77 protein-coding genes and 4 tRNA genes (1 of these 81 cut by a window edge) are annotated in these 81987 nt (G+C 61.7%); 43 read left to right on the forward strand and 38 right to left on the reverse strand.

Going from position 1 to position 81987, the window contains the following annotated elements:
* Nucleotides 1–372: the 5' portion of a MarR family transcriptional regulator gene (locus Q1V51_RS02495; protein WP_300552378.1), read on the reverse strand. The gene continues 204 nt to the left of window position 1, outside the view; 372 of the gene's 576 nt are visible here — the first part of the coding sequence; its start codon is at nucleotides 370–372; the stop codon falls past the left edge of the window.
* Nucleotides 373–463: 91 nt separating this feature from the next.
* On the opposite strand from Q1V51_RS02495, the gene lipA reads away from it, so the two are divergent.
* Complete coding sequence (lipA, locus tag Q1V51_RS02500) at nucleotides 464–1432, forward strand: lipoyl synthase (RefSeq protein WP_300552380.1); 969 nt, start codon at nucleotides 464–466, stop codon at nucleotides 1430–1432.
* The gene (locus tag Q1V51_RS02505) at nucleotides 1429–1929 is read left to right on the forward strand and encodes a type II toxin-antitoxin system RatA family toxin (RefSeq protein WP_300552382.1); all 501 of its coding nucleotides are present in this window, start codon (nucleotides 1429–1431) and stop codon (nucleotides 1927–1929) included. Before lipA ends, Q1V51_RS02505 begins: the two co-directional genes overlap by 4 nt.
* Here the strand turns inward: Q1V51_RS02505 and Q1V51_RS02510 are convergent.
* Together Q1V51_RS02510 and Q1V51_RS02515 are read right to left on the reverse strand one after the other, a co-directional pair.
* Nucleotides 1900–2397, reverse strand: a complete 498-nt coding sequence (locus tag Q1V51_RS02510) for a nicotinamide-nucleotide amidohydrolase family protein (protein WP_300552384.1) — start codon at nucleotides 2395–2397, stop codon at nucleotides 1900–1902. The two genes, Q1V51_RS02505 and Q1V51_RS02510, sit on opposite strands and share 30 nt — an antisense overlap.
* Nucleotides 2397–3536, reverse strand: a complete 1140-nt coding sequence (locus Q1V51_RS02515; protein ID WP_300552387.1) for a bifunctional 2-C-methyl-D-erythritol 4-phosphate cytidylyltransferase/2-C-methyl-D-erythritol 2,4-cyclodiphosphate synthase — start codon at nucleotides 3534–3536, stop codon at nucleotides 2397–2399. The genes Q1V51_RS02510 and Q1V51_RS02515 overlap by 1 nt, the downstream gene beginning before the upstream one ends.
* Before the next feature lie 83 nt (nucleotides 3537–3619).
* Between Q1V51_RS02515 and dusB the strand changes: the two genes are divergently transcribed.
* From dusB to hflX, 9 genes are all read left to right on the forward strand, one after another.
* The gene (gene dusB, locus Q1V51_RS02520) at nucleotides 3620–4606 is read left to right on the forward strand and encodes a tRNA dihydrouridine synthase DusB (protein WP_300552389.1); all 987 of its coding nucleotides are present in this window, start codon (nucleotides 3620–3622) and stop codon (nucleotides 4604–4606) included.
* A complete protein-coding gene (locus Q1V51_RS02525) occupies nucleotides 4603–5652 on the forward strand; it encodes an ATP-binding protein (protein WP_300552391.1) in 1050 nt (349 codons plus the stop codon). Before dusB ends, Q1V51_RS02525 begins: the two co-directional genes overlap by 4 nt.
* On the forward strand, nucleotides 5652–6899 hold the full coding sequence (locus Q1V51_RS02530) for a response regulator (RefSeq protein WP_300552393.1): 1248 nt from the start codon (nucleotides 5652–5654) through the stop codon (nucleotides 6897–6899). The genes Q1V51_RS02525 and Q1V51_RS02530 overlap by 1 nt, the downstream gene beginning before the upstream one ends.
* Before the next feature lie 153 nt (nucleotides 6900–7052).
* Nucleotides 7053–9215 (forward strand): ATP-binding protein, encoded by a 2163-nt coding sequence (locus tag Q1V51_RS02535; protein WP_300552395.1) that lies wholly within the window; start codon nucleotides 7053–7055, stop codon nucleotides 9213–9215.
* Between the two features lie 3 nt (nucleotides 9216–9218).
* Nucleotides 9219–10616 carry a sigma-54 dependent transcriptional regulator gene (locus tag Q1V51_RS02540; protein WP_300552397.1) on the forward strand — a complete coding sequence of 466 codons (1398 nt, stop codon included), beginning with the start codon at nucleotides 9219–9221 and terminating at the stop codon, nucleotides 10614–10616.
* A gap of 12 nt (nucleotides 10617–10628) precedes the next feature.
* Complete coding sequence (gene trkA / locus Q1V51_RS02545) at nucleotides 10629–12002, forward strand: Trk system potassium transporter TrkA (RefSeq protein ID WP_300552399.1); 1374 nt, start codon at nucleotides 10629–10631, stop codon at nucleotides 12000–12002.
* A 3-nt stretch (nucleotides 12003–12005) separates the two neighbouring features.
* Nucleotides 12006–13409: a potassium transporter TrkG gene (locus tag Q1V51_RS02550; RefSeq protein WP_300552401.1), complete on the forward strand. Its 1404-nt coding sequence runs from the start codon at nucleotides 12006–12008 to the stop codon at nucleotides 13407–13409.
* A gap of 153 nt (nucleotides 13410–13562) precedes the next feature.
* Nucleotides 13563–13835, forward strand: a complete 273-nt coding sequence (gene hfq, locus Q1V51_RS02555) for an RNA chaperone Hfq (RefSeq protein WP_300552403.1) — start codon at nucleotides 13563–13565, stop codon at nucleotides 13833–13835.
* Nucleotides 13832–15175: a GTPase HflX gene (hflX, locus tag Q1V51_RS02560; protein WP_300552405.1), complete on the forward strand. Its 1344-nt coding sequence runs from the start codon at nucleotides 13832–13834 to the stop codon at nucleotides 15173–15175. The genes hfq and hflX overlap by 4 nt, the downstream gene beginning before the upstream one ends.
* Here hflX and mazG read toward each other — a convergent pair.
* The 7 genes from mazG to Q1V51_RS02595 form a co-directional block, all read right to left on the reverse strand.
* Complete coding sequence (gene mazG, locus Q1V51_RS02565; protein ID WP_300552408.1) at nucleotides 15172–15978, reverse strand: nucleoside triphosphate pyrophosphohydrolase; 807 nt, start codon at nucleotides 15976–15978, stop codon at nucleotides 15172–15174. The genes hflX and mazG overlap by 4 nt on opposite strands.
* Before the next feature lie 106 nt (nucleotides 15979–16084).
* Entirely contained in the window at nucleotides 16085–16942 is an 858-nt protein-coding gene (locus Q1V51_RS02570; protein WP_300552411.1) for an MBL fold metallo-hydrolase, read from the reverse strand.
* Nucleotides 16939–17721 carry a TatD family hydrolase gene (locus Q1V51_RS02575; protein ID WP_300552414.1) on the reverse strand — a complete coding sequence of 261 codons (783 nt, stop codon included), beginning with the start codon at nucleotides 17719–17721 and terminating at the stop codon, nucleotides 16939–16941. Before Q1V51_RS02575 ends, Q1V51_RS02570 begins: the two co-directional genes overlap by 4 nt.
* Before the next feature lie 17 nt (nucleotides 17722–17738).
* A complete protein-coding gene (locus Q1V51_RS02580; RefSeq protein ID WP_300552417.1) occupies nucleotides 17739–18782 on the reverse strand; it encodes a DNA polymerase III subunit delta' in 1044 nt (347 codons plus the stop codon).
* Nucleotides 18779–19411: a dTMP kinase gene (gene tmk, locus Q1V51_RS02585; protein WP_300552420.1), complete on the reverse strand. Its 633-nt coding sequence runs from the start codon at nucleotides 19409–19411 to the stop codon at nucleotides 18779–18781. Before tmk ends, Q1V51_RS02580 begins: the two co-directional genes overlap by 4 nt.
* Before the next feature lies 1 nt (nucleotide 19412).
* Nucleotides 19413–20552, reverse strand: coding sequence for a D-alanyl-D-alanine carboxypeptidase family protein (locus Q1V51_RS02590; RefSeq protein WP_300552423.1), 1140 nt, complete (start codon nucleotides 20550–20552; stop codon nucleotides 19413–19415).
* A 107-nt stretch (nucleotides 20553–20659) separates the two neighbouring features.
* A complete protein-coding gene (locus Q1V51_RS02595; RefSeq protein ID WP_300552426.1) occupies nucleotides 20660–21520 on the reverse strand; it encodes a septal ring lytic transglycosylase RlpA family protein in 861 nt (286 codons plus the stop codon).
* Between the two features lie 222 nt (nucleotides 21521–21742).
* On the opposite strand from Q1V51_RS02595, the gene Q1V51_RS02600 reads away from it, so the two are divergent.
* Nucleotides 21743–21830: transfer RNA gene (locus Q1V51_RS02600), tRNA-Ser, on the forward strand.
* A gap of 177 nt (nucleotides 21831–22007) precedes the next feature.
* Nucleotides 22008–23351, forward strand: coding sequence for an MFS transporter (locus Q1V51_RS02605; RefSeq protein ID WP_300552429.1), 1344 nt, complete (start codon nucleotides 22008–22010; stop codon nucleotides 23349–23351).
* Here the strand turns inward: Q1V51_RS02605 and Q1V51_RS02610 are convergent.
* Nucleotides 23348–23731: an STAS/SEC14 domain-containing protein gene (locus tag Q1V51_RS02610; protein WP_300552432.1), complete on the reverse strand. Its 384-nt coding sequence runs from the start codon at nucleotides 23729–23731 to the stop codon at nucleotides 23348–23350. The two genes, Q1V51_RS02605 and Q1V51_RS02610, sit on opposite strands and share 4 nt — an antisense overlap.
* A gap of 4 nt (nucleotides 23732–23735) precedes the next feature.
* On the reverse strand, nucleotides 23736–24056 hold the full coding sequence (locus tag Q1V51_RS02615; protein ID WP_300552435.1) for a hypothetical protein: 321 nt from the start codon (nucleotides 24054–24056) through the stop codon (nucleotides 23736–23738).
* On the opposite strand from Q1V51_RS02615, the gene Q1V51_RS02620 reads away from it, so the two are divergent.
* The 3 genes from Q1V51_RS02620 (at nucleotide 24045) to Q1V51_RS02630 (ending at nucleotide 26265) form a co-directional block, all read left to right on the forward strand.
* Nucleotides 24045–24503, forward strand: coding sequence for a hypothetical protein (locus Q1V51_RS02620; protein ID WP_300552437.1), 459 nt, complete (start codon nucleotides 24045–24047; stop codon nucleotides 24501–24503). The genes Q1V51_RS02615 and Q1V51_RS02620 overlap by 12 nt on opposite strands.
* A gap of 95 nt (nucleotides 24504–24598) precedes the next feature.
* Entirely contained in the window at nucleotides 24599–25588 is a 990-nt protein-coding gene (gene msrP / locus Q1V51_RS02625) for a protein-methionine-sulfoxide reductase catalytic subunit MsrP (RefSeq protein WP_300552439.1), read from the forward strand.
* Nucleotides 25588–26265 carry a protein-methionine-sulfoxide reductase heme-binding subunit MsrQ gene (locus Q1V51_RS02630; RefSeq protein ID WP_300552442.1) on the forward strand — a complete coding sequence of 226 codons (678 nt, stop codon included), beginning with the start codon at nucleotides 25588–25590 and terminating at the stop codon, nucleotides 26263–26265. The genes msrP and Q1V51_RS02630 overlap by 1 nt, the downstream gene beginning before the upstream one ends.
* Here the strand turns inward: Q1V51_RS02630 and Q1V51_RS02635 are convergent.
* Nucleotides 26227–27096 carry an alpha/beta hydrolase gene (locus tag Q1V51_RS02635; protein ID WP_300552445.1) on the reverse strand — a complete coding sequence of 290 codons (870 nt, stop codon included), beginning with the start codon at nucleotides 27094–27096 and terminating at the stop codon, nucleotides 26227–26229. The two genes, Q1V51_RS02630 and Q1V51_RS02635, sit on opposite strands and share 39 nt — an antisense overlap.
* Nucleotides 27097–27235: 139 nt before the next feature.
* Here Q1V51_RS02635 and Q1V51_RS02640 point away from each other — a divergent pair, with 139 nt between their 5' ends.
* The 16 genes from Q1V51_RS02640 to Q1V51_RS02715 all read left to right on the forward strand — a co-directional run bounded on the left by Q1V51_RS02640 (nucleotide 27236) and on the right by Q1V51_RS02715 (nucleotide 43517).
* Nucleotides 27236–28357, forward strand: a complete 1122-nt coding sequence (locus tag Q1V51_RS02640) for a M14-type cytosolic carboxypeptidase (protein WP_300552448.1) — start codon at nucleotides 27236–27238, stop codon at nucleotides 28355–28357.
* A gap of 79 nt (nucleotides 28358–28436) precedes the next feature.
* Nucleotides 28437–28847 carry a BLUF domain-containing protein gene (locus tag Q1V51_RS02645; RefSeq protein ID WP_300552451.1) on the forward strand — a complete coding sequence of 137 codons (411 nt, stop codon included), beginning with the start codon at nucleotides 28437–28439 and terminating at the stop codon, nucleotides 28845–28847.
* Nucleotides 28848–28995: 148 nt separating this feature from the next.
* Nucleotides 28996–29844, forward strand: a complete 849-nt coding sequence (gene kynA / locus Q1V51_RS02650; RefSeq protein ID WP_300552454.1) for a tryptophan 2,3-dioxygenase — start codon at nucleotides 28996–28998, stop codon at nucleotides 29842–29844.
* A 4-nt stretch (nucleotides 29845–29848) separates the two neighbouring features.
* A complete protein-coding gene (gene kynB, locus Q1V51_RS02655; RefSeq protein ID WP_300552457.1) occupies nucleotides 29849–30487 on the forward strand; it encodes an arylformamidase in 639 nt (212 codons plus the stop codon).
* Nucleotides 30477–31703, forward strand: a complete 1227-nt coding sequence (gene kynU / locus Q1V51_RS02660; protein ID WP_300552459.1) for a kynureninase — start codon at nucleotides 30477–30479, stop codon at nucleotides 31701–31703. The genes kynB and kynU overlap by 11 nt, the downstream gene beginning before the upstream one ends.
* Nucleotides 31704–31731: 28 nt before the next feature.
* Nucleotides 31732–33801 carry a 3-hydroxyacyl-CoA dehydrogenase NAD-binding domain-containing protein gene (locus Q1V51_RS02665; RefSeq protein WP_300552461.1) on the forward strand — a complete coding sequence of 690 codons (2070 nt, stop codon included), beginning with the start codon at nucleotides 31732–31734 and terminating at the stop codon, nucleotides 33799–33801.
* Between the two features lie 74 nt (nucleotides 33802–33875).
* On the forward strand, nucleotides 33876–36152 hold the full coding sequence (locus tag Q1V51_RS02670) for a bifunctional salicylyl-CoA 5-hydroxylase/oxidoreductase (protein WP_300552464.1): 2277 nt from the start codon (nucleotides 33876–33878) through the stop codon (nucleotides 36150–36152).
* Nucleotides 36149–36907: an SDR family oxidoreductase gene (locus tag Q1V51_RS02675; protein WP_300552466.1), complete on the forward strand. Its 759-nt coding sequence runs from the start codon at nucleotides 36149–36151 to the stop codon at nucleotides 36905–36907. Before Q1V51_RS02670 ends, Q1V51_RS02675 begins: the two co-directional genes overlap by 4 nt.
* Entirely contained in the window at nucleotides 36907–37389 is a 483-nt protein-coding gene (locus tag Q1V51_RS02680) for a MarR family transcriptional regulator (RefSeq protein WP_300552469.1), read from the forward strand. The genes Q1V51_RS02675 and Q1V51_RS02680 overlap by 1 nt, the downstream gene beginning before the upstream one ends.
* Nucleotides 37379–38188 (forward strand): enoyl-CoA hydratase family protein, encoded by an 810-nt coding sequence (locus Q1V51_RS02685; protein ID WP_300552472.1) that lies wholly within the window; start codon nucleotides 37379–37381, stop codon nucleotides 38186–38188. The genes Q1V51_RS02680 and Q1V51_RS02685 overlap by 11 nt, the downstream gene beginning before the upstream one ends.
* Before the next feature lie 3 nt (nucleotides 38189–38191).
* Nucleotides 38192–39364, forward strand: coding sequence for an acyl-CoA dehydrogenase family protein (locus Q1V51_RS02690; protein ID WP_300552474.1), 1173 nt, complete (start codon nucleotides 38192–38194; stop codon nucleotides 39362–39364).
* Nucleotides 39364–39774: a thioesterase family protein gene (locus Q1V51_RS02695; protein WP_300552477.1), complete on the forward strand. Its 411-nt coding sequence runs from the start codon at nucleotides 39364–39366 to the stop codon at nucleotides 39772–39774. Before Q1V51_RS02690 ends, Q1V51_RS02695 begins: the two co-directional genes overlap by 1 nt.
* Nucleotides 39771–40163 carry a RidA family protein gene (locus tag Q1V51_RS02700; protein WP_300552480.1) on the forward strand — a complete coding sequence of 131 codons (393 nt, stop codon included), beginning with the start codon at nucleotides 39771–39773 and terminating at the stop codon, nucleotides 40161–40163. The genes Q1V51_RS02695 and Q1V51_RS02700 overlap by 4 nt, the downstream gene beginning before the upstream one ends.
* Before the next feature lie 35 nt (nucleotides 40164–40198).
* Entirely contained in the window at nucleotides 40199–41827 is a 1629-nt protein-coding gene (locus Q1V51_RS02705) for a benzoate-CoA ligase family protein (RefSeq protein WP_300552483.1), read from the forward strand.
* 20 nt (nucleotides 41828–41847) lie between these two features.
* Nucleotides 41848–42114 carry an Lrp/AsnC ligand binding domain-containing protein gene (locus Q1V51_RS02710; RefSeq protein WP_300552485.1) on the forward strand — a complete coding sequence of 89 codons (267 nt, stop codon included), beginning with the start codon at nucleotides 41848–41850 and terminating at the stop codon, nucleotides 42112–42114.
* A 17-nt stretch (nucleotides 42115–42131) separates the two neighbouring features.
* Nucleotides 42132–43517 (forward strand): L-serine ammonia-lyase, encoded by a 1386-nt coding sequence (locus tag Q1V51_RS02715; RefSeq protein ID WP_300552487.1) that lies wholly within the window; start codon nucleotides 42132–42134, stop codon nucleotides 43515–43517.
* On the opposite strand, the gene Q1V51_RS02720 is transcribed toward Q1V51_RS02715, so the two are convergent.
* The 5 genes from Q1V51_RS02720 to Q1V51_RS02740 form a co-directional block, all read right to left on the reverse strand.
* A complete protein-coding gene (locus tag Q1V51_RS02720) occupies nucleotides 43514–44578 on the reverse strand; it encodes an efflux RND transporter periplasmic adaptor subunit (protein ID WP_300552490.1) in 1065 nt (354 codons plus the stop codon). The two genes, Q1V51_RS02715 and Q1V51_RS02720, sit on opposite strands and share 4 nt — an antisense overlap.
* Before the next feature lie 17 nt (nucleotides 44579–44595).
* Nucleotides 44596–47676, reverse strand: a complete 3081-nt coding sequence (locus tag Q1V51_RS02725) for an efflux RND transporter permease subunit (RefSeq protein WP_300552493.1) — start codon at nucleotides 47674–47676, stop codon at nucleotides 44596–44598.
* Between the two features lie 127 nt (nucleotides 47677–47803).
* The gene (locus Q1V51_RS02730; protein ID WP_300552496.1) at nucleotides 47804–48463 is read right to left on the reverse strand and encodes a CoA transferase subunit B; all 660 of its coding nucleotides are present in this window, start codon (nucleotides 48461–48463) and stop codon (nucleotides 47804–47806) included.
* Complete coding sequence (locus Q1V51_RS02735) at nucleotides 48464–49168, reverse strand: CoA transferase subunit A (protein WP_300552499.1); 705 nt, start codon at nucleotides 49166–49168, stop codon at nucleotides 48464–48466.
* An 86-nt stretch (nucleotides 49169–49254) separates the two neighbouring features.
* On the reverse strand, nucleotides 49255–50121 hold the full coding sequence (locus tag Q1V51_RS02740) for a YihY/virulence factor BrkB family protein (protein WP_300552604.1): 867 nt from the start codon (nucleotides 50119–50121) through the stop codon (nucleotides 49255–49257).
* A gap of 200 nt (nucleotides 50122–50321) precedes the next feature.
* On the opposite strand from Q1V51_RS02740, the gene Q1V51_RS02745 reads away from it, so the two are divergent.
* On the forward strand, nucleotides 50322–51194 hold the full coding sequence (locus tag Q1V51_RS02745; RefSeq protein WP_300552501.1) for a WYL domain-containing protein: 873 nt from the start codon (nucleotides 50322–50324) through the stop codon (nucleotides 51192–51194).
* A 7-nt stretch (nucleotides 51195–51201) separates the two neighbouring features.
* On the opposite strand, the gene Q1V51_RS02750 is transcribed toward Q1V51_RS02745, so the two are convergent.
* On the reverse strand, nucleotides 51202–51453 hold the full coding sequence (locus Q1V51_RS02750; protein WP_300552503.1) for a hypothetical protein: 252 nt from the start codon (nucleotides 51451–51453) through the stop codon (nucleotides 51202–51204).
* 341 nt (nucleotides 51454–51794) lie between these two features.
* Here Q1V51_RS02750 and Q1V51_RS02755 point away from each other — a divergent pair, with 341 nt between their 5' ends.
* On the forward strand, nucleotides 51795–53018 hold the full coding sequence (locus tag Q1V51_RS02755; RefSeq protein WP_300552505.1) for a pentapeptide repeat-containing protein: 1224 nt from the start codon (nucleotides 51795–51797) through the stop codon (nucleotides 53016–53018).
* Here the strand turns inward: Q1V51_RS02755 and Q1V51_RS02760 are convergent.
* The gene (locus Q1V51_RS02760; protein ID WP_300552508.1) at nucleotides 53015–54124 is read right to left on the reverse strand and encodes a CaiB/BaiF CoA-transferase family protein; all 1110 of its coding nucleotides are present in this window, start codon (nucleotides 54122–54124) and stop codon (nucleotides 53015–53017) included. The two genes, Q1V51_RS02755 and Q1V51_RS02760, sit on opposite strands and share 4 nt — an antisense overlap.
* A gap of 95 nt (nucleotides 54125–54219) precedes the next feature.
* On the opposite strand from Q1V51_RS02760, the gene Q1V51_RS02765 reads away from it, so the two are divergent.
* Nucleotides 54220–55536, forward strand: coding sequence for a hypothetical protein (locus tag Q1V51_RS02765; protein WP_300552510.1), 1317 nt, complete (start codon nucleotides 54220–54222; stop codon nucleotides 55534–55536).
* A 7-nt stretch (nucleotides 55537–55543) separates the two neighbouring features.
* On the opposite strand, the gene mfd is transcribed toward Q1V51_RS02765, so the two are convergent.
* Together mfd and Q1V51_RS02775 are read right to left on the reverse strand one after the other, a co-directional pair.
* On the reverse strand, nucleotides 55544–59047 hold the full coding sequence (gene mfd, locus Q1V51_RS02770; RefSeq protein ID WP_300552512.1) for a transcription-repair coupling factor: 3504 nt from the start codon (nucleotides 59045–59047) through the stop codon (nucleotides 55544–55546).
* 22 nt (nucleotides 59048–59069) lie between these two features.
* The gene (locus Q1V51_RS02775) at nucleotides 59070–59363 is read right to left on the reverse strand and encodes a succinate dehydrogenase assembly factor 2 (RefSeq protein ID WP_300552515.1); all 294 of its coding nucleotides are present in this window, start codon (nucleotides 59361–59363) and stop codon (nucleotides 59070–59072) included.
* 76 nt (nucleotides 59364–59439) lie between these two features.
* On the opposite strand from Q1V51_RS02775, the gene recG reads away from it, so the two are divergent.
* A complete protein-coding gene (gene recG, locus Q1V51_RS02780) occupies nucleotides 59440–61524 on the forward strand; it encodes an ATP-dependent DNA helicase RecG (RefSeq protein WP_300552518.1) in 2085 nt (694 codons plus the stop codon).
* Here the strand turns inward: recG and Q1V51_RS02785 are convergent.
* Nucleotides 61521–62177 carry a DUF502 domain-containing protein gene (locus tag Q1V51_RS02785; protein ID WP_300552520.1) on the reverse strand — a complete coding sequence of 219 codons (657 nt, stop codon included), beginning with the start codon at nucleotides 62175–62177 and terminating at the stop codon, nucleotides 61521–61523. The two genes, recG and Q1V51_RS02785, sit on opposite strands and share 4 nt — an antisense overlap.
* A 143-nt stretch (nucleotides 62178–62320) precedes the next feature.
* Here Q1V51_RS02785 and Q1V51_RS02790 point away from each other — a divergent pair, with 143 nt between their 5' ends.
* A complete protein-coding gene (locus Q1V51_RS02790; RefSeq protein WP_300552522.1) occupies nucleotides 62321–63463 on the forward strand; it encodes a DUF3089 domain-containing protein in 1143 nt (380 codons plus the stop codon).
* A gap of 6 nt (nucleotides 63464–63469) precedes the next feature.
* On the opposite strand, the gene kdsA is transcribed toward Q1V51_RS02790, so the two are convergent.
* Entirely contained in the window at nucleotides 63470–64321 is an 852-nt protein-coding gene (gene kdsA / locus Q1V51_RS02795; RefSeq protein ID WP_300552525.1) for a 3-deoxy-8-phosphooctulonate synthase, read from the reverse strand.
* Nucleotides 64322–64427: 106 nt separating this feature from the next.
* Here kdsA and Q1V51_RS02800 point away from each other — a divergent pair, with 106 nt between their 5' ends.
* Nucleotides 64428–65894 carry a deoxyribodipyrimidine photo-lyase gene (locus Q1V51_RS02800; RefSeq protein ID WP_300552528.1) on the forward strand — a complete coding sequence of 489 codons (1467 nt, stop codon included), beginning with the start codon at nucleotides 64428–64430 and terminating at the stop codon, nucleotides 65892–65894.
* Here the strand turns inward: Q1V51_RS02800 and Q1V51_RS02805 are convergent.
* Nucleotides 65891–66520 (reverse strand): DUF6134 family protein, encoded by a 630-nt coding sequence (locus Q1V51_RS02805; RefSeq protein WP_300552531.1) that lies wholly within the window; start codon nucleotides 66518–66520, stop codon nucleotides 65891–65893. The genes Q1V51_RS02800 and Q1V51_RS02805 overlap by 4 nt on opposite strands.
* A gap of 93 nt (nucleotides 66521–66613) precedes the next feature.
* Here Q1V51_RS02805 and Q1V51_RS02810 point away from each other — a divergent pair, with 93 nt between their 5' ends.
* Both Q1V51_RS02810 and metC read left to right on the forward strand, forming a co-directional pair.
* On the forward strand, nucleotides 66614–67627 hold the full coding sequence (locus tag Q1V51_RS02810; protein ID WP_300552534.1) for a cysteine synthase A: 1014 nt from the start codon (nucleotides 66614–66616) through the stop codon (nucleotides 67625–67627).
* The gene (metC, locus tag Q1V51_RS02815) at nucleotides 67624–68778 is read left to right on the forward strand and encodes a cystathionine beta-lyase (protein ID WP_300552537.1); all 1155 of its coding nucleotides are present in this window, start codon (nucleotides 67624–67626) and stop codon (nucleotides 68776–68778) included. The genes Q1V51_RS02810 and metC overlap by 4 nt, the downstream gene beginning before the upstream one ends.
* Nucleotides 68779–68841: 63 nt before the next feature.
* Here metC and Q1V51_RS02820 read toward each other — a convergent pair.
* From Q1V51_RS02820 to Q1V51_RS02865, 10 genes are all read right to left on the reverse strand, one after another.
* Nucleotides 68842–68918 (reverse strand) — tRNA-Arg (locus tag Q1V51_RS02820).
* A 9-nt stretch (nucleotides 68919–68927) separates the two neighbouring features.
* Nucleotides 68928–69233 (reverse strand): ETC complex I subunit, encoded by a 306-nt coding sequence (locus tag Q1V51_RS02825; RefSeq protein WP_300552540.1) that lies wholly within the window; start codon nucleotides 69231–69233, stop codon nucleotides 68928–68930.
* Nucleotides 69234–69262: 29 nt separating this feature from the next.
* Nucleotides 69263–69339: transfer RNA gene (locus Q1V51_RS02830), tRNA-Pro, on the reverse strand.
* 39 nt (nucleotides 69340–69378) lie between these two features.
* Complete coding sequence (locus tag Q1V51_RS02835) at nucleotides 69379–69942, reverse strand: DUF192 domain-containing protein (RefSeq protein WP_300552543.1); 564 nt, start codon at nucleotides 69940–69942, stop codon at nucleotides 69379–69381.
* Nucleotides 69943–70021: 79 nt separating this feature from the next.
* Nucleotides 70022–70546, reverse strand: coding sequence for a cold-shock protein (locus Q1V51_RS02840; RefSeq protein WP_300552545.1), 525 nt, complete (start codon nucleotides 70544–70546; stop codon nucleotides 70022–70024).
* A gap of 375 nt (nucleotides 70547–70921) precedes the next feature.
* On the reverse strand, nucleotides 70922–71422 hold the full coding sequence (locus Q1V51_RS02845) for a 6-carboxytetrahydropterin synthase (protein WP_300552578.1): 501 nt from the start codon (nucleotides 71420–71422) through the stop codon (nucleotides 70922–70924).
* 91 nt (nucleotides 71423–71513) lie between these two features.
* A tRNA-Glu gene (locus Q1V51_RS02850) sits at nucleotides 71514–71588 on the reverse strand.
* A gap of 71 nt (nucleotides 71589–71659) precedes the next feature.
* Nucleotides 71660–73468, reverse strand: coding sequence for a single-stranded-DNA-specific exonuclease RecJ (gene recJ / locus Q1V51_RS02855; protein ID WP_300552580.1), 1809 nt, complete (start codon nucleotides 73466–73468; stop codon nucleotides 71660–71662).
* Nucleotides 73469–73470: 2 nt separating this feature from the next.
* Nucleotides 73471–74427 carry a class II fructose-bisphosphatase gene (gene glpX / locus Q1V51_RS02860; RefSeq protein ID WP_300552582.1) on the reverse strand — a complete coding sequence of 319 codons (957 nt, stop codon included), beginning with the start codon at nucleotides 74425–74427 and terminating at the stop codon, nucleotides 73471–73473.
* Between the two features lie 70 nt (nucleotides 74428–74497).
* Nucleotides 74498–74827, reverse strand: a complete 330-nt coding sequence (locus Q1V51_RS02865) for a hypothetical protein (protein ID WP_300552585.1) — start codon at nucleotides 74825–74827, stop codon at nucleotides 74498–74500.
* Nucleotides 74828–74912: 85 nt separating this feature from the next.
* Between Q1V51_RS02865 and phaC the strand changes: the two genes are divergently transcribed.
* The gene (phaC, locus tag Q1V51_RS02870) at nucleotides 74913–76793 is read left to right on the forward strand and encodes a class I poly(R)-hydroxyalkanoic acid synthase (RefSeq protein WP_300552587.1); all 1881 of its coding nucleotides are present in this window, start codon (nucleotides 74913–74915) and stop codon (nucleotides 76791–76793) included.
* Nucleotides 76794–76892: 99 nt separating this feature from the next.
* Here the strand turns inward: phaC and Q1V51_RS02875 are convergent, their stop codons facing one another.
* Together Q1V51_RS02875 and Q1V51_RS02880 are read right to left on the reverse strand one after the other, a co-directional pair.
* Nucleotides 76893–78776, reverse strand: a complete 1884-nt coding sequence (locus Q1V51_RS02875; protein WP_300552590.1) for an ABC transporter transmembrane domain-containing protein — start codon at nucleotides 78774–78776, stop codon at nucleotides 76893–76895.
* A 12-nt stretch (nucleotides 78777–78788) separates the two neighbouring features.
* The gene (locus tag Q1V51_RS02880; RefSeq protein ID WP_300552593.1) at nucleotides 78789–79409 is read right to left on the reverse strand and encodes a class I SAM-dependent methyltransferase; all 621 of its coding nucleotides are present in this window, start codon (nucleotides 79407–79409) and stop codon (nucleotides 78789–78791) included.
* Nucleotides 79410–79528: 119 nt separating this feature from the next.
* Here Q1V51_RS02880 and Q1V51_RS02885 point away from each other — a divergent pair, with 119 nt between their 5' ends.
* Both Q1V51_RS02885 and Q1V51_RS02890 read left to right on the forward strand, forming a co-directional pair.
* On the forward strand, nucleotides 79529–80443 hold the full coding sequence (locus Q1V51_RS02885; RefSeq protein ID WP_300552596.1) for a LysR family transcriptional regulator: 915 nt from the start codon (nucleotides 79529–79531) through the stop codon (nucleotides 80441–80443).
* Nucleotides 80444–80490: 47 nt separating this feature from the next.
* Nucleotides 80491–81366, forward strand: a complete 876-nt coding sequence (locus tag Q1V51_RS02890; protein ID WP_300552599.1) for a glycerophosphodiester phosphodiesterase family protein — start codon at nucleotides 80491–80493, stop codon at nucleotides 81364–81366.
* Nucleotides 81367–81434: 68 nt separating this feature from the next.
* Here the strand turns inward: Q1V51_RS02890 and rpsI are convergent, their stop codons facing one another.
* The gene (gene rpsI / locus Q1V51_RS02895) at nucleotides 81435–81929 is read right to left on the reverse strand and encodes a 30S ribosomal protein S9 (protein ID WP_300529949.1); all 495 of its coding nucleotides are present in this window, start codon (nucleotides 81927–81929) and stop codon (nucleotides 81435–81437) included.
* Nucleotides 81930–81987: the final 58 nt, after the last annotated feature.

An 81987-nucleotide genomic window follows, 5' to 3' on the forward strand; every position in this document is an offset into this window, starting at 1 on the left:
CAGACAGGTTTCCAGCGTTTCGAGGGCCGGGTTGAGCTCGCGTTCCTTGCGAATACTGGCGATACGCATCGCCATTTCCCAAACGTCATCTTCGGCGGCAAAGTGGTCGCGGCGATCACCCGGGACAGGGACGCGTTTCACGATCTTCCAGGCCTGCAGCTCCTTCAGAGAATTGGACACGTTTGAGCGCGCGACACCCAGTGTCTCCGCGATGTCCTCGGCATTGAGCGGGCGGTCGCTGACATAGAGCAGAGCGTGAATTTGCGCGATGGTTCGATTGACGCCCCATTGGCCACCCATATCACCCCATTGCAGGATGAAACGCTGTATGGCGGGTGGCAGCTGATCGAACTTGTGAGTAATTTCTGTCATAACAGAAAATTAGATCGCGGATGCATTCCTGGCAAGCTTCGATGCGTACGCAGCGCTTGAAGCCCGCGGCGGCCCGGATTATGTGCTGCTCATGGCCAATCTAATCGATAATACCGCCCGCCAAGATGCCCGCGCCGCGCGCCACCCGGAAAAGCAGAAACGCCCGGATACACCGATCCTGCGCAAGCCGGATTGGATCCGTGTGAAAGCTCCGCTGGGAAAGACGTTTTCCGAGACGCAGAAGATCGTCAAGGATGGCGGCCTGGTTACTGTCTGCGAGGAGGCTGGCTGCCCCAATATCGGCGAATGCTGGGATCAGAAACACGCGACTTTCATGATCCTCGGCGACACCTGCACGCGCGCCTGCTCCTTCTGCAATGTGAAAACCGGTCTGCCCGGGGCGGTCGATACGGATGAACCGCGCCGGATCGCGGAAGCGGTCGCCCAGATGGGGCTCAACCACGTCGTCATCACCTCGGTCGACCGGGACGATCTCGATGATGGCGGCGCGCAGCATTTTGTCGATGTCATCGAGGCTATTCGGTCCAAGTCACCGGGCACAACGATCGAGATCCTCACGCCGGATTTCCTGCGCAAGGACAATGCCGAGGATATCGTCATTGACGCCAAGCCGGACGTGTTCAACCACAATCTGGAAACGGTTCCGCGTCTCTATCTCTCCATCCGGCCCGGCGCGCGCTATTATCATTCGCTGCGTCTGCTGGAACGTGTGAAGCAGCGTGATCCCGCGCACTTCACCAAATCTGGGATCATGGTTGGCCTCGGTGAGAGCAAGGAAGAGGTAATGCAGGTCATGGATGATATGCGGTCCGCCGGCATCGACTTCCTGACCATCGGTCAATATCTGCAGCCGACCCGGAAACACGCCGCGGTCGACCGTTTCGTCACACCGGACGAGTTCAAGGCCTACGAGACCATTGCCCGGGCGAAGGGCTTCCTCATGGTTTCCGCAACGCCGCTAACCCGGTCCAGCCACCATGCCGGAGACGACTTCAAGAAGCTGCGGGCAGCCCGGGATCAGCAACTGGCCCGGTCGTGACCACGGTACTGACGGAACGCCTGCGCCTGTTTCACGAGCCGGACGATTTGTTCGCGCTGGTTTCTGATGTGCGGCGTTATCCCGACTTCATTCCGCAGATTACGGCCATGCGTGTCTCGAATGAGCGTGTGGATGGAGAGGTCACCGATCTGACCGCCGAGGCGCGCGTCCGCTACAAATTCGTCACCGAGCGCTTTACCAGCCAGGTGCGCGCGGATCGTGCAGAGCGCACGATCGATGTCGGCTTCGTTGCGGGTCCGTTTCGGGTTCTCGAAAATCGCTGGCGCTTCCGGCTGCTCTCGGACGGGTCGAGCCTCGTCGATTTCTACATCAACGCCGCCTTCCGCAACCCGATCCTGCAAATGCTGCTCGACAGTAATCGAGACCGCGCGGCCCAGGTGTTGGTCAACCGTTTTTCGGCCGAGGCCGAACGGCGTTTCGAGACAGCAGGGGATCCCGGCCTCGATCTAGGCAAAGAGATCGACGCCCTCGGATAAGAGGTCGAGCGCATTGTAGACACTGGCCTGGCGCACGGCACTGCGGCCTCGATCGCCGAAGCGCCGGACATCGCTCTTTACCAGGCCATTGCGCCCGGCGAGCGCAAAATGTACCAGGCCGGCGGGCTTGCGCGCCGTGCCGCCCGGGCCGGCAACTCCCGTAATCGATACGGCGATGTCCGCATTCGAGCGCAACAGGGCCTCTTCTGCCATGCGCCGCGCCACCTCGGAGGACACGGCTCCGCTGGCGTTGATGATGCGGGCGGGAATACCCAGAAGTTCACTCTTGGCCTCGTTGGAATAGGTCACGAAACCGCGGTCGAGCACATCCGAGGAGCCGGGGATGTCGGTCAGCAGGGCACAAACCAGGCCGCCCGTGCAGCTTTCCGCCGTGGCGATCATCACTCCGGCTGTTCGGGCACGATCAAGCAAGTCGCTCGCGCGTTCGATCAAATCCGGTGTGAACATCAGCTCATTCTCGCTGTTGCAACGGCCTGCGCCGCCAATCCTTCGCCGCGGCCGGTGAAGCCGAGCTTCTCCGTTGTCGTCGCCTTGATATTGACCCGCGCCTCCGGCAGGCCGAGCAGCTCAGCCACGCGCCGGCGCATGGCGGTCCGGTGCGGGCCGATTTTAGGACGTTCACAGATCACGGTGATGTCGGCATGAACGAGATCGCCACCGGCTTCGCGAAGGAGGGCGAGGGCATGAAGCAGGAATTGATCTGAAGAGGCACCGGACCAGCGCGGATCACTGGGCGGGAAGTGCTGACCGATATCCCCCGCACCCGCGGCACCCAGTACAGCGTCAGTGAGCGCGTGCAGGCCGGCATCGGCATCGGAATGCCCGACAAGGCCGAGCCCGGCCTCAATCTCCACACCACACAGCCACATGCTCTCAGCAGGCTCCAGCCGGTGCACATCATAGCCTTGGCCTGTGACGAATATCGGATCGGTCTGGCGCAACATGGTCTCGGCTTTCTCGAAATCTTCCGGCCGGGTGATCTTGAAATTGTCTGGATCGCCTTCAACCACGCGCACCGTCAACCCGGCCATTTGGGCGACACCGGCATCATCATGCATGGCCTGCGGGCCGAGGCGGTCATAGGCCGCCAGCAATTGCTGGAAATGAAAGCCCTGGGGCGTTTGGGCGGCAAAGACCTCATCCCGGTTGAGCGGGCCGGTCATATTGTGATCGCGAGCGGTGAAAAGCGCATCTGTCATGCCCAGAGCGGGCAGGGCCGCGGGTCCGGCCTCCAGCGCCGTCACGACGCGGCCAATCAGCGCGTCAGACACAAAGGGCCGGGCGGCGTCGTGGATCAAGACGGTATCCGGATTGAGGGCAGAAAGCTGGTCGAGACCGGCTTTGACAGAGGCCGACCGCGTGGCCCCACCAAACACCGACTGCGCTCCCAGGCCCAGCGCGTCAAAACGGTCCTGATCGGCCGGGTTGATGACGACGCAAATCGACGCCTCGGGCAGAGCCGATTGAAAGGCCTCTACCGTCCGGGCGAGCACAGCCTCGCCACCGATCTCGCGGTATTGTTTGGGCAGGTCGCCGCCGGCCCGTTCCCCGCGGCCAGCTGCAACGATAATCACACCGGTTTTCAACGCGCAGTCCTATCCGTTGCCGCGGCGCAGCATACTCGTTAGCTTGCCCGCTTACGACGCACTGCCCGGATTTGTCCAGTCGCATGGCCTTTTCGATCGCCCAATACACCATCCCTTCGCGGGCTGTACTCGCGCCCATGTCAGGCGTGACCGACCTGCCATTCCGGCGCCAGGTTCAGCGCTTCGGGGCCGGCATGGTAGTGTCTGAAATGGTCGCAAGTGATGCCCTGGCCGCCGGGCGAGTGGATATGGTGCGCAAGGCCCAGGCGGATGCCAGCCTGTCTCCCTGCATTATCCAGCTGGCCGGACGGGAAGCGCGCTGGATGGCTGAAGGCGCCAAGATTGCCGCCGATGCCGGGGCGGACATCGTCGATATCAATATGGGGTGCCCGGCGCGCCAGGTGACGAAAGGGCTCTCGGGCTCGGCCTTGATGCGCGATCTCGATCACGCCCTGGGTCTGATCGAAGCGACAGTCGCGGCGGTGGATATTCCCGTGACTCTGAAAATGCGGCTGGGCTGGGATCATGACAGTATCAATGCGCCCGAGCTGGCCCGCCGGGCCGAGCTTGCCGGCGTCCAGCTGGTAACGGTGCACGGCCGCACACGCCAGCAATTCTACAAGGGCGAGGCCGACTGGGCCGCCGTGCGGCCTGTGCGTGAGGCTGTCAGTATTCCGCTGATCGTCAATGGCGACATCACCAATTCGTCGGAAGCCCGGTCGGCGCTCGACCAATCCGGTGCGGACGCCGTGATGATCGGGCGGGCGGCGCAAGGACTTCCCTGGCTCGTCGGAATGATCGGGGCCGAACTCGAGGGTGCCAAGCGATTGGTCCCTTGGACTGCCAAGCTCGAGGCCTTGCGGCAGGAGTTCGATGACAGCCTCGGTTTTTATGGCGAGGAACTGGGGATACGTATGATGCGCAAGCACTTCGCATCCTTTGCTGATGCGGAACTTGAAGGCGAGGCGGTTTCCCTCGCCAAACAAACGCTGTGCCGAAGCATGGAACCGGAGCAGATCCGGGAGTGCCTGCTGGCCCTGACACCGCGTGTCCGGCTCGACGCGGCATGACTGACGGCCTGCGCGACCGGATATTCCTTGCCGCTGCAGATCACGCGGTCAGCCCGATCTGGGTTTTCTCTCCGAGCCTTGAGCTGGTCTGGTCCAACATGGCGGCGCAGGAATGGCAGGGGCAGGCGCGCTTGCGCTTTGACGCCGTCACTGCCGATCTGCCTCCGGACACCATGGCCGGTGTATTCCAGGCGGTCTTGCGGCGGGCCCGTCAGGAGGGCCGGGATGTAACGCACCGCGAGCCGACCGAGCATGGCGACCCATTTGAGCTTCACGTCCGCTGGTCCGGCGATAATGAGTGGCTCGTTGCCAATCTTATCTCTCTTCATACGACGGCGCTTGAAACGCCGTCCGGACTGCAGGCGCTGGGCTTCGGCCGCATGCTGGCCCATGAGCTGAAAAACCCCTTGGCCAGTATTCGGGGCGCGGCCCAGCTCATCGAGGCCGATGCGGAGGATCCGGACGTCGCGGCGCTGGCCGTCAGCATCCGCGATGATAGTGACCGGATTACCCGGCTCACGGATCATTGGAGCCAGGTCGGTGATATCAACCTGGCCCGGTCGGAGCCGGATAATGTCAACCGCATCGCTTTTGCCGCGTTGAATAACTGGAAACGGGGCTATGGATCGGATTTGCCGATTTTGACCCAGCAATTCGACCCCTCGCTCCCCGATGTGCGCGGTGATGCAGACCTTCTGGGGCAGTGCCTGATCAACCTGCTCGACAACGCAGCCAGTGCGCTGGAAGAGCGCGACGACGCGGAAATCCAGCTCTTGACCCGCTATGACCCCGCGGCCCGGGCGCCGGAAACCGGTGCGCCGACCCCCATCACCCTGATCGTTCGGGACAATGGCCCGGGAATTGATGCTGCGATCAGACCGGGCTTGTTTACCCCTTTCGTGACGTCGAAACCGGCCGGGGAAGGATTGGGGCTGGCTTTTTGCGCCCGGGTGATGACCTTGCATGAGGGCTGGATCGACTATTATAGCGAGACCGGCAAGACGGAGTTCCGACTTCGCCTGCCCAGGCTAGTGGAGACAGGATAATGGCCGGTCGTGTTATTCTGCTGGAAGATGATGAGGGCCTGAGAAACGTGCTTGTGCGGGCCCTGCGCAAGGCTGGGTTTGATGTTCGCGCGACCGCGTCGCCGCAGACCGTGGAAACCTGGCTACGCCGGGGTAAAGAGGACTTGCTGCTGGCCGACGTTCTTCTGGATGGCGAGAATTTCATTACGCGCCTGCCCCAGATCATGCGGCTGCAGAAGGACCTCCCGGTTATCCTGATGAGTGCCCAATCGACGGCCCGAACCGCCATCGGAGCGGAGCGCGAGCGGGTGTTTGATTATTTGCCCAAACCGTTTGATCTCAACCATATGATCGAGCGCGTCGAGGCGGCCTTGGCCCCGCTGAAGCTGAAGCAAGCGGACAGCAGCGACAGTTTCGGGTTGATCGGCCGTTCTGGGGCCATGCAGGAGAGCTTCAGGGGGCTTGGGCGCGCCGTACGCAGCAGGTCGCATGTCTTGCTGTTGGGCGAAAGCGGTGTCGGCAAGCAGCTGGCCGCGGAGATTATCCTCAGCGAACGGGGGCATGCGCCAGACAAGGTTCAGCGCCTGACCCGCACCCATGGCGCTGAGCGCGTTTTCGATCAGGTCGAGACAGGCGGCTGTTTCATCGCCCTGAGACTGGATACCTGGTCTGATGACAGCCTCGCTGCTTTGCTGGACGGGCTGGACTGTTCGGCCCGTAGTGAAATCATTGCAACGGCGAGGCGGGCTGATTTTTCTCCCGCGTTGGCCATGCGTCTGGGCGAGTGCCGGATCGATCTGCCGCCCCTGCGGGAGCGGGCAGAGGATATTCCCGAAATCGTCGATAGCTTTGCCCGCCAGTATTCGAGCGATCAGGGTGTGAGAGGTGCGGGCTTCAGCGACGCGGCCCTCAAGCGGCTCGAGCAACATGCTTGGCCGGGAAACATCTCAGAACTTAAGAATGTCGTCGCGCGGGCTGTGCTTGAAAGTGGCCGGGACCAGATCGGACGCGAACAGGTTGAGTTTCTGCTGGACAGTTCGCCCATTGAAGCCATAACCCCCGGCGGGGATGTGTTCGACCAGGCCGCTGCATCGGCTCTGGCAGCAGGGGATTCACGGCAATCATCGCTTGATGCCCTGGACAGAGCCCTGATCCGGGCTGCTCTTGTTAGCTGCGCGGGTAACAAGTCGCGGGCTGCCGACAAGCTGGGGATGAACCGCAATACGCTGGCCCGGCGCCTGAGCGATCTCGGACTGGACTTGGACTAACTTGTTGCCCGTGGGGCACGGCTGTTGATTTTTCGCAACAGAGCGTTAGGCTGGCGCAAACAGCCAACGGAAATCGGTTTGTCGTCAACGGGTACGCATACTCTGATCCGGAATATTTCTCCTCGATCCGCCGCGTTTTTTGTGGCCGGGCTGGTGCTTGCGACCTCGATCCTGGTTGGCACGGCGGTCGCGGTGCTGGGCGGTTTTGGCACCCTTGATCCGGGAAATCCGCTGGCGCTCTATATCCTCGGCGGCAACGCAGCCCTACTCGTCGTTCTTGGTCTTGTGGTTGCGGTTCGGTTGCGGCGGCGCATCGGCGGGCGTGGCTTTGGCGAACCGGCGCCGCGCCTGCACCTGCGCTTCGTGGGACTGTTTGCGCTGGCGGCGGCCACGCCGGCGATCTTCGCGGCTGTCTTCCTCGGCGCGGTGCTCTCACGCGGCGTGGAATACTGGTTCGGCGAACAGGTCAGTAGTTTCGTTGAAACCACCCGCCAGACCTCGCAGGCTGTTTTCTTTGAGGAAGCCGAGACCACACGCGGGCGCATGAGCCGGATCACTGCGGAGATCGAAACGGATGAAGCCGTCGAAATGTTCCGCAATAGCCGCATCCAATTCAACCGCGTCTTCGCCGCCGTCACGGCGCGTGCCCAGCTGGATGCCGCTTACATTATCGACCGCAGCGGGACCCGTCTGGCCGAGGCCGAGTTCCGGGCGGATGAGGTCTACATCCCGCCGACATCCGTCATGTATGACGATGCGGACGAAGGGCTGGCCGGCACGACCGGGCCGTTCTTCTCGATACGCGCCGGACTGCCCGAAGGCGCAGAAGCCATGCGCATGCTGTTCCGGCTGGAGAATTACGACAGCGCCTATCTTTATGTTTCGCGTGAAATGGATATGAGCCTGTGGCGCGACATCCTCAATGCCAGCGAGTCCCTGCGTGTGGTGCGCGAGAGCGAAGCCAATGCCCGTGCCGTCTTCTTCCTGATCTATGCCGAGGTCGTGGCGCTGATCATCATCGGCGCGATCTGGTTGGCGCTTTCAGCCGCAACCCGCGTGGTAACGCCGATTTCGCGCCTCGTCGCGGCGGCTGAGCGCGTCCGGATCGGTGACCTGGATGTCCGGGTGCAGATGGGCCGTGAGGATGATGAGATCGCCGCATTGGGCCGGGCGTTTAACCGGATGACGCGGCAATTACGCAGCCAGCGCCGTGAATTGATCGAATCCCATGCCGAGTCGGAGCAGCGCCGGGCCTTTACCGAAGCGGTGCTGGCCGGTGTCAGTGCCGGTGTCATGGGGGTCGACCCGTCTAACCGGATCGCCCTGATTAACCGCTCGGCGGTCAGCCTGTTGAGCCCGGGCACGGATGATCTGATCGGTACTGCGGTTGAGGACATCTCCGAGGAGCTCGCCGGTGTTGTCGAACGGGCAAGGCGTCGGCCCGGCATCATCGCGGAGGCCCAGGTTGATATCGAAACGGCAGACGAGCAGACGCGGCACCTTTCCGTGCGTGCGACGATGGACGAGGAAGCCGGGCTTATCGTCACCTTTGATGATGTTACGCGCCTGGTGAACGCGCAGCGCAATGCCGCCTGGCGCGACGTCGCACGGCGCATCGCCCACGAGATCAAGAATCCGCTGACCCCGATCCAGCTGTCCGCTGAACGCATCAAGCGCAAATACCGCGCAGAAATCACCTCCGATCTGGAGACGTTTGACCGCTGTACCGACACCATTGTCCGCCAGGTGATGGATATCGGGCGCATGGTCGACGAGTTCTCTTCCTTCGCCCGCATGCCGCAGCCGAAGGTCGAGGTGGTGGAGATGGGCGAATTGACCCAGGCCGCAGCCTTTGCCCAGCGTGTGGCCTCGCCGAAGATTGAGGTCGGCTATGTGGCCGCGCCGGACAAGATCTTCGCGCTGTGCGATGCCCGGCTGTCGAGCCAGGCGCTTGCCAATATTCTCAAGAATGCGGCCGAAAGTGTCTCCAGCCGGATGAAGAATGAAGTCGGCGGCGATCTGCCAGGTTGCATCGATGTCTCGCTCCGGGCTGATGAAGAGTTTGCGATTATCGAGGTTTGCGACAACGGCCTGGGATGGCCAACCGCCAACCGCGAGCGCCTGACCGAGCCTTACATGACCACGCGGGAGAAGGGCACGGGCCTGGGCCTCGCGATCGTGAAGCGGGTGATGGAAGACCATAATGGACGATTGGAACTGGACGTGCCCAAGGATGGGCATGGCGCCGTCGTTCGGCTCGTCTTCCCGCTGGCCCAAGATACTGAAACCATGATGCCTAGCGTACAGGAGGCCTGATCCATGGCACGTGACATCCTGATCGTAGACGATGAAGCCGATATCCGGGAACTCATCGGCGGTCTGTTGGAGGATGACGGGTACGAAACCCGCGAGGCGGGCGATGCCGATGGCGCGCTCCGCGAAATCCGCGCCCGCAAGCCGTCTCTGGTGATCCTCGACGTCTGGCTGCAAGGCAGCCGGCTGGACGGTATTGAATTGCTCGACGAGTTCAGCGCTATCGATCCCAACCTGCCGGTGATCGTGATTTCCGGTCACGGTAATATCGAAACGGCGGTGGCGGCGATCCGGAAGGGCGCTTACGACTTCATCGAGAAGCCATTCAAGAGTGACAAACTCCTGCTGACCGTGGCCCGCGCGCTTGAGACCAGCCGCTTGCGGCAGGAAAATGCCGAGCTGCGCGCCCGTTCGGAAGTGCAGAGCACGCTGATCGGCTCCTCCTCCAGCATCGTCCAGGTCAAGCAGCTGATTGATCGGGTAGCGCCGACTAATAGCCGGATCATGATCAAGGGCCCCTCCGGGGCGGGCAAGGAACTCGTCGCGCGGCAGATCCATGAGAAATCCCCGCGGGCCAATGCCGATTTCGTTGCGGTCAGTGCTCCGGGCATTTCGCCGGAGCGCTTCGAGGAAGAGCTTTTCGGGCGCGAGCATGAGGATGGCAAGCTGAAGCATCCCGGCCTGCTCGAGCGGGCCCATGGCGGCACCCTCTATCTCGATGAGATCGCCGACATGCCGCAGGAGACCCAGAGCAAGCTGCTACGCTTGCTGGTCGAACAGCGTTTCCGCCGGGTTGGCGGGACCGAGGATGTGAAGGTCGATGTGCGGGTGATCTCCAGCTCGGCGCGCGATCTGCATGGCTCGATCGAGGCGGGCGGTTTCCGCGAGGACCTCTATCACCGGCTTGCCGTGGTTCCGGTCAACGTCCCGGCTCTGGCTGAGCGCCGTGAGGACATCCCCGCGCTCGTGGAGCATTTCCTCGGCAACCTGACCGCTTCCGCCGGCTTGCCGCGCCGAGGCTTTGGAGACGACGTCATGGCAGCCCTACAGGCCCATAGCTGGCCCGGCAATGTCCGGCAGTTGCGCAATAATGTGGAGCGTCTGCTGATCCTGGCGACCGGTGCGCCGGATGAGCCGATTACGCTGGCATCTCTGCCGTCAGAGGTCGTGGCCCGGGACAATCAGGAATCAGGCTTCGACAGCGAGAAAATGATCGCCCTGTCTCTGCGTGAGGCGCGGGAGAGCTTCGAGCGGGAATATCTCAAGGCGCAGATCGACCGATTCGGCGGGAATATCTCGCGCACGGCCGCCTTCATTGGCATGGAGCGCTCTGCCCTGCATCGCAAATTGAAGTCCCTCGGTGTGGGTGGTACGCAAAAGGATGCGGCCCCGACAAGCTCCTGATAGGGTGCCGGCATGAAAGCCATCGTATGCGGCGCGGGTCAGGTCGGTTTCGGCATCGCCCGAGCACTTGCCCAGGAGGGCAATGCAGTCACGGTTGTCGACTGGTCCACGGACCTGATCGACAATATTGTCACGGACCTCGATGTGCGGGGCGTGGTGGGGCATGGCTCCCATCCCGATGTGCTCGAGCGCGCCGGGGCGGCTGACGCAGACCTGATCGTGGCGGTCACCCATTCCGACGAGACCAATATGGTCGCCTGTCAGGTCGCCCACTCCCTGTTCGAAACGCCGATGCGGATCGCGCGTGTCCGGGCGCAGAACTATCTCGACCCGGCCTGGGGCGATTTGTTCACGACCGGCAATCTGCCCATCGACGTCATCATTTCGCCTGAGCTCGAGGTTGGCCGCGCCATCCTGCAAAGGGTTGAAACGCCGGGCGCCTTCAACACGGCGGTCTTCTCCGGCGGGCGGGTACAATTGCTCGGTCTGAGGCTGGAAGAAAGCTCTCCGGCAGCTGGCTCATCCAGTGAACAATTACTGGAGCTGTTTCCCGACCTCAGAGTGGCTGTGGTCGGCGTGCAGCGCGAGAAGACGCTGTTTATACCGCAGCCCGGCGACCCGCTGCTGGCTGGCGATGACGTCTATGTCGTCACTCCAGGGGCGCAGGCTCGCCGCGTTCTCGATATCTTCGGGCGCGATGCGGAGACGGTACGCCGCGTGGTCATCGTCGGTGCCGGCAATATCGGGGTCTATGTCGCCCGGGCGCTGGAACGCGCCGGCGGGGTCAAGGTGCGTCTCGTCGAGGCCAACAAGGCCAAGGCTGAGGCCGCTGCAGAGCGCTTGAAGAAAACCGTGGTCTTGCATGGCGATGGACTCGATGCCCGCATCATGCGGGAAGCTGGTGTCGCGGATGCAGAGCTGGTCGTCTGCGTCACCAATGACGACAAGGTCAACATGCTGTCCGGTGTCATGGCGAAGCGGGAAGGGGGGCAGCGCGCGCTCAGCCTGATCAATGAGCGCTCCTTCGAGGATCTGCGTGAACCTCTCGGTATCGATGTCCTGATCGATCCGCGGGCCACCACGGTGTCGACCATTCTGCAGCATATTCGCCGTGGCCGGATCACCGGTTTGCAGACGCTTGGCGGTGGTCAGGCCGAGGCGCTTGAGGGTATCGCGCTGGCAACCTCGCCGCTGGTAGGCCGTGCGATCCTGGATCTGGAATTGCCCGATGGTGTCGCCCTTGGGGCCGTGGTACGCGGCGACCAGGTCATTTTGCCCGGGGATGATGAACGCGTGCGCGAAAACGACCGTGTGCTGCTCTTCTGCAGCTCCGCCATGATCGCAAAGGTCGAGCACCTTTTCCGGGTCAGCCTGGAATACTTCTAGACCATGGGAACCAGCGCGCTACTACGCCCCCTTGCGGGATTGTGGAGTCTGTTTGGCGCTCTGGCGCTGCTGGCCGCGCTGTTTTCGTTTTCTCTCGGGGAAGGGCATCTCGCCGGGTTGTTCCTGGCCTCGGCGATGCTGGCCGGTGTGCCCGGCTTGATGATCCTGACGGCGACCCGCGGCATGGCGGTCACGGCCAGTGCCGTCGATGCTGTTTTACTGGCCCTTGTGGCCTGGTCCACGACGCCGGCATTTGCCGCGCTTCCCTTCTACCTGTCGGGCTATTTCACCCAGGGCGATGCGTTTTTTGAGGCCTATTCAGCGGTCACAACCACCGGGGCCATCTTGCTCCCGGCAGAGGAGTTGCCGCGCAGCCTCGTCCTCTGGCGCGCCCTGCTGAGCTGGATGGGAGGGTATGCGACGCTGATGCTGGCCGCCGCGATCTTCGCAGCACTCGACAAGGACCTGCCGGCTATCCGCAGATCATCCTTGCTCACCATTCGTCCGGATAACGTCTTCTCGCATCTGCGTCTCGCCGCTCAGCGCATCGGCTTACTGTACTTCGTTATCACCGCGGCAGCGGGCATCGCCCTGATGTTTGCCGGTCAGGAATTATTCAGTGCCAGCGTGTTGGCCATGGGCGCGATTTCCACCGGCGGCTATGCCCCGTTTTCCGGTTCCTTGCTTGAGCCGCTGGGCGTGACCGGGACGACTTTCGTCGCGCTGACCTGCCTTGTCGGAGCCCTCAATATCTCCCTGTTCTGGGACGCCTTGAGAGACAAGACGGCATTGGTTGACCCCGATCTATCGGGGCTGGCAGCCCTGGTTGGTGGCGTGGCCGTGCTGTTTTATATTTCCGAGCCGGAAAACCCGCTGCGCCATGCCACCGACGCCCTGTTTGTCATCAGCACGGCAGGCTACTCCACGGTGTCCCAACTCTCTGCTGCCCCGCTGGCCGCCGTTTTTGCCGCTTTGATCGGCGGTGCAGCGGCATCCACGACCGGTGGGGTCAAAATCTCCAGAATCCTCATGCTCTGGAAGCGTATGGGCACCGAGCTGGCCGTCCTGGCCGACCCCTCGAGTGTCGCACCGGTGAAATTCCGCGACCGGGCGGCTCCTGATCGCAGCTTGTTGTCAGTCTGGTCCTACGTGCTCGCGTTCGCCGCCGTGCTTGGCTTTGGTGCCATCGTGCTGACGATAGCCGGAGCCGCGTTTGAGCAGGCGTTTGGCGCTGTTGCGGCCGCTCTGGCCAATGCCGGGCCGCTCTTCCAATCCCTGGCACCAGAACAGAGCTGGACGGATCTGAGTGCTGCAGCCCGGACCTGGCTTATCCCGGTGATGATCCTAGGACGGCTGGAAGTGCTGGCCGCACTGACAGCGATCGGCGCGCTCTTGATGCGGCGCTAGGGGGATGGCGGGCGTCTTGATACAGCTGTTGATCGCTAGCGACAGCGCTTCGTTTCGGCTTTGTTTGAAAAATGAGATGGTTGCAGGGAGCGGTGAGGGCTGTATAGGGTAAGTAACGAATCGCCTTCAAAGAGCGAAAGACGTGGAGTCCTTATGTCTCACGATAAAAAACAAAACTTGCAGGACGTTTTCCTCAACTCGGTGCGCAAATCGAAGACACCCCTGACGATCTTCCTGGTCAACGGGGTCAAGTTGCAGGGTGTCGTAACGTGGTTCGACAATTTCTGTGTCTTGCTACGTCGGGACGGTCTGTCTCAACTCGTCTACAAGCACGCGATTTCCACGATCATGCCGGCTCAGGCTGTCCAACTTTTCGATCAGGAAAAGGAAGACGAGGCGGCCATTTCTGAAAGTGTGGCGGATTGATCGAGCGCGAAGCGCCCGTTACACGAGCGACCGTCATCCATCCAGGATTGCGCGATCATATGGCTCGCGCCGATGCGCGGCTTGAAGAAGCGTCTGGCCTGGCCGAAGCCCTCGACATGGAGCTGGCCGAGGCGTTCATCGTGCCCCTTCGGAAAATTGAACCCGGGCGGTTTTTCGGCCGGGGCAAGGTTGATGAGCTCAAGCTGCAGCTGAAGCAGACCGAGAGCGATGTCGTCGTGATCGACGCTTCGCTGACACCCATCCAGCAACGAAATCTGGAGAAGGCCTGGCAGGTCAAGGTCGTCGACCGGACCGGGCTGATCCTTGAAATCTTCGGCCAGCGGGCGCGCACCAAGGAAGGTGTCTTACAGGTCGAGCTGGCCCGTCTGGCCTATGAGCGCTCCCGCCTGGTGCGCACCTGGACCCACCTTGAACGTCAACGCGGCGGCCGCGGCTTCCTTGCCGGCCCGGGTGAGACCCAGATCGAGACGGATCGACGGCTGCTGGCCGACAAGATGGCCAAGCTGCGACGCCAGCTGGATGATGTCCGCCGTACGCGCGCCTTGCACCGCAAGACCCGCCAGGACACGCCTTTCCCGACGGTCGCCTTGGTGGGGTATACCAATGCTGGCAAGTCGACGCTGTTCAACACATTGACCGGTGCCAAAGTGCTGGCGCGTGACATGCCGTTCGCGACTCTGGATCCGACGGTGAGGGCGGTCAAATTGCCCCGCGGCATGCAGATCCTGCTTTCCGATACGGTGGGGTTCATCACCGACCTTCCAACCGAGTTGATCGCCGCGTTCCGCGCGACTCTCGAGGAGGTCCGCGATGCGGATATCCTGATCCACGTCATTGACGCTTCTGATCCGGATCTGGAGGGGCGCGTCGCTGATGTGGAAGGCGTGCTCAAAGCTATCGAAGCCGGCCGCGAATTCCAGCAGCCCGTGATTGAAGCCTGGAACAAGTCCGACCTGTTGAGTGCCGACGATTTCGAAGAGGTCGAGCTGGAATGCATGCTGGCCAATCGCAAGGCCGGGCAGGTGGTCAAGCTGCCGATATCCGCAGTTGAGGACATCAATCTCGACGCGCTTTTGGCGACGATCGAGACCGCACTCGCCCAACGTGGCGAAGTGCTTCATCTTACCCTGCCACCGCATGAGGGCCGCGCCATCGCCTGGCTATTGGCAAATGGCGATGTACTCCGTGAGGTGCGGGATGATGAAACCGGTGTCGTTGAGGGCGACTACCGGCTGTCGACCGTCGATGCCGGCCGCTTCCGAGCGCAATTTCCGCATCTTGCCGCACCCTTGCCGGTCGATGACCCCTACGAGGTTTAAACCTCAGAGCCGGCCTTTTGGCGCTGCTTGGCTTCGACCCAGAGCGCTTCCATTTCTTCCAGACTGGTGTCTTCCGGCTTGCGCCCCGAGGCCGCGAGTTTGGTTTCGATATAGCGGAAGCGGCGCTCGAATTTTGCGTTTGCACCCCTGACGGCCGCCTCAACATCTACTTTGAGTTTTCTTCCCAAGTTCGTGCAAACAAAGAGCAAATCACCCACTTCTTCAGCCACGTGTGCCTGGCTGCTATGCGCGACTGCATCGCGAACTTCGGCGATTTCCTCGTGCACCTTTTCCAGAACGCGCTCTGCGTCCGGCCAGTCAAATCCAACACGGGCTGCCCGTTTCTGCAGTTTCTGAGCTCGCTTGAGCGCGGGCAGGGCCACCGGAACATCGTCCAGCACGCTGTCTGCGCGATTCTTCGCGGCTCGCTCCCGGGCCTTTTGTTCTTCCCAGGCTTCTGTTTGGGCCTCACTGTCACGGTGGCTGTCGTCGCCGAAAACATGCGGGTGGCGACGGGTCATCTTGTCATTGATCGCCAGACACACATCATCAAAGTCGAACAGGCCGGCTTCCTTGGCCATTTGGGCGTGAAAGACGACCTGCAACAGGAGATCACCAAGCTCATCCTTTAGGTCGACATAATCCTCGCGCTCGATGGCGTCTGCCACCTCGTAGGCTTCTTCAATGGTGTAGGGTGCGATAGTCGAGAAATCCTGTTCTACATCCCAGGGGCAGCCGGTCTGTGGATCTCGCAGCTGGCGCATGATGGTGAGCAGGTCGTCAATTGGACGGCTGGGCGGCATGAGGGGGCTCCGAAATCTGGAGCGCCGAGTCTAGCCGAGATTCGTCGCGCCGCGACATATACATTAGGCGCATAATAAATATTATGAGAAATAAATAGCAGTCCGTTTAGGGCTGCGGGGCTAACGCAATCGACCCGTTGTCGTCGGTGATTGTCAGCCCGTCATACCCACAGCTTACATGAGCCGGCAATTCGGCCGCCAGGGCATCATAATCCAACGTGATGTGGAGATTGGTCAGGACACCCTGTTTCGCTGAAACGGCTTCTAGCGCGCCTAGAGCATCAGAGACCGAGAAATGTGTCGGATGCGGCTCATGGCGCAAGGCGTCGACGACCCAGCAGCCGATACCCCTGATAATGACGGCGCTGTCATCGGGCAAAGCGCTGATATCGGCCGAATACGCCAGATTGCCAATCTTGAAGCCCAATGACCGTATGCCACCATGTTCCTGGTCAAAAGGCGTGATCGCCACACCCCCGCCGGGACCTTCAATATTCAGGACATGGCGCGGTTGCGGCATGTCACGCGCGTCGAGGATCGCCGGATATGGCGAACCTGGTGGCGCCTCGAAGGCATAACCGAACCGGACCAGGAGTGAACTGCGCGTCGCGGCGTCCATCCACACTGGAATACGTTGACGCTGGAGCAAGGCAAAAGCCCGCAAATCATCCAGGCCATGCGTCTGGTCCGCGTGATCATGTGTAACCACCACGCCATCGAGGCGCGGCACGGCGGCAGAGATCATCTGTTCGCGAAAATCCGGCGCCATGTCGATGGCGATGCGCGTCACACGGGAGCCTTCGGCCAAGTCGTCACGCGTTCGGGCCGCTTCAACAAGCGCCGCACAGCGGCGACGACGGTTTTTCGGATTTCCCGGGTCGCACGCGCCCCAGTCCCCGTTGGCGCGCGGCACACCGCCCGACGAGCCCGAACCTAGAATCGTCAACCGGATCACATGACTCATCCGCGCGGAACCTTGTCAAACAAGCGGTAAAACGCATCCGTGGTGCGCGAGCCGCACTCTTCCAGCGACCAGTCCTTGACCGCGGCCAGACCCGCAGCGACAGCCGGCAGGAAGGACGGCTCGCATCGCTTTCCCCGATGCGGAACCGGAGCCAGATAAGGACAATCCGTCTCGATGATGACCCGGTCGTCGGGCACTTCGCAGGCAAACACCTCCCGCACATCGTCAGCCTTCTTGAAGGTGATGATGCCGGAGGCGGCAAAGTAGGCGCCGAGCTTGGCCGCCCGGTGAGCGAGGCCGACGCTGCTGGTATAGCAATGCATCAGCGGACGGAACGCCCCCTTCCCCATTTCCTCTTCCAGCAGACCGGCCATAGCCTCGTCGGCGTCCCGGGTATGGATCACGAGCGGCAGATCGGCCCGCCGTGCGGCTTCGATATGGGTTTTAAAGCTCTGAAACTGTTCTTCTTTCGGGCTGTAGCCGTAATAGAAGTCCAGACCGGTCTCGCCAATCGCGACGACGCGAGGATGCTGAGCGATCTCAACCAGCTCTTCCGCAGAAATATCTGGCCGGTCCTTGGCATGATGCGGGTGCGCGCCGATCGTGCACCAGATATCGTCATAGCGCTCCGCAATGGCCGAAACCGCCGAAAAGTCGCTGAGCTGGCAACAGATCGTGATCATCTTGTCCACACCGGCTGACCGGGCGCGCTCGATAACGGCATCGAGGTCTTCGGCGAATTGCTCGCCGTGGAGATTGACGTGGCTGTCTATGAACATGGTCGGTTTCTGTACTGTCAGGCTAATTCAGCCCGTGCGGCCTGTGTCACCAGCGACAGGGCGGCCAAGGCGGTTTGCTTGGGATCGAGATAGAGGCCATCACTATCCCGGACAAGACGATTGAGCGACCGCCAGGCTTCAATCCACGGCTCGCTATTTCCGCCCTCCAGTGCAATCGCACGGCTGCGTCGCTGGATAGCGCTGCGCAGGGCGCCATAGAAGACCGGCCCCTTTTCTGCGCCCGTCTTGCCGGTCACCATGTCGGCGAGCTGGCGGATATCTTTTTCGCTCGCGCTTCTCCCCTTGTCCACGAGGCTGTCGATACGGTCGGCCAGTTCGACCCCGCCGCTGACGCTCAAGGCCAGGGCGCGGCCCGGCGCGCCGCCGGAAAGCTCGGCCGCCTGGCGCGCAGCTGACGCGTCGGAAAGACCGGCATTGCTTTGCAGCCAGCTTGCTGTCGCTTCGACCGAAGGCAGTCTGAGATCTAGGCGGCGGCAGCGGGATCGGATCGTGGCCGGCAGTCGGCCGGGAGCATGGCTGATCAGTATCAACAGCCCCCGTTGCGGTGGCTCCTCAAGCGTTTTGAGCAAGGCGTTGGCCGCATTGGTATTCATGTCATCCGCGCTATCAACAAGACAGACGCGCCACCCCCCTGCCCCTGCACTTTTCTCGAAAAAGGCCGGCGCGCGCCGGGCTTCATCGACGGTGATTTCAGCGCGCCAGCGCTTGCGTTTTTCATCCCAAGGACGACGCAGAAGCAACAGATCCGGACAGGCCTGGGCCTCAAGCTGGCGACACACAGGATCGGCTGGATCGGCGCCCAGCGGGCCATAATCTGGAAAAGGTGCAGCGCCGAGGACACGGCGGGCAATACGCCAGGCCAGGCTCGCCTTGCCAACCCCGCGGGGGCCGCAAATCAGCCAGGCATGATGCAGTCGCCCGCTTTCCCACGTCGTCACGATTTCCTGCTCGATATCCTCATGAGCGAACAGGTCGTAACGCTCACGGGGAGGCAGGCAGCCCGGTTCACTGTCGGAAGCGATGTCTGGATCGGTGTTCATACGGCTTGGTCCAAGCGCGCATGAATTTGCTCCAGGGCTCCGGCAAACACTTCATCGGGCGATTTGGCCGCGCTCAGGACGGCACATCGCTCTGGATGGGCCGAGGCGATGTCGAGGAAGGCTTGCCGCAGACGAGCATGAAAGTCTGTGTCGTGCAGTTCAAACCGGGTCGGGTCCTCGCCACGCTCGACCGTCCGGCGCAGGCCAACCAGCGGATCGAGGTCGAGGATCAGGGTCAAATCGGGCTGAAACTCACCCAGGGCCGCACGGTGCAAGGCCTCAATGCGCTCAGGCGGGACACCGCCAGCGCACCCCTGATACGCCGTCGTGGAGTCGGCGAAACGGTCCGACAACACCCAGGCACCCCGCGCCAGAGCCGGTTCGATCACGCGTTCGACATGGTCAACCCGGGCCGCATACATCAGCAGGGCCTCAGCCATGGCCGACCAGCGATCCGTAGCGCCGGTCAGCAGGATTTCACGCAGCATCTCCGCTCCCGGCGTGCCGCCGGGCTCGCGCGTGACAATGACTTCCAGGCCCTTGCCCTGGAGGTGGCATTGCAGGCGCTGGATCAGGGTGGTCTTGCCGGCCCCCTCACCGCCCTCAAGCGATATAAAGCGTCCGCGCACGTCAGTTTCCGCGGATCATGTGAGCCAGAGCGGCCCCGATACGCCCCATAAGGCCCTTACGTTCAACGGTTTCGGCGGCGACGAGGGCAAATTCCTGCGGCTCTTGTTCCGGGATATTAACCACAAGCCGGCCGACTTCCTGTCCGGCGGCGACCGGGGCAACCAGCGGACCGTCATAAACGACTTCAACCGTCATATTGCGACGGGCGCGGCGATGCATGCCCAAGGTCACATCCCCGGCTACGGCGAGCGAAACCCGCTCCGCTTCACCCATGAAGACTTCGGCCTGATGGTCCACAGGGTCGCCGGCCGACAGCAGCTCATAGATGGCATAATCGGACAGGGCCGAACGCATCATGCGCTCGGCCTCATTGGCCCGCGCATTGTTCGATTCCATGCCGTTGAAGACGATAATCCGGCGCACACCATCGCGGACAGCCGAACCGACCAGCCCATAACCGGCCTCCTCCGTATGACCGGTTTTCAGCCCATCGGCGCCGGAAAACACACCGAGGAGCGGGTTCCGGTTGTACTGGCGGATCCCGTTATAGGTGAACTCGCGCTCATTCCACATGCCATAGGCTTCGGGGAAATCACGGATCAGAATGCGGGCAATCTCGGCCAGGTCGCGGGCGCTGATACGATGGTCGGGATGCGGCCAGCCGGTCGCATTGGCGAAGCTGGCGCTCTCCAGGCCCAGCTCACGGGCCCGGTCCGTCATCATGTCGGCAAAAGCCGCCTCGCTGCCGCCAAGGGCCTCGGCGATCACGATGCAGGCGTCATTCCCCGACTGAACCACAATTCCGCGCAGAAGGTCCTCGACACGCGCGCGGCTATTGACCTCGAGGAACATGGTCGATGAGCCGGACGCGGCCCCACCACGACGCCAGGCGTTTTCCGATACCGGGAGCTCGTCATCCATCGATAAGCGGCCATCACGAATCGCTTCCAGCGTCATCAGAACGGTCATCAGCTTGCTCATCGACGCCGGTGGCATGGCTTCCTGGCCATTTCGGTCGAACAGCACGATGCCGGTTTCATAGTCCATGATCAGGGCATGGCTGGCATCGGTTTGATAACTGGTCTGGGCCGCAGCACCAGCCGTGGTCAGAAACAAAAGCGAAACGAGAAAAGCGCGCACGTCGGAGAGCTCCCGGGCCGTAAGAGGTCATTGGGCGATGATGTGCGCATACAAGCGCGGCAAAGTCATGACGTCCAGCGCTCGGCGTGCGGAAAGTTGCGGATGGATCAGTTCAGGGCGATGATCCGGCTGTCATAGACACCGTAGCTGGCAAGATTATCACGCGCCGCATCGGCGGCCGACCGGTTGTCCCAGCGCCCGAAATATACCCGGTAGACGGCAGCGCCATTGGATTGGCCCGCTTGCACCCAGGCATCCCCGGCAGCGGATATGCGAGACGCAAGTGCCTGCGCATTGTCCGGATCGGCAAAGGCGCCGACCTGCAACGTCAGCGCGGAGCCTGTTTGCACGGGCGCCGGTTCTGGCCTTGGAGAAGGAGCAGCGGGCGCCGGCGGAGATGCGGGTAACGGTTCAACCGAGCTTTGAGCCATGTGGTAATGGCGCTGCGGTGGTTCAGCGTTCGGCTCAGCCGGGCCAAGATAGCGCACCCGAACACGGGCGAGGCCGCGGGACCGATAATCCAGGGCCTCGGCCGCTACGCGACTGAGATCGATAATGCGGTCATCGACGAATGGCCCACGATCATTCAACCGCACGATAACGCTGCGGCCATTTTCCAGATTTGTGACCTCGACAATGGAGGGAATGGGCAGGGTCGTGTGAGCTGCCGTCATCTCATTCTGGTCGAAGATCTCGCCATTGGCGGTCGGACGGCCATGGAAATTGGGGCCATACCAAGAGCCGATACCAATCTCGTCGTAATTATCGTCGCGGCGCGGCACGAAGCGCTGGCCGGAGATCGTGTAGGGGCGTCCGACCTTCTGGTGATCGCTGGAGCGCGCGATCAGGCTGCGTGCATCAATGGAGGACGCCGCGATCGCTCCGGTTTCAAATGAACGCAGATGTTCCGGTGATGAGGCACAACCGGTGGCGAAAACCAGCACGGACATAACAGCGACACGGATCACGGGGCTCGGGCTCCTGATACTCGAAAACATCATAATGCCGGGATTTGGTAAATCGAGGGTAAGTCTTGGGAGAAATCAAACGGATGCCCGGGGTAGACCTGCAGGCGTCCGCTCCGGCCCGGATTTACCCGGCAACCAGCCTGGTTATGCACCTCGACCCTCCACAAGGCTGCACCCAATGGCTTGCGTTTCAGGCCGCAACAGCGTTATTCGGAATTTACAGGAGGGGTGGCAGAGTGGTCGATTGCGGCGGTCTTGAAAACCGTTGAACCGCGAGGTTCCGGGGGTTCGAATCCCTCCCCCTCCGCCACCATCCCAGTCTCCTCGCGGTCGCAGGCAATGATAATCGGCTGCAGCGTATGGTTTCCCGGCGGCACTAATCGACAAGTTTTCTCGGACAGCGCTGGGCTTATGCCTTGCCAGCGGCACCGCCCGCCTCATTATCTCTGCCCATAAGGCGCCAAAAGGCGATCAAGGGGAGACCTTCATGACTGATACCGCCGGTAAAACCGGGGCGAGTGGGATTGAGCCACTCGCCGCAGGCCCGCGCCGTTACGCGCTCGGCCTTTTGCTCGTCATCTACATCCTGAACTTTCTTGACCGGCAGGTCGTCAACATCCTCGCCGAACCGATCAAGAATGACCTTGGGCTGGCCGATTGGCAGCTTGGAGCCCTGACGGGGTTGGCCTTCGCCCTGTTCTACACCGTGCTGGGGCTGCCCATTGCGCGACTCGCTGAACAGGCAGACCGGGTCAAGATCATCTCTGTTGCGGTCGCTGTGTGGAGTGCCTTCACGGTCGCCTGCGGGATGGCTGGTAATTTCATCCAGCTCCTGATCGCCCGTATCGGCGTCGGGGTCGGTGAAGCTGGCTGCACTCCGCCCGCCCACTCCTTGATTTCCGACTACACACCGGCGGAAAAGCGAGCCTCGGCGATTGCCTTTTATTCCATGGGAATTCCGTTGGGTTCACTGGCCGGCATGGCATTGGGGGGACTTATCGCCGACACCTATGGCTGGCGCGTCGCCTTCTTCGTGGCGGGGGCGCCGGGTGTGCTTCTGGCCATTGCAGCCTGGTTTACCCTGCCCGAGCCGCGGCGCAAGGCTGCCGCAATGGCGCCGGCCGACCGCCCAAGCATGAATGAAGCGATCGCCGAGCTTTCCCGCAAACCCGCCTTCTGGTGGATGGCGATCGCGGCTGCGGTCAATGCGATGGTGTCCTATGGCCACATTGCCTTCTACGGGTCCTTCTACCTCCGGAACCATTCCGAGGGGCTTCAGGGGATGGCGGATGTCGTCAACAATGCGCTGGGTGTGAACTTCGGGGCACTTGGCTTTGTTGGCATCGCGCTCGGACTACTGATCGGTGTCTTCGGCGCAATCGGTACGTTCGCCGGTGGCCAGGTAACTGACCGCTATGTCACCAAGGATGCACGCTATTTCGCCTATATCCCGGCGGTGGCGGGCATTGCCGGCTTCCTGCCCTTCCTGCTGGCGATGCTGGCGGGCAATGTCATGATCTCCTTGATGGCCCTGGCCGTCGTGACGCTGCTGGGCTCGATCTGGTACGGGCCTGTCTTTGCCTGCGCCCAGAGCCTGGTACAGCCGCGGACGCGGGCAACGGCCTCCGCCGTTCTACTCTTCGTGATCAACTTGATTGGTCTGGGCCTTGGCCCGCTCGTCGCCGGTATTATCAGTGACGTCTTCGCGACCAGCTATGGCGCTGCAGAGGGGCTGCGCTACTCGCTGGTTACGGTCGGGGCTGTCGGCCTGCTGGCCATCCCGGCCTTCTACTTTGCTAGCCGAACGCTCCACAAGGATGTTGAGGGCTAGCCCTTAATCCAGACCTCGGCCTCGGCGTAGGTTTCTGCAAAGAACACGTCGAGGCCGATATTCCAGGCCAGGGTTTCCAGAAGCATTTGCTGGATGTCGTGCGTTGCCGGATCGAGCACATAGGCCACTCGGCGGATTTGCGGAAACTGGGTTGTGAAGTCCTGGAACATGACAATGAACTCCGCCGGTGTGAAAACGGCGTCGCTCTCGCGCACATTCATCAAAATTCGTGAAACCCCGCCCTGCTCTACTGCCGTAGCCAGCCGGGCCGTAGCGGTATTGACCAACACCCCGTCGGTTCGGCCCTTGATCGTCTGCACGAGCAAAGCGTCATCGAGGCGTTTCTCGGTCGTGATTTGATCGCCGAATGACTTCAGCATTGGTCTAGTTCCACACCCATTTCAGCTGTAGCTGTGCAACGTTCTCAGTCACACCGTCAACGCCGAACTTGTTGTTCCAGTGCTGCCATTCCACACCGAGATAGATCCGTCCCGGCCGCTCATCGGCGGCGCCGGCATCCCAGAGCAGGCGCGGCACATAGAGCTGGTTGGCGACACCATTGCCCTCTGCCCCGGTAATATCGGCAAAGCCTTCCGTCAAGAAGGACTGGCCGGCAAATTCGATGGGCCGGTTCCAGACGATGGTCGCTTGCCAGGTGGAGCCGGGTCTCGCCGGATCGTCCCGGTGATAGGCGTGGGTGCGCAAGAAGCGGAAGCCCTCGACATTGAGATCGACGGCAACACCCGCGAGATAACGCTGAAGCCCCTGTTCGCCGCGCTCGTAATTTCCCGCCCACAAAACGTCACGGATCAGGCCCTGTCCGGGTTCGCGACCGGTGAGCCGGGCGAGGCTGAGCCGTGGTGTGATCTCGCCATAGACGGCGGTCTGCCCGTCGTCGCCGACAGTGAAATCGGTAAAGAGGAAGACATCGCCATAAGCCCAGCGATTGGCGTGCTCAAAGGTGATGATTGTACGTTCGCGGTCGCCCAGCTCGTAGTCAGCCGCGCGCAGGAGCTGGAGGTTTTCGCTATGCCATTACAACAGCCCCTCCTGCGCAAAGACGGGCGAGAGCGAAGACACCCCCATGCATACAAGGCCTGCCGCAATCGATCGGAACATCACGAATCCCTTCTAGGTGTTGACGCCGGATAACATGTTTGCGCTCAGCGATCACGAAACTGTCGATGGGGCAGACACGGATAAAGAATGACCTAGATTGATGGCAGAACCGATAAAACGAGGACGCTATGATCCGACGCCCGAATGAAGTCTGGCAGGCCTCTGCTGACGATGTGACGCCCAAGCCGCTGTTTATGAACCGCCGCAAGATCATCGCCTCGGCCGGTGCCCTCGGCCTGGCCGGTCTGGCCGGCTGCGGTGACGGGCAGAGCGCAGCATCTGCCCAGACGCCGGTCGGTAATCATTCACCCGATCCGCAACGCAGCCTGAGCTACACCGCCAGCGATTACCGCGTGAGTGCCCCCCTCACCTCCTATGACGCTGTGACCGGATATAATAATTTCTACGAGTTCGGCCTCGGCAAGGGGGACCCTGCGCGTTACGCCCACCGGATGACCACAGAGCCCTGGTCAATCGAGGCCGAGGGTCTGACCGAGCGACCAGGCCGTTACGCCCTCCAGGACCTTGTCAATTTCGACGCGCTCGAGGAGCGCATCTATCGCCTGCGATGCGTCGAGGCCTGGTCCATGGTCGTGCCATGGATTGGCATCCCGCTGGCATCGATCATCGAGCGGCTGCAGCCCTCGTCAGCGGCGCGCTATGTGACCTTCGAGACCTATCTCAACCGTTCAGAGATGCGCGGTGTACGTTACCCGGTCATTGACTGGCCTTATCGTGAAGGCTTGCGGTTGGACGAGGCCATGAACCCGCTAGCCTTCATGGCGGTGGGCCTATATGGCGAGATCCTGCCAAACCAGAACGGCGCCCCGATCCGCCTCGTAGTGCCCTGGAAATACGGCTATAAGTCGATCAAATCCGTCGTGAAAATCGGATTTGTCGCCGAGCAGCCCGAGACCTCCTGGAACCTCACTGCCCCGAATGAGTACGGCTTCTACTCCAATGTGAATCCGGAACGGGATCACCCGCGGTGGAGCCAGCGCACGGAACGCGTGATCGATGGCGGCGTTTTCGCTCGCCGAGACACCGAGATGTTCAATGGCTATGCCGACCAGGTCGCGGATCTCTATGCCGGCATGGACCTGATCGAAAATCACTGATGAGTCGGTCCCGGTCTCCGCTTGCGCAATTTGAACGTCACGGACTGAAGCCGCTGGCCTTCTGGCTCCTGGCCCTGCCCGGGGTCTGGATGGCGACCCAGTGGTATTCGCTGTTGAGTGGGAGCCCGCATGATCTCGGTTTCAACCCGATCGAGACCACGCACCGCTTCCTCGGAGATACGGCACTTTACGTGCTGATGATCTCGCTCGCCGTGACACCGCTGCGGGACCTGACGCGCTGGCGCGCCGTGATGAAAATCCGTCGACGCATCGGCCTGGCGGCCTTCTGGTACGCGCTCTTGCACGTGATGGCCTATCTGGGTCTCGACCTCTATATCGCGGCCGGGATGTCGATCAGCGGCATGTTTGCGGGGCTTTGGGATGATGTGGTCGAGCGCACCTATATCACTTTGGGGATGCTTGCTTTTCTGGCGCTGATCCCCCTGGCGCTGACCTCGTTCAATTTCATGATCGCCCGCCTTGGGACCAAGCTCTGGCGGCGGCTCCATCTCAGCGTCTACCCGCTATCTGTGCTGGCCATCCTGCATTACAGCTTTCTTGCCAAGGGCAACCAGGTCGGCCCCTGGATCCATGGCGGCCTGCTCGCGGTCTTGCTCGGCTATCGTGTGTTCGCCCAGCTACGCAGGCCCCAAGACGGGCAGCAGCGCTCCGCCTAACCAGCGCGCGCTTTGGACTGGATGGCTCATCGGAGCGAGGTGTCCAGCTTCCTCGAACACCTCGATCGCCATGCCGCGCCGACGCAGGCGCCAGTCGGCATAAACCGTGGAGCCTGGCCTGCCCGCCTTGAGGATGGCTGGATGGCGCGGCAATTGTTTGAGAGCTTGCCAGGGGTCATGCCCTTGGGCGGCAAAAATCGCGGCTTCCCAATGCGGGTCACAGGAAAGCTGAACACCGGCTTCGGTCTCGCTCAACCCGCTCTCGAGATAATCCTCGAGCACGCCAGGGGCCCAGTCTGAAAACAGAGCCTTGCTGCGATAGCGCTCAATGATCTGCTCGCGGCTATCCCAGTCGCGACGACGACGGCGGGCTCCGCTCGACATGGGATTGAACTGGTACAAATAGGCGCCGCCGGGAATGTGCGGAATGGCGTAAAAGCCCGTTGGCATGAAAACCGGTTCGATAAAGGCCATGGCCTTGACCGACAGTCCGAATTTCGCGGCGGCCAGGAGTCCGCAAACAGATCCCATTGAGTGTCCGGCAAAAACGGTCTCGCGCGGTTCGAGAGTTTGGTTGAGCGCCGCAAGATCACGGGCAAACACATGCCAATCAAACAGATTTTCCGGGTCTGCTGGCACGGTGGACCGGCCATGCCCGCGCGCATCCGCGGCCACGATTTCAAAATCTTCTGCTAAAGGCTCGAGCATTTGCCGATAGGTGCCGGCATTAAAGCCATTGGCATGAGCAAACAGGAGCCGCGGCGCGCCAGGCCGTGGCCAGATCAATGTGCTGAGTGCACCGTCGCCGATATCAATTTCAATACGTTCCATGGTCTTCGGGAAACTAGGCTGACCCAGGGCCTGGGTCCACTCCTGCCCAAGACAACAGACTGCGCGGTGTGTGCGGTGGCGGGGGAGAACGGATCATGATACCGCACCGGCCATATCTCTGGCAGCCGAGGCTATTGCGATGACACTTTCAATTACCGACCGTTTCGACAGCGGCAATATCATCGTCAAATCGGCCAGCGCGCCCCAGGCGGTTGAACTGGAGATCCGCCGGGATCATCAATCCGACTTCTTTCAATGGTTCCACTTTCGCGTCACCGGCGCCAAGGGTGAACGCCTGTCCATGCGCATCACAAATGCGTCCGAGGCCGCCTATCTGGACGGCTGGACCGATTACCAGGCCTGCGCCAGCTATGATCGCGATACCTGGTTCCGGGTCGAGACGCGCTATGAAGACGGCGCGCTGATCATCGATCACCAAGCTGAGCTGGATACGATCTGGTTTGCCTATTTCGCCCCCTACTCGATGGAGCGCCACCAGGACCTGATCGCCTGGGCCCAGGCCCATCCCGACGTCAGCCTAGAAGTTCTGGGTGACACCCTCGATGGCCAGACCATCGACTGCCTGACAATCGGCAATGGTGACAAGACGATCTGGATCACCGCTCGCCAGCATCCGGGTGAGAGCATGGCCGAATGGTGGGTTGAAGGTTTTCTGAACCGCCTGCTCGATGATGCCGACCCGGTGGCCCGTCGCTTGCGCGAGGCTGTGACCTTCCACGTCATCGCCAACATGAACCCGGATGGATCACGGCGGGGCCATCTGCGGACCAATGCCAAGGGTATCAATCTGAACAGGGAATGGGACAAGGCGAGCAAGGAGAATTCGCCGGAGGTATTTCACGTTCTCCAAGCCATTCGCAAGACCGGGGTCGATCTGCACCTCGACGTACATGGTGATGAAGGCCTGCCCTACAATTTTATCGCCGGCGGCGAAGGCGCCCCCAATTTCACCGAAGCAGATGGCGCCATGCTGCAGGCGTACAAAATGGCACTCGCGGCCACCAGCCCCGATTTCCAGACCGCCCATGGCTATGACGTCGATGCTCCGGGCAGTGCCGATCTATCGATCTGCACCAACTATATGGTCAACGAATTCCGCTGTCTGGCCATGACCTTGGAAATGCCGTTCAAGGATAATGCAGACTTGCCCGACCCGTTGCACGGATGGTCACCGGATCGCTGCCGCAAACTCGGCGCGGCCAATCTCGATGCCATGCTGGCCGTCCTCGATGTAATCTGAACCCCGAACCCGCGGGCAAAATCGGCTTGCCTGCCTTGGCGAAGCGCTGCAGCGTCATGCAACAGGAGGACGTGGCACCATGTATCTCACCCGCCTGCTCTATTGCAGTGAACGTAATCCAGACCTTGATCTGGACATTGAGCAATTGCTCTACAGCGCACGCGATTATAACGGACGTTCCAATATTACGGGCGCGCTCTGGTTTGACGGCACCTATTTCGTCCAGGTCCTTGAAGGCGGGCGTCAAGCCGTCAGCGAAACCTATCATCGCATTGCCATGGACAAGCGGCACTACAAGATCGAACTGGTGTCCTGCGAGATGGTAGATGCCCGGTTGTTCCATCAATGGCGCATGGCCTACTTCGCCGACACCGTCGATAACCGCTCGCTTATTCTCAAGTACTCAGGCCAGGACAAGCTCGACCCATCCGCGATGAGTGGCGCGTCATTGCTGCGCGTGCTCGCCGAAGGCAATCTTCTGGGTGACTAGTGATGAAGGGCTGGAGTGAACCAGGGTCTCCCAGCGCCTGACAGCGGCTAGCATTGACCTCCGTCTCCCAAAGAGCGATGGCTGTGTCACCGTCCGGCTGACACGGCCCCGTCGATTCTGCCCGATGGGGAACGAGGGGATGAGCGCCATGACCGACCATCAGAAGACGCAGGTCGATGTTTCCGACGAGGACATCCACTGGGATTTCGACAAGGCCATGTCCTATGGCCGCTATCTTGGGCTGGACCAGCTGCTCGATAGCCAGTCTCCTCTGACCAAGGAGCATGATGAAATGCTCTTCATCATCATCCACCAAGTCTCCGAGCTGTGGATGAAGCTGATGTTGCATGAGGTCGAGGGCGCTTCTGCTCACATTGCCCGCGACGAAGTGGGCCCTGCCCTGAAAATGTTTGCCCGGGTCTCGCGGGTCCAGGAACAGTTGATCAAGGCCTGGGACGTGCTGGCGACCATGACGCCGAGCGATTATCTGGCCTTCCGCGACGATCTGGGACAGAGCTCCGGCTTCCAGTCCTACCAGTACCGCAGCCTTGAATACCGTCTGGGCAATAAGAATGCGGCGATGGCAAAGGTGCACCGCCACAATCCGCGGGCCTTTGAAATGGTGTCCAAGGCGTTGGAAAGCCCCAGCATCTGGGATGAAACCCTGGCCTTCCTGGCGCGTAAGGGCTACGCCATCCCCGCCGATCGGCTGGATCGCGACTGGCGCCAATCCTACAAGCCAAGCGAAGAGGTCGAGGCCACCTGGCGGCTGATCTACGAAGACAGCGACACGCACTGGGAAGCCTATGAGCTGGGTGAAAAACTCGTCGACCTGGAGCACAAATTCCAGCAATGGCGCTTCAATCACATGAAAACGGTCGAACGCATCATCGGCTATCGCCGTGGCACCGGCGGCACTTCGGGTGTGGCCTATCTGGTCAAGGCGCTGGATCTGCACTTCTTCCCGGAGCTGTGGATGGTGCGCACGGCGCTTTAGAGCGATGACAAAACTCTTTGATATCACTCAGGTTTTGCGACCCGGACTGCCGGTCTGGCCCAGCGATACGGATTTTGCCCGCGCGGATAAATGGGTGATTGGGCCGGACTGTCCGGTAAAGGTCTCCAAGCTCACACTGTCGACCCATTCCGGCACCCATGCCGATGCCCCTGAGCATTATCATGAGGCCGGAAGCGACATCGCCGGCGTGGACCTCACCCCTTATCTCGGCCCCTGCGTCCTGGTCACCGCAAGCGGTCACGGCCCGGCCGTCACACCGGATGACATCGATATCGCGTCCGTTTCCGGTGCCGAACGCGTGTTGATCCGGACCTATTCCAGCTTTCCCCACGAGGCCTGGGACAGTGATTTCCGTGCGATTTCTGCTGTCCTTATCGAACATCTGGGGCAGACCGGCTGCCGCCTGATCGGTAGCGATGCGGCATCGCTTGATCCAGAGACTTCAAAAACGCTCGATGCCCACCATGCGGTCAGGCGACATGACATGCGTATCCTGGAAGGCCTCGTATTCGATGGTGTGCCGGATGGCCGTTATGAGCTGATCGCCCTGCCCCTTCCTATTGCCGATGCGGATGCCTCTCCCGTCCGCGCGATCCTTAGAGAGATAGCCGATGACGCCTGATCAGATTGCCGAGCTGGACCGCGCGGACCCTCTGGCCAGTTTCCGCGACCGTTTCGATCTGCCTGATGGCGTGATCTATCTCGATGGCAACTCGCTGGGTGCCTTGCCGAAAGCCACGGCGGCGCGCGTGCAGAGCGTGGTGCGGGAGCAATGGGGCACGGATCTGATCCGGTCCTGGAACAGTCATGACTGGATCGGGGCACCGCGGCGTCTGGGCGACAAGATCGCACGACTCATTGGCGCGGGTGCAGGTGAGGTGATTTGCGCCGATTCTACTTCGATCAACGTGTTCAAAGCATTGAGCGCCTGTCTTCAGCTGGCCCCTGAGCGTTCCACCATCCTTTCGGAGACCGGCAATTTTCCCACCGACGCCTATATGATGGAAGGTCTGTCCAAGCTCACAGACGGCCATGTGCAACAAAAACTCGTCGCCAGCGACGCGATTGCCGATCATCTCGACGACAATGTCGCGGCACTCCTTCTTACCCATACCCATTACAAGACCGGCCGCTTGCATGACATGTCGGCCCTGACCGCAGCGGCGCATGAAGCCGGCATCCCCGTGATCTGGGACCTGTCGCATTCGGCGGGCGCCATGCCGGTGGATCTCAATGCCTGCGGCGCCGACTTCGCGGTTGGGTGCGGCTATAAGTATCTCAATGGCGGTCCCGGCGCGCCGGCCTTCCTGTTCGCCGCCAAACGCCATCACGACAAGGTTTTCCCGGCCCTGTCCGGCTGGCTTGGCCATAAAGCGCCTTTCGCGTTCTCGGACCATTATGAAGCCGGCCATGGCATTGACCGCTTCCAGTGCGGTACGCCGGGCATATTGGGCATGGCCGCCCTGGAAGTCGGGCTCGATCTGATGCTTCACGCCGACATGCAGGCCATCCGGTCCAAGTCGCAAGCGCTGGGAGACCTCTTCATCGAGCGGGTCGAAGCCCGTTGTCCGCAGTTTGAGCTGGTGAGCCCGCGTGATTGCACTGGGCGGGGAAGCCAGGTCTCGATCGCCCACAAAGAGGGCTATGCCATCATGCAGGCCCTGATCGATCGCGGCGTGATCGGGGATTTCCGCGCTCCGGATATCCTGCGCTTCGGTTTCACCCCGCTCTACACCCGTTTCCGTGATGCTGCCGATGCGGTCGACATTCTGGCGGACATTATGGCCCAGGACAGCTGGACGGCACCGCAATATGCCGTTCGTGGCGCTGTGACCTGATCTGCCGTGACCTGAAAAGGAGTTTCCCGTGTTACCTGTGACTACAGACCTTCGCGACGATTGCCTTGTCATCACGGTCAACCACCCGCCCGTCAATGCGCTGTCTCACGCCGTGCGCGCTGGTCTGGTCGAGGCCCTCGCAACCGCTCGTCCGGGCATGCGGGCCGCCATCATCATCTGTGCCGGCCGCACCTTCTTTTCCGGCGCGGACATTTCCGAGTTCGGCAAGCCGCCGCGGGCGCCCTCCCTGCCTGACGTGCTCGCTACAATTGAAGACTGCCCGATCCCGGTCATCGCCGCCATTCACGGCCAGGCGCTGGGCGGCGGTTTTGAAGTCGCCCTGAGTTGTGATTTCCGGGTCATGGAGGCCAAGGCCAAGGTGGGCCTGCCCGAGGTCAATCTCGGCCTCATTCCAGGTGCCGGTGGCACGCAGCGCACGCCGCGCCTGGGCGGTCTGGATATCGCCCTGCAGCTGGCCCTGAGCGGCAAGCCGATCCCGGCCCGCCTGGCGGTTGAGAAGGGCCTGGCCGACATGATCTGCCAGGATGATTTGCTCGCGGATGCCCTCGCCTTCTCCCATCGCGGTGACCTCGCCAAGCGTCGCGTCCGCGATATGCCGGCCCCGGATATGGACGAGACGGTATTTGAGCGCTGGAAAAACCATGCCGCAAAGCGCCAGCGCGGCCAGAACGCGCCGCAGGCGATTCTCGAGGCGGTGGAGGCTGCCACGGACCTTCCCTTCGACGAAGGCCTCGCCAAAGAGCGCGAACTGTTCAGCGGTCTCGTCGGCGGGGCCCAGTCCCGCGCGATGCGCCATCTTTTCTTTGCCGAACGCCTGTCCGGCAAGTTGGCCAATCCGGTGCAGGCCGAGCCGAAGCCCATCAATAGCATTGGCGTGGTGGGCGCCGGCACGATGGGTGTGGGCATCGCCGCCTCGGCCCTGGCGGGCGGTTACGCGGTGGCCTTGTTTGACGCCAATCCCGACGCGCTGGCCAATGGCCGGGGCCGGATCGAGGGCATCATCAAGGGTGATGCCAAGAAGGGCCGGATTTCACCGGCCGAAGCGGACGATCGCCACAAGCGGTTGAGCGTGCTCGAGGACTGGTCGGGTTATTCCGGCTGCGACCTGATCATTGAAGCCGTGTTCGAGGACATGGATGTCAAGAAAGAGGTTCTGGCCAAGATCGATACCGTCGCGCGTCCTGACGCCCTGATCGCGTCGAACACCTCCTATCTCGACATCGACGCCCTGGCCGCCAGCATCTCCAATCCGGAGCGCGTGCTCGGCCTGCATTTCTTCAGCCCGGCGCATATCATGCGCCTGCTGGAAATCGTGCGAGGCGCGCAAACCAGCGACGAAGCCCTGATGACGGCCCTCGCCCTCGCCAAGCGCATGCGCAAGGTGGGCGTGGTATCCGGTGTCTGTCACGGTTTCATCGGCAACCGCATGCTCAGCGGTTATGGCCGCGAAGCCGGACTTTTGCTGCTCGAAGGCGCCTCTCCGGAGGAGATCGACAAGGCCCTGCTCGATTTCGGCATGCCGATGGGCCCTTTCGCCATGGGCGACATGGCCGGACTGGATATCGGCTATATGAACCGCAAGAAGCTCGACCCGGCCCTGTTCGAGGAACGCGCATCCCGCGTGCATGACCGCCTCGTCGAAGCTGGATGCAAGGGGCAGAAAACGGGCTCGGGCTTTTACACCTACGACCCGGAAACGCGGGCCGCATCGCCCAATCCCCTCGCTGACGAGATTATCGATCAGGTCCGCGCCGAAGCGCAGGTCACGCCGCGCTCGATCAGCGCCGAGGAAATCGTTGAACGGTGTATCTTCGCCCTGATCAATGAAGGCGCCCAGCTACTTGGCGAGGGCATCGCCCAGCGCGGCAGTGATGTGGATGTCGTTTATGCCAATGGGTATGGCTTCCCGCGCTATCGCGGCGGCCCGTTCTTCTATGCCGATGAGGTCGGGCTGGATCATGTGCTGGCGCGGATCAAAGCGTTCGGTCAGTCCGATCCGCGTTGGTGGACACCCTCCCCCTTACTGCAGACGCTTGCTGATACCGGCGGCCGATTGAGCACCTATACGCCGGAGTAATCGGCCCTTCAGAACAGGCCTTGCCTCGCCGCGCCCAGTTAGTTTAAGTCTAAAATAATAGCGGGAGGATGGCCATGAAGATTGCGTGCCTTGGCGGCGGCCCAGCCGGCCTCTACTTCGCGATTTCGATGAAGCTTCGCGATCCCGATTGCGAGATCGACGTCTATGAGCGCAATCGTCCCGGTGACACATTCGGATGGGGCGTGGTCTTCTCGGACCAGACCATGGAAAACCTGGCCGGCAATGACCCGGTCAGCGCCAAGGCGATCGGCGACAGTCTTGCCCATTGGGATGATATCGAGGTCCACTTCAAGGGCGAGGTTGAACGCTCTGGCGGGCACGGGTTTTGTGGCATCGGCCGCAAGCACCTGCTCAATCTGTTACATGACCGCGCGCGTGAACTCGATGTTGGCCTGCATTTCGAGACCGAGATCGATGCCGATCTGAGCCGGTTCGGTGATGCGGACATGATCGTAGCTTCGGACGGGCTCAACTCGAAGATCCGCCAGGCATTTGCCCCCACCTTCAGGCCCGACATCGAGACCCGCACCAATAAATTCGTCTGGCTGGGCACAGAAAAAGTCTTCGAGGCCTTCACCTTCATTTTCACCGAAACCGAACATGGCTGGGTCTGGGCCCACGCCTATCGGTTCGATGACAACACTTCGACCTTCATTGTCGAGTGCGCGCCGGACACCTGGGCCGCGCTCGGCTTTGAGGAGATGGACCAGGACGAGACCTGCCGCGCGTGTGAGGCCTTGTTCGCGGACTGGCTGGATGGCCATGCGCTGATGTCGAATGCCCGCCACCTTCGCGGTTCGGCCTGGCTCAACTTTCCCCGGGTGCTGTGTGAAACGTGGGTGCACGAGAATGTCGTCCTGCTCGGAGATGCCGCCCACACCGCGCATTTCTCGATCGGCTCCGGTACCAAGCTGGCCTTTGAGGACGCAATCATGCTGGCCGAGGTACTGACCTCGGCCGACAAGCCCATCGCGGAGGGGCTCAAGGACTATCAGGAAGCCCGCAAGGTCGAAGTGCTCAAGCTTCAAAGCGCAGCGCGAAATTCCACTGAATGGTTTGAGAATCTTGACCGTTATCTTGGCTTTGAGCCCAAGCAATTCGCCTATTCGCTGCTTACCCGCTCACAGCGCATCAGCCATGAAAACCTGCGCCTGCGGGATGAGGCCTGGCTGGCGGGCGTGGAACGCTGGTTCTGCGGCCAGGACCGGGCCCGCCCACCCATGTTTGCGCCATTCGAGATGCGCGAGATGCGGCTTGAAAACCGGGTCGTGGTCTCGCCGATGTGCATGTATTCCGCGCAGGACGGCACCCCCGACGCCTTTCACAAGGTCCATTACGGGGCACGCGCCATGGGCGGGGCTGGACTTGTCTATACCGAGATGACCGATGTCAGCCGTGACGGCCGGATCACGCCGGGATGCGCGGGTCTCTACAAGGATGAACACGTCGCAGCCTGGCGTGAGATCACCGATTTCGCTCACGCTCAGTCGGACGCCAAAATGGTTGTCCAGCTGTCTCATGCCGGTCGCAAAGGTTCGACCAAGCTCGGCTGGGAGGGCTATGACATGCCGCTTGATGAGGGCAATTGGACCCTCGTCGCGCCCTCTCCACTCCCCTGGGACACGGACAACCAGGTGCCGGCGGAAATGAGCCGAGCCGATATGGATGCGGTCAAGGCGGATTTCGTGGCGGCGACCAAACGGGCCATCGAAGCCGGTTTCGACATGGTCGAACTGCATTGCGCTCACGGGTACCTGCTATCGAGCTTCCTGACCCCAATCTCCAACCAGCGCAGCGATGAGTATGGCGGCAGCCTGCAAGCCCGTCTCACTTACCCGCTCGAAGTCTTCGAGGCGATGCGCGCGGTCTGGCCGTCCGACCGCCCGATGGCGGTGCGGATCTCTGCCACTGACTGGCTCGGCGATGAGGGCGTAAGTGGCGAGGACAGCATAGCGATCGCCGCAGCTTTTTCTGATGCCGGCGCCGACCTGATCGATGTGTCCGCCGGCCAGACCAGCCCGCGCGCCCGGCCTGTCTATGGGCGCATGTTCCAGACCCCCTTCTCCGACCAGATCCGTAACCAGACCGGCTGCGCGACCATGGCGGTGGGCAATATTTTCGAACCGGACCACGTCAATTCGATTCTCGCCGCCGGGCGCGCCGATCTGGTCGCCCTGGCCCGGCCGCATCTGGCCGACCCGAACTGGACCCTGCGCGCCGCCGCCGAGCTCGGCTATCGTGGTGTCCGCATCCCTCCACAGTATGAGGCCGGGTTCGAGCAACTCGCCCGCAATCTTCAACGCGCCCAGCAAATGGAGCTGAAAGCATGACCACCCTGCAAGGCCGTCGCGCCGTGATCACTGGTGGAGGCACCGGTATTGGCCTCGCTTGCGCCCGCGACATCGCGGCCCAGGGCGCCGAGGTAATCCTCATGGCTCGCAATCTGGAGCGGCTGCAACAGGCCGCCAGCGAGATCAGTGGCGCCCGCGCCGTGCAGCTGGATGTCACCGAGGATGCCAGCGTCGAAGCCGCCTTCACCGAGGCGCGTGAGGGCGGCACAATCGACATCCTGATCAATAATGCCGGCATTGCGGCCGCTTCGGCCTTTCACAAGACCACGATCGAGGAATGGCGGCGCATCCAGGCGGTCAATGTCGAAGGCCTTGTGCGTTGTTCGCTCGCGGTCGTCGACGATATGCGCAAGGCGGACTATGCCCGGATCGTCAATATTGCCTCCATCGCAGGCCTTCGCGGCGGGGCCTATATCAGCCCCTATGTGGCCTCCAAGCATGCTGTCGTGGGACTGACCAAATCGCTGTCACTGGAATATGCCCACACACAGCTCACCGTGAATGCGATCTGCCCAGGCTATGTCGACACCGCCATCGTCGACAATTCCATCGCCAATATCATGGCCAAGACCGGGCGTTCGCGCGAGGAGGCCCTCGCCGAGCTGACCAAAAACAACCCGCAGGGACGGTTGATCACGCCGGAAGAGGTAGCCGAGGCCGTGACCTGGCTGTGTTCGCCCCTCTCCGCCTCGGTCTCCGGCCAGGCGATCATGGTCTCCGGCGGAGCCATCTGATGCCGGAACGGCCGGACACTTATCAGGATCGTGATGCGGTCCGGCTCTGGCTGCAAATCTATCAGACCACGAGCCTGATCGAACAACGCATCCGGTCGCGGCTGAGCCAGGAATTCGGTGTCAGCCTCGCCCGCTTCGATTTGCTGTCTGCCCTGGTCCGTGAGGACAAGCCCATGACAATGGGCGCGCTGTCGCGCCGGCTTCTGGTCAGTAATGGCAATGTCACCGGTCTGATTTCCCGCCTGGTCGAGGACGGCCTGGTGACGCGTAATCCGGATCCGCAAGACCGCCGGGTCATGGTGATCGAGCTGACGGCGCAGGGACGGCGCGATTTCACCCGCATGGCCGAGGCTCATGCCGGTTGGCTCAATGAATTCATCGGTCAGATCGATCCGGCCTTGACCCACCGCCTGCGCGACGATCTCGTCGCGCTGCGGCGCAGCCTTCACCCCAATGAGGACGAGCAAGCTGATGCAAGCTGAGACCTATTCCCCCGAACATTTCCTGTGGCAGTTCGATAACGGCGTCGCGACCATCACGCTGAACCGTCCGGACCGGAAAAACCCTCTGACTTTCGAGAGCTATGCCGAGCTGCGCGATCTCTATCGCGAGCTCGTCTATTGCCGCGATGTCAAAGCCCTCATCCTGACCGGCGCGGGTGGAAATTTCTCTTCCGGCGGAGATGTGCACGACATTATCGGGCCCCTGGTCGAAATGGACATGCCGCAATTGCTCGATTTCACGCGCATGACCGGAGATCTGGTCAAGGCCATGCGCGCCTGTCCGCAGCCCATCATTGCGGCCATCGACGGCGTTTGCGTGGGCGCCGGCGCAATCATGGCGATGTCCTCAGACCTGCGGATCGCCACGCCGGAGGCCAAGACCGCTTTCCTGTTCAACCGCGTCGGCCTGGCCGGCTGTGATATGGGCGCATGTGCGATCCTGCCCCGCATTATCGGTCAGGGCCGCGCCTCGGAACTGTTGTTCTTCGGGCGCTCCATGAGTGCTGAGGAAGGCCTGAACTGGGGCTTTTTCAACGCCGTGATTGAGGCGGGCGCGCTGATGGATGAAGCGCGCAAATGGGCTGAGCGCATCAATGCCGGCCCGAATTTCGCCAATGCCATGACCAAGAACCAGCTCAACATGGAATGGGATATGAGCCTCGAGGCAGCCATCGAGGCGGAGGCCCAGGCCCAGGCCATCTGTATGCAGACGCGCGATTTCGAACGCGCCTATCGCGCCTTCGTCGCCAAGGAAAAACCCGTATTCGAGGGTGATTAATCCATGGATAGCAGCTTTCTCAACTGGCCCTTCTTCTCAGACGATCACCGCGCCGTGGCCGAGACTGTGCGCGGTTTCGCTGCCGAGGTATTCGGCGAGACCGGTTTCGATCATCATGGTGATATCGACGAGGAATGCGCCGAGATCCGCCGCCAGCTGGGCGCTGCGGGCCTGACCCGGTATTGCGTGCCGCGTGAGTATGGCGGCGCGAAGGACCAGCTCGATGTGCGCTCCCTCTGCCTTATCCGAGAGAGCCTCGCCTACCGGTCCGGCCTGGCAGATTTCGTCTTTGCCATGCAGGGGCTCGGGTCCGGGGCGATCAGCCTGTTCGGAAATGCGCATCAGAAATCCCGCTATCTGCCCGGCGTCGGATCGGGAGATCTCTGCGCCGCCTTCGCGTTGACCGAGCCGGAGGCCGGTTCCGACGTGGCCGCGATCGCGACGGAAGCGCGCCTCGACCAGGGCGAATGGGTGATCAGCGGGGAAAAGACCTATATCTCCAATGGCGGTATCGCGGACGTCTATGTCCTGTTTGCCCGCAGCGAGGATGTCCAGGGCGCCCGTGGTCTATCGGCCTTTATCATCCAAGCCGATGACCCCGGGCTGGAAATCGTTGAACGGATCGACACCATAGCCCCCCACCCCCTCGCCCGCCTGCGTTTCAACGGGATGCGCATACCGGCTGACCGGCTGATCGCCGAGCGCGGCCAGGGCTTCAAGATTGCCATGGCGACGCTGGACGTGTTCCGCTCCACCGTCGGGGCGGCCTCCCTCGGCTTTGCCCGGCGCGCACTGGATGAAGCGACCCGCCGGGCCCAGACCCGGGAATTGTTTGGCTCCAGCCTTGCTGATCTGCCCGGCGTGCAGACCCAGCTGGCCGAGATGGCGCTGGATATCGATACCAGTGCCTTGCTGATCTACCGCGCGGGCTGGGCCAAAGACAGCGGCGCCCCGCGGATCACGCGCGAGGCGGCGATGGCCAAGCTGCACGCGACAGAGACCGCCCAACAGGGCATCGACAAGGCGGTGCAGATCTTTGGCGGCCTCGGGGTCACCAAGGGCTCGGTACCGGAAGCACTGTACCGGGAGGTCCGGGCGCTGCGCATCTATGAAGGGGCCTCGGAAGTCCAGAAACTGGTGATCGCGCGCCAGCACCTGGCCAGTGGAGCGCGCTGATGTTCCGCGCCCGTCGCCAGATCCGCTTCGCAGATGTCGACCCGGCCGGGATCGTCTTCTATCCGCGCTATTTCGAGATGATCAACGCAACCGTCGAGGACTGGTTCGAACATATCGGATACGGCTTCGCGGACATGATCCGGCGCGATGGTTATGGCGTGCCGCTGGCGACGATCGAGGTGGATTTCAAACGCCCGAGCGAACTCGATGACTGGCTGGACTTTACGCTGGACGTAAAAGCCCTGGGCAGCAGCTCCATCCAGGTCGACATCACGGCCCGCTGCGGCGAAGAAATCCGGCTGATCGCCCGTCCGGTTCTGGTTTTCGTCAAGACCGAAGCCACCCGTCCGGTCCGCATACCCGACGCCTTACGAGAAAAAATCGAGCACTATCAGCGAGGTCAGGCATGATACATTTACAGCCACCAGGCTGGCCCCGTCCGAAGGGCTATTCCAATGGCATTGTCGCGGATGGCCAACTCGTCTTTGTTGCCGGCCAGATCGGCTGGGACGAAACCGAAGCGCTGGTGTCCGATGATTTCGCGGAACAGTTCGAACAGGTCCTGGTCAACACGCTGGCTGTGCTCAAGGAAGCCGGCGCCGGGCCTCAGCACATTGTCCGGATGACCGGCTATGTCACGGACAAGCAGGAGTATCTCGGCGCCCTCAGGGCGGTGGGAGAGATCTGGAAACGCCATATCGGTCGCAATTACCCGGTCATGGCCTTTCTGGAGGTCCAGGCCCTGATTGAAGACCGGGCCAAGATCGAGATCGAAACCACCGCGGTTATACCGCGCTAACCCATCGCTTCGTCGCAGCCATCGGGGAGGATGTCATGACGATGATCGAAAGCGGCCATATCGACAGCTTCACGCGGGATCATCTCCCGCCGATGGAGCAATGGCCGGAATTCCGTTTTGACCAGGAAGACCTGGCTTATCCCGAGCGTCTCAATGCGGCCGGGGTGCTGCTCGATGGCGCGGTCGCCAATGGCTATGGTGACAAGACTGCGATCATCACACCGAGCCGTCGGATCAGCTATCGGGACCTGTTGGAGCAGGCCAATCGCATCGCCAACTACCTGACCCGCGAGCTCGGTATCGTCCCCGGCAATCGGGTCTTGCTGCACGGGTTCAATTCCATCGAGCTATCCGCCGCCTGGTTCGCCGTCATCAAGACCGGTGCAGTCGCGGTCACGACCATGCCGATGCTGCGGGCCGCCGAGCTGTCAAAAATCACCAGCAAGGCCGACGTTGATATCGCGCTCTGCGATGTCGGCCTTCTCGAGGTCGTGGAGGAAACAGCGACCTTGACCGGCAAGTTGAGGACGATTGCAGCCTGGGGAGACGGTGGCGCGCTGGACCGCGCCCTGCCCGAAATGTCGACCAATTTCGTCAATGCCGACACGGCCCGGGATGATGTTGCGCTATTGGCGTGTACGTCCGGTACAACAGGTGAGCCAAAGGCCTGTGCCCATTTTCACTCCGCCATTCTGGCCATGGCCGACACCTTCGGCCGGCACACACTGGCCCCCGAGGCGGACGAGATCTACACCGGCACCCCGCCGCTGGCTTTTACCTTCGGGCTCGGCGCCTTCCTTGTCTTTCCGGCCCGCTTCGGTCTGACGGTGGCGCTGCCGGAGCGGCCCGGCTTTGAAGCGCTTTGCGAAACCATTGAGGCCTGCAAGGCGACGACGGTTTTCACCGCGCCCACAGGATATCGCGCCATGATGGGACTTTGGCAGGATTATGATCTGTCATCCCTGCGCAAGGCGGTCTCAGCGGGGGAGCACCTGCCCCAGGCGACATCGGATGAGTTTCATGCCCGCACGGGACTGCGGCTGATCGACGGTATTGGTGCAACCGAGATGATCCACATCTTCATCTCCGCTTCCGGATCCCTGATTCGGCCCGGAGCGACGGGGCAAGCGGTACCGGGATATCAGGCTGAATTGCTCGATGATGCCGGCCAGCCCGTGCCGGAGGGGGAAATCGGACGCCTCGCCCTGAAAGGTCCAACCGGCTGCCTCTATCTCGATGATGAGCGCCAGAAAACCTATGTCCAGAAGGGCTGGAACTTGACCGGTGACCTCTACCGCCGTGATGCCGAGGGTTATTATTGGTACGTCTCCCGCGCCGACGATCTGATCGTGTCCTCGGGCTATAACATCGCCGGTCCGGAGGTCGAGCAGGCCTTATTAAGCCATGATGCAGTCGCGGAAACGGCCGTGATTGGCGAAGCCGATCAGGAGCGCGGCGCCATCATCAAAGCTTTCGTCGTCCTGGCGCAGGGGTGGTCCGGGAACGCGGACCTCGTCGCTGAACTGCAAACCCATGTGAAGTCTGAGATTGCGCCTTACAAATATCCGCGCGACATCGAGTTTATCGATCAGTTGCCCAAGACACAGACCGGCAAAATTCAGCGTTTCAAACTGCGCCGCGAGGCGATAAGTCTCGATCACTGAACCGGGAAAAGGAGTGCGGCATGCGTCAATTCTACGTTTTCATCAAATGTGAGCTCGGTCGCACCTACGACGTCGCCGCATCGCTGGTCGACAATCTCGATGAAGCGCCGATGGTGCATTCCATCTCCGGTGCGTTCGACCTCCTTGCTCACTTTTCTCTCAATGATGACGCGGACATCGGCCGGTTTGTTAATCAAAAGGTTCAAACAATTTCCGGCATCAAGGACACGCAGACCATCATCTGTTTCAATGCTTTCACCCGCGATCGCGGCCTCGGTGACGGCTAGGCCGGGCGACATTTCTGATGCATTTCGGCGTATTTGACCTGTTCAAGATCGGAATCGGGCCCTCGAGCTCGCACACCGTCGGACCGATGAAGGCGGGCAAGCGCTTCGTCGAGCGGGCGCTTGAGAAGGTCCGGGACGGAGGCCTTATCCGGCTTGAATGTGAACTCTATGGCTCGCTGGCGCTGACCGGCCTGGGCCATGGCACCAATACAGCCGTCCTGCTCGGCCTGGAGGGGCACGACCCGGCTCAGATCGACCCGGACACCATCGAGCCCCGCCTCGCCCGCATTCGCAGTGATAAGACGCTGCACCTCGCCAATGGTGATGTGATCGAGTTCGACGAAAAAAAACATCTCGACTTCCGCGGTGAGGTTCGCCTGCCCTTCCACTCAAACGCCATGAAGTTCCGCGCCATCGGCCCGGGCGAACAACTCGTCCTCGAGGAAATCTGGTATTCGATCGGTGGAGGCTTCGTCATTGATGAGCACGAGGCCGGCCGCAATTCCGCAGCCGATGTGAAGGAAGGCGAGCCCTACCCGTTCAACTCGGCAGCGGAACTGCTTGAAATCGGCGAGAAGACCGGCCTGTCCATCCATCGTATCATGCTGGCCAATGAACGCGCCTTCCTGCCCGAGGACACGATCCGGGCGGGCATTGAAGGCCTTTGGCGCACGATGGAGGACTGTATCGACCGCGGCCTGGCCCAGGATGGCATCCTGCCCGGCGGGCTGCAGGTCAAGCGTCGCGCGCCACAGATGTACAAAGACATCAAGGCCACCCCGGTGTCGCCGGAGGAAGATCCTTTGGCGCCTATGGACTGGATCAATCTCTGGGCTATGGCGGTGAATGAAGAGAACGCCGCGGGTGGCCGCGTTGTCACCGCTCCGACCAATGGTGCAGCGGGCATTATTCCCGCCGTCGCACGTTATTTTGATCGCTATCACCGCGACCCGGACGATGAAGAAGCGTTGCAGCGCTTCTTCCTGACGGCGGCCGCGATTGGTGCGCTGTACAAGAAAAACGCCTCTATTTCGGGGGCTGAAGCCGGCTGTCAGGGGGAAGTGGGCGTCGCCTGTTCCATGGCGGCGGGTGCCCTGGCTGCCGCCATGGGCGCCAACAATCACCAGATCGAGGATGCCGCCGAGATCGGCATGGAGCACAATCTCGGCCTGACCTGCGACCCGGTGGGCGGGCTGGTTCAGATCCCTTGTATCGAACGCAATGCCATCGGCGCGATCAAGGCGATCGATGCGGCCCGGCTGGCCTTGCGGGCCACCTCATCTGACATGAAGGTGTCTCTGGACCAGGTCATCGAGACCATGCGCCAGACCGGTCTCGACATGATGGAAAAATACAAAGAGACCAGCCAGGGCGGGCTCGCAGTGAATGTGGTGGAGTGTTAGGCGTCCTCGCCCTGGGTCTGCACCGCCCGTCCATCACTGAGGGTTTCCGCCCCGGAGACCACGACCGTCTGACCGGCCTCCACATCGCCCTCGATGGCGATATAGCCGCCTGAGCGAACACCGGGCTGCACTGTGATCTGACGGGCGATGTCGTCATCCCCCACCACAAAGATATGACTCCCATTGGCGCGCAGGATAACGGCGTCATACGGGACAGTGAGCTGGGTCCGCGGCGTTTCGGCCGGGAAAGACGCCCGCGCCGCCGAACCGACTATCCAGCCTGTTTCGGCCAGGTCGATCCGGACCTCGAAAGTGCGCGAGACGCGATCACCGACAGGAACAATCGCCCGGATCGGCGCGCGGATCTCCTGATCATCACTCCCGGTCATGGTGATCTCCTGCCCGACGCTGAGATAGGGGGCGATGGATACAGGCGCCTGGGCGACGGCCTCCTTGCGGGACACATCGACGAAACGGACGACTTCCCGCCCCGGCGAGGATAATTCGCCGACTTCGATCAGGCGCTCAACCACGCGGCCGGTGAACGGGGCGCGGATCCGCGTCCGGTCAAGATCGAGCTCGGCGCGGGAGACGGCGGAGCGCGCTTCACGCAGATCGAGGGCTGCGAGATCGCGGGCCAGCTCGGCCTCACGCAAGCGCGTGGGCGGCACGGTGCCATTAGCTGCCAACTGTGTAAAACGTTCGGCCTCGGCGTTCTGGTAAGAGGAATTCGCACTGGCGCGGGACAGGCGCGCGCGGGCTTCCTCCAGCTGGATACGCGCCTGCCGGTCATCGATCTGGGCGATGACATCGCCGCTTTCCACCACATCGCCCGGCTCGGCGATTACCGTCACCCGGCCGGTTGTCTCGGCCGAAATACGGGCATCATTGCGGGAGATCACACTGGCCGGCGAGGTAATGGTGCGCGACATCAGACGCGAGTCGATCTCGGCCACGCGGACCGTAGCAGGCGGTGGGCCGCCCTGGGCCTGCGCGGCACTGAAGCCGGAAGCCGCAACGACAGCGGAAATGAGGGTGATGACAGCGGTGTGGCGGAACATGGAACATCCCCTCCGGATTATTCAGCAGGCTGGATAGTTTCCTGGCGAGCCGTCTGGCGGCTTTCGCCCAGGCGCAACAGGGCCGGGATCAAGAGTAGCGTAAAGACCAGCGAGACACTCATCCCGCCGACAATGGCCGCGGCGAGCCCGCGATAAATGGCACTGCCCACGCCCGGGAAAAGCAAGAGCGGCAACATGCCCAGAAGACTGGTCAGCGTGCTCATGAAGATCGGCCGCAAACGCATGCGCAGCGCCTGATCCACCGCATCACGCCGCGCCAGGCCCCGACGTTCTCCCTGCCGGGTCTGATCCACCAGCAGGATCGCGTTGTTGATCACCAGCCCGAGGAGAATGAAGAAACCCATCATCGTCAACAGGTCGAGCGGAACGGTAAGGAAGAGGTTGAGGATCTGCAGCATGATTACACCGCCGACCCCGGCCAGTGGGATCGAGACCAGCACCAGTCCGGCATCGCGCAGGGAGCGGAACAGGCCGGCAAGGATCAAGAAGAGAACGACCAGCGCCATACCGATATTGCTGAGCATGGTCTGCTTGGCGCGCGCCAGGCTGTCGGCGCTGCCGCCATAGGTGATCGAGCCGTCCGGCGGCAATTGCGCCTGGATCGCCGGAGCGACATCGTCCTGGACGATGTCGAGGATCTCCTCGAGCGTCAGCCCTTCGGGCTGGCTGATATTGATGGTGATGGTCCGGCGACGATCAAGGCGCTGGATACCGCCGATGCCCACGCCTTCGCGGATCGTGACCAGCTCACCGAGCGGAACCACCGCACCCGTCGGCGTGACAATCGGCAGGCCTTCAAGCTCGTCCGGCGTCGACCACCCCTCAGTCCGCACAATCGTATTCATGCGCGTGTCGCCATCGAAGTATTCACCGATAAACTGGCCATCGCCCAGCATGGCAATCATGCCGGCCACATTGCGCCTCGCCCATCCCGCTTCCTGGATGCGACGATCATTGGGCACCATGGTCAGGCGCGGCTGGCTCGCCTGCGGGGGCGGATTGGCGTTGATATTGACGCCCGGGAAGCGATCACGGAGGAGCTGCAGACCGGTCAGAACGGCGCGCGTGCGTGCCTCGGCATCCGCAGACTGGACATTGATCTGGATATTGCCGCCCTGGTTGAAGCCGCCGAAGAGATCCCCCTGCTGGGCGTTGGAAAACACGACATCGGGGATATCGCCGATAATCTCATTCCGCACGATTTCCTGGAGCTCGCCGACGCGGGACTGGTCTGCCACCCGGATGCCGGCCGTCGCACCTCCACCACCCGGGAAGGTACCGAAATAATAATTCCGCAGGGCCGGTTCCTGTTCCCCGGACATGTAGGGTTCAAGCCGTTCGACGACGCGCTGCGCGACTTCGGTCTCGATCCAGTCAAGCGATGTCCCCGGGGGGAAGATCCAGAAGGCATCCACGGCATCGCGTTTCACCGGCGGCAGATAATCCGTGTTGGGCAGCATGACATAGGTCAGCCCCATCGGGACGGCGATCAGGCCGGCAATCACCCCCAGGCGGATGCCCCGCTTGTCGGTCAGCTTGAGAATATTGTCGGCGATGGCGCCCATCAGGGGTTGGGCGGTCTGCTCTTGCCGGTCCCGGATCAGGTATTTTGCCGCCACGGGCAGAATGGTGACGGCGACAACCATCGACACGCCCACACCGACAGCGATGGTGATCGCGAGATCCGCGAAAAGCTGACCTTCCACATCGCGGACAAAGATCAACGGCAGGAAGATCGCCACGGTCGTAACCGTGGAGGCCAGTAGCGCACCCCAGACTTGCCCGGCTCCCTGCTCGGAAGCGGTATCAGGATCTTCACCGGCTTCGCGCCTTCGGATGATGTTCTCTACCACCACGATGGCCGCATCCATCACCATCCCGGTGGCAAAGGCCAGGCCGGCGATCGAGATGACGTTCAGGGTTCGCCCGAACAGGAAGAGGACGATTAGCGTCGACAGCAGGCAGACTGGAATGGTCAGGGAGACGATCAGCGTCGCTCTTGGCCGGCGCAGAAAAAACCACAGACCGATCACCGCCAGGGCGATACCGATCAGCAGGTTGGTGCGCAGAAGATTGATCGCCCGCATGATGAAGACCGAGGCGTCGAAGGACGGGGCCATGACCAGTTGGCGCTCGGCCAGCAGGGTTTCGTTGATCTCAGCGACCTCGGCCTTCACCGCATCCAGCGCCGCCAGCACATTGGCGCCCTGTGCCCGGCGCACCTCGATGCCCATGGCCGGGTTGCCATTCTGATAAGTGAAATCGTTGCGTTCGCCATAGGCCACCTCGACGGTGGCGAGATCACGCAAACGTACCGGGCTGCCATCGCGCCAGACGATGACGAGATCGCCCATTTCCTCAGGCTCGAACTCGCCCTCGAAGCGGAGCTGGTAGCTGCGTCTGCCGATATCGGTATTGCCACCGGAGACGTCGGAATTATTCGCAATGGCCGCGGAGATCTGCGGCAAGGTCACACCCAGCGCCGCGGCGCGATAGGGATCAATCGTGATCTGAAGTTCCTCCGGCCGGCGGCCCCAACCGACAGCCACGGAGGCTACGCCCTGAATGCCTTCAAGACGAGGAACGATCACGTCCTCCACGAAGCTGGAATAGTCGTGGATCTCATTGGGATTGCCTGGCAAGGCCTGGAGGAAGAACCAGATCAGGCTTTGCTGCGCATCACCGCCAAACCCGCCCAGCGTGGGCCCCACCGCATCGCGGGGCAAGGGCGGCACCTGGCTCAGACGGTTTCCGATCTCGATCGCCGTCTGGGTCATGTCGGTTTCGATGGAGAAGGTCAGATTGATGAAGGCATTGCCCTCGCCCACGAAGACCCGCATCTCTTCCAGACCCGGCAATCCGGCCAGAGCCTGTTCCTGCGGCTCGACGATTTCCGATTCCATTTCCTGCGGCGATGCTGAACGCCAGAATGTGGAAATATTGACCTGCGGCCGCTCGGTATCCGGCAGGAGCTGGATCGGCAGCCGGGTAAATGCCACAAGGCCCATCAGGACAATGAGCGCAATGCCGACAAAGACGGCAGACGGATTGTTCAGCGATAATCGTGTGAGCGGCATGTCGGTCTCCCTCGCATGCTTCTCATATCACCCCACACAGCAAATGGGATTAAACCTTGCTAAGGCGGCTCACGGCAATGTGAGCCGCCTTAACTGCAAGTCATAAAACGCAAACGCGAGTTTGCGCTCAGGCCGCCTGGTGTTCGACCAGCGTGTCCGAAACGGTGTATTTTGCCTCGGTTTTCTCGGCGAGCTCGTCCAGCGTGGCACCCGGCGCCAGTTCGATCAGTTCGAGATGATCATCCTTGACGTCAAACACGCCCAGCGTGGTGATGATGCGGTGCACGCAACGCTGGCCGGTCAGCGGCAAGGTACATTCCTTCAACAGCTTCGGCTCGCCGCGCTTGTTGGCGTGGTCCATGATCACCACCACCCGTTTGACACCAGCAACGAGATCCATGGCGCCGCCCATGCCCTTGACCAGCTTGCCCGGGATCATCCAGTTGGCGATGTCGCCGGTTTCGGAGATCTCCATAGCACCGAGGATGGACAGATCGATGTGACCGCCGCGGATCATGGCGAAACTGTCGGCCGAGGAGAAATAGCTCGTCCGGCGCAGCTCGGTGATGGTCTGCTTGCCGGCATTGATCAGATCGGCATCGACCTCATCGTCATGGGGGAACGGGCCCATGCCCAGCATGCCATTCTCCGACTGCAGGGTCACGTCGACGCCGTCTGGGATGTAGTTGGCGACCAGGGTCGGGATGCCGATACCCAGATTGACGTAGAAACCGTCTTCCAGTTCCTGGGCGGCGCGGGCCGCCATTTCATCGCGTGTCCAGGCCATTTACGCGTCCTCCCGCTGACGGATCGTGCGCTGCTCGATGCGCTTTTCGAAACTACCTTGCACCAGACGCTGCACAAAAATGCCCGGCGTATGGATCTCGTCCGGGTCGAGGCTGCCCAGTTCGACGATTTCCTCAACCTCGGCAATGGTCACCTTACCGGCTGTTGCCATCATCGGATTGAAGTTCCGGGCCGTCTTGCGGAAGATAAGATTGCCTTGCGGGTCCGCTTTCCAGGCTTTGACGATGGAAACATCTGCCTTCAGCCCCGTTTCCATGATGTAGGTCTCACCGTCGAACTCACGGTGCTCCTTGCCCTCCGCGATCAGCGTGCCGACACCGGTCTTGGTAAAGAAGCCCGGAATGCCCGCCCCGCCAGCTCGGATACGTTCGGCCAACGTGCCTTGCGGATTGAACTCCAACTCCAGCTCGCCCTCGAGATACTGGCGCTCGAACTCCTTGTTCTCACCGACATAGGAAGAGACCATTTTCTTGATCTGCTTGGCGTCCAAGAGGATGCCGAGGCCGAACCCGTCGACGCCGCAATTATTCGAGATCACGGTGAGATCCTTGACGCCCAGCTCATGCAGCGCGGCGATCGAATTCTCGGGGATGCCACAGAGGCCAAAGCCTCCGGCCATCAGCGTCATTCCGTCAAACACCAGCCCGTCCAAAGCAGACTTGGCGTCCGGATAAACCTTATTCATGCGGACCTCGGTCAAAAGTTGATGATCGGTTCATGTTTAGACCGCGGGTGCGGTCCAGACCAGTCATTACAGCATGCCGAAGTCCTTCAGGAGGCAGTCCGACCGTCGATTTCAATGGCCAACGCCCCGCCGAAGAAGACGGCATAGGCGGACCAATAAATCCACAGGAGGAAGACCACAAGTGCGCCAAGTGACCCGTAGACGCTAAAATCAATCACTTCATCGATATAGGCTGAAAAACCCTTCGACAGACCGAGCCACAAGAGCGTTGCCACCAGGGCCGCCGTCGTCGAAGCCCGCCAGCTCACCGCCTGTTCGCGGCGGCGCATGGTGAGCCTGTAGAGCAGCTCCAGAGCCAGAAACATGCTCAGCCCGGCCGCTGTCCATTCATTGATTACGAGACCGAAATCGAGTCCCTGGATACCAAGCCAGTCGGTGACCTGGCGCGCGATGACAGGGATGAAGAGAACAGCCAGATTGGCAATCGTCAGCAAGACCCCGCCAATCAGTACTCCCAACATGGCGATGATGTTGAAATGGATGACATTGCGGATATCACGATCTTCCGCGAGATGGTTCAGACCGGCGATCAGGGCTTTCACCCCTCGCGCCGCGGCAAACAGAGCAATGGCCAGCGCAATCGCGCCCTGAAGCGAAAGCACGGTGATCGGTGCATCAGCAAGCCTGGAGAGCTGTCCAAGCATGAAGTCCTGCGCCGCAGATGGCATAATCTCCGCCAAGCGAGCCAGCTGCCGTTCCGCGTCTTCAATGGAAAAAACAACGCCATAGACCGACATCGCCAAAGCGATCGCTGGAAACAGGGCCAGCATGCCAAAGAAAGAGGCGCCACCGGCGAACAGCATCACGTCACGGGCCATGGATCGGCTGATGGCGGCGATAATGACGCTGATAACTGCACGTCGGCGCTGTTTCCGGGCGGAGGGGTTTGTCATGATGGCCAAGCACACGCTGCTTCGGTTAAAGAATCGACAAACGGCGACAAGGCTCAGAACGCGCGGGGACTTTCCGGCTCATGTCTTTTTCCAAGGCGACTCAATTACTGCAATTGGCCCGAATGGCGAGCGGCCGGATCGGTGTGACGTTGAATGATATAGAGCGCGAGTTCGAATGTGTGCGGCGGACCGCCCAAAGAATGAGCCAGGCCCTGGAAGACGTGTTTCCTGACACCGAGGTCTACACCGATCATGAAGGCCGCAAGCGGTGGCGGGTTCCGCAGGTGAAGGCGGCCGAGTTCTTTGCGCCGACGGCTGACCAGCTCGCGGCTCTGGAACTGGCTATGCGCAGTGCAGAGCGTTCCGGCCTGGTGCAGGAAGCCCGGCAGCTGGAAGGGCTGCAGGACACGATCAAACTCCTGATCTCCTCACGGCGCCGGGTCGGATTGGAAACCGATCAGGACGCCCTGCTGGAAGCCATGGGCCATGCTGCCCGCCCCGGCCCGCGGCCGGTCAGTGACAATGAGATCGACATTGAGATCGCCGAGGCGCTCAAAGGACCGTGCGAGCTGGTAATCCGCTATAAGGGCCGGCGCGATGAAGTGGCCAGCGAGCGACGGCTACAGCCTTATGGCATCTTGTTGGGCGGGCGCCGGTATCTCGTTGCCAAGGACCCCGCCAAGGGGGATGGCCGGCTACGCCATTTCCGTATCGAGGATATCGTCAGCGCCCGTGTGACGGACCGCATCTTTGACCGCGATGAGGCGTTTGACCTGGCGAGCTACGCCGCCCGATCCTTCGGCGCCTTTCAGAACGAGACCGAGTTTGTTGAGACCGTCTGGCGTTTTGCACCTGCCGCGGCACAACAGGCGTCGCGTTTCGAGTTTCACCCCGACCAGGTCCAGGACATTCAAGAAGACGGCTCGCTGATCGTGCGCTTTACCGCGAGTGGACATCTTGAGATGTGCTGGCATCTCTATGCCTGGGGAGACCAGGTGGAAGTGCTCGAACCGCCCGCCCTCGCCGCGCTGGTCAATCCCTACCGGCGCAGCGATTTTCCGAGCCTTCCCTAGAACGTTTTCAGCGTACTGCGATGCGCAAGGCATCCGGTGCCATCCAGGCCGGCATGGCGTGCCCGTCTTTCGGGCTCATGGCCAGGTGATAGCCCTTGTGCAGATAGCGGCAGACCGATCGCATGTCCTCGACATGGATGCAGCTCAGCTCATCGGTCGGGTGCTGCATGCGGAAAAAACCGTCGCGGAATTTGTGCGGGACCAGATTGCGCTGCGCGCCGCCGGCACCGTTGATGATGGCTTGGATTGCGATGGCCATGATGTGATCTCCTCAACTCGTGTGTTGAGATCATCATGACGGAACGGGATGACAAAACCGGTCACGCCCTGATGCAATGAGAAACGCCGATCGTTGGGGGCGACCGGCGTTCCAGCTATCTGTGCGATAGGGAGGTCAGCAAACCTGCGAGGGACTGTTTGGGCCGCTGATCTCGAATGTGAGAGTGCCGATTCTCCCCTGAACCGCGTATGAACAAGATGAATGAACGAAATAAGGCAGGGTTTTCAGCGCAATACCGCTGAGGATTTGCCTTAGGGTCAAGCCGCGTTCACCTTGTATCCATCTGTTTCTGGCACAGGGTCAGACAACAGGATTGTGTGATGACCGCTACCGCCGCGCTCCCCGGAGCTTCAAAACGACAGACCGAGATTGACGCGCGCTGCCGCGATCACGCCCTCGCGCTTGCCGGTAAGGGTGGTTTTCTCGCGCGTTTTGACGGCGAGGACCTGAGCGAACTGAGCTTTGCCGGCGCGGATCTGCGTGATGCCAGCTTCCGTAATGCCAACCTGGCCGGTTGCGACTTTACGGGCGCCGACCTGACCGATGCGGACATGTCCGGTGCCAATCTGAGCAAGACCCGATTGATCGGTGCGCGGCTCGAGCATTGCGACATGCGCGGCTGCGATATGAGCGAAGCAGATCTGTCCGCCAGCCAGTGTCAGAATGCCGATTTTCGCGAACTCACCCGGATTGGACAGGACGGACAGTCGACCGAGACGCTGGCCACGCGTTTGACCCAAGCAAGCCTTGGTGGGGTCAATCTCAGCTTTGCCCGCCTCGCCGGCGCCGATGCCCAGGGGGCTGACCTTTCCGACGCCAATCTGAACAATACTCGGCTCATGCGCGCCAATCTGTCCGGTGCTGTTCTACACAATGCGGTGCTCAACAAGACGGACTTTGCCGGCGCCGATCTGAGCAATGCGGATCTACGTGGCGCGATCGAGAGCCAGGTGCGCACCGAGCTCGCCAAAACCGATGGCATGCAGACGGGCACTTTGCCGGACGCCCTGGCTGCAGCGGCAGTCGAACCTGATGACGACGTCCGCCCCTTAAGCTCCAAGCTGCGCGATCATGAGAAACTCTGCCGGACCAATGGCCGCGACGGCGCACCAGCCAATTTCGCCGGCATGGACATGCGTGAAGCCGGATCGCTGGCCGAGCGCAATCTGACCGCCATGCCAGCCCCGGGCGCAAACTTCTCCGGCCTCGATATGCGCGGCGCGGAACTCCAGGGCGCCCGCCTGCAACAGGCGGACTTGCGGGCCTGTGACCTACGCGGCGCCGATTTGCGCGGCGCAGACCTGACCGGTGCCCTCCTCACCCATGCAGATCTGCGTGGCGCAAAATTATCCGGCCTCAAACTGCAAGGCGACCGCGTCCTGCCGACGCGCCTGACGCGAGCCATTTGCCGCTATGCCCGTTTTGAAGACGCCCAGCTGACCTCTGTTGATGTCACCGAGACCGATCTGGCCTATGCCCGCTGCAGTCAAGCTCAGATCGGCGCGCTGCAAGCCGCCGACCTGTCCAAGACGCTGGTTGATTAATCCGCCGTCGCGGGACGTTGCACACCCCAATCCGCGAGCACTTCATCGGTATTGCTTCCCGGGACTGCCGCCACGCCCTGGATCGCGCCCGGCGTGCGCGAAAAGCGTGGCGCCGGTGACGGGTGTCGAACCCCGTCGATCTCCGTGAAGCTCGCCCGTTCCACCATGTGCGGGTGCTCGGCCGCCTCGTCGATATTCAAGACCGGCGCGAAACAGGCGTCTGTTCCCTCGAGCAGCTCGCACCACTCCTCCCGGCTTTTCTGTTTGAACAACTCGGTGAATTTGGCCTTGGCCTCATCCCAACCGCGACCGGACCAGTCGGCCGGAATCTCCTGGGGGTCGATACCGGCCTTGTCACAGAAGAGCTGGTAGAATTCCGGTTCAAGCGGGCCGAGCGAGATGTGCTTGCCGTCGGCGCATTCATAGACCGCGTAGAAATGGGCCCCGCCGTCAAGCAGATTGGTGCCGCGCTCATTTGACCACAATCCCAGGGCCTTGAGCTGATACTGGGAGGCCATCAGGGATGCGGCACCATCGACGATAGCCGCGTCGACGACTTGGCCCTCTCCGCTGCTGCGCGCATGCGTGAGCGCGGCCAGCACACCAAAGCCGAGATACATGGCACCACCGCCAAAATCACCGACCAGATTAAGCGGGATGACTGGCGCTTCCGGTGTGCCGATCGCGCCCAGAGCGCCAGAGAGCGAAACATAATTGATGTCATGGCCGGCGGAATGGGCGAGAGGGCCATACTGCCCCCACCCGGTCATGCGGCCATAGACCAGTTTGGGATTGGCGCCGAGAGCCACATCAGGTCCGAAACCGAGGCGCTCCATCACGCCTGGCCGATAGCCTTCGAGCAAAATATCGGCCTGCTTGACCAGGTCGAGACACACCGCCTTGTCGGCCTCATCCTTCAGATTGAGCGCGATCGAGCGACGTCCCCGGCCCAACACATCGGCCGCACCACCGCCCATGGCACCGGGACGATCGATCCGGATCACATCGGCGCCCATGTCTGCCAGCATCATGGCGCAGAATGGTGCCGGGCCGAGCCCAACAAACTCGACGACCTTAACGCCTTTTAGAGGTCCTTGAGGTTTCATACGCGCATCCTTCTCGATTCGGCGGTTTCAGAAACGTGGCATTTGTGACAAACTCAAGAAACAAGCATTCGTCCTCAGGGGCGACAGGGGGGCATATGGGACGGGAGTTGGACGTCCTTGTGTATGGCGCGCCAGAGCGCGCCCGGGGGATTGTTGAGCAGCTGGAACGCCTTGCCTTGCGGGCACGCGTGATCCGTGAGGATACGCCGCCGGCCCGCAAGTCCCGCCTTTATGCCGCTGAAATAATTTTCGCCGAAAACGCTTCTGAAATCACCGAGGCCCGGCAGGCCCTGGCGCGTTTTGCCCCCGGACACCGCCCGGCGATTGCCGTTGGCCCGACGGCCCTTGCCGGCCACGACGGTATAGATGCCTGGATCCCGGCGCCCGCCCTGCCCGCGCAAATCGCGGCTCGGGCCCGGGCCTTGTTCCGCCTAGCGACGATGGAGCTCGTGGCAGAACGGCGCGCCCATGTCACGGCGCTTTACGGCGAGCGCAATACGCCCGCGGAAAGGGCAGAGCCGAAATCCAGCGTGCTCTATGTCGGGGATGCATCGCCGCGTTTCATGTCGTTGCAGCATACGATGGAAGCAACCGGCGCCGAGGTGATCGCCGCCTTTTCCTCCTATTCCGCCTTCGACTACCTGCACGAACGCAGCTTTGACGCCGTTGTCCTCAATGCCAGCGGCAAGCGCCACACCGCCTTTACGATCAGCTCGGCCATGCGCCGCAATGCCCGCCTCTATCACACGCCGGTCCTGCTTTTGTCGGATGATAATGATCTGGAAGCGGCCGAGGAAGCCTTTGCCCGCGGCGTATCCGACATCCTGCCACCGGCGACAACGGATTTGGAAATGTGCGACCGCGTGCTCGCCCTTGCCGGCGAGCGGCGGCGACGCCGTCAGGCCAAGGCCGCCCTGGAAGCGTGCCGCGATCCGCGCACACTCGATATCGAAACCGGGCTCTTCCATTCCGGCTTCCTGACCTCGCACCTGCAGGACTTCCTGGTGGGTTTCGAGCGCGATCAACTCGGTTTTTCCCTCCTCGTCCTGCGCACGGACGTGCCGGAAGAAGCCCATCAGCCCGATGTCGCTTCGACCGAAAAGGCACGCCGGCAATTCGCGGCAATGCTGCGCCATCTGCTGCGCACCGAGGACGCCGCGGCCCGTATCAATGACGATCACTTCGTCGCGGTCCTGCCCTTGACCGAGGCAGAAGGCGTAGACTGCGTCGCCGCCCGGGTCTCGGCTATTGCCGAGTGCACGGCCTTCGAGAGCGACGATCCGCTGCAGCCCTTCCGACTTGCAGTGCGAGCCACCGGCATCACACCGCGCCCGGGTGAAACAGCAGAAGCAATGCTGGAGCGCGGCCTGCGGTCACTGCAAATGCACCCCGCGATGCGCGCCCAGGCCTGATCCGGACCTACGCGGTTACGCTACCCGACTGTTTTGCCCGCATGGCGATATCGGCAAGCGGCGCCATGGCCTTTTCAATTGCCCGCAGCCGGTCTTCGGGCGCATCCCAGGCGGTACGCAGCACCAGCTTGTGATCCGGACGCGCTTTGAACAGTCCTGCATTCTCGCGGATATGGGCAATCAGGCCCGGCGGATCGATAAACCGGTCCTTGCGGAAGTGGATCACCGCGCCTTTCGGTCCAGCATCCACTTTTTCCACCCCGGCACGCTTGCACAGCGTTTTGACCGCCACGACCCGCATTAGCGTCTCGACTTCGTCGGGCAAGGGACCGAAACGGTCGATCAGCTCGGCCGCGAAGGCCTCGCGTTCCGTCTTGTTCTCCAGCGATGACAATCGCCGGTAGAGCTGCAGGCGTATGTCGAGATCGGGGACATAGTGATCCGGGATCAGCACGGCCCCGCCGGCATTGATCTGGGGTGACCAGTCGCCATCCTCATCGGCATCGCCGCCATCGCGAAGCGAGGCCACGGCCTCTTCCAGCATGCTTTGATAAAGCTCGACCCCGACATCCTTGATGTGGCCAGACTGTTCTTCGCCCAACAGATTACCGCCGCCGCGCAGATCGAGGTCATGACTGGCCAGGGTGAATCCGGCCCCGAGCGTGTCGAGCGAGTGCAGAACTTTGAGGCGCCTTTCAGCCCCCTCGGTGATCTTCTGGCGCGCCGGTGTGGCCAGATAGGCGTAGGCCCGGGTTTTCGAACGCCCGACACGACCGCGGAGCTGGTAGAGCTGCGACAAGCCAAAGCGGTCCGCGCGATGAACAACGAGCGTATTGGCGGTCGGGATATCGATGCCGCTTTCCACGATCGTGGTCGACAACAGGACATCGTACCGGCCCTCATAGAAGGCCGTCATGATATCTTCCAGGGTCGAGGGCGGCATCTGCCCATGCGCGATGACGAAATTCACCTCGGGCACGCTCTCGCGCAGGAAGGCCGCGATGTCTTCCAGGTCGGAAATCCGCGGCACCACGAAGAAGGCTTGGCCACCACGATATTTCTCGCGCAACAGGGCCTCACGGATCGTCACCGCATCAAACGGCGTGACATAGGTCCGCACCGCGAGCCGGTCGACCGGCGGCGTGGCGATGATTGACAGGTCGCGAATACCGGTCAGGGCCAGCTGCAGCGTGCGCGGGATCGGCGTCGCGGTCAGCGTCAGCACATGGACATTGGCGCGCAGGGCCTTGAGCACTTCTTTGTGCTTGACCCCGAAATTCTGCTCCTCATCGACCACGAGCAGGCCGAGATCCTTGAATTTGACGGTCTTGGCGAGAAGCGCGTGCGTTCCGATGATGATGTCGGCCTGACCTTCCGCCATCTCCATCTTGGTTGCCTTGGCATCCTTGGCGCCAACCAGCCGGGAGAGCTGACGCACCTTGACCGGCCAGCCGCGGAAACGCTCGGAGAATGTCTTGAAATGCTGCCGCGCCAGCAGCGTTGTCGGCGCGATGACGGCTACCTGCTGACCGGACATTGCAGTGACAAAGGCGGCCCGCAGGGCAACCTCGGTCTTGCCGAACCCGACATCGCCACAGATCAGGCGATCCATGGGCCGCCCCTTGGCCAGATCGCCCATCACGTCTTCCAGCGCATTGAGCTGGTCATCGGTCTCGGCGTAGGGGAAGGCGGAACAGAATTCATCATAGAGCCCGCTGGCCGACTCGATCGTCGGCGCACTGCGCGACAACCGCTGGGCGGCGATCTTGATCAGCTCATCGGCCATATCGCGCAGACGCCTCTTGGCCTTGGCCTTGCGGGCTTGCCAAGCACCGCTGCCGAGCTTGTCCAGCTGGGCGGTCTCGCCGTCAGAGCCATAGCGCGAAAGGAGCTCGATATTCTCCACCGGCAGGAAAAGCTTCGACCCGCCGGAATACTCCAGCTCGATGCAATCGTGCGGCGCATCCTGTACCGGCAGGGTTTTCAGCCCAAGGAAACGGGCCAGGCCATGATCAGCGTGAACGACAAGATCACCGGGCGTCAGGGCACCGGCTTCGACGATGACATCGGCGCTTTTGCGCCGCTTGCGCGGGCGGGCCAGGCGATCACCGAGGATATCCTGCTCGGACAGGACTGCGAGCTCTTCAGTCTCGAACCCCCGTTCAAGCGGCAGCACCGCCCGGCTGACGTCCTTTTCGCCATGTGTGGAGATGTCGTACCAACGCTCGGCGAGGGCGATATTCTTGACCCCGTGATCTCCGAGAACACTCGCCATGCGCTCTGAGGCCCCGAGGCTCCAGGCCGCGAGGATGACACGTTTGCCATCCGCTCGCAGCAGATTGATATGGCTCGCAACGGCATCGAAGACATTGGTATTTTCTGCAGTCCGCTCGGCCGCGAAAACCCGTCCCTGCTTGCCACCGACATCCACCGTGTTGTCCCCGGGCTCACTGAACGGCGTGAAATGGCGCACGATCCGCCCGTCCAGAGCGGCGTCCCAGTCCCCGGCTGCAAAATAAAGCACCGAGGGGTCAAGCGCGCGATAGACCGGGGCTGACAGGGAACTGTCATGGGCCTGTTCAGCAGCGATCTGGCGGGCCTCGAAATAGTCCTTCACCTGGTCCAGGCGCTCGTCAACGGCTTCGCGGGCCAACGGATCGATGGCGATAAGGGTGTCATCGGGAAGATAGTCGAACACCGAGGCAGTCTCGGCATAAAACAGCGGCAGCCAGTGCTCCACACCGGCGGGGCGAGCCCCGGCACTCACCGCCTCATACACAGGATCGCCGTGCTGAACCGCACCAAAGGTGCGCACAAAGCCACTGCGGAAACGGGAAATACTGGTCTCGTCCAGCAGGACCTCGCTGACCGGGGTCAGCACCAGCTCGGTGAGCTGGCGGGTCGAGCGCTGGGTTTCGGGATCAAAGGAGCGGATCGATTCCAGGCTATCGCCAAAGAAGTCGAGGCGGACCGGTTCCTCATTGCCCGGCGGGAAGACATCGATGACGCCGCCGCGAACCGCATAATCGCCGGGCTCCATCACCGTGGTGGCGCGGGCATAGCCATTGGCACTGAAATGCGATTGGAGCGCTTTGGTATCGACCTGGTTGCCGGGCCTGATCGTCTGCCCGGCCCCCTTCATCACCGAGACGGGCGCGCAGCGTTGCGACATCGCGTTGACAGTCGTGACAATGAAACGAGTGCTGTCATTGGCGCTATTGGCGATGTCAGCGAGCGTGGCGGCGCGTCGTGCTGCAACACGTGGCGACGGCGAAATCCGGTCATAGGGCTGGCAGTCCCAGGCCGGTAGGCGCAGGGTCTCGATTTCCGGGGCAAAGAACTCCAGCGCAGAAGCAAAGGCGGCGGCACGGGAATCATCGCGCGCGACAAAGACATTGAGGCCGCCACGAAGTTTGGCGCTGTCTGTGAAGATAAGCGCGTCGAGCCCCTCCGGCACGCCACAGACCCGCGCTTGTCCCTTGGCGCGGGCGATCATTTCCAAATCCGTCATGTCTTTTATCTAGCTGAACAGCTTACTGTCTCGGACCATCGCCAAACTCGGCGTCCTCGTCGACCCGGAAACGTTTCAACGCCTGCATGACGTCGCCGTCAAACTGCGCGGGCGTCGGCTCCCGGCCGATGATCCATGCATACAGATCCGCATCGGTCTGGTCGAGCAAGTGCTCAAATTCGACGACCGCATCATCAGACAGGCTGTCGAGGTTTTGGTCGGCGAACCGGCCCAGGATGAGATCGGCTTCCTTGAAGCCGCGACGCCAGGCCCGGATACGCAGCTTCTTGCGCTTATGTTCAATCGTTTCGGTCATAACCCGCGATATAGTCCGGGTAACCCGCCGCGTCGAGCACTGGCGCAGCGCGTCGAGCACTATAAAATGCACGCCGATGCGACCGGAAATTCTCTTCCCGCTTTTTCAGGATATCACTGCCCTGCCCGGCATCGGCCCGCGGCTGGCCGCCTTGCTGGCCAAGCTCGCCGGCCCGCGCGTGAAGGATGTGCTCTGGCTCAAGCCCAGCAGCTTGGTGGACCGGCGTCGCAAGGTCGGCATTGCCGAGGCCCCGGAAGGCCAGATCGTCACCATCCAGGCCCAGGTCGAGGAGCATTTACCCGGACGCCGCAAGGGACAGCCCTATAAGGTCCGCCTGTATGACCCCACCGGCTTCCTGCATCTGATCTATTTCCATCCGCGCGGCGATTATCTCAGCAAGCTCCTGCCCGTCGGAGAAACCCGCATCATTTCCGGCAAGGTCGAACGCTTCGGCTCCGAGATCCAGATGGTGCACCCCGACCTCGTGATGAGCGAACAGGAGGCCGAGACCACGGCACTGCTCGAGCCGGTCTATCCACTCACGACCGGGCTCACCGGGAAAACCGTGCGCAAGGCCATGGCCGGGGCCCTGAAGCTGTTGCCGGACTTGCCGGAATGGATTGATGCCGACCTGCTCGTCGAACGCCGCTGGCCCGCATTTTCTGACGCCCTGACAGCTCTTCACGCCCCCGAGGATGCGCAAGCGCTTGAAGCCGACAATCCAGTCCGCGAGCGTCTGGCCTTTGACGAGCTCCTGGCCCGGCAATTGGCGCTGCAGCTAGTGAGATCCCGGCGCAAGCGCCAGGCCGGCCGCGCCCTTCAGGGGGATGGCAGCCGGGTGGGTGCATTGCTCAAGCATGCGCCCTTTGCACCGACAGGAGCCCAGCAGCGCAGTTTTGCGGAAATCGAACAGGACATGGCCGAGCCGGAACGCATGACCCGCCTGTTGCATGGTGATGTCGGCGCCGGCAAGACCTTCGTTGCCGCACTCGCTGCGGCTCGTGCCGCCGAGGCCGGCACCCAGACCGCCTTGATGGCACCGACAGAAATCCTCGCCCGCCAGCACGCCAGGACACTCAAGGCCCTGCTTGAACCGGCAGGCCTCAAGGTGATTGCCCTGACCGGGCGCGACAAAGGCAAGGCCCGCGCGCAACTCCTGGAGCAGATGGCCCAGAGTGAGGTCGATGTGATCTGCGGCACGCATGCCCTGTTCCAGGAAGGTGTGGAGTTCGGCGATCTCGGCCTGGTGGTGATTGATGAGCAGCATCGTTTCGGGGTTTCCGACCGGCTGCGCCTGACCGCCAAGGGATACCGGCCGGATACGCTGGTCATGACCGCGACCCCGATCCCGCGCACACTCTCGCTGGCGGTGTATGGCGATCTCGACGTGTCACGCCTGGATGAAAAGCCCGCGGGACGGATCCCGCCAACAACCCGGCTTATCTCCATGGACCGGGTCGATGACGTTATCGACGGTCTGCGGCGGGCCCTGGCCAAGGGCGAACGGGTTTACTGGGTCTGTCCGCTGGTCGAGGAAAGCGAAAATTCCGAGCTCACCGCGGCTGAGGATCGCTGGCGCTATTTGCGCGCCGCCTTGGGGGATGACGGCATTGGCCTGCTGCACGGCCGTATGAAACCGGCGGAAAAGGAAGCCATCGCCAACGCGTTCCGGGCTGGCGAGATCAAGGTGCTAGTCGCCACCACGGTCATCGAGGTCGGCGTGGATGCCCCCGATGCGACGATCATGATCATTGAACATGCGGAACGTTTTGGTCTCGCCCAGCTGCACCAGTTGCGCGGCCGCGTCGGACGGGGCGACAAACGGTCCTCCTGTCTGCTGCTCTACAAACCTCCACTCGGTGAAACCGCGCAGGCCCGGCTGGAGATGCTGCGAGAAAGCGATGACGGTTTCCGGATCGCGGAGGAGGACTGGCGACTGCGCGGCGCGGGAGACCCGCTGGGTCTACGCCAGAGCGGACTGCCGGACTTCAAGCTGGCCGAAATTGAAGCACACGCCGATCTGATTGAGCTGGCCAATGACTGGGCCAAGCTGATCGTGGCGCGCGACCCCGAGCTGACAGAGGAGACCGGACAGGCACTGCGCCACCTCCTCTACCTGTTCGATCAGGACACGGGCATTCGCCTGCTCAAGTCCGGCTAGGCCTTGACCTCGTCCGGCAGGGCGTCCCTCACCTCCGCTGGGAGCTTGTCCGGGGTCACCATGCCGAAGGAGATAATCAGCTTGGCGGCCTCTTCGACCGACATGTTGATCGGTATGGTGTTGGAGCGCGGCGTGTAGAGCAAAAAGCCCGAGGTCGGGTTCGGCGTGGTCGGAACGAACAGGCCGATCACATCATCGGAAATATTCTCCCGCAACGTATCATTGCCCTCCGCCGAAACGAACGCGACGACGTAGAGGCCCTTCATCGGGTACTCGATCAGCACCACTTCCTTGAAGGAATTCTGCTTGCCGTTGAACACGGTTTCAACGATCTGCTTCACCGCGCCATAGACATTGCGGACCAGCGGCACACCGGTCAGCAAACGTTCGCCCATCCCAATCAGGGACCGGCCAAAGAAATTCGCGGCCAACGCGCCGAGCACGGTCAGGAGGAAGACCGCGATCACCACGCCCAGCCCCGGGATGGTGAAGTCACCGGGCAGATAGGTTTCCGGATTGTACCGGGCCGGGATGATCGGTTTCACCACCCGGTCGACAAAGCCGACAAAGCTGATGATCAAGAACACCGTGACGCCAAGGGGCGTTGCGATGACGATCCCGGTCAGAAAGCTATTTCGGAGCCAACGCAGCATCTATTCCATTCCATCCTGTGCGGCGCACCGCACACTACCCCCCGGCAGCGAGGCAACCATAAGCGAAGCCTTGCACGCCGCCAATCGGTTGCGCTTGGATAATTCGCCAGCAATCATGCGCCGACTCGCCCGAGGAATTCGTTTTGAACACTATCCGTATCGCCTGGTGGATAATTGCTGCAAGCGTCGGTGGCTTTCTCGCCCTCGCCGCCTTGTCGGGCTGGTTCTTGCGCGATCAGATTTTCCAGACATTCCAGGACCCTGGCGAGCCGTTCCAGACCTACGAGCCGCCGGACGCGGCCGATTATACCGCAGCCAATGCCTGGTTCCTGCGCGGCGAATTTTCCGAGCCGCTTGAAGCGGCGGTGTTCTTTGTTCACCCGACCACCTATTCCGGCGGCGCCAACTGGAATGCCGAGCTCGACAAAGACAGTTCCAACCAGGCCGTCGAGCGCGTCATCCTGCCCAATTACGCTGCGCCGTTTTCAAGCGCCGGCCCGCTCTTTGTGCCGCGCTATCGCCAAGCCGCGCTCTACGCCTTCATGAATAATCGCGAGGACAGCGTTCTGGCGCGCGAATTTGCCTATCGGGATGTTTTGCGGGCCTTTGACCAGTTCTCGCAGGATATCGGATCCGCTCGGCCGATCATGCTGGCCGGTTATGGTCAAGGCGGGTTGCATGTCCTGCGCCTCTTGATCGACCGCTTTGCCGACAATCCCGAGCTTCAGGCCCGCCTGGTCACGGCTTACATCATCGAACACCCGGTGCCTCTGGATCTGCTCAACACCTCGCTGGCAACCATCCCGGCCTGTGAAACGCCGGAGGATGTCCGCTGCATCTACGCCTTCATGCAGGTCCTGCCGAGCGAAGAACGCCGGATCCGCATTCTCACGGAACGCACGATGAGCTGGACCCCGGAAGGCCCGCTTGATTTCGTTGATCAGCGACGCCTGCTCTGCACAAACCCGCTACTGGCGGCGCCCTCCAACCAGTTCGCCTCGGCCCAGCTGCACCAAGGCGGTGTTGCCGCGGTCAATCTGTCCATGGACACCAATCCAGCACCGATCCCGCGGCAAACCGGGGCGCAATGCGCGGACGGCGTGCTGTTCACCGATTTGCCGCGCTCACGCTTGCTGCGCCGTCCGGGCCGCATCGCGGAGGAGTTCCGTGAGCCGCCCTATAATCTGTTTTATGAGGATATCCGCCTCGACGCCGCGCGTCGCAGCTTGATCCTGTCGACAATCCTGCAGGAAGAACGCCGCTGGAGCGCTCTTGACCCGGACTAGGTCCTATCAGGTCCAGCCTTTGGCCAGCTGGTCAAACCGCAGGAGATCCGCCACGAGCGCTTCGAATTGATCCAGCGGCACCATGTTCGGGCCGTCGGACGGGGCGTTGTCGGGATCGGGATGGGTTTCCATAAACACCGCGCCGACACCGATCGAGACCGCGGCGCGCGCCAGCGGCGGCACGAATTCGCGCTGACCGCCTGAGGTCGTGCCCTGACCGCCAGGCTGCTGCACGGAGTGCGTCGCATCGAATACAACCGGCGCACCGAACCCGGCCATGATCGGGAGGGACCGCATATCCGTGACCAGCGTGTTGTAGCCGAAGCTGGCGCCGCGTTCACAGGCCATCACATTGGGATTGCCGGCGGCCGCGACCTTGCCGAGGACGTTTTTCATGTCCCAGGGCGCCAGGAACTGGCCTTTCTTGACATTGATCACCTTGCCGGTTTTCGCCGCGGCGATGAGCAGGTCGGTTTGACGGCACAGGAAGGCCGGGATTTGCAGGACATCAACGGCCTGGGCCGCGATCGCGCACTGCTCGGCGGTATGCACATCGGTCAGCACCGGAAGCCCGGTCGTTTCGCGGATTTCAGCAAAGATCGGCAGCGCCGCTTCCAGGCCAACACCGCGCTGGCTGGACAGGCTTGTTCTATTTGCCTTGTCGAAGGAAGTTTTATAAATCAACCCGATATCGAGGCGATCCGCGATCTCCTTGAGTTGGGCGGAGACTTCCAGGCCATGCTCGCGGCTTTCCAGCTGACATGGTCCGGCAATCATTACCAGCTTCCGGTCATTGCCGATTTCGATCGCATCTTGACCCGGACGGGGAACGGAAATCACGGCATTTAGCTCGGTCACGGCCAACTCCTTGAGCAATTTTTGTGGCGTCGCTGCCATCCAATCTGATCTTGGCGCACAGCTCTATCGTAGACGAATTGAGTTCTTATTGACGGACAATCAAGTGATGGCAACCGCCGCAGCCACAGCACCGGCCCTCGTCTGGGTCGGACGAGACCTTCGACTCCGGGACAATCCAGCACTCTCAGCCGCCGTGCAATCGGGCCAACCGCTTCTGCTCGTCTATATCCACGAAGAGAATACGCCCTACCGGCTGACAGCCGGGTCGGCCAGCGGCTGGTGGCTGCACCGTTCGATCGAGCAGATGAGCGAGGCGCTGCAGAAACTGGGCGCGCGGCTGCACCTGATCCAGGGCAATGCAGAGTTCATCCTGCCACATCTGGCCCAGAAGCACGGCATCACGGACGTGTTCTGGAACCAGATCACTGACCCCAAGATCGATGATCGGGACCGACGCCTGGCCCAACGCCTGATGGAGATCGGGACCCAGCCGCGTGTTTTTCGGTCTATCACCTTGCTCGACGCCGGCCAGGTCCTGAACAAGTCTGGTCAGCCCTTCCGGGTCTTCACCCCCTTCTGGCAAACCGCCTCGGCCACGATCCGCCCCAATCGGCTCGCACCCGTTCCAGAGCAGATTGTGGATGCCGGTATAGAGGTTGATGGGAGTTTGATCGGCGACTGGGGCCTGATTCCGTCCAGCCCGAACTGGGCCGAAGGCTTTGATGATCACTGGACACCCGGCGAACAGGGCGCGCAGGCGGCCCTCGACCGCTTTCTCGACGAAGCTCTGAACGACTACCCCGAGCAGCGCGACCGGCCTGATGTCACCGGGACGTCACGGCTCTCGCCTCACCTCGCCTTTGGCGAGATCTCGCCGCGCCAGGTCTGGATCGCAGCCCGCGACGCCGAAGCCCGAGGCGCATCTCCGGCGGCCGTGGAGAAATTTCTCGCTGAAATCGGCTGGCGGGAATTCTCCTACTACCTGTTCCATCATTTCGGGGACCTGAGGCAGAAGAATTTCAATCCGAAATTCGATCGTTTCCAGTGGCGCGAAGACGACGCAGCCTTCCGCGCCTGGACCAAGGGCCAGACCGGCATCCCCATGGTCGATGCCGGCATGCGCCAGCTCTGGCAGACCGGCTGGATGCACAATCGCGTGCGCATGATTGCGGCCTCCTTCCTGGTGAAGCATCTCGGCATTCACTGGCAGGAGGGCATGCGCTGGTTCGAGGACACGCTGGTTGACGCCGACCCGCTGGTCAACGCGACCAGCTGGCAATGGGTTGCCGGCACAGGCGCCGATGCGGCGCCCTATTTCCGGATTTTCAATCCAGTGACGCAGGGTCAGAAATTCGATCCAAAGGGTGATTATGTCCGGCGCTGGGTGCCTGAATTGAGTGGACTGCGAGGCAAGGACATTCACGCGCCGGCCGAGGCACCGCCCGCCATGCGACTGTCCGCCGGCGTCGAGATCGGCCGGAATTATCCGGCACCGATCATCGATTTGAAGCAACGCCGCCAGACCGCCCTCGACGCTTTTTCAGCGCTCAAGGAAACCGGGGCGCCGAACTAGGCGTTCTGCAACACGTAACGGATGCGCTGGCCGCGTGCTTCGAACTCGCAGCCGACCCACCGGCCATCCGCGTCATACCAGAGATCAACGGTCACCGAGCCGGCCATGCGATAGCCGCTGGCCTCCACACTGCCATTGGCGGTTTCGATCATGGCGGTGCCGAGATCCGTCACCTCAACCGGCATGGGCTCACCGGTTTCAGTGTTGAGAATGGTTTCAATGCCCGGCTCATAGCCACGCCAGTGGCTGGACGGGATCAGTTCGCCGAGCATTTCGCCAACCGAGATCAGTTCGCCTTCCGGACCGCGCTCGACATCCACCTCAAGCCAGCCTCCATCCTTGAAGGTGCGCGACCGCATCAGGACGAGCTCGTTATCATCCCAGCGTTCAATGGCCTGGTGCTCGTAGCGGAAGACGGTAATCGGACCGAGACGTACGGACAGCTCGATCTCGATATCGACATCGACATCGCCATTGCCAAGCGGGGTAAAACGAACGATGTGTTCACCGAAGGGCGACCCATTGCGATAGACATCAAAGCGGATGTCTTGTGCAGGAACATCCGTTGCAAAGGCGGGCGCGGAACCCAAAATAAGCGTGGCGGGGAGAAGCAGTGTTTTGATCATACCTGCGATACGTGCCTATTATCGAACCGGATCACCTCAGACCCGAATTTCCCTCGGATACACAGCCACATTTGCCCTACCTGCGAGGTCCCCATGCCGTATGCCCGTTCGGTCATTGACCTGATTGGAAACACCCCCCTTCTTCGCCTGAACAAGGCTTCAGAGGAAACCGGCTGTGAGATCCTCGGCAAGGCGGAGTTTCTCAACCCCGGCGGATCGGTGAAGGATCGCGCCGCCCTCGGCATCATCCGGGCCGCAGAAGCCTCCGGGGCCCTGAAACCCGGCGGCACCATTGTCGAAGGTACGGCCGGCAATACCGGGATCGGCCTGGCCATGGTCGGCGCCGCGCTGGGCTATAAGGTCGTCATCGTCTTCCCGCGTACACAATCCAAGGAAAAGAAGGACGCCATCCGTTTGCTGGGTGCGGAACTGATCGAGGTCGATGCCGTTCCCTACAAGAACCCCAATCATTACGCCCGCTATTCCGGAACGCTGGCCGCCGAACTCAATGAGCGCGAACCCAATGGCGCGATCTGGGCCAATCAATTCGACAATGTCGCCAATCGCGATTTCCACGCGCAGACCACAGCAATGGAAATCTGGGACCAGACCGGCGGCAAGGTTGACGGCTTTGCCTGTGCGGTCGGCTCCGGCGGTACAATCGGAGGCGTTTCCAATGGCTTGAAGTCCAAGAACGCAGACATCCAGATCGGACTGGCCGACCCCGGTGGCGCAGCCCTCTATGGCTATTACGCGCACGGCGAACTCAAGGCCGAAGGCAATTCGATCACCGAAGGCATCGGGCAGAGCCGTATCACCGCCAATCTGGAGGGCGTCGTCATTGACCGCGCCTACCGGGTCAGCGACGAGGAAGCCCTGCCGATCATTTTCGACCTGGTCCAGGATGAAGGCCTTTGCCTTGGCGGCTCTGCCGGCGTCAATATCGCCGGCGCCATGCGGCTCGCCCGCGATATGGGGCCGGGGCATACCATCGTGACCATCCTGTGCGATCACGGGTCGCGCTATCAATCCAAGCTTTTCAACCCCGACTTCCTGCGAGAAAAGAATCTCCCAGTCCCGGCCTGGCTCGACGAGAAAACAGCATGAAAAACGCAACCCGCCTGACCCGGCTTGGACGGGCGCATGGGGAGCGCGGCCTGGTCAATGCCCCGGTTGAGCGCGCTTCAACGATCCTGGCCCCGTCCGCGGCTGAGCTTTACAGCGCCCCCCCCGGCCGACCGCATTATGGCCGCGTTGGCCTCGCGACCCAGACCGGCCTGCGCGAGGCGCTGTGTGACCTGCAGGGCGGGCGACATTGCGCCCTCACCAGTTCGGGTCTGCAAGCCAATGTTCTCGCCGTGCTGTCAGCGGTCGAGGCCGGCGGAACCGTGCTGGCGGCAGATTGCATCTATGGCCCTGTGCGCGGCTTCCTGCTGCAGACACTCAAGCGCTTTGGCGTTGAAGTGAAGTTCATCTCCTCCCGCACAGGTGCGGACGTGGAAGCCCATATCGATGACACCGTCCAGGCCATACTGCTGGAAAGCCCCGGCTCATTGACGATGGAAATCCAGGACCTCGAGGCCGTCGCCAGCATTGCCCGCAAGCAGGGTGTGACGACGATCATTGACGATACCTGGAGTGCCGGTCTGACCATGAAACCACTCGAGATTGGAATTGATCTCGCCGCCCAGGCCCTGACCAAGTATGTCGGCGGCCATTCCGATGTCATGCTGGGCGCGGTGGTCGCGGGTTCGGAGCGCGCTGCACGGCGCTTAGCTGATACCGAGCGGATGCTGGGCATTTTCGCCAGCCCGGATGATGCTTTCCTCGCCCTGCGCGGCCTGCGCACGCTCGAAATGCGGATGCAAAAAAGCGGAGCCTCCGGTCTGCAGATTGCCCACTGGCTCGACAGCCGCGATGAGGTCGGGAAAATCTATCACCCCGCCCTGCCCTCGCACCGCGACCACGACCGCTATCAGCGCTGGTTCTCCGGACCAGCCGGGCTGTTTTCCTTCGAGCTGCGGGTCGAGGATCTGGCGACCGCCGAACGCTTCATGGACGCGCTGGAGCTGTTCGGGATTGGCTATTCCTGGGGTGGCTATGAGAGCCTGATCATCCACTGCGACCCGCAATTGCGGCGCAGTGCCGGCGATGAAGGCCATACCGGAATCCTGATGCGCCTCGCCATCGGGCTGGAAGCGCCGGAGGATCTGATTGCGGATCTGGATCGGGCGTTTGAGGTGATCGCAGCGAATTAAGCCGGCTCACGACCGCAGATGCGGTCGAGCCCAGCTCCAAAAACTCGTAATCCAAGACAAAAGTGGCGCCCCCGGCAGGACTCGAACCTGCAACCATCCGCTTAGAAGGCGGGTGCTCTATCCGGTTGAGCTACGGGGGCGAACCCGCGCTAGTGCGACCAGGGTTGTTTGCGGTCCGCAGCAAAATTCGCAGCATAGGATTTTTCGTACCGCTTCGCGGTCTGCGGTTCGGAGACCTGGAACGGAATGCCCTGGCGCTTGGCGTAGGCAATCGCCTCTTCCTTGCTGTCAAAATTCAGCTGAACCTGGCTGCGCATGTCCGAGCTCGACGTCCACCCCATCAGCGGGTCGGGCCGGCGCGCCATTTCCGGACGAAACTCTAGGGTCCACTGCTTCGATTTCGCACGACCGGACTGCATGGCGCTGCGGGCCGGCTGGAAGATTTTTGCAAACATCGATCTCTCCAATCCCAAAGGATTTGCGATGGTCGGGGCGGCAAGATTCGAACTTGCGACCCTCTGGTCCCAAACCAGATGCGCTACCAGGCTGCGCTACGCCCCGTTATTGCCCTTATGGAAGCGGTCTTGCCCAATGGCAAGGCTAGGGCTCTTCAGAGACTGCATCCGACGCAGTTTCTTCCACAGCATCCTCCGCCGGCGCGGTTTCCACATTGTTGAAGAAACGGTGCCGCACCACGGCACCCGGCCGAATACTGCGCTCGATTGCCTGTCCGCCTGCGAGTTCCAGTACACCGGTCACGACATGGTCGGAGGTCAAGGACCGCCGGGCATTGGGCTGGGCATAGGCGATCACTTTGACCACCACGCCTTCGCTATCGATATAAAGCAGGTCGAGTGGGATGAGCGTGTTTTCCATCCACATCGACGCGTGTTGCGCCGGCTGATAGTGGAACAACATGCCAGCATCGGCATCGAGGCTCTCGCGATACATGAGACCACGGGCCATCTGTTCTTCGGTCTCCGCGATTTCAGCTGTTACGGTATGGCTGACACCACCGGCGTCGATCACCACGGTTTCAGCGGTCCCGAAGACGACCTCTGCAATCTCGGCAATAGAGATGTCCGCTGCCGGCTCGGCAGTCGGGTCGGGCTGCGCAGCGACAGTGCCGCTGATCAGCAAGGCGGAGAGAAGAAGTGTTTTCATGCGCCGCAAGCTAGCCAAGCTCATAGGCCTAGGCAATCACTCGCCCCAAGAGCCCGGCCGGCTTGTGCAGTCGCCATGACTAGACCGGCGCACCAACCCGGATTTCCGCTGCCAGAGCCCCTTTGGGACCTTCAACACAGCGAACCTGGACGGTTTCGCCCGGTTGTATCTCGTCAACACCGGCGCGGCGCAGTGTGGCTGCATGCAGGAAGACGTCGCCCTCGACCTCTTCGCAGGTCACGAAACCATAGCCGCGCAGGGCATCAAACCATTTCACAACAGCGCTGTTGAAGGGGGCACCAACACCCGTATTGGGGTGAAAACGCCGGGGTCTTGCAGGGGCTTCTTGATCGCCTCCGCTCATCTCGACGATCTCGATCGCCTGACGCCCTTTATCACCCTTGACCGCTTTGCAGGTCACGCTGGCATTCGGCAAGGCCGGTCCCTGCCCAAATCGTCGGAGACAACTTGCGTGCAGGAGAATATCTCCCAACCCGTCAGATGCGTCGATGAAACCATAACCGCGTGCCGGATCGTACCACTTCACGCGCCCCTCTAGACGAACCACTTCGGTGTCGTCGAAAACTTCATGAGCCAGAACCATAACATTTCGCTCGCATAGACAACCCTCGAGCGAATGGTTTTACACGTTTTCAAAAGTTAAGAGAAGGTGAATCGGGCGTTTGGTTGCTTCTAGCACCCGCAATATGATGATACTGACAACCATTCTCAGCCACATTAACACAAAATGTGGTGTTGTTTTATATGACCTGCCTCAAGGATCTGCGTATCCTGTAAAGATTCTGTAATGTGCAATTTTCCCGTTTTAGGCGAATAATTTGGGGAAAAGTGCGGAAATCTAACCGTGTAATATGATTGCCTATCCACGATACCGTGCACTAAAAGCGCCTAGATGAGCGAGCTGAACCGCACTCAAACACCGAATCGAAGGGCTTGAAAGCGTCCTGCCGAGAAGAGCCTAGAGACGGGATGCGAGGGCTTCGGCGTCAGACAGTCGCTGCACGGCTTTGGCGCTGCGATAGATACCGCTGTTAGAGCCATGCTCCGAGCATTCCACCGATTCCACCCAGCAGCGGCCGCCGGTCAGGCGTTGTACGATCTCGTCAGCCTTGTGGAAGGCCATTTCAGCCATGCGTTCGCAACTGGTCCCCGGAACAATCCGGACGCGTGCGATGCCACGCTCGCCCAGCGCCTCCAGCGCCGCCCGCTCGGGATCATCCTCGGCAACCAGCAGGGTGTGGTCGAACATTTCGTGCAGCCAGTCGCGGATATGCCCGAACCCGCCCTTGCCGAAATCGAGTACCCAGCCGCGCTTGTCGAGCTGCTCTGCTGCGAAGACGAAATGGAAGCCGAAGGAATAGCCATGCAGGAGATGGCAATCACTATCCGCCGCCCATTGCCGCGAGGTGCAGGACAAGCCGCGCTCATTGCCGTAGGTCTTGGTAGAAAGGTGCGCCATATCAAACCCGCATCTTGACGAAGCCAAAGCCGCTACGCTCGCGAAGCGCGGCCAGAGCGGACATAACATGGTTGGCTGAAAATCGCATCGATGGCAGTCCCTAGGGGAATCGAACCCCTCTTTCCAGGTTGAAAACCTGGCGTCCTAACCGATAGACGAAGGGACCGCATCGATGTGAGGCCGGTGATATAAAAAAGTTGTTCGGCCCTTGCAAGCGCTTGCACTGAAAAAAGCGCATCAATTGACAGGCGCGACGTCCTCGATTTGCAGCTGAACGCTCTCCCGCCCTTGCCAGGCATTGATTTTCAGCCGCCCCGCGATGTGCAGTCGCTGATCACTCGCGCGCAGTAGCGCCTCTCCCGCTGGCAAATCAGCCAGACGGAAACCGATTGCGGCCACGCGTGCACCATCAGGACCTTCCAGCGTGGCGCGAACATGATCGCTGCCGACCCGCTTGGCGTAGGTGACGCGGATATCGGGCATGACAAAGCGCGGCTCAGCATGCCCCTGGCCAAACGGACCGAGCGTCTCCAGGCTTCGGCACAGATCGAGTGTCGCTGCGCCCGGGTTCAGAACACCATCGATCCAGCGCGTGCGGGCGTCTTCCGCAGCGGCCAGCTCCGGAGCCAGGCAGGCATCGAGAAATTCAACCAGGGCGTTGATGCCATCCGGGTCGACCGTCAGGCCACCGGCCATGGCGTGCCCGCCGCCCGAGCGCAGCAGCCCTGCCTCACGGGCCTGCGCAATCGCACCGCCCAGATTGACCCCGGGCACCGAGCGGCCGGATCCCTTGCCCGCCGGCACCTCGGCGCCGCGGTCGATACCAATCACGATGGCCGGCTTGTCGTAGCGCTCCTTGATACGGCCCGCGACCACACCGATGACACCCGGGTGCCAGCCCTCCCCGGCGGCGACCAGAACTGCGCGAGCGGCCCCCTGCCCTTCAACCTGGGCCAAGGCTGCATCGAGGACTTCCGCCTCAATACTGCGGCGCTCCGTGTTCGATAGGTCGAGGCGCTTTGCGTGCTTGAGCGCTTGTTCGCGATCATCGGTCGTCAGCAGTTGTACACCGAGATCGGCCTGCCCGACCCGGCCGCCGGCATTGATCCGTGGTCCGAGGAGAAAACCGGCGTGATAAACACTTGCATCTTCCTCAATCCCGGCGATCTCGGCGAGCGCCGCCAGCCCGGTCTGGTCCCAGCGGCTCATGACTTTCAGTCCCTGGGCGACGATGGCGCGGTTGATCCCAGTCAAGGGCACCACATCGCATACCGTCCCCAAGGCGGCGAGATCGGCAAAGTCGAGGAGATCCGGCGCGCTGGCCTGGTCGAAATGGCCCCGTCGCCGGCCTTCCCGGTTGAGCGCAGCGAGCAGGATATAGGTCACACCGGCCGCCGCCATGTGTCCACAGCCGGACTCGTCATCCGGCCGGTTGGGATTGACCAGTGCAGCCGCGGGCGGGAAGGCCCCATCCATTAAGTGGTGGTCAACGACAATGACCTCGAGGCCCAGATTGGCGGCCGCCTCCAGCGCGCTATGCGCTGCAGCACCGCAATCGACCGTGATCACGACCTCGACGCCCTGGTCACGCAGGCTTTCAAAGGCTGCGATATTGGGCCCATACCCCTCCTCGATCCGGTCGGGGACATAATGGGCCGCCTCGCAGCCCTGAGACCGCATCCACCGGATCAGCTGCGCCGCAGACGTCGCGCCATCGACATCATAGTCGGCGAAGACGGCGATCTTGCGCCTGGCTTCCAGCGCGTCCCAGAGCAGACCGGCAGCCTTGTCCATATCGGCAAAGCTCGAGGGATCGGGGAAATAGTCCTTGAGCCGTGGCGCCAGAAATTTTCCCGCTTCATCCGCGCTAATCCCGCGCGCTGCAATCAGGCGGGCCAGAACGTCCTCGATCCGTTGTTCCCGGACAATCCGGTTGACCTCGGCCTCGGGGCTGGCGCGCAAGCGCCAGGTCTTCCCCGTCAGCGATGATGAGACGTCAAGTAGCGGGGCCTCCCGCTCAAGCTCGATCTCGGCCGCGCCGGTCATGGCTAGCCGATCGGGCTGGTGGTCCGGATCCGGCGCACCGACTTGTCCGAACTGTCGAGCAGCAGGGTCTCCGTGGTGACGTGTGAGGCGGTGCGCGACACACCCTCGACCAGATCGCCCGACGTTACACCGGTTGCGACGAACAGGCATTCCATCGAAGCCAGCTCGGTCAGATCGTATTTGCGATCCAGATCGGTCACCCCGACCCGGGCTGCGCGCGCGCGCTCATCATCATTGCGGAAGAACAAACGCGCCTGCATCTGTCCACCGATACAACGTAGTGCGGATGCGGCCAGCACGCCTTCGGGCGCTCCACCCTGGCCGATATACATGTCGACCTGGGTTCCCAGGCCCGAAACGCCCATGGCACCGGCGACATCGCCGTCGGAAATCATGCGCACCCGCGCACCAGCCGATTTCACACCATCTATAATATACTGGTGACGTTCACGCTCGAGCACACAGACCGTGATCTCGGATGGGGAAACGCCTTTGGCTTTCGCCAGGTTGATCACGTTTTCTTCCGGTTTGGCATCGATATCGACGACGCCGGCCGGCAGGCCCGGCCCGACAGCGATCTTGTCCATATAGGTGTCCGGAGCATGGAGCAGACCGCCACGCGGGCTCAGCGACAGGACCGCGAGCGCGTTAGGCATGTTCTTCGCTGTCAGGGTCGTGCCTTCGAGCGGATCAAGGGCGATATCGATCGCCGGCCCCACACCGCTGCCGACCTCTTCACCGATGAACAGCATCGGGGCTTCGTCACGCTCGCCCTCGCCGATCACGATACGGCCCTGCATCGCCATGGCATTGAGCCCGGTCCGCAGCGCATCAACGGCGGCCTGGTCAGCCGATTCCTTTTCGCCCCGGCCGATCCAGTCATAGGCTGCGATAGCCGCAGCTTCTGCGGCGCGCACAGCGCCCATGGCAAGATTGCTCAGCGACTGAGTATCGCTCATAGCGGATGTCTCCCTCTCGCGGCGCCAACGCCGCCTGTTCACAAATGTTACCGGTAACAGTGGTTCCGGTTCAATACCCTTGTGGCGGTGTGGTACGGGCCTGCCCATCACGGAGGAACTCCTCCGTATCGCTACCCGCATCATCATCAAGCTGTTCGGATTCGGCGATCAGTGCGTCACGCTGCTCGAGCACCTCATTCATGCGCAGCTCCAGATCACTGCGAATGATCGGGCTGGACCTGTGAACCGGGATTGTCGCCGGAGCGGCGCCCTCACCCTGGCGCTCCATACGGCGCTCTTCGATCCACGCGGCATTTGAGCCTTCGATCACCGGCATGTCGAGCGTAGAACACCCGGCAAGCAAGATCGAAAAAAAGCTGAAAACAGGGACGAACTTCATGATATCTCCTCGCGCGAAGCGCGTGTTTCTGCTTTCTATACGCTCGTGACCGCGCATTCCACTCCCTCTGCAGAAGGATTTGCTCATGAGCAAGACGGACTCGACCGATAATGGCAATGGCCAGGGTCCCAGCTGGACGGATCTGACCGAGAAGGACATGGAAACCCTCGACCAGGTTTCGCGCAATCTGATGCAGGCCTCGCTGAAATCGCAAAAGCTGATGTCCGACGTCATGGCCAAGGCTCTGGAGGGAGACCCGGTCATGCCGCAGGCTGATCCGTTTCATTCTGCACCCGAATTTGGCGAAGTCTGGACCGAAATCGTCTCGCATCCGGAATTGGTCATGCAGGCCCAGGCCGACCTGATGAAGGGCTATCTCGATCTGTGGACCAATACGACCAAGCGCGTTGTGACCGGCGACACCGACCCAACCATCAAGCCCGAGCCCGGCGACAAGCGCTGGCGCTCCAAGGACTGGAGCGAGAACCCGGTCTTCGATGCCATCAAGCAATCCTACCTGCTCAACCAGCACTTCCTGATGGGACTGGTTCAAGGCGTCGATGGCGTCGACGAGCGCACCAAGCGCAAGGTGGAATTTCTCACCAAGCAGATGACGGACGCGCTGGCCCCGACGAATTTCGCCCTGACCAATCCGGACGTGTTGCGCGAAACCATGCAGAGCCGCGGAGAAAACCTGACGCGCGGGCTCAAATACCTCATGGCCGATCTGGAAAAGGGCAAGGGGCGCCTGGCGCTGACCCAGACCGATATGGAAGGCTTCAAGGTCGGCGAGGACATCGCCACGACCGCCGGCAAGGTTGTGTTCCAGAACGATATCATCGAGCTGATCCAGTATGAGCCGACCACAGACACGGTGAAGCAGCGCCCGCTGCTGATCGCGCCGCCCTGGATCAATAAATACTACATCCTCGACCTGCGCGAAAAGAACTCGATGGTGCGCTGGCTGACCAAGCAGGGCTTCACGGTTTTCCTGATTTCCTGGGTCAATCCCGGTCCGGAACTCAAGGACAAGACGTTCGAGGATTACATGCATGAAGGCCTGTTCGCGGCCATTGATGCGATCGAACAGGCGACCGGAGAAACCTCCGTCAACACGGTGGGCTATTGCGTCGGCGGCACCATGCTGGCCTCGGCCCTGGCCTATCTGGAAGCAACCGGGAAGCCGGAACGCATTGCCTCGGCCACCTTCTTTGCCGCCCAGACCGATTTTGAACTGGCCGGCGACCTCCTGCTCTTCATCGATGATGAATGGATGAAGGAAATCGAGCGCCTGATGGACGCCCAGGGGGGTGTGCTGGACGGGCGGACCATGGCCGACACATTTAACCTGCTGCGCTCGAATGATCTGGTCTGGTCGTTCACCATCAACAACTACCTGCTCGGTCGCCAGCCGCAGGCCTTCGACTTGTTGTTCTGGAACGCCGACCAGACCCGCATGCCAAAGGCCCTGCACCTTTGGTATCTGGACAATATGTACAAGAATAACCGCCTCTCGAAGGGCGAGCTCAGCATGGATAATGTCAAGCTTGACCTCGGCGCGGTGAAGACCCCCATCTACATGCAGGCCTCGCGCGATGATCACATCGCCCCCTACCCGTCCGTCTACAAGGGCGCCAAGCGCTTTGGCGGACCGGTTCGCTTCATGATGGCGGGTTCGGGCCATATCGCCGGGGTGATCAATCATCCCGATGCCAATAAATACCAGCACTGGACCAATGATGCCCTGCCGGACACGGTCGATGAATGGATTGGCGGGGCCGAGGAACACCCCGGATCCTGGTGGTTGGACTGGCGCAGCTGGCTTTATGAACGCTCCGGTGACGATGTTCCGGCGCGCGTGCCCGGAGATGGCCAGCTTGATGTCATTCGCCCGGCTCCCGGTGAAAACGTCCTGGTCCGTTCGGATGCGCCAGCGGGCAAGACAAAGGCGGAACCGGCAGAATGATTGGCGAAACAGATAGGCAATAGGCCCCGGTCAAAAGCGCCCAGCGCAAAACCTTGCAAAGGGTCTCACCGCAGCACAACTCGGAGCACAACCAACCCGCTACGCGTTCGCCTGGCTTTCCCCGAATTGCAGCTCGATATAGCGGGCATAGAGGCCGCCGCGCTCGAGTAGCTCGGCATGCTGGCCGATATCGACAATCTTCCCGTCCTCCATCACCACGATCCGGTCGGCCTTGCGCACGGTTGCCAGGCGATGGGCAATTACGAGAGTTGTCCGGTCCCGGGAGACACGTTCAAAGGCCTGCTGGATCACCTGCTCGCTTTCGGAGTCCAGGGCACTCGTGGCTTCGTCGAGCAACAGGATGGGAGCATCGCGCAGGATGGCGCGGGCGATGGCAAGCCGCTGGCGTTGACCGCCAGACAGGGTTGCGGCGCCCTCGCCCAACCCGGTGTCATATCCCTGCGGCAGACGTTCAATGAACTCGTGCGCATTGGCCGCCTTGGCCGCGGCAATGATCGCCTCACGATCCGCATCCGGCCGACCAAAGGCGATATTGTCGGCAACACTGCCAGAGAAGAGCGGCGCGTTCTGCTGCACCACTGCGATGGCCCCGCGCAGGGCATTGGGATCGAGCTCCGCGATGTCGACGCCATCGACCAGTAGGCACCCGGCCTGGGGATCGTAGAAGCGCAACAGCATCTGGAACATGGTCGACTTGCCTGCCCCTGAAGGGCCGACCAGGGCGATGGTCTCGCCATGCGCGATCGCAAGATCGACCTCATCGAGCACCGTGCTGTCAGGCCGTGCCGGATAGGCAAAGCGCACATTCTCAAAGCGAATGTCGCCAGCCACCGGGGTCGGCAGATGCGCGGGCTGGTCCGGCGCCGTGATATCCGACTGGGCCGACAGCAGCTCCATCAGGCGCTCGCTGGCACCTGCAGCGCGCATCACTTCGGCATAGGTCTCCGTCAGCATGCCGACACCGCTGACGGCAACGAAGGCATACATCACGAACTGGGTCATGGCGCCAGGCGTGATAGCGCCGGTCTGCACCTGTACGGCGCCAAACCACAGAACCGCGATCAGACCGGTGAGAATTACCGTGAAGATGACCGCCGTCATGACGGCCCGAACGGAGATGCGGCGCATGGAGACCTGGAAGGTACTCTCCACCGCACCGGCAAAACTGCGCTTTTCTTCGGGTTCTCGTGTGAAGGCCTGCACGGTCTCGAGGGCCATCAGACTCTCGCTGGCCCGGGCCGAAGCATCTGCAAGATTGTCCTGGCTGGAACGCGACAGGCGCTGCACCCGCCGGCCAAACATCATGATGGGCAGGATGATCAGCGGGCCCAGGCCCAATACGAGCGCTGCGAGCTGCCAGTTGACGACCACCATGAGGATCAATGCGCCCAGCGTCGTGGCGACCGTGCGCAGGGCAACGGAAATGGAGGAGCCAACAACGGTCTGGATCAACGTGGTGTCCGTGGTCAGGCGCGACAACACTTCTCCGGTTCGCGTGGTGACGAAAAAGGCCGGGCTCAGGCCGACGAGGTGATCAAACACGTCACGCCGAAGATCCGCGACCACCCGTTCCCCGAGGCGTGAAATGAAGTAAAAGCGAAAAGCGCTGGCCAGCCCGAGAGCGAATGCCACCCCCATGCCGGCGATGAAATAGCCGGACAGGTCGTCGCCGATGGCAAAGGACTGGCACAGCTGGGCATCCGCCGCACCTCCAAAACCGCAATCCACCAAAAGGCGGAAAGCGCCTGGCAGAACGAGGGTCAGGGCCGCTGCGATGACCAGGAAAAAGGCAAAGGCGGCCAGCAACCCGGGATAGGCCAGCACGTAGGGAGCCAGGCGTTTGAGCGGCTGCACGCTGCGCGCCTTGGTCCGGTGCTCGGCATCCCGTTCCATCTCCGCAGCAAAGCTGGAACCGCGATCAAGATCGGCCTGCCGGGCCTGGCTACTGGTTTCCGCGTTCATGCCCTACTCCGTCTAGACCGGCCGGCGCGCGATCATGAAAACCGCTACCGCTTTTTCCGGCCGCCACTGATACTCGACCTCAAAACCGGCATTCTCGAGATAACCCGCCAATTGCGCGGCCGAAAAGAAACTCAAAACCGGCGGAAAAATGCCGAACAGCTTCATGATCGGCGCTATAGGCCGAAGAAACCACATCTTGTCAGCCAAACAAGCGGTCGAGCTGACAAAGACCCCACCCGGCCTCGTCATGTCATAGGCTTTCTTGATTGCTTCTTGCGGCTTGGCAAGCAGATGCAGAATGCTCAGGCCGAGCACGACGTCGAAGGTGCCGGTTTCCAGCGTATCGAAATCGGCGCGCTCGAAACTGACATTGCTGACCCCCGCTTCGGCGGCCTTGTCCCGGGCGATGATCAGCATTTCCTCGGAAATATCGGTGGCCAGGACATGGCGGACATGGGGCGCATGCAGGATGGCGGTCCCGCCGGTGCCGCAACCGAACTCCAAAACCTCACTATCGGGCGTGAAGTGCTCGCGGGTGAGCGCGAGCTTGCGTTCATACACGGCCTCGTCGGCAATGGGCTGACGAGCATATTTCTGGGCGATGCGGTTCCACCAGCGGGCGGTCGAGGTCATGGGCGGTCCCTTTTGTGTCTAGGGCGCGCGAGCGCGTTAAGAAGTGTTGCACTCTCACTTACATATACGCGCGTGATAGATAAATTGCCGCGATTTGCTTTTCTGATATACGCAAATGCATGAATTGGGCATCGATTTCCTTCGACTGGAACCAAATCCGCGCCTTCCTCGCCACCGTTGAGGAAGGCTCGTTTTCCGCTGCGGCACGGGCGCTGGGGCAGACCCAACCTACGCTCAGCCGGCAGATCGCCGCGCTGGAGGAGGCACTCGGGGTGACCCTGTTCGAGCGCGACCGGCGCCATATGCAGATCACCCAGGCCGGGCTGGAACTGGTCGACCATGTCCGCGTCATGGGCGATGCCGCGACCCGCATTTCCCTCGCCGCCTCCGGGCAGTCATCCACCGTCGAAGGCCAGGTCACCATCACCACGACCGACTCCATGGCGACGCTGTTCATGCCACCAATCATGAAACTGCTGCGCGAGACCGCGCCGAATATCACCATCGAGATCATCGCGGCGAATGAGCTGCGTGACCTGCGCAAGCGTGAGGCGGATATTGCCATTCGGCATGCCCGGCCTGAGCAGCCCGATCTGATCGGCAAGCTCGTCGGGGAAACCGAAGCGCGCCTGTTTGCCTCGAAATCCTTCCTTGATGACGTCGGCCGGCCGCAAACCCCGGCCGATCTCGCTGACTATCCCTTTGTCGGTTTCGGCGAGAATGAGCGGGCGCTGCCCTATTTCAGGGAAATGGGCGTCAACATCGAGGTCGGGAATTTCAGGATCGGCGCCAATTGCGGGCTCGCGATCATCGCCCTCGCCCGCGCCGGACTGGGTATCACCCCACTCACGCTCGATGTCTCCGGCCGATATCCGGACCTGGAGGAAATCCTGCCGGGCCAGCTCGGAGCCATCCCCATCCCCGTCTGGCTGGTCACCCATCGTGAGCTCCATACCAGCCGCCGGATTCGTATTGTCTGGGACTTGCTGGCCCGCGAACTCAAAAACGCTCTCGACAGTTCAAACACCGCTTAACCGGCGCCTCAACACGCGCTAGGAGGGGGAAGATACGGAGTTCAACCATGCGCCAATCCCTGCTTATCCTTCCCCTGCTTGCTGCCGCCTGCACGGCTTCACCGGCCATCACAGAGCCTGACCTCTCCACCCGTCCGGCCGCCGTCGTGGAATGTTTCCGCGAGACCGGCGCCACTATGCTCGCCGCCCACCGGGCCGGGCCGCGTCCGGGTTATCCGGAGAACGCAGTTTCAACCATTCACGCCAACGCCGGACTGGGTGTGTTCTACGCCGAGATCGATGTCGCCCAGACCGCCGATGGCCAGCTCTTCCTCATGCATGACGATACGCTGGACCGCACCACGACCGGATCGGGAACCTATGACGATCGCAACTGGGCCGATATCGCCAGCCTGCAGCTCGTCGATGATGACGGCACTATCGTCGCGGAGACCCTGCCGACCCTCGCCGATGCCTTCGCAGCCGCACGGGACACCGGGATGGTCCTCAATCTCGACATGAAGAACGTTGAAATCCCGCAGCTGGTCGATGCGATTCACGCAGAGAACGCGCAGGATATCGCGCTTATTATCGCCTACACGGTCGAACAGGCCGCGGAAATTCACGCCCTTGACCCGACCCTGACCCTGTCCGCGCCCAACCGCCCGGACGAGCTTGCTGCGGCCGGTGTCGATCTGGACCAGGTCTATCTCTGGCTCGGCGTCCGCCTGCCCGAGGCCAGCGAGGACGCGGTTCTCGCCGAGCGCGGCCTGGAAACCTCTGCGGGCCTGTTCCGGCTGGAAGACGGCACCCCGGGCATCTATCAGCAGGCCCGTGCAGCCGGCATCGAGATCCTGTCCGTCGATGATGTGGTCAGCGCCGTCAACGCCTTGGGCGGTCCGGAAACGCTCGAGGCCCAGATCCAGGCCTGCAGCGCCAACTAAACCAGCAAAGAAAACGGGCGGTTCCGAAAGGAACCGCCCGCTTGAATTCCAGCCTGAGCTGACAGCGATTAACGCTTGGAGAACTGGAAGGAACGGCGGGCCTTGGCCTTACCGTACTTCTTACGCTCAACCACGCGGCTGTCGCGGGTCAGGAAGCCACCGGCCTTCAGCACCGGACGCAGGCCCGGCTCGAAATAGGTCAGGGCCTTGGAGATGCCGTGACGGACCGCGCCGGCCTGACCGGAGAGACCACCGCCCTTGACGGTTGCGATGATGTCGAACTCGTCAACGCGCTCGGCCGTCTGCAGCGGCTGCTGCAGCAGCATGCGCAGAACCGGACGAGCAAAGTATTTTTCCTGATCCTGGCCATTGACCGTGATCTTGCCATTGCCGCGCTTGATCCAGACACGGGCGACAGCGTTCTTACGCTTGCCGGTGGCATAGGAGCGGCCATGTTCGTCGATCTGCGGCTCAGCCGGTGTCACATCGACTTCGACAGCGTCATTGCCGCCTTCGGCGATGACGTCTTTGAGGTCCTCGAGGGAGCGTGCTTCTTCAGCCATCATCAGCCTCGTGCGTTCTTGGAGTTCATGGACTTGAAGTCGATCACTTCAGGCTGCT

Source organism: Maricaulis sp. (genome assembly GCF_030149235.1).
Lineage (GTDB): Bacteria > Pseudomonadota > Alphaproteobacteria > Caulobacterales > Maricaulaceae > Maricaulis.

What these genes read in the sequence shown, in the direction of transcription:
- Q1V51_RS02540 (WP_300552397.1), top strand. Translation starts at nt 9,219, where the DNA reads ATGGCACGTGACATCCTGATCGTAGACGATGAAGCCGATATCCGGGAA.
- kynU (WP_300552459.1), top strand. Translation starts at nt 30,477, where the DNA reads ATGACGCCTGATCAGATTGCCGAGCTGGACCGCGCGGACCCTCTGGCC.
- Q1V51_RS02680 (WP_300552469.1), top strand. Translation starts at nt 36,907, where the DNA reads ATGCCGGAACGGCCGGACACTTATCAGGATCGTGATGCGGTCCGGCTC.
- Q1V51_RS02760 (WP_300552508.1), bottom strand. Translation starts at nt 54,124, where the DNA reads ATGAAACCTCAAGGACCTCTAAAAGGCGTTAAGGTCGTCGAGTTTGTT.
- Q1V51_RS02605 (WP_300552429.1), top strand. Translation starts at nt 22,008, where the DNA reads ATGACTGATACCGCCGGTAAAACCGGGGCGAGTGGGATTGAGCCACTC.
- rpsI (WP_300529949.1), bottom strand. Translation starts at nt 81,929, where the DNA reads ATGGCTGAAGAAGCACGCTCCCTCGAGGACCTCAAAGACGTCATCGCC.
- Q1V51_RS02580 (WP_300552417.1), bottom strand. Translation starts at nt 18,782, where the DNA reads ATGAACACCGATCCAGACATCGCTTCCGACAGTGAACCGGGCTGCCTG.
- Q1V51_RS02700 (WP_300552480.1), top strand. Translation starts at nt 39,771, where the DNA reads ATGATACATTTACAGCCACCAGGCTGGCCCCGTCCGAAGGGCTATTCC.
- Q1V51_RS02710 (WP_300552485.1), top strand. Translation starts at nt 41,848, where the DNA reads ATGCGTCAATTCTACGTTTTCATCAAATGTGAGCTCGGTCGCACCTAC.
- Q1V51_RS02725 (WP_300552493.1), bottom strand. Translation starts at nt 47,676, where the DNA reads ATGCCGCTCACACGATTATCGCTGAACAATCCGTCTGCCGTCTTTGTC.
- Q1V51_RS02890 (WP_300552599.1), top strand. Translation starts at nt 80,491, where the DNA reads ATGCGCCAATCCCTGCTTATCCTTCCCCTGCTTGCTGCCGCCTGCACG.
- Q1V51_RS02805 (WP_300552531.1), bottom strand. Translation starts at nt 66,520, where the DNA reads ATGATCAAAACACTGCTTCTCCCCGCCACGCTTATTTTGGGTTCCGCG.
- Q1V51_RS02685 (WP_300552472.1), top strand. Translation starts at nt 37,379, where the DNA reads ATGCAAGCTGAGACCTATTCCCCCGAACATTTCCTGTGGCAGTTCGAT.
- Q1V51_RS02835 (WP_300552543.1), bottom strand. Translation starts at nt 69,942, where the DNA reads ATGAAAACACTTCTTCTCTCCGCCTTGCTGATCAGCGGCACTGTCGCT.
- trkA (WP_300552399.1), top strand. Translation starts at nt 10,629, where the DNA reads ATGAAAGCCATCGTATGCGGCGCGGGTCAGGTCGGTTTCGGCATCGCC.
- Q1V51_RS02690 (WP_300552474.1), top strand. Translation starts at nt 38,192, where the DNA reads ATGGATAGCAGCTTTCTCAACTGGCCCTTCTTCTCAGACGATCACCGC.
- Q1V51_RS02630 (WP_300552442.1), top strand. Translation starts at nt 25,588, where the DNA reads ATGAGTCGGTCCCGGTCTCCGCTTGCGCAATTTGAACGTCACGGACTG.
- Q1V51_RS02735 (WP_300552499.1), bottom strand. Translation starts at nt 49,168, where the DNA reads ATGAATAAGGTTTATCCGGACGCCAAGTCTGCTTTGGACGGGCTGGTG.
- glpX (WP_300552582.1), bottom strand. Translation starts at nt 74,427, where the DNA reads ATGAGCGATACTCAGTCGCTGAGCAATCTTGCCATGGGCGCTGTGCGC.
- Q1V51_RS02810 (WP_300552534.1), top strand. Translation starts at nt 66,614, where the DNA reads ATGCCGTATGCCCGTTCGGTCATTGACCTGATTGGAAACACCCCCCTT.
- Q1V51_RS02695 (WP_300552477.1), top strand. Translation starts at nt 39,364, where the DNA reads ATGTTCCGCGCCCGTCGCCAGATCCGCTTCGCAGATGTCGACCCGGCC.
- Q1V51_RS02840 (WP_300552545.1), bottom strand. Translation starts at nt 70,546, where the DNA reads ATGGTTCTGGCTCATGAAGTTTTCGACGACACCGAAGTGGTTCGTCTA.
- Q1V51_RS02640 (WP_300552448.1), top strand. Translation starts at nt 27,236, where the DNA reads ATGACACTTTCAATTACCGACCGTTTCGACAGCGGCAATATCATCGTC.
- Q1V51_RS02525 (WP_300552391.1), top strand. Translation starts at nt 4,603, where the DNA reads ATGACTGACGGCCTGCGCGACCGGATATTCCTTGCCGCTGCAGATCAC.
- Q1V51_RS02715 (WP_300552487.1), top strand. Translation starts at nt 42,132, where the DNA reads ATGCATTTCGGCGTATTTGACCTGTTCAAGATCGGAATCGGGCCCTCG.
- msrP (WP_300552439.1), top strand. Translation starts at nt 24,599, where the DNA reads ATGATCCGACGCCCGAATGAAGTCTGGCAGGCCTCTGCTGACGATGTG.
- Q1V51_RS02575 (WP_300552414.1), bottom strand. Translation starts at nt 17,721, where the DNA reads ATGTTCATAGACAGCCACGTCAATCTCCACGGCGAGCAATTCGCCGAA.
- Q1V51_RS02530 (WP_300552393.1), top strand. Translation starts at nt 5,652, where the DNA reads ATGGCCGGTCGTGTTATTCTGCTGGAAGATGATGAGGGCCTGAGAAAC.
- Q1V51_RS02550 (WP_300552401.1), top strand. Translation starts at nt 12,006, where the DNA reads ATGGGAACCAGCGCGCTACTACGCCCCCTTGCGGGATTGTGGAGTCTG.
- mfd (WP_300552512.1), bottom strand. Translation starts at nt 59,047, where the DNA reads ATGACGGATTTGGAAATGATCGCCCGCGCCAAGGGACAAGCGCGGGTC.
- Q1V51_RS02845 (WP_300552578.1), bottom strand. Translation starts at nt 71,422, where the DNA reads ATGGCGCACCTTTCTACCAAGACCTACGGCAATGAGCGCGGCTTGTCC.
- Q1V51_RS02610 (WP_300552432.1), bottom strand. Translation starts at nt 23,731, where the DNA reads ATGCTGAAGTCATTCGGCGATCAAATCACGACCGAGAAACGCCTCGAT.
- kynB (WP_300552457.1), top strand. Translation starts at nt 29,849, where the DNA reads ATGACAAAACTCTTTGATATCACTCAGGTTTTGCGACCCGGACTGCCG.
- Q1V51_RS02510 (WP_300552384.1), bottom strand. Translation starts at nt 2,397, where the DNA reads ATGTTCACACCGGATTTGATCGAACGCGCGAGCGACTTGCTTGATCGT.
- kynA (WP_300552454.1), top strand. Translation starts at nt 28,996, where the DNA reads ATGACCGACCATCAGAAGACGCAGGTCGATGTTTCCGACGAGGACATC.
- Q1V51_RS02675 (WP_300552466.1), top strand. Translation starts at nt 36,149, where the DNA reads ATGACCACCCTGCAAGGCCGTCGCGCCGTGATCACTGGTGGAGGCACC.
- Q1V51_RS02730 (WP_300552496.1), bottom strand. Translation starts at nt 48,463, where the DNA reads ATGGCCTGGACACGCGATGAAATGGCGGCCCGCGCCGCCCAGGAACTG.
- recJ (WP_300552580.1), bottom strand. Translation starts at nt 73,468, where the DNA reads ATGACCGGCGCGGCCGAGATCGAGCTTGAGCGGGAGGCCCCGCTACTT.
- Q1V51_RS02885 (WP_300552596.1), top strand. Translation starts at nt 79,529, where the DNA reads ATGAATTGGGCATCGATTTCCTTCGACTGGAACCAAATCCGCGCCTTC.
- Q1V51_RS02750 (WP_300552503.1), bottom strand. Translation starts at nt 51,453, where the DNA reads ATGGCCATCGCAATCCAAGCCATCATCAACGGTGCCGGCGGCGCGCAG.
- recG (WP_300552518.1), top strand. Translation starts at nt 59,440, where the DNA reads ATGCGACCGGAAATTCTCTTCCCGCTTTTTCAGGATATCACTGCCCTG.
- Q1V51_RS02785 (WP_300552520.1), bottom strand. Translation starts at nt 62,177, where the DNA reads ATGCTGCGTTGGCTCCGAAATAGCTTTCTGACCGGGATCGTCATCGCA.
- dusB (WP_300552389.1), top strand. Translation starts at nt 3,620, where the DNA reads ATGGCCTTTTCGATCGCCCAATACACCATCCCTTCGCGGGCTGTACTC.
- Q1V51_RS02570 (WP_300552411.1), bottom strand. Translation starts at nt 16,942, where the DNA reads ATGAGTCATGTGATCCGGTTGACGATTCTAGGTTCGGGCTCGTCGGGC.
- Q1V51_RS02635 (WP_300552445.1), bottom strand. Translation starts at nt 27,096, where the DNA reads ATGGAACGTATTGAAATTGATATCGGCGACGGTGCACTCAGCACATTG.
- phaC (WP_300552587.1), top strand. Translation starts at nt 74,913, where the DNA reads ATGAGCAAGACGGACTCGACCGATAATGGCAATGGCCAGGGTCCCAGC.
- Q1V51_RS02755 (WP_300552505.1), top strand. Translation starts at nt 51,795, where the DNA reads ATGACCGCTACCGCCGCGCTCCCCGGAGCTTCAAAACGACAGACCGAG.
- metC (WP_300552537.1), top strand. Translation starts at nt 67,624, where the DNA reads ATGAAAAACGCAACCCGCCTGACCCGGCTTGGACGGGCGCATGGGGAG.
- hfq (WP_300552403.1), top strand. Translation starts at nt 13,563, where the DNA reads ATGTCTCACGATAAAAAACAAAACTTGCAGGACGTTTTCCTCAACTCG.
- lipA (WP_300552380.1), top strand. Translation starts at nt 464, where the DNA reads ATGGCCAATCTAATCGATAATACCGCCCGCCAAGATGCCCGCGCCGCG.
- Q1V51_RS02875 (WP_300552590.1), bottom strand. Translation starts at nt 78,776, where the DNA reads ATGAACGCGGAAACCAGTAGCCAGGCCCGGCAGGCCGATCTTGATCGC.
- Q1V51_RS02825 (WP_300552540.1), bottom strand. Translation starts at nt 69,233, where the DNA reads ATGTTTGCAAAAATCTTCCAGCCGGCCCGCAGCGCCATGCAGTCCGGT.
- Q1V51_RS02720 (WP_300552490.1), bottom strand. Translation starts at nt 44,578, where the DNA reads ATGTTCCGCCACACCGCTGTCATCACCCTCATTTCCGCTGTCGTTGCG.
- Q1V51_RS02880 (WP_300552593.1), bottom strand. Translation starts at nt 79,409, where the DNA reads ATGACCTCGACCGCCCGCTGGTGGAACCGCATCGCCCAGAAATATGCT.
- Q1V51_RS02705 (WP_300552483.1), top strand. Translation starts at nt 40,199, where the DNA reads ATGACGATGATCGAAAGCGGCCATATCGACAGCTTCACGCGGGATCAT.
- Q1V51_RS02775 (WP_300552515.1), bottom strand. Translation starts at nt 59,363, where the DNA reads ATGACCGAAACGATTGAACATAAGCGCAAGAAGCTGCGTATCCGGGCC.
- Q1V51_RS02645 (WP_300552451.1), top strand. Translation starts at nt 28,437, where the DNA reads ATGTATCTCACCCGCCTGCTCTATTGCAGTGAACGTAATCCAGACCTT.
- Q1V51_RS02765 (WP_300552510.1), top strand. Translation starts at nt 54,220, where the DNA reads ATGGGACGGGAGTTGGACGTCCTTGTGTATGGCGCGCCAGAGCGCGCC.
- Q1V51_RS02740 (WP_300552604.1), bottom strand. Translation starts at nt 50,121, where the DNA reads ATGACAAACCCCTCCGCCCGGAAACAGCGCCGACGTGCAGTTATCAGC.
- mazG (WP_300552408.1), bottom strand. Translation starts at nt 15,978, where the DNA reads ATGCCGCCCAGCCGTCCAATTGACGACCTGCTCACCATCATGCGCCAG.
- Q1V51_RS02670 (WP_300552464.1), top strand. Translation starts at nt 33,876, where the DNA reads ATGAAGATTGCGTGCCTTGGCGGCGGCCCAGCCGGCCTCTACTTCGCG.
- Q1V51_RS02865 (WP_300552585.1), bottom strand. Translation starts at nt 74,827, where the DNA reads ATGAAGTTCGTCCCTGTTTTCAGCTTTTTTTCGATCTTGCTTGCCGGG.
- Q1V51_RS02800 (WP_300552528.1), top strand. Translation starts at nt 64,428, where the DNA reads ATGGCAACCGCCGCAGCCACAGCACCGGCCCTCGTCTGGGTCGGACGA.
- Q1V51_RS02745 (WP_300552501.1), top strand. Translation starts at nt 50,322, where the DNA reads ATGAGCCAGGCCCTGGAAGACGTGTTTCCTGACACCGAGGTCTACACC.